This window comes from Sphingopyxis jiangsuensis (genome assembly GCF_016734905.1).
Taxonomy (GTDB): domain Bacteria; phylum Pseudomonadota; class Alphaproteobacteria; order Sphingomonadales; family Sphingomonadaceae; genus Sphingopyxis; species Sphingopyxis jiangsuensis.
In genome coordinates this window covers 391,524-504,813 of sequence record NZ_JAERPO010000002.1, presented here as the reverse complement: position 1 = coordinate 504,813, position 113,290 = coordinate 391,524, and the positions used below count along the sequence as shown (strand labels likewise).

At 65.5% G+C, this 113,290-nt stretch carries 109 protein-coding genes and 1 tRNA gene (1 of these 110 running past the window's edge); 62 read left to right on the top strand and 48 right to left on the bottom strand.

The genetic code is table 11. From position 1 onward, the window contains the following. On the bottom strand, positions 1-382 hold the 5' portion of the coding sequence (locus JI743_RS09150) for an Lrp/AsnC family transcriptional regulator (protein ID WP_201928010.1). 92 nt of this gene lie to the left of the window's left edge; only the first 382 of its 474 coding nucleotides appear in the window; the start codon lies at positions 380-382; its stop codon lies beyond the left edge, outside the window. A gap of 156 nt (positions 383-538) precedes the next feature. On the opposite strand from JI743_RS09150, the gene ald reads away from it, so the two are divergent. Next, the gene (gene ald, locus JI743_RS09145; RefSeq protein ID WP_201928009.1) at positions 539-1,654 is read left to right on the top strand and encodes an alanine dehydrogenase; all 1,116 of its coding nucleotides are present in this window, start codon (positions 539-541) and stop codon (positions 1,652-1,654) included. Between the two features lie 22 nt (positions 1,655-1,676). Next, positions 1,677-1,904 (top strand): hypothetical protein, encoded by a 228-nt coding sequence (locus tag JI743_RS09140; protein WP_201928008.1) that lies wholly within the window; start codon positions 1,677-1,679, stop codon positions 1,902-1,904. A gap of 13 nt (positions 1,905-1,917) precedes the next feature. Here JI743_RS09140 and JI743_RS09135 read toward each other — a convergent pair whose 3' ends face one another. Further along, positions 1,918-2,502, bottom strand: coding sequence for a DUF1989 domain-containing protein (locus tag JI743_RS09135; protein ID WP_236659840.1), 585 nt, complete (start codon positions 2,500-2,502; stop codon positions 1,918-1,920). Further along, positions 2,499-3,191 (bottom strand): guanitoxin biosynthesis heme-dependent pre-guanitoxin N-hydroxylase GntA, encoded by a 693-nt coding sequence (gene gntA / locus JI743_RS09130; RefSeq protein WP_201928727.1) that lies wholly within the window; start codon positions 3,189-3,191, stop codon positions 2,499-2,501. The genes JI743_RS09135 and gntA overlap by 4 nt, the downstream gene beginning before the upstream one ends. Before the next feature lie 431 nt (positions 3,192-3,622). Here gntA and sdhC point away from each other — a divergent pair, with 431 nt between their 5' ends. The 3 genes from sdhC to sdhA are packed head-to-tail and all read left to right on the top strand — an operon-like array spanning position 3,623 to position 6,250. After that, the gene (gene sdhC / locus JI743_RS09125) at positions 3,623-4,066 is read left to right on the top strand and encodes a succinate dehydrogenase, cytochrome b556 subunit (protein WP_201928006.1); all 444 of its coding nucleotides are present in this window, start codon (positions 3,623-3,625) and stop codon (positions 4,064-4,066) included. Further along, positions 4,059-4,451 carry a succinate dehydrogenase, hydrophobic membrane anchor protein gene (gene sdhD / locus JI743_RS09120; RefSeq protein WP_201928005.1) on the top strand — a complete coding sequence of 131 codons (393 nt, stop codon included), beginning with the start codon at positions 4,059-4,061 and terminating at the stop codon, positions 4,449-4,451. Before sdhC ends, sdhD begins: the two co-directional genes overlap by 8 nt. Beyond that, the gene (gene sdhA, locus JI743_RS09115; protein WP_201928004.1) at positions 4,448-6,250 is read left to right on the top strand and encodes a succinate dehydrogenase flavoprotein subunit; all 1,803 of its coding nucleotides are present in this window, start codon (positions 4,448-4,450) and stop codon (positions 6,248-6,250) included. Before sdhD ends, sdhA begins: the two co-directional genes overlap by 4 nt. A 42-nt stretch (positions 6,251-6,292) precedes the next feature. On the opposite strand, the gene JI743_RS09110 is transcribed toward sdhA, so the two are convergent. From JI743_RS09110 to leuC, 6 genes are all read right to left on the bottom strand, one after another. Next, a complete protein-coding gene (locus JI743_RS09110; protein WP_201928003.1) occupies positions 6,293-6,586 on the bottom strand; it encodes a hypothetical protein in 294 nt (97 codons plus the stop codon). A gap of 62 nt (positions 6,587-6,648) precedes the next feature. Then, positions 6,649-6,882: a DUF167 domain-containing protein gene (locus JI743_RS09105; RefSeq protein WP_330902780.1), complete on the bottom strand. Its 234-nt coding sequence runs from the start codon at positions 6,880-6,882 to the stop codon at positions 6,649-6,651. A 65-nt stretch (positions 6,883-6,947) separates the two neighbouring features. Further along, entirely contained in the window at positions 6,948-7,943 is a 996-nt protein-coding gene (locus JI743_RS09100) for an NADPH:quinone oxidoreductase family protein (RefSeq protein WP_201928002.1), read from the bottom strand. Between the two features lie 18 nt (positions 7,944-7,961). After that, positions 7,962-8,555, bottom strand: a complete 594-nt coding sequence (gene leuD, locus JI743_RS09095; RefSeq protein WP_201928001.1) for a 3-isopropylmalate dehydratase small subunit — start codon at positions 8,553-8,555, stop codon at positions 7,962-7,964. Then, positions 8,552-9,406 carry an N-acyl homoserine lactonase family protein gene (locus tag JI743_RS09090; protein WP_201928000.1) on the bottom strand — a complete coding sequence of 285 codons (855 nt, stop codon included), beginning with the start codon at positions 9,404-9,406 and terminating at the stop codon, positions 8,552-8,554. The genes leuD and JI743_RS09090 overlap by 4 nt, the downstream gene beginning before the upstream one ends. A gap of 44 nt (positions 9,407-9,450) precedes the next feature. Beyond that, on the bottom strand, positions 9,451-10,881 hold the full coding sequence (gene leuC, locus JI743_RS09085) for a 3-isopropylmalate dehydratase large subunit (RefSeq protein ID WP_201927999.1): 1,431 nt from the start codon (positions 10,879-10,881) through the stop codon (positions 9,451-9,453). Between the two features lie 210 nt (positions 10,882-11,091). On the opposite strand from leuC, the gene JI743_RS09080 reads away from it, so the two are divergent. Both JI743_RS09080 and JI743_RS09075 read left to right on the top strand, forming a co-directional pair. Continuing rightward, complete coding sequence (locus JI743_RS09080) at positions 11,092-11,610, top strand: sterol desaturase family protein (protein ID WP_201928725.1); 519 nt, start codon at positions 11,092-11,094, stop codon at positions 11,608-11,610. A 64-nt stretch (positions 11,611-11,674) separates the two neighbouring features. Next, positions 11,675-11,959: a hypothetical protein gene (locus tag JI743_RS09075; protein ID WP_201927998.1), complete on the top strand. Its 285-nt coding sequence runs from the start codon at positions 11,675-11,677 to the stop codon at positions 11,957-11,959. 9 nt (positions 11,960-11,968) lie between these two features. On the opposite strand, the gene JI743_RS09070 is transcribed toward JI743_RS09075, so the two are convergent. The 5 genes from JI743_RS09070 to JI743_RS09050 form a co-directional block, all read right to left on the bottom strand. Beyond that, entirely contained in the window at positions 11,969-12,649 is a 681-nt protein-coding gene (locus tag JI743_RS09070) for a glutathione S-transferase family protein (RefSeq protein WP_201927997.1), read from the bottom strand. Beyond that, on the bottom strand, positions 12,637-13,614 hold the full coding sequence (locus JI743_RS09065) for an NAD-dependent epimerase/dehydratase family protein (protein WP_201927996.1): 978 nt from the start codon (positions 13,612-13,614) through the stop codon (positions 12,637-12,639). The genes JI743_RS09070 and JI743_RS09065 overlap by 13 nt, the downstream gene beginning before the upstream one ends. A 65-nt stretch (positions 13,615-13,679) precedes the next feature. Then, positions 13,680-14,975, bottom strand: coding sequence for a serine hydrolase domain-containing protein (locus JI743_RS09060; protein WP_201927995.1), 1,296 nt, complete (start codon positions 14,973-14,975; stop codon positions 13,680-13,682). A 58-nt stretch (positions 14,976-15,033) separates the two neighbouring features. Then, positions 15,034-15,669, bottom strand: coding sequence for a CoA transferase subunit B (locus tag JI743_RS09055; protein WP_201927994.1), 636 nt, complete (start codon positions 15,667-15,669; stop codon positions 15,034-15,036). Then, on the bottom strand, positions 15,666-16,379 hold the full coding sequence (locus JI743_RS09050; protein WP_201927993.1) for a CoA transferase subunit A: 714 nt from the start codon (positions 16,377-16,379) through the stop codon (positions 15,666-15,668). The genes JI743_RS09055 and JI743_RS09050 overlap by 4 nt, the downstream gene beginning before the upstream one ends. 87 nt (positions 16,380-16,466) lie before the next feature. On the opposite strand from JI743_RS09050, the gene JI743_RS09045 reads away from it, so the two are divergent. Next, the gene (locus JI743_RS09045) at positions 16,467-17,360 is read left to right on the top strand and encodes a LysR family transcriptional regulator (RefSeq protein ID WP_201927992.1); all 894 of its coding nucleotides are present in this window, start codon (positions 16,467-16,469) and stop codon (positions 17,358-17,360) included. 75 nt (positions 17,361-17,435) lie between these two features. Here the strand turns inward: JI743_RS09045 and JI743_RS09040 are convergent, their stop codons facing one another. Further along, complete coding sequence (locus JI743_RS09040; protein ID WP_201927991.1) at positions 17,436-17,939, bottom strand: GNAT family N-acetyltransferase; 504 nt, start codon at positions 17,937-17,939, stop codon at positions 17,436-17,438. A 90-nt stretch (positions 17,940-18,029) separates the two neighbouring features. Between JI743_RS09040 and JI743_RS09035 the strand changes: the two genes are divergently transcribed. Then, positions 18,030-18,413 carry a dihydroneopterin aldolase gene (locus JI743_RS09035; protein ID WP_201927990.1) on the top strand — a complete coding sequence of 128 codons (384 nt, stop codon included), beginning with the start codon at positions 18,030-18,032 and terminating at the stop codon, positions 18,411-18,413. Further along, complete coding sequence (locus tag JI743_RS09030) at positions 18,401-19,174, top strand: SDR family oxidoreductase (RefSeq protein ID WP_330902383.1); 774 nt, start codon at positions 18,401-18,403, stop codon at positions 19,172-19,174. Before JI743_RS09035 ends, JI743_RS09030 begins: the two co-directional genes overlap by 13 nt. A gap of 104 nt (positions 19,175-19,278) precedes the next feature. Here JI743_RS09030 and JI743_RS09025 read toward each other — a convergent pair whose 3' ends face one another. Next, entirely contained in the window at positions 19,279-20,718 is a 1,440-nt protein-coding gene (locus JI743_RS09025) for an NAD-dependent succinate-semialdehyde dehydrogenase (RefSeq protein WP_201927989.1), read from the bottom strand. A gap of 57 nt (positions 20,719-20,775) precedes the next feature. Further along, entirely contained in the window at positions 20,776-21,375 is a 600-nt protein-coding gene (locus JI743_RS09020) for a TIGR02466 family protein (protein ID WP_201927988.1), read from the bottom strand. Positions 21,376-21,533: 158 nt separating this feature from the next. Between JI743_RS09020 and JI743_RS09015 the strand changes: the two genes are divergently transcribed. From JI743_RS09015 to JI743_RS08990, 6 genes are all read left to right on the top strand, one after another. Continuing rightward, complete coding sequence (locus tag JI743_RS09015) at positions 21,534-22,454, top strand: SMP-30/gluconolactonase/LRE family protein (protein WP_201927987.1); 921 nt, start codon at positions 21,534-21,536, stop codon at positions 22,452-22,454. 76 nt (positions 22,455-22,530) lie between these two features. Continuing rightward, a complete protein-coding gene (locus tag JI743_RS09010) occupies positions 22,531-23,634 on the top strand; it encodes a DUF2855 family protein (RefSeq protein ID WP_201927986.1) in 1,104 nt (367 codons plus the stop codon). After that, positions 23,631-24,308 (top strand): HAD-IA family hydrolase, encoded by a 678-nt coding sequence (locus tag JI743_RS09005; protein ID WP_201927985.1) that lies wholly within the window; start codon positions 23,631-23,633, stop codon positions 24,306-24,308. Before JI743_RS09010 ends, JI743_RS09005 begins: the two co-directional genes overlap by 4 nt. Positions 24,309-24,402: 94 nt before the next feature. Then, complete coding sequence (locus JI743_RS09000) at positions 24,403-24,987, top strand: DUF1285 domain-containing protein (protein ID WP_201927984.1); 585 nt, start codon at positions 24,403-24,405, stop codon at positions 24,985-24,987. Beyond that, positions 24,987-25,574, top strand: coding sequence for a CoA pyrophosphatase (locus JI743_RS08995; RefSeq protein WP_201927983.1), 588 nt, complete (start codon positions 24,987-24,989; stop codon positions 25,572-25,574). Before JI743_RS09000 ends, JI743_RS08995 begins: the two co-directional genes overlap by 1 nt. A 1-nt stretch (position 25,575) precedes the next feature. Then, positions 25,576-26,781 (top strand): CCA tRNA nucleotidyltransferase, encoded by a 1,206-nt coding sequence (locus JI743_RS08990; RefSeq protein WP_201927982.1) that lies wholly within the window; start codon positions 25,576-25,578, stop codon positions 26,779-26,781. Here JI743_RS08990 and JI743_RS08985 read toward each other — a convergent pair. From JI743_RS08985 to JI743_RS08975, 3 genes are all read right to left on the bottom strand, one after another. Continuing rightward, positions 26,754-28,439 carry a putative bifunctional diguanylate cyclase/phosphodiesterase gene (locus JI743_RS08985; RefSeq protein ID WP_227340262.1) on the bottom strand — a complete coding sequence of 562 codons (1,686 nt, stop codon included), beginning with the start codon at positions 28,437-28,439 and terminating at the stop codon, positions 26,754-26,756. The two genes, JI743_RS08990 and JI743_RS08985, sit on opposite strands and share 28 nt — an antisense overlap. Positions 28,440-28,528: 89 nt before the next feature. Then, positions 28,529-30,838 (bottom strand): DNA topoisomerase IV subunit A, encoded by a 2,310-nt coding sequence (gene parC / locus JI743_RS08980; RefSeq protein WP_201927980.1) that lies wholly within the window; start codon positions 30,836-30,838, stop codon positions 28,529-28,531. 55 nt (positions 30,839-30,893) lie between these two features. Then, entirely contained in the window at positions 30,894-32,306 is a 1,413-nt protein-coding gene (locus JI743_RS08975; RefSeq protein ID WP_201927979.1) for a M20/M25/M40 family metallo-hydrolase, read from the bottom strand. A 107-nt stretch (positions 32,307-32,413) separates the two neighbouring features. On the opposite strand from JI743_RS08975, the gene JI743_RS08970 reads away from it, so the two are divergent. The 3 genes from JI743_RS08970 to JI743_RS08960 are packed head-to-tail and all read left to right on the top strand — an operon-like array spanning position 32,414 to position 34,247. Then, positions 32,414-33,046: a lysophospholipid acyltransferase family protein gene (locus JI743_RS08970; RefSeq protein WP_201927978.1), complete on the top strand. Its 633-nt coding sequence runs from the start codon at positions 32,414-32,416 to the stop codon at positions 33,044-33,046. Continuing rightward, on the top strand, positions 33,043-33,858 hold the full coding sequence (locus JI743_RS08965; protein WP_201927977.1) for a DUF1295 domain-containing protein: 816 nt from the start codon (positions 33,043-33,045) through the stop codon (positions 33,856-33,858). The genes JI743_RS08970 and JI743_RS08965 overlap by 4 nt, the downstream gene beginning before the upstream one ends. After that, positions 33,834-34,247: a ribose-phosphate pyrophosphokinase gene (locus JI743_RS08960; RefSeq protein WP_201927976.1), complete on the top strand. Its 414-nt coding sequence runs from the start codon at positions 33,834-33,836 to the stop codon at positions 34,245-34,247. The genes JI743_RS08965 and JI743_RS08960 overlap by 25 nt, the downstream gene beginning before the upstream one ends. An 82-nt stretch (positions 34,248-34,329) precedes the next feature. On the opposite strand, the gene JI743_RS08955 is transcribed toward JI743_RS08960, so the two are convergent. After that, a tRNA-Leu gene (locus JI743_RS08955) sits at positions 34,330-34,416 on the bottom strand. A 301-nt stretch (positions 34,417-34,717) separates the two neighbouring features. Between JI743_RS08955 and JI743_RS08950 the strand changes: the two genes are divergently transcribed. The 15 genes from JI743_RS08950 (at position 34,718) to JI743_RS08880 (ending at position 51,166) form a co-directional block, all read left to right on the top strand. Continuing rightward, entirely contained in the window at positions 34,718-36,295 is a 1,578-nt protein-coding gene (locus tag JI743_RS08950; protein WP_201927975.1) for a beta-helix domain-containing protein, read from the top strand. 84 nt (positions 36,296-36,379) lie between these two features. Beyond that, a complete protein-coding gene (locus JI743_RS08945; RefSeq protein WP_201927974.1) occupies positions 36,380-39,076 on the top strand; it encodes a TonB-dependent receptor domain-containing protein in 2,697 nt (898 codons plus the stop codon). Between the two features lie 165 nt (positions 39,077-39,241). Beyond that, a complete protein-coding gene (locus JI743_RS08940; RefSeq protein WP_201927973.1) occupies positions 39,242-40,126 on the top strand; it encodes a type II secretion system protein N in 885 nt (294 codons plus the stop codon). 5 nt (positions 40,127-40,131) lie between these two features. Beyond that, on the top strand, positions 40,132-42,333 hold the full coding sequence (gene gspD, locus JI743_RS08935; protein WP_201927972.1) for a type II secretion system secretin GspD: 2,202 nt from the start codon (positions 40,132-40,134) through the stop codon (positions 42,331-42,333). Continuing rightward, positions 42,330-43,826 carry a GspE/PulE family protein gene (locus tag JI743_RS08930; protein ID WP_201927971.1) on the top strand — a complete coding sequence of 499 codons (1,497 nt, stop codon included), beginning with the start codon at positions 42,330-42,332 and terminating at the stop codon, positions 43,824-43,826. The genes gspD and JI743_RS08930 overlap by 4 nt, the downstream gene beginning before the upstream one ends. Continuing rightward, positions 43,819-45,033 carry a type II secretion system inner membrane protein GspF gene (gspF, locus tag JI743_RS08925; protein WP_201927970.1) on the top strand — a complete coding sequence of 405 codons (1,215 nt, stop codon included), beginning with the start codon at positions 43,819-43,821 and terminating at the stop codon, positions 45,031-45,033. The genes JI743_RS08930 and gspF overlap by 8 nt, the downstream gene beginning before the upstream one ends. A gap of 12 nt (positions 45,034-45,045) precedes the next feature. Beyond that, positions 45,046-45,528 (top strand): type II secretion system major pseudopilin GspG, encoded by a 483-nt coding sequence (gene gspG, locus JI743_RS08920; RefSeq protein WP_227340295.1) that lies wholly within the window; start codon positions 45,046-45,048, stop codon positions 45,526-45,528. Further along, on the top strand, positions 45,503-45,994 hold the full coding sequence (locus JI743_RS08915; RefSeq protein WP_201927968.1) for a GspH/FimT family pseudopilin: 492 nt from the start codon (positions 45,503-45,505) through the stop codon (positions 45,992-45,994). Before gspG ends, JI743_RS08915 begins: the two co-directional genes overlap by 26 nt. Positions 45,995-46,007: 13 nt before the next feature. Next, on the top strand, positions 46,008-46,370 hold the full coding sequence (gene gspI / locus JI743_RS08910; RefSeq protein ID WP_201927967.1) for a type II secretion system minor pseudopilin GspI: 363 nt from the start codon (positions 46,008-46,010) through the stop codon (positions 46,368-46,370). Beyond that, positions 46,367-47,035 (top strand): type II secretion system minor pseudopilin GspJ, encoded by a 669-nt coding sequence (gene gspJ, locus JI743_RS08905; protein WP_201927965.1) that lies wholly within the window; start codon positions 46,367-46,369, stop codon positions 47,033-47,035. The genes gspI and gspJ overlap by 4 nt, the downstream gene beginning before the upstream one ends. After that, positions 47,032-48,042 (top strand): type II secretion system minor pseudopilin GspK, encoded by a 1,011-nt coding sequence (gspK, locus tag JI743_RS08900; RefSeq protein ID WP_201927963.1) that lies wholly within the window; start codon positions 47,032-47,034, stop codon positions 48,040-48,042. The genes gspJ and gspK overlap by 4 nt, the downstream gene beginning before the upstream one ends. Before the next feature lies 1 nt (position 48,043). Next, on the top strand, positions 48,044-49,201 hold the full coding sequence (gspL, locus tag JI743_RS08895) for a type II secretion system protein GspL (RefSeq protein WP_201927962.1): 1,158 nt from the start codon (positions 48,044-48,046) through the stop codon (positions 49,199-49,201). Beyond that, a complete protein-coding gene (locus tag JI743_RS08890; RefSeq protein ID WP_201927961.1) occupies positions 49,198-49,680 on the top strand; it encodes a type II secretion system protein M in 483 nt (160 codons plus the stop codon). The genes gspL and JI743_RS08890 overlap by 4 nt, the downstream gene beginning before the upstream one ends. Next, entirely contained in the window at positions 49,677-50,393 is a 717-nt protein-coding gene (gene gspN / locus JI743_RS08885) for a type II secretion system protein N (protein WP_201927960.1), read from the top strand. Before JI743_RS08890 ends, gspN begins: the two co-directional genes overlap by 4 nt. A gap of 2 nt (positions 50,394-50,395) precedes the next feature. Next, positions 50,396-51,166, top strand: a complete 771-nt coding sequence (locus JI743_RS08880) for a prepilin peptidase (protein ID WP_201927959.1) — start codon at positions 50,396-50,398, stop codon at positions 51,164-51,166. Here the strand turns inward: JI743_RS08880 and pal are convergent. The 9 genes from pal to ruvA all read right to left on the bottom strand — a co-directional run bounded on the left by pal (position 51,153) and on the right by ruvA (position 57,701). Next, on the bottom strand, positions 51,153-51,665 hold the full coding sequence (gene pal, locus JI743_RS08875; protein ID WP_201927956.1) for a peptidoglycan-associated lipoprotein Pal: 513 nt from the start codon (positions 51,663-51,665) through the stop codon (positions 51,153-51,155). The two genes, JI743_RS08880 and pal, sit on opposite strands and share 14 nt — an antisense overlap. A 118-nt stretch (positions 51,666-51,783) precedes the next feature. After that, a complete protein-coding gene (gene tolB / locus JI743_RS08870; RefSeq protein ID WP_236659839.1) occupies positions 51,784-53,142 on the bottom strand; it encodes a Tol-Pal system beta propeller repeat protein TolB in 1,359 nt (452 codons plus the stop codon). A gap of 5 nt (positions 53,143-53,147) precedes the next feature. Continuing rightward, a complete protein-coding gene (gene tolA, locus JI743_RS08865; protein WP_201927955.1) occupies positions 53,148-53,966 on the bottom strand; it encodes a cell envelope integrity protein TolA in 819 nt (272 codons plus the stop codon). Positions 53,967-53,975: 9 nt separating this feature from the next. Continuing rightward, entirely contained in the window at positions 53,976-54,491 is a 516-nt protein-coding gene (locus JI743_RS08860; protein WP_201927954.1) for an ExbD/TolR family protein, read from the bottom strand. After that, the gene (tolQ, locus tag JI743_RS08855; protein ID WP_236659838.1) at positions 54,491-55,189 is read right to left on the bottom strand and encodes a protein TolQ; all 699 of its coding nucleotides are present in this window, start codon (positions 55,187-55,189) and stop codon (positions 54,491-54,493) included. The genes JI743_RS08860 and tolQ overlap by 1 nt, the downstream gene beginning before the upstream one ends. After that, complete coding sequence (locus JI743_RS08850; RefSeq protein WP_201927952.1) at positions 55,183-55,662, bottom strand: YbgC/FadM family acyl-CoA thioesterase; 480 nt, start codon at positions 55,660-55,662, stop codon at positions 55,183-55,185. The genes tolQ and JI743_RS08850 overlap by 7 nt, the downstream gene beginning before the upstream one ends. Before the next feature lie 122 nt (positions 55,663-55,784). After that, on the bottom strand, positions 55,785-56,810 hold the full coding sequence (gene ruvB / locus JI743_RS08845) for a Holliday junction branch migration DNA helicase RuvB (protein WP_201927951.1): 1,026 nt from the start codon (positions 56,808-56,810) through the stop codon (positions 55,785-55,787). Continuing rightward, entirely contained in the window at positions 56,803-57,105 is a 303-nt protein-coding gene (locus tag JI743_RS08840) for an antibiotic biosynthesis monooxygenase family protein (protein WP_201927950.1), read from the bottom strand. The genes ruvB and JI743_RS08840 overlap by 8 nt, the downstream gene beginning before the upstream one ends. Continuing rightward, positions 57,102-57,701, bottom strand: coding sequence for a Holliday junction branch migration protein RuvA (gene ruvA / locus JI743_RS08835; RefSeq protein ID WP_201927948.1), 600 nt, complete (start codon positions 57,699-57,701; stop codon positions 57,102-57,104). The genes JI743_RS08840 and ruvA overlap by 4 nt, the downstream gene beginning before the upstream one ends. Positions 57,702-57,815: 114 nt before the next feature. Between ruvA and JI743_RS08830 the strand changes: the two genes are divergently transcribed. Further along, positions 57,816-58,310 (top strand): DUF305 domain-containing protein, encoded by a 495-nt coding sequence (locus JI743_RS08830; protein ID WP_201927947.1) that lies wholly within the window; start codon positions 57,816-57,818, stop codon positions 58,308-58,310. Positions 58,311-58,325: 15 nt separating this feature from the next. Here the strand turns inward: JI743_RS08830 and ruvC are convergent, their stop codons facing one another. The 5 genes from ruvC to JI743_RS08805 all read right to left on the bottom strand — a co-directional run bounded on the left by ruvC (position 58,326) and on the right by JI743_RS08805 (position 60,720). Further along, positions 58,326-58,799 carry a crossover junction endodeoxyribonuclease RuvC gene (ruvC, locus tag JI743_RS08825; RefSeq protein ID WP_201927946.1) on the bottom strand — a complete coding sequence of 158 codons (474 nt, stop codon included), beginning with the start codon at positions 58,797-58,799 and terminating at the stop codon, positions 58,326-58,328. A 139-nt stretch (positions 58,800-58,938) separates the two neighbouring features. Continuing rightward, positions 58,939-59,685, bottom strand: a complete 747-nt coding sequence (locus tag JI743_RS08820; RefSeq protein WP_201927945.1) for a YebC/PmpR family DNA-binding transcriptional regulator — start codon at positions 59,683-59,685, stop codon at positions 58,939-58,941. 55 nt (positions 59,686-59,740) lie between these two features. After that, on the bottom strand, positions 59,741-60,058 hold the full coding sequence (locus JI743_RS08815; RefSeq protein WP_201927944.1) for a YbjQ family protein: 318 nt from the start codon (positions 60,056-60,058) through the stop codon (positions 59,741-59,743). A gap of 33 nt (positions 60,059-60,091) precedes the next feature. Continuing rightward, a complete protein-coding gene (locus JI743_RS08810; RefSeq protein WP_033075583.1) occupies positions 60,092-60,334 on the bottom strand; it encodes a DUF2312 domain-containing protein in 243 nt (80 codons plus the stop codon). Positions 60,335-60,399: 65 nt separating this feature from the next. After that, positions 60,400-60,720 carry a DUF1244 domain-containing protein gene (locus JI743_RS08805; protein WP_201927943.1) on the bottom strand — a complete coding sequence of 107 codons (321 nt, stop codon included), beginning with the start codon at positions 60,718-60,720 and terminating at the stop codon, positions 60,400-60,402. 102 nt (positions 60,721-60,822) lie between these two features. Between JI743_RS08805 and pyk the strand changes: the two genes are divergently transcribed. The 6 genes from pyk to JI743_RS08775 all read left to right on the top strand — a co-directional run bounded on the left by pyk (position 60,823) and on the right by JI743_RS08775 (position 69,598). Beyond that, positions 60,823-62,277, top strand: coding sequence for a pyruvate kinase (pyk, locus tag JI743_RS08800; RefSeq protein WP_201927942.1), 1,455 nt, complete (start codon positions 60,823-60,825; stop codon positions 62,275-62,277). A 183-nt stretch (positions 62,278-62,460) separates the two neighbouring features. Beyond that, the gene (locus JI743_RS08795) at positions 62,461-63,234 is read left to right on the top strand and encodes an arginyltransferase (protein ID WP_201927940.1); all 774 of its coding nucleotides are present in this window, start codon (positions 62,461-62,463) and stop codon (positions 63,232-63,234) included. 205 nt (positions 63,235-63,439) lie between these two features. Next, positions 63,440-65,875 (top strand): cyclic nucleotide-binding domain-containing protein, encoded by a 2,436-nt coding sequence (locus tag JI743_RS08790; RefSeq protein ID WP_201927938.1) that lies wholly within the window; start codon positions 63,440-63,442, stop codon positions 65,873-65,875. Continuing rightward, positions 65,875-66,756, top strand: coding sequence for a hypothetical protein (locus tag JI743_RS08785; RefSeq protein WP_227340304.1), 882 nt, complete (start codon positions 65,875-65,877; stop codon positions 66,754-66,756). The genes JI743_RS08790 and JI743_RS08785 overlap by 1 nt, the downstream gene beginning before the upstream one ends. 16 nt (positions 66,757-66,772) lie before the next feature. Further along, positions 66,773-68,707 (top strand): cytochrome c3 family protein, encoded by a 1,935-nt coding sequence (locus JI743_RS08780; protein WP_201927937.1) that lies wholly within the window; start codon positions 66,773-66,775, stop codon positions 68,705-68,707. A 42-nt stretch (positions 68,708-68,749) separates the two neighbouring features. Then, positions 68,750-69,598: a phosphodiesterase gene (locus JI743_RS08775; RefSeq protein ID WP_201927936.1), complete on the top strand. Its 849-nt coding sequence runs from the start codon at positions 68,750-68,752 to the stop codon at positions 69,596-69,598. Here JI743_RS08775 and JI743_RS08770 read toward each other — a convergent pair. From JI743_RS08770 to JI743_RS08730, 9 genes are all read right to left on the bottom strand, one after another. Beyond that, positions 69,595-70,329: a haloacid dehalogenase type II gene (locus tag JI743_RS08770; RefSeq protein ID WP_227340307.1), complete on the bottom strand. Its 735-nt coding sequence runs from the start codon at positions 70,327-70,329 to the stop codon at positions 69,595-69,597. The two genes, JI743_RS08775 and JI743_RS08770, sit on opposite strands and share 4 nt — an antisense overlap. A gap of 100 nt (positions 70,330-70,429) precedes the next feature. Next, a complete protein-coding gene (locus tag JI743_RS08765) occupies positions 70,430-71,374 on the bottom strand; it encodes a D-2-hydroxyacid dehydrogenase (protein ID WP_201927934.1) in 945 nt (314 codons plus the stop codon). After that, complete coding sequence (locus JI743_RS08760; RefSeq protein WP_330902355.1) at positions 71,371-71,817, bottom strand: endonuclease domain-containing protein; 447 nt, start codon at positions 71,815-71,817, stop codon at positions 71,371-71,373. The genes JI743_RS08765 and JI743_RS08760 overlap by 4 nt, the downstream gene beginning before the upstream one ends. A 140-nt stretch (positions 71,818-71,957) precedes the next feature. Beyond that, a complete protein-coding gene (cysS, locus tag JI743_RS08755) occupies positions 71,958-73,523 on the bottom strand; it encodes a cysteine--tRNA ligase (protein WP_201927931.1) in 1,566 nt (521 codons plus the stop codon). Between the two features lie 64 nt (positions 73,524-73,587). Then, positions 73,588-79,638 (bottom strand): beta strand repeat-containing protein, encoded by a 6,051-nt coding sequence (locus JI743_RS08750; protein WP_201927930.1) that lies wholly within the window; start codon positions 79,636-79,638, stop codon positions 73,588-73,590. Between the two features lie 30 nt (positions 79,639-79,668). Beyond that, on the bottom strand, positions 79,669-81,483 hold the full coding sequence (locus JI743_RS08745) for a ShlB/FhaC/HecB family hemolysin secretion/activation protein (RefSeq protein WP_201927929.1): 1,815 nt from the start codon (positions 81,481-81,483) through the stop codon (positions 79,669-79,671). Between the two features lie 187 nt (positions 81,484-81,670). Then, positions 81,671-82,435 carry a hypothetical protein gene (locus JI743_RS08740; RefSeq protein WP_201927928.1) on the bottom strand — a complete coding sequence of 255 codons (765 nt, stop codon included), beginning with the start codon at positions 82,433-82,435 and terminating at the stop codon, positions 81,671-81,673. Next, entirely contained in the window at positions 82,422-84,500 is a 2,079-nt protein-coding gene (locus JI743_RS08735) for an adenylate/guanylate cyclase domain-containing protein (RefSeq protein ID WP_201927927.1), read from the bottom strand. The genes JI743_RS08740 and JI743_RS08735 overlap by 14 nt, the downstream gene beginning before the upstream one ends. Before the next feature lie 4 nt (positions 84,501-84,504). Next, complete coding sequence (locus tag JI743_RS08730; RefSeq protein WP_201927926.1) at positions 84,505-87,606, bottom strand: CHAT domain-containing protein; 3,102 nt, start codon at positions 87,604-87,606, stop codon at positions 84,505-84,507. Between the two features lie 207 nt (positions 87,607-87,813). Here JI743_RS08730 and JI743_RS08725 point away from each other — a divergent pair, with 207 nt between their 5' ends. Genes JI743_RS08725 through JI743_RS08710 form a run of 4 tightly spaced genes read left to right on the top strand, consistent with a single transcriptional unit; the run spans position 87,814 to position 89,247 of the window. After that, positions 87,814-88,140, top strand: a complete 327-nt coding sequence (locus tag JI743_RS08725; RefSeq protein ID WP_201927925.1) for a DUF1476 domain-containing protein — start codon at positions 87,814-87,816, stop codon at positions 88,138-88,140. Between the two features lie 12 nt (positions 88,141-88,152). Beyond that, positions 88,153-88,386: a BolA/IbaG family iron-sulfur metabolism protein gene (locus JI743_RS08720; protein ID WP_201927923.1), complete on the top strand. Its 234-nt coding sequence runs from the start codon at positions 88,153-88,155 to the stop codon at positions 88,384-88,386. 49 nt (positions 88,387-88,435) lie between these two features. Beyond that, a complete protein-coding gene (gene grxD, locus JI743_RS08715) occupies positions 88,436-88,768 on the top strand; it encodes a Grx4 family monothiol glutaredoxin (protein ID WP_201927921.1) in 333 nt (110 codons plus the stop codon). Between the two features lie 50 nt (positions 88,769-88,818). Then, complete coding sequence (locus tag JI743_RS08710; RefSeq protein WP_201927919.1) at positions 88,819-89,247, top strand: GFA family protein; 429 nt, start codon at positions 88,819-88,821, stop codon at positions 89,245-89,247. A 1-nt stretch (position 89,248) separates the two neighbouring features. Here JI743_RS08710 and JI743_RS08705 read toward each other — a convergent pair whose 3' ends face one another. Next, a complete protein-coding gene (locus JI743_RS08705) occupies positions 89,249-90,379 on the bottom strand; it encodes an acyltransferase family protein (RefSeq protein ID WP_201927917.1) in 1,131 nt (376 codons plus the stop codon). 387 nt (positions 90,380-90,766) lie between these two features. Here JI743_RS08705 and JI743_RS08700 point away from each other — a divergent pair, with 387 nt between their 5' ends. The 12 genes from JI743_RS08700 to JI743_RS08645 all read left to right on the top strand — a co-directional run bounded on the left by JI743_RS08700 (position 90,767) and on the right by JI743_RS08645 (position 105,541). Beyond that, complete coding sequence (locus JI743_RS08700; protein WP_201927915.1) at positions 90,767-91,135, top strand: BlaI/MecI/CopY family transcriptional regulator; 369 nt, start codon at positions 90,767-90,769, stop codon at positions 91,133-91,135. Further along, complete coding sequence (locus tag JI743_RS08695) at positions 91,132-92,862, top strand: M56 family metallopeptidase (RefSeq protein WP_201927913.1); 1,731 nt, start codon at positions 91,132-91,134, stop codon at positions 92,860-92,862. Before JI743_RS08700 ends, JI743_RS08695 begins: the two co-directional genes overlap by 4 nt. Positions 92,863-92,996: 134 nt before the next feature. Next, entirely contained in the window at positions 92,997-93,917 is a 921-nt protein-coding gene (locus JI743_RS08690) for an MBL fold metallo-hydrolase (protein WP_201927911.1), read from the top strand. After that, positions 93,914-94,519, top strand: coding sequence for a DUF4230 domain-containing protein (locus JI743_RS08685; protein ID WP_201927909.1), 606 nt, complete (start codon positions 93,914-93,916; stop codon positions 94,517-94,519). The genes JI743_RS08690 and JI743_RS08685 overlap by 4 nt, the downstream gene beginning before the upstream one ends. A 56-nt stretch (positions 94,520-94,575) precedes the next feature. Then, complete coding sequence (locus JI743_RS08680; RefSeq protein ID WP_201927907.1) at positions 94,576-95,289, top strand: adenylate cyclase; 714 nt, start codon at positions 94,576-94,578, stop codon at positions 95,287-95,289. A gap of 74 nt (positions 95,290-95,363) precedes the next feature. Further along, positions 95,364-96,362 (top strand): quinolinate synthase NadA, encoded by a 999-nt coding sequence (gene nadA, locus JI743_RS08675; RefSeq protein ID WP_201927906.1) that lies wholly within the window; start codon positions 95,364-95,366, stop codon positions 96,360-96,362. Between the two features lie 30 nt (positions 96,363-96,392). Next, positions 96,393-97,706: a DUF2254 domain-containing protein gene (locus JI743_RS08670; protein WP_201927905.1), complete on the top strand. Its 1,314-nt coding sequence runs from the start codon at positions 96,393-96,395 to the stop codon at positions 97,704-97,706. Positions 97,707-98,623: 917 nt separating this feature from the next. After that, positions 98,624-98,887, top strand: coding sequence for a GlsB/YeaQ/YmgE family stress response membrane protein (locus JI743_RS08665; protein ID WP_201927904.1), 264 nt, complete (start codon positions 98,624-98,626; stop codon positions 98,885-98,887). A gap of 95 nt (positions 98,888-98,982) precedes the next feature. Beyond that, entirely contained in the window at positions 98,983-99,255 is a 273-nt protein-coding gene (locus tag JI743_RS08660; protein ID WP_201928721.1) for a GlsB/YeaQ/YmgE family stress response membrane protein, read from the top strand. 281 nt (positions 99,256-99,536) lie between these two features. Further along, positions 99,537-100,736, top strand: coding sequence for an efflux RND transporter periplasmic adaptor subunit (locus JI743_RS08655; RefSeq protein ID WP_438870683.1), 1,200 nt, complete (start codon positions 99,537-99,539; stop codon positions 100,734-100,736). Positions 100,737-100,768: 32 nt separating this feature from the next. Then, complete coding sequence (locus JI743_RS08650) at positions 100,769-104,185, top strand: efflux RND transporter permease subunit (protein ID WP_201927903.1); 3,417 nt, start codon at positions 100,769-100,771, stop codon at positions 104,183-104,185. 111 nt (positions 104,186-104,296) lie between these two features. After that, positions 104,297-105,541 (top strand): DUF445 domain-containing protein, encoded by a 1,245-nt coding sequence (locus JI743_RS08645; protein ID WP_201928719.1) that lies wholly within the window; start codon positions 104,297-104,299, stop codon positions 105,539-105,541. Positions 105,542-105,547: 6 nt separating this feature from the next. Here JI743_RS08645 and JI743_RS08640 read toward each other — a convergent pair whose 3' ends face one another. Continuing rightward, positions 105,548-106,339, bottom strand: coding sequence for a Rossmann-fold NAD(P)-binding domain-containing protein (locus JI743_RS08640; RefSeq protein WP_201927902.1), 792 nt, complete (start codon positions 106,337-106,339; stop codon positions 105,548-105,550). 46 nt (positions 106,340-106,385) lie between these two features. On the opposite strand from JI743_RS08640, the gene pepN reads away from it, so the two are divergent. Both pepN and JI743_RS08630 read left to right on the top strand, forming a co-directional pair. Continuing rightward, the gene (pepN, locus tag JI743_RS08635) at positions 106,386-108,986 is read left to right on the top strand and encodes an aminopeptidase N (RefSeq protein ID WP_201927901.1); all 2,601 of its coding nucleotides are present in this window, start codon (positions 106,386-106,388) and stop codon (positions 108,984-108,986) included. A 166-nt stretch (positions 108,987-109,152) separates the two neighbouring features. Beyond that, positions 109,153-109,614, top strand: a complete 462-nt coding sequence (locus JI743_RS08630; protein ID WP_201927899.1) for a GNAT family N-acetyltransferase — start codon at positions 109,153-109,155, stop codon at positions 109,612-109,614. A 31-nt stretch (positions 109,615-109,645) separates the two neighbouring features. Here the strand turns inward: JI743_RS08630 and JI743_RS08625 are convergent, their stop codons facing one another. Continuing rightward, positions 109,646-109,969: a hypothetical protein gene (locus tag JI743_RS08625; RefSeq protein ID WP_201927897.1), complete on the bottom strand. Its 324-nt coding sequence runs from the start codon at positions 109,967-109,969 to the stop codon at positions 109,646-109,648. 35 nt (positions 109,970-110,004) lie between these two features. On the opposite strand from JI743_RS08625, the gene JI743_RS08620 reads away from it, so the two are divergent. Continuing rightward, entirely contained in the window at positions 110,005-110,556 is a 552-nt protein-coding gene (locus JI743_RS08620; protein ID WP_201927895.1) for a hypothetical protein, read from the top strand. Between the two features lie 96 nt (positions 110,557-110,652). Further along, positions 110,653-111,525 carry an arylamine N-acetyltransferase family protein gene (locus JI743_RS08615; RefSeq protein ID WP_201927893.1) on the top strand — a complete coding sequence of 291 codons (873 nt, stop codon included), beginning with the start codon at positions 110,653-110,655 and terminating at the stop codon, positions 111,523-111,525. A 28-nt stretch (positions 111,526-111,553) separates the two neighbouring features. On the opposite strand, the gene JI743_RS08610 is transcribed toward JI743_RS08615, so the two are convergent. After that, positions 111,554-112,501, bottom strand: a complete 948-nt coding sequence (locus JI743_RS08610) for a sulfotransferase domain-containing protein (RefSeq protein WP_201927890.1) — start codon at positions 112,499-112,501, stop codon at positions 111,554-111,556. Positions 112,502-112,683: 182 nt separating this feature from the next. Here JI743_RS08610 and JI743_RS08605 point away from each other — a divergent pair, with 182 nt between their 5' ends. Then, positions 112,684-112,929 carry a hypothetical protein gene (locus JI743_RS08605; protein ID WP_201927889.1) on the top strand — a complete coding sequence of 82 codons (246 nt, stop codon included), beginning with the start codon at positions 112,684-112,686 and terminating at the stop codon, positions 112,927-112,929. The last annotated feature ends 361 nt before the right edge of the window (positions 112,930-113,290 follow it).

Below are 113,290 nucleotides of genomic sequence, written 5' to 3'. Positions count from 1 at the left end.
AGCGCGACAGGCATTGGCGGTGCAGCCGGTCGAAATCGGCGACGTTGCGCGCCGCGACGCGCAGGCGGTAATCGGACGCGCCTGACAAAAGCTGGCACTCCAATATTTCGTCGTGACTTTTGACGGCGCTTTCGAACGCGGTCAGCGCCTCTTCGCTTTGCGAGGTAAGGCTGATGTCGACGAACACATCGAGGCCAAGGCCGATGGACGCGGGCGACAATCGCGCCGCATAGCCTTCGATGACGCCCGCCGCTTCCAGCGCGCGGACGCGGCGATGGCATGCAGACGGCGACAGCCCGACGCGCTCGCCGAGTTCGGCGACCGGTCGCGGCCCCTCGCGCTGCAATATGGTGAGCAGCTTGGCGTCTGTTCGATCAATCATGTTGCGCGAATCCCGGCGTTGACGCGAAAATTTGGCGCGTTTCTCTTCTTCTCAACGATGAATTGCAAGCAAATCGCGCTTGCGGGCTGCTATAAGCGCCGCCAGACTCGAGCGTGCCGGATTGCGCCACGCCGACAACAAGGTGGAGAGCGACAGATGATCATCGGCACCCCGAAGGAAATCAAGAATCACGAATATCGCGTCGGCCTGACGCCCGAAAGCGCACGCGAACTCGCGGCACATGGCCACCGCGTCCTCGTTCAGTCGGGCGCTGGCGAGGGCATCGGCGCGCACGACAGCCATTATGTCGAGGCGGGTGCCGAAATCGTCGGTTCCGCAGAGGAAATCTTCGCGACTTCCGACATGGTCGTGAAGGTCAAGGAGCCGCAGGCGAACGAGCGTGCGATGCTCCGCGAAGGACAGATTCTCTACACCTACCTCCACCTCGCGCCCGATCCCGATCAGACGCGCGACCTGATGAAGTCGGGCGCAGTGTGCATCGCCTACGAAACCGTCACCAGCCCCTATGGCGGGCTTCCGCTGCTCAAGCCGATGAGCCAGGTTGCCGGGCGCATGTCGATCCAGGCGGGCGCGACGGCGCTCGAAAAGGCGCACGGCGGCCGCGGCGTGCTGCTCGGCGGCGTCCCCGGCGTCGCGCCGGGCAAGGTGTGCGTGATCGGCGGCGGCGTCGTCGGCTTCAACGCGGCGCAGATGGCGGCGGGGCTTGGCGCCGACGTGACAATCCTCGACCGCGACCCCGAAGTGCTCGAACGCGTCGGCACCTTCTTTGAATCGCGCGCCAAGACGCGCTTTTCGAACCGCGCCAATCTCGCCGAATGCGTTGCCGAGGCCGACCTTGTCATCGGCGCGGTGCTCATCCCCGGCGCCGAAGCGCCCAAGCTCGTCAATCGCGAGATGCTCGGCACGATGCGCCAGGGTTCGGTCCTCGTCGACGTCGCGATCGACCAGGGCGGCTGTTTCGAGACGAGCCACCCGACGACGCACGCCGACCCGACCTATATCGTCGACGGCATCGTCCATTATGCCGTCGCGAACATGCCCGGCGCCGTCGCGCGCACCAGCACCTATGCGCTCAACAACGTCACCTTGCCGCACGCGCTGCGCATCGCCGATCTGGGGTGGAAGGAAGCGCTTCGCCGCGACGTGCATCTTTCGCAGGGGTTGAACGTTTGGAATGGAAAGGTGACGTTCGAGGCAGTAGCCGAAGCGATCGGAACCGACTATGTGCCTGTCGAGCAGGCGCTTGCCTGACGAAAAGGACCGAGACCACACGATGACCGACGAACGCGCGCAGCCCCCGCACGAAGAAACCGAAGAAAATGAGGTGCTGCGCGCGATGCGCGAGCTGAAGGCGCAAAAGGAGGCTGCCGACGCCAGCGAGGCCGGCGCCGATGCACCGGCGCGCCGGGGTATCGGCTGGAAAACGGCCGCAGGCATCGGCATCGGCTCGGCCGCGGTTCTCGCGGCGCTACTCTATGCGAACCGCGACAAGCTGAAATAGGCGGCGCGCCGCCTCAACCCGCCTCTATGGCATAATGGATCGGTTTGAACGTGCCGCCGCAACTGTCATAGGCCGAACAGGCCGTGAGGCCGATAATCAGGTCCGCGAGCGCGCGGAACCGGATGAAGTCGCCGGGCTTTGTCGTCGGCGGGTCGACCTTGATCCGACCGTCACGCCCGACCGGCACATTCATGAAGATGTTGAACGCCACCGGGATCGCGTCGGGTTCGATGCCGAAAGGCGCCAGCGCTTCGGCCAGATTGCCGAAACAGCCCCGGTGAACGGGTTTTCCGGGGTAAAAATGGCGGAACGTCGCCTCGCTGCACGGCGTCAGCAGAAAGTCGTGCAGCCCGGCGCGATCCTCGACGATCTCCAGCAGCGGGCGCGAACGGTTCGACCACAAGCGGTTGCCTTCGCCCAGGCGGATCGTCTCTTCATAATCAAAGGTGCGTCCGTTCGACAGCGCCTCGCGCGGGTCGTCGGCGGCAAAGGCCAGCATGTCGCTCACCTGCCCGCCTTCAGGATCGATCACGCGCAGATGCTGCCCGGCCGCCAAACGAAATGCCGTTCCCGATCGCGGGGGGATTTCGGCAATCATGCGGCGTTCCGTGGATCGCGGAACGGGCATTGCCAGTCGTCGCCGACGCGCCGGCCGCTATATTGCGCCGCCGCGCTCGCCTCGCCGTGGCGTGCTATCATCGGGTTGATGCTTCCCGCCAGTTCGGCGTCGCGCGCCAATATGCGCTCGCGCATGCGCTCATAGCGTCCCTCGGCGCGCAGGCGCTCGAACTGGTCGTGCAGGTTGAAAATCAGTGCCGGACGCTCGAACCGCCGCGCGGGGCGCGAGGCGCGCGGATGCAGGCCGACGACGAAATAGGCCTCGCCGCCGAAGCTCAGTCCGAAATGCGGATTGTCGGGGTCGGGCGACACGCGGGCGTCATGGCGCAGGCCCTTCCACGCATCCTTGTCGGCGAGCGACTGGATCCGCGTCCATAACGCCTCCTCGAACGCCGCCTCGTCCAGATCGTCGGGGCCTGCGAAAATCACCGAAAAGCTCCGAAATCCGGTCGGATCATCCTTATAGGAACGCGCCCATTCGACGAGTTCGCGATGGATCTGCAGGTCGTTCCAGCCGCTGGTCAGGTCGCGCGCCTCGAATATGCGGAGCATGTCGTTGGCGAGGGCGGATTTGGCTCCGACGCAGGGAAAATCGGGGGCGCCGATAAATTTCCGAAAACGGGATGAAAGGTCGGGGGCGGCGGTGCGGTCGAGCGCGTCGGTTGTCATGATGCCGATAACGCACGCGAAATCCAAAGGCTGCGTCAAGGCGCTGTCAATTGTCGGCGGTCGCATCAACAAACTTTCCGCCGGGACAGCCTTAGGCTCAGGACCCATTAATTACGCGTTCGAGGCGTCGAAATGGCGAAGATATCGGGTCCGGGCGGGTGCAGCGGGTAGCATCGCTACCCGCAAGGCCGCGCGGGCCCGAGATCGAAGCCATTTCGGCGTCCCTCCGGGATTTGACCGATTTTGTCCATTGCTCCGTCGGCAAGCCTCGAAATATCGACATATTCCGTCGTCTTGCCTCCTCGCACTGAACAAAATCGCTTCAAACCTCGAACGCATAATTAATGGGTCCTGAGCCTAATCAATTGCATATCGCGCCGACCGCGTTAAACCGCGCCCATCGACCGACAGAGTCACGGAACGGGGCTGATATGGCTGGCAATCAACCGGGCGGGCGACCGCTTTCACCGCACCTGCAGGTGTATAAATGGGGGCCGCACATGGCGGTCTCGATCTTTCACCGGGTAAGCGGTGACGGGCTCGCCATCGTCGGCGCGCTGATGTTCCTCGCCTGGCTCGGCGCGATCGCCGCCGGTCCCGATGCCTATGCGGCGTTCGTCGCCTGCGTGTGGCACGATCCCGACGCTGGAACCGTCCATAAAATCACCAATATCCTCGGCAAAATCGTCCTCGTCGGGCTGACCTGGGCCTTTTTCCAGCATCTCTTCTCGGGACTGCGCCACCTCGTCCTCGACACCGGCGCGGGCTATGAGCTCAAGACGAACAAGCTCTGGTCGGCGCTGGTCATGATTGCCGCCGTGGTCGCGACGGCTGCGGTGTGGCTCTACATCCTTGCGGAGGCAGTCAATGGGTAACGGCACGCATCTCGGCAAGGTCCGCGGCCTCGGGTCGGCGCAGCATGGCTCGCACCACTGGCTGCAACAGCGGCTGACCGCGCTCGGCAACGTCCTGCTCGTCAGCTGGTTCGTCGTATCGCTGCTCCGCCTGCCGCTCGGCGATCATGGCGCCGTGCTGCGCTGGGCGTCGAACCCGACGGTTGCGCTCGCGCTGATCCTGCTCGTCGTCAGCGTCTTCTGGCACCTGCGCCTCGGGCTTCAGGTGCTGATCGAGGATTATGTCCACGGCGAAGCGACGCGGCTGCTCGCGCTCGTCGTCCTGAATTTCTATGCGATCGGCGGCGCCGCATACGGCATCTTTGCCATCGTCCGCATCGCGCTTGGCGGGGGAACGGCGGCATGAGCGACGCCTACAAGATTATCGATCATGTCTATGACACCGTCGTCGTCGGCGCCGGCGGCTCGGGCCTGCGCGCCACGATGGGCAGCGCAGAGGCGGGGCTGAAGACCGCCTGCATCACCAAGGTGTTCCCGACGCGCAGCCACACCGTCGCGGCGCAGGGCGGCATCGCCGCCAGCCTCGGCAACAATTCGCCCGACCATTGGACGTGGCACATGTACGACACGGTCAAGGGCTCCGACTGGCTCGGCGACCAGGACGCGATCGAATATATGGTGCGCGAGGCGCCGCAGGCGGTCTATGAACTCGAGCACGCAGGCGTGCCGTTCAGCCGCAACGCCGACGGCACCATCTATCAGCGCCCGTTCGGCGGCCATATGCAGAATATGGGCGAAGGCCCGCCGGTGCAGCGCACCGCCGCCGCCGCCGACCGTACGGGGCACGCGATGCTCCACGCGCTCTATCAGCAGTCGCTGAAATATGACGCCGACTTCTTCATCGAATATTTCGCGCTCGACCTGATCATGGAAGACGGCGTGTGCCGCGGCGTCATCGCGCTGTGCATGGAGGATGGCAGCATCCACCGCTTCCGCAGCCAGGCCGTCGTCCTCGCAACCGGCGGCTACGGCCGCGCCTATTTCACCGCGACCTCGGCGCATACCTGCACCGGCGACGGTGGCGGCATGGTGCTGCGCGCAGGGCTTCCGCTGCAGGACATGGAATTTGTCCAGTTCCACCCGACCGGCATTTACGGCGCGGGCGTGCTCATCACCGAAGGCGCGCGCGGCGAGGGCGGCTATCTCACCAACTCCGAAGGCGAGCGCTTCATGGAACGCTACGCCCCGTCGGCAAAGGATCTCGCGTCGCGCGACGTCGTGTCGCGCTCGATGGCGCTCGAAATCCGCGAGGGGCGCGGCGTCGGCCCGCATTCGGACCATATCTATCTCCACCTCGACCATATCGACCCAAAGGTGCTCGCCGAGCGCCTGCCGGGGATTACCGAGAGCGGAAAGATTTTCGCGGGCGTCGACCTGACGCGCCAGCCGCTCCCCGTCGTGCCGACGGTCCATTACAATATGGGCGGCATCCCCTGTAACTATCGTGGCGAAGTCGTCACGCTCGGCAAGGACGGCCCCGACACCGTCGTTCCCGGCCTGTTCGCGGTCGGCGAAGCGGCCTGCGTGTCGGTCCACGGCGCCAACCGCCTCGGTTCGAACAGCCTTATCGACCTTGTCGTCTTCGGCCGCGCGACCGGACACCGGCTCAAGGAGCTGCTCACGCCCAATGCGGCGCAGCCCGCGCTGGCAAAGGACAGCGCCGATTTCGCGCTGTCGCGTCTCGACCATTTCCGCAATGCGAACGGCGGGTCGCCGACCGCCGAGGTGCGCACCGAAATGCAGCGCGCGATGTCGGCGCACGCGGCGGTGTTCCGCACCGACGAGCTGATGGCGGAGGGCAAGGACAAGCTCGCGAAGACCTATGCGCGGATGCAGGACATCCATGTCACCGACCGCAGCCTCATCTGGAACACCGATCTCGTCGAAACGCTCGAGCTCGACAATCTGATCGCGCAGGCGGCAGTGACGATGCATTCGGCGCACAACCGCAAGGAAAGCCGCGGCGCCCACGCGCACGAGGATTTCCCTAACCGCGACGATGCGAACTGGATGAAGCACACGGTTGCCTGGTTCGACGGCTGGGGCGGCAAGGGCGGCGGGGTCAAGATCGACTATCGCCCGGTCCACGAATATACGCTGTCCGACGACGTCGACTATATCAAGCCGAAGGCGCGGGTGTATTGAGGGGATGAGGGCGCCCCGCGCTGCGGAGCGGCGCGGGCGCGATCAGTCGAACAGGCTACTTATGGGGTCGAGGTCCGAAAAGGGTTGGTCGACCTGCTGGCCCATCAGATACAGCTTGTAACAGGCGATCGCGAAGAACATCAGGGCGATCGTCCAGATGATCGCCGTCTTGATGATGATCCAGCGTTTCGCTTCATAGGCCGCGAGCGCGCGCGCCTTGTGGTCGATGCCCAATTCGCCCTCGAACTCGGCAACGAGCTGCGCGCGGCGGGTACGCGAAATATTCGCGAGACTCGCGGCTTGCGTCACGTCCTGATTTGTCCGGCGAGTCGCCATGCCCACACCTTGTGATCTGGTCACATTTACAGCCACTATAGGTTGGAGGCCCTGATAAAGGGTTAACCTTCCGGCTGCGGGGCGGGGGGCAACCCCGAAACACCGATCAATTTTGTGCGGGCAGAGGTGCCGCGGAGCAGTGAGAGATCGCTCCGCGGCCGGTCGAGTGCCTTGGCCAGCAGCCGCAGCACGGCTTCGTTCGCCGCGCCGTCGGCGGGCGGCGCGCTGACCCGAACCTGCACGACATTGTCCGAAATCTTGATCGTATCGCGGCCGACGCCGGGGACGACACGGATTTCGAGCCGTCCACCGGCGGCGCGTGCCGCCAGCTCGGCGGTCAGCGCCGGGTCGGGCCGGTACTTCAGAGCGTGACGACCAGTTTGCCGACCGCGCTCCGGTCGCCCAGCTTGGCAATCGCCTTGCCGCCGTCTTCGAGGGCGTAGGTGCCCGTGACGCGCGGGCTGATCTTGCCCTGGTCCCACAGCCGGAACAGCCGCGCGATATGGGCGCGGTTGCGTTCGGGTTCGCGCATCACGAACGCGCCCCAGAAGACGCCAGCGACGTCGCAGCTCTTGAGCAAGGTCAGGTTGAGCGGCAGCCGCGGGATGCCCGCGGGAAAACCGACGACAAGGTAACGCCCCTCCCACGCGATCGAGCGCAGCGCAGGCTCGCAATAATCGCCGCCGACCGCGTCATAGACGATGTTGGCGCCGTCGGGGCCCACGGCCTCCTTGAACTGGTTCGCAAGCGCCTTGGAGGCATCCTTGTCGAACGGCTGATAGCCATAGACGACAACTTCGTCGGCGCCTGCCTCGCGTGCGATCTGCGCCTTTTCCTCGCTCGACACGCCCGCAACGACGCGCGCGCCCAGCGCCTTGCCGAGTTCGACCGCGGCGATGCCGACGCCGCCCGATGCGCCGAGGACGAGCAGCGTGTCGCCTTCCTGGATGCGTCCGCGATCGACGAGCGCGTGGATGCTCGTGCCATAGGTCATGAGCAAGGAGGCACCTTCGGCGAAGCTGTGGCTCTCCGGAAGGTGGTAAACATTGTGGACGCCAACCGCGACCGCCTCGGCCATTCCGCCATTGCCGCAGCCCGCGATGACCCGGTCGCCAACCTTGAACTGCGTGACACCTTCGCCAACTTCGGCAACCACCCCCGCGACCTCGCCGCCGGGAGCGAAGGGGCGTTCGGGTCTGAACTGATATTTATCCTCGATGATCAGCGTGTCGGGAAAATTCACCGCACATGCCTTCACGTCGATGACGATCTGTCCCTTGCCGGCGGTGGGGCGCGGCAATTCGCCGAGCGTCAGCGTTTCGGGGCCGCCGGTTGCGGTCGACAAGAGAGCCTTCATCATCTTCTCCTCTGTTCGTTATGCCGCCGCCGGCCGCATCCAAGGCCGTTCGGCGTCGAGCTTCTGCTCATAGGCTGCAATGGCTGCGTCGCTCTTTTCGGTCAGCGAAATTTCGTCGAGACCCTCCAACAGGCACATCTTGCGAAAGGGATCGATCTCGAAGGTAAAGCGGTCCTGAAACTGCGTCGTGACCGTTTGATGTTCAAGGTCGACATGGATCGGATCGGTCTTTGCCACTTCGATCAACCGATCAATCGCTGCCTGCGGCAGCACGACTGGAAGAATACCATTCTTCACCGCATTGCCTGAAAAAATATCCGAATAGCTCGGCGCGATGACGACGCGGATACCAAGGTCGCCGAGTGCCCATGCCGCATGTTCGCGGCTCGACCCGCACCCGAAATTGTCGCCTGCGATCAGGATCGGCGCGCCTTGATATTCGGGGCGGTCGAACAAATTGTCGGGATCGGCGCGCAGGCTTTCAAAGGCGCCGCCCCCCATGCCCTCGCGGCTCACCGTTTTCAGCCAATGGGCAGGGATGATGACGTCGGTATCGACATTTTTCAGCCCCAGCGGGATGGCGCGGCCTTCGACTTTATCGAGCGGGTTCATTCGGCGGCTTTCGGAAAGGGTGGTAGTTTGGCGACATCGCGCGGCTCGTGCTGGATGATGACGGTGGCACCCAGATTGTCGGCGAGGCCCTTGAACCGGTCGAAGGAAGCAAGCGTGTCGGCGCGATCGGTGTTAAAGGTGGGCACTCCGTTGCTGTCGTAATTCTCCTGGAAATGTGCCTGATCGCCGCTGAGGAGCACGGTCCCGGTTTCGGACAGGCGGACCAGCAGCGCGTGATGGCCGGGCGTGTGACCGGGCATGTTGAGCATCACGACGCGGCCGTCGCCGAAAACATCCTTGTCGCCGCTGACCGGCTCGACCGGCGCGCCGCCGTCGATCCATGCGGCAAAGGGACTAGCATTGACCGATGCAGGCTTGTCCGGGCTCGTCAGGACATCCCAGTCGCCCTTGCCGATGAGCAGCTTGGCCTTCGGGAAATCGGCGAGCTGTCCGATATGGTCGAAATGAAAATGGCTGACCGCGACATAGCCGATGTCGGCGGCGTCGATACCGAGTTCGCCGAGCTGTTCGACGATGGTGCGCGTCATTGAGGCTGACATCGCCCCCTCGCGGCTCAACTCGGCATTTTTCAGGCTCGCAGGCAGGCCGAAATCCCACAGCATCAACGTCTCGCCGTGGCGGATCAGGTAACAGCCGACCGACAGGTCGCGGCTCTGCCCTGTATAGGCGAGCGTGTCGGAAAAGGCATTGAGCTGGTTGACGCGGACGGTGCCGCAGTCGAGCCGCGTCAGGGTGAGCGCCGGTGCGGCTTTATCCTGCGCTGCTCCCGAGAGGGGAAGCAGCAGCGCGGCGACACTGGCGGCAAGGGCAGCAAGTTGTTTCCGGACCATCTTCTTCCTCCTTCGAATTTTCGGGGGGGTGGCAGGTGAAAAAGTCAGCGCATCAACTCGCGCACGTCGGTCAGCCTGCCGGTCACCGCCGCCGCCGCCGCCATCGCGGGGCTGACGAGGTGGGTGCGGCTGCCGGGTCCCTGGCGGCCCACGAAATTGCGGTTACTCGTCGAGGCGCAGCGTTCGCCCGGCGGAACCTTGTCGGGGTTCATCGCAAGGCACGCCGAGCAGCCGGGCTCGCGCCATTCCAGCCCCGCCTCGATGAAGATGCGGTCGAGCCCTTCGGCCTCGGCCTGGCGCTTCACGAGGCCCGAGCCGGGGACGACGATCGCCCATTTGACCGTGTCGGCCTTGTGGCGGCCCTTGATGACCGCGGCGGCGGCGCGCATGTCTTCGATGCGGCTGTTGGTGCAGCTGCCGATAAAAATATTCTCGACCGCGACGTCCTGCATCCGCGTGCCCGGCTCCAGCCCCATATAGGCGAGACTCTTGGCAGCCGCCGCCTGTTTCGACGGATCGGCGAAGCTCGCGGGATCGGGCACGACGCCGGTGATCGGAACGACGTCTTCGGGGCTCGTTCCCCAGGTCACGCTCGGTGCGATGTCGGCGGCGTTGATAACAACGCTCTTGTCATAGGTCGCACCCGGATCGGTGGCGAGGCTCCGCCAATAGTCGACTGCTGCGTCCCAATCGGCGCCCTTGGGCGCATAGGGACGGCCCTTGAGGTAGGCAAAGGTCACATCGTCGGGCGCAATCAGACCGGCGCGCGCACCGCCCTCGATCGCCATGTTGCTGACCGTCAGTCGTCCCTCGATCGACAGCGCACGGATGGCGCTCCCGGTATACTCGATGACATGGCCGGTGCCGCCCGCAGCGCCGATGGTACCGGTGATATGGAGGATGATGTCCTTTGCGCTGACACCGGGGCCGACTTCACCGTCGACGCGCACTTCCATTGTCTTTGCGGGCTGGAGCAGCAGCGTCTGCGTCGCGAGCACATGCTCGACCTCGCTCGTCCCGATCCCGAAGGCGAGCGCGCCGATGCCGCCGTGGCATGCGGTATGGCTGTCGCCGCACACGATGGTGGTGCCGGGCAGCGAAAATCCCTGTTCGGGCCCGACGACATGGACGATGCCCTGCTCGGCTGCGACCGCGTCGATATAACGGATGCCATATTCGGGCGCGTTCTTTTCGAGCGCGGCGAGCTGCGCCGCGCTCTCGGGATCGACGATGGGCAGGCGGTTGCCGTTTGCATCCTTGCGCGGGGTCGTCGGCACATTGTGATCGGGAACCGCGAGCGTCAGGTCGGGGCGGCGCACCGCGCGACCGCTCGCGCGAAGCCCCGCGAACGCCTGCGGGCTGGTGACTTCGTGGACTAGGTGGCGGTCGATGAAGATCAGGCAGGTGCCGTCGGGGCGACGCTCGATAACATGCGCGTCCCAGATTTTCTCGTACAGGGTGCGGGGGCGGTTCATGCGGTCCACTTAAGCCAGTCGAACAACAATGCAAGCCGGTGGCTGATGAAAACGCAATTATCGGTCGCCGATCATGCCCGATCTATTGTTGCCGTCCCGGACTTGATCCGGGATCCAATCATCCAAAGTCGCGCGAATGGATCCCGGGTCAAGTCCGGGATGACGAATCCAGATAGTGATTTGGATATGGAACGGGCCTATAATGTCAGCATGTCGCTGCCCGCCATCCTCCTCCTTGTCCTCGCCACCGTCGCGGGGATGGAATTTGTCGCCTGGGCAAGTCACAAATATATCATGCACGGTTTCGGCTGGGCGTGGCATCGCGACCATCATGAGCCCCATGACAAGGCGCTGGAAAAGAACGACCTGTTCGCACTTGTCGGCGCCGCACTCAGCATCTCGATGTTCGCGCTCGGCAGTCCGATGATCATGGGCGCGGGGGCGTGGGAGCCGGGGACGTGGATCGGGCTCGGCGTCCTCATCTATGGCATCATCTACACGCTCGTCCACGACGGGCTCGTCCACCAGCGCTGGTTCCGCTGGGTACCGCGGCGCGGCTATGCGAAGCGGCTGGTTCAGGCGCACAAGCTCCACCACGCGACGCTCGGCAAGGAGGGCGGGGTCAGCTTCGGCTTCGTCCTCGCGCGCGACCCGTCGAAGCTCAAGGTCGAACTCAGGGCGCAGCGCGAAGCGGGCATCGCGGTCGTGCGCGAGGCGCTCGCCGAATAATCGTTCGGGGCCCTCCGCAACCATCGGGCACGCGCTTGGTTGCACTTCCCGAAAGGAGTTCGCAATGTCAGGCAGGGTTTCTACCGGACGCGTTGGCGGCGTTCTGAAAATGTTGGGCGGCGTCGGGCTGGTATGGCTCGCCGGCCGCGCAATGAAGGGGTCGGGTGGCCCGAAAAAAGCCGACGGTCATGCGGCTGCCTATCGTGACGACGAGACCGATCCTGAAAATATCGACCAGACGCGCTCGGCCGGGCCGGACGCGATGCGCGATCCGGCGACGCGGCCGTGGGGAGCGGTCGACGAGGCGAGCGACGAATCCTTTCCGGCCAGCGACCCACCTGCCTATTGAGACCGGGTGTCAGGCGGCGCGATAATCGGCGATTATCGCACCCGCCGCCGCGAGTTCCTCTTCATGGCTCGCCTCGCGCCAGTCCTCGGCGAGCGCCGCGGTTTCCCACTCGCGCATCGCCGGGTGGGCGAGAATATGATCGACCCACGCCTGTCCCGCGCCGACGTCGAGGCCGTATGTGCGGATACGAAAAGCGACCGGCGCGAAAAAGGCATCGACTGCGCCAAAGGTGTCACCCGCCAGCCAGGGGCCGCCAAAGCGCGCCAGTCCCTCTTCGAACAATTCGCGGAGGCGCGCGACATTGGCCTTCAGCGCATCGGACATCGGCTTGGGCGTGACGCGCACCCCCACATTCATCGTGCAGTCGCTGCGCAGCGCCGCAAAGCCGCTGTGCATCTCGCACGCCGCGCATTGTGCCCAGGCGCGCGCATCGGCGTCTGTCGGCCACACGCCATCGTGCCGGTCGGCAAGGTAGAGCGCGATGCCGAGCGAATCGTAAATCGCCCGCCCCTCGTGCAAAAGCACCGGAACCTGCCCGGTAGGAGAGAAGCTGCGAAACTCGTCATAATTGGTCGGTTTGGTGAAGGGTTCGATGCGATCGTCGAACTTTATTCCCAGCCCCTTCATCAGCATCCACGGGCGCAGAGACCAGCTCGAATAATTGCGGTTGGCAGTGATCAGCACATACATGACTCGCGCTCCTGTGCGACGATGGGGGAGGTGTAGTCGGGATCATGCGCAAAGGGCAGCTCGCTGCCGTTGCGGAGCACCGCGAGTACCGCGGCAAAGTCGGTTCGCGCGCGCCAGCCGAGACGGCGCTCGGCGCGCGATGGATCATAGACGCGGTCGATCGCCTCGGGCAGCACCCATCCGCGCGCAGAATAGAGATCGGCGGCGTCGGGGAAGTGCCGTGCGATCACCGCACGCGCATCGCGCGCCAGCTCGGCAGCCTCCTCGCGCGCGAAGGGCGGCGGTGCCGACAGGACGAACGTGTCGCAGCCGATCTCGGGCGTGCGCTCGAGCGCGGCGAGATGCGCCGCCGCGGCATCCTCGACCGTCAGGCGGCGGTTAAGCAGTTCATTGGCCTTGAGATTCTCCCCGCTTGGGACGGCGTGCGTATCGTCATCCTCGGGAAAGAAGCGCCCCGTGCGCAGGATCGCGATCGATATGCCATGCTCGCGGTGGACGAGCCGGCACGCCTGTTCGGCGGCGAGTTTGGTGATGCCATAGATGTTGCGCGGCGCGAGCGGGCCGAAATCTTCGTCCATCCACCAGGCGCCAGCATCGCTCGCCCCTGCGCGCACATCGTCGCGGACCATCAGCGACGTCGTCGAGGTGAAGAGAAACCGGTCGTTGCCCGCCGCGACGGCGGCTTCGATCAGGTTGAGCGTGCCGCTCGTGTTGACGTCGATGAAGGCCTGGCGCGGATAACGGACGATGTCGGGCTTGTGCAGCGCGCCCGCGTGGATCACTGCCTCGATGCCATTGTCGCCCATCGCCCGGTCGACGAAAGCGCGGTCGGCGACGGTGCCGAGCAATTGCGTATGCGCGCCGGGCACGACGTCGAGCCCCACAACCTCATGTCCCGTCTCGATCAGCAACGGCGCGAGATAGCGTCCCAGCCAGCCCGACGAACCGGTCAACAGGACGCGCATCGAATGTCTCCTACGGCCAAGGACGCGCGCCCGATAACGAAGCGCGAGGTCGCGAGCAAGCCTTGTCAGTCGGGCGCGACCTGACCTGCGTCGCGCGGCGCGACGATCGGCGGCGGTGCGGCCGGGTTTTCGCGCTGCGGCAGCTCGCTGAGGTCGAGCCAGTCGGTCTCGCGTCGGCGGTGATAGCTGTCGATAGCCGCGAAAGGGATGCGGAAGGGAAAGCCCCAGTCGCTGTTCCACATTGCGACGACGCCCGTCCGCGTCGCAGGTTCGAAAATCATCGTCGCGCGATAGCCCGACACCGCACCCGAATGGCCCGCGAGACGGCTGCCGCCAAAGGTAAAGCTTCGCCAGCCGAGGCCGTAGGCGGCGTCGCTGTTCGCTTGCCGCAGCGCGCCGCCGTAGAGCCGTCCGGTGCCGACGCGGGGGCGATGGGCAAGCTCCAGCACCGCGGCGGAAAGCACGTCGGAGCGCGCCCCCATCATCGCCTGCATCCATTTTGCGAAATCGACGATGTCGCTCTGGACACCCGCCGCCGCTGGAACGCGCCAATAGGCCTCCTTGACCGGCAGCACGCGCTGCTCGCGATGCGGCTTCGCCCAATCGGCTGCTGCGATCAGCGGCTCCATTCCATAGCTGGCGCTCGCCATGCCGAGCGGAGCGAACAGCCGGTTCATCACGGCATCCGAAAAAGGCTCGTTCGCCGCGCCCGACAAAAGCTCGCTCGCGGCGTCGAAAGCGATATTCTGGTAGGTGTGACAGGTGCCGGGATCGCATTGCAGCGGCGCGCCGGCCAGGCTGACGCGTAGCGCCGTCGGGTCCTGTCCGTCCTCAAGCTTGTCGTCATAGGCGTTTTTCGTAAGGCCGGTACGCTGGGCGAGCAGGTCCTCGATCGTGATGCGCGTCTCGCCGCCGCCGGGAAGGCGCAGCGTCGTGCGCCGGTCGGCCAGCCGCGCGCGAAGGTCGAGCGCGCCGCGATCGGCGAGCGCTGCGGCGAGGGTGCCCGCCACCGTCTTCGACACCGACGCCCAGCGAAACAGCGTGTGCGGCGTGACCGGCGCGCCGGTCGACGCGTCGGCGACGCCATAGGTGCGGACAAAGCGCAGTTCGCCTTCCTCGACGACCGCGACCGCGAGTCCCGCCATCTCGGGCCGCTGCGCCAGCGCGGTCAACTGCCGGTCGAAGGCTCGGTAATCGATGCGCCCGCGCCATTCGGCGGGCGTGTCGGGCAGGTTTTCGGGGGCGCTGCGCGGAATGGCGACGCTGGCGACGGGATCGCCGCCGCCCATCGCGTGATAGCCGACCCAACCCGACAATCCCAGTGTGGCGAGGGCGATCAGAACGATGACGATGCGGTGCATGGGGCGGTCTCTTAGCCGCCCCTTACCCCGTCGTCACCCCGTCCGCTGTGGGAAGGCGTCAGGCGATGTAATGCGCCGTCGTCTTTGCCGCGACCTCGTCCGCGGTCACACCCGGTGCCAGCTCGATCAGCCGGAACGGGCTGTCATGGTCGTCGCGTTTGAACACGGCAAGGTCGGTGATGATCATATCGACCACATTCTTGCCCGTCAGCGGCAGCGTGCACGCCGGTATGAACTTGGGGTCGCCGTTCTTCGACACATGCTCCATCACGACGATGATCTTCTTGACCCCGGCGACAAGGTCCATCGCGCCGCCCATGCCCTTGATCATCTTGCCCGGGATCATCCAGTTGGCGATGTCGCCATTTTCGGCGATTTCCATCGCACCGAGCACGGTCAGGTCGATATGCCCGCCGCGGATCATCGCGAAACTGTCCGACGAGCTGAAATAGACCGACTGCGGCAGTTCGCTGATCGTCTGCTTGCCCGCATTGATCAGGTCGGGATCTTCGTCGCCCGCATAGGGAAAGGGGCCGATGCCGAGCATGCCGTTTTCCGACTGCAGCGTGACCTCCATCCCTGCGGGGATATGGTTCGCGACCAGCGTCGGGATGCCTATCCCCAAGTTCACATAATAGCCGTCCTGCAGCTCTTTCGCGGCGCGCGCCGCCATGTCGTCACGGGTCCAGCTCATTGTGCATCCTCCCGCTCGCGGACGGTTCGGAATTCGATCTTCTTGTCATAGGGCGCGCCGACGATCATGCGCTTCACATAAATGCCGGGCAGGTGGACACAGTCGGGGTCGAGGCTGCCGACGGGGACGATTTCCTCGACCTCGGCGACGCAGATTTTCGCCGCGGTTGCCATCGGCTGGTTGAAGTTGCGCGCGGTCTTGCGGAAAATCAGGTTCCCGCTCTCGTCGGCTTTCCATCCCTTGATGATCGCGAGGTCGGCAAAGATGCCGCGTTCGAGGATATAATCCTCGCCGTCGAAACTCTTTACTTCCTTGCCCTCGGCGACGAGCGTGCCGACGCCGGTCTTGGTATAAAAGCCGGGGATACCCGCGCCGCCCGCGCGGCAGCGTTCGGCGAGCGTCCCCTGCGGGCAGAATTCGACCTCGAGCTCGCCTGCCAGATATTGCCGCTCGAACTCCTTGTTCTCGCCGACATAGGAGGAGATCATTTTCTTGACCTGCCGCGTGCGCAGCAGCTTGCCCAGCCCTTCACCGTCGATGCCGGCATTGTTGCTCGCGATGGTGAGGTCCTTGACGCCCGCGTCGCGGATCGCGTCGATCAGCCGCTCGGGGATGCCGCACAGGCCGAAACCGCCCGCGCAAATATGCATGCCATCGAACAAAAGCCCGTCGAGCGCCGCCGCCGCGTCGGGATATCGCTTATTCGCCATAGGTCGGCCTCCTCTCGTGTCGCGTGCGACATTGGCGCAAATAATTCATCAATTCTAATTGTTCTAATTTTCGATTATTCATAACTGATGTCTATCAATCGAATTTCGATCTACCATCTCGAAACCCTGCTGTGGATCGAACGGCTCGGGACCTTCTCGGCGGCGGCCGAGCGGCTCAACACGACGCAGCCCGCGGTGTCGGCGCGGATGCGCGAGCTTGAGCAGCGCGTCGGCGCGACGCTGTTCCGGCGCGACGGGCGCGGCATGGCGCTCACTCCGGCGGGGCGCAAGCTGGTGCGCGACTGCGCGCCGCTGCTTCGCGAGATGGAGCAGGCGCTGCTCGGCAGCGGCGGCTTCGGCGAGGCGAGCGGGGTGGTACGCATCGGCGCGGGCGAGATTGCGGCGGCGAGCTGCCTCCCGCCCTTCGTCGCCGAACTCAAGGCCGATATGCCGGGTGTCGGGCTGGAGATCGAGATCGACCTTACCGCCAATCTCATCCAGCAATTGCTCACCGGGCGCACCGACCTCGCCTTTGCCGCCGGCCCGATCGCGCACCCCGCGCTCAAGACCAGCCCGATCGGCGAGGTCGAACTGGTCTGGCTCGCAAGCCCCGCAGTCGCTGCGGCCTTTGCGGGCGGCGCGGCGATGCTGCCGGTCTGGTCGCTCGCCAGCCACTCGCCGATCCACGGCCGGATGCGCGAGGCGATCGCGGCGTCGCGCATTGCGCAAAAGTCGCTCAATCTCTGCAACAATGCGCGCACGATGATCGACATCGCGCGCGCCGGGGGCGGCATCGGCATCTTCCCGCGACCGATGGTGCGCGGCGAAGTCGAAAGCGGCGCGCTCGTCGAAATCGCCGCCATGCCCGCCCTCGCGCCCGTCGAGTTCCACGTCGCAATGCGCGTCGCCGACACCGAGCCCGTGCTCACGCAGATATTCGACCGCGCGGCTAAGCTGAACCTCGCGGCGGCAGGCGCATGATGAGGGCAGGGTGCGATCGATTTCCGGGCATTCTTTCCACCCTCAAGCCGACGTTCCGCCGACCAAGTGCTCGACCTAACGCGGCCCGACCATCCCCTCGCCTGCCGGAACGTCATGCCCGTTGACGTCGCGCGCAAGCAGGCGGTGCTTTTCATAGGGACCGGGCAAGTCCCATTTGCCCGTTGCTTCGGCGGTGAAGCCGAAGAAGCGGCCGTAATATTCGGGGTCGCCAATCATCATCAGCGCGCCGTCGGCCGCGCTTTCGGCGGCGGCGAGCATATGGTCCATCAGCCGGCGGCCGTGCCCGCCGCGCTGCGCGTCGGGGCGCACGGCGACCGGGCCGACCATCACGAGCGGGGTGACGGTGCCATTGGGGGCGCGGTGCGCGACCGGCCAGCATTGGATCGTCGCGACGAGCGCGCCTTCGGACACCAGCGCAAAGCTGAGCGCAGGGATGGCGCTGGCGCCCTCGCGAAGCCGATAGGCGGTGCGGGCGAAGCGGTCGGCGCCGAATGCCGCGTCGAGCAAATCCTCGACCGCCTGCGGTGCAATCTCCGCCAATGGAAGTAACTCGACCAACGCGCGCCCTTTCGCTAATGCGGCGGCGCTTTAGGGGCGCGCGGCGGCGATGCAAAGCCGAATGTCGCGTCCTCCAGACAGGATTTTCTTGTGACCGATCAATTGTGGCTCGAAGTCGACGGCTTGACCGTCCAGGTGCTCACCGGAATCTATTCCGAAGAGACGCACCTGCCGCAGCCATTGCGCATCTCCGTCCGCGCGCGGCTGGCGATGGCCGATCATTATGAGCCGACGACGCCGCTCAGCCGGTCGAAAAATTACATGAACCTGAAATTCGCGGCGACCGAGGGCATCCCCAAGGATGTGCATTTCGTGCTGATCGAAAGCGTCGCCGACCACATCATCGACACGCTCTTCCTGCAGGACGACAAGGTCGAGGAGGTCGAGGTGAAGATCGTCAAGCTCGCGATTGCCGAGGAGGGCGAACAGATCGGCATCACGATGCGGCGGAGCCGCGCGCAGTGGCGTCCGTGATGCAGCGGCTGGCACTTGTCACCGGCGGTCTGCACCGCGTCGGCGCGGCGATCGCCGCGCGGCTGGCGCGCGAAGGCTATGCGCTCGCGATCCACAAGCGCAGCCCGGGCGAGGCCGACGCGGTGCTTGCCGACGCGCTCGCCGATACCGGCGCCGAGTGCCGGCGCTTTGCTGCCGATCTGGCAGACCCGGCGGCGGTGGAGGGGCTGGTCCCCGCGGTCGTCGAAGCCTTTGGCCGCGCACCCGACCTGCTCGTCAACAATGCCGCGCTGTTCGCCGAGGGCGAGTGGGGCGATCTGTCGCACGCCGCGCTCGCCGAAATGATGCAGGTCAATCATCACGCGCCGGTAATGCTTGCAAAGGCGCTCGTCGCCGCCAGCACCCCCGATGCGCGGCCCGCAATCGTCCACATCCTCGATCAGCGCGTCGCCAATCCGGTGCCCGACCAGCTTGCCTATAGCCTGTCGAAATCGGCGCTGTGGCAGGCGACCGCGACGCTTGCCGTCGCCTTCGGCGACCGCGCACGCGTCAACGCCGTCGCGCCGGGGCTGACGCTCGCGACCGACGATTACAGCGCGGCGCAGGTCGAGCGGCTCGCTGGTCGGATGCCATTAAAGGCCCTGCCGCGCCCCGATCAGGTCGCGGATGCGGTCGTGTATCTCGCGCGCGCCGAGTCGGTGACGGGGCAGACGATCTTTGTCGACGGCGGTGCGCATCTGGCGCCGCTGGGGCGCGATTTCGTGGCGCTGGAGCGGGGTTGAACGTCGCTGGCAATGAGGGCTGTTTAGGACCGATTTCTGCCATCAAACAGGAAACGTCCGCTCCCCACCCCCAAGCCGCTATTCACCTCGGTGCCGTGCGGCGCTCAATAAATATGCACCGCCTTGGTGACGAGATAGCCGTCGAGTCCTTCGGGGCCGCTTTCGCTGCCGAAGCCCGACTGCTTGATCCCGCCAAAGGGCATGTCGTGGCTTGAAATGACGAAGCTGTTGATCCCCACCATCCCGCTTTCGATCCCGTCGGCAATTCGATTGATGCGGCGGCCGTTCTCGGTGAAGGCAAAAGCGGCGAGGCCATAGGGCAGCCGGTTCGCCTGTTCGAGTGCATCCTCTTCGGTCGCGAAGGGGCGTATCAGCGCCATCGGGCCGAAGGGTTCGTGGTTCATCGCATCGGCGTCGACCGGCACGTCGGCGAGCGCGGTCGGCTGGAAGAAATAGCCGCCCTCGCCGCGACCGCCGCCCGCGACGACGCGCGCGCCCCTGGCGGTCGCGTCGGCGATCATCGCCTCGAGCGCGGGGATACGGCGCTCGTTCGCGAGCGGCCCCATCTGCGTGTTGGCATCGAGCCCGCTTCCGACGCGGACCTTGGCGGTGCGCTCGGCAAAGCCCTTGACGAAGGCGTCATAGATGCCCTGCTGCACATAGAAGCGCGTCGGCGACACGCAGACCTGGCCCGCGTTGCGGAACTTCTGCGCGACGACGCGGTCGAGCGTCGCGTCGAGGTCGCAATCGTCAAAGATCAGCACCGGCGCATGGCCGCCGAGTTCCATCGTGATACGCTGCACATTGTCGGCCGCGAGTTTCATCAGATGCTTGCCGACCGCGGTCGATCCGGTGAAGCTGACCTTGCGGATCACCGGGCTTCCGAGCAGGTGGCGGCTGATCATGTCGGGATTGCCATAGACGAGCTGGGCGGCGTCGCCGGGGATGCCTGCATCGGCGATGCAGCGCATGATCGCGCTGGTGCAGCCGGGCGTTTCCTCGGGCGCCTTCGCGATCACGACGCAGCCCGCGGCGAGCGCGGGGGCAATCTTCTTTACCATCAGATTGACCGGGAAGTTCCACGGGCTGAACGCCGCGACCGGGCCGACGGGCTGCTTGAGCACCATCGCGCGCTGCCCTGCGGGCCGCTGGAGGACACGGCCTTCGATGCGCTTGCCCTGTTCGGCGAAATAGTCGAACAGCCCCGCCGCCGACAATACCTCGCCGCGCGCCTCTGCAAGCGGCTTGCCCTGTTCGAGCGTGAGCAGCGTCGCGATATGGTCGGCACGTTCGCGGATCAGTCCCGCGGCCTTGTGCATCAGCGCGGCGCGCTCGTCGAAGCTCTTCGCGCGCCACAGCGGCCAGCCGCGCTCGGCCGCGGCAAGCGCCTCGTCGAGGTCGGCGGCGGTTGCCACCGGTAGTTCGGCGATGGTGTCGGCGGTTGCGGGGTTGAACACCGGCCGCGCCTCGCGCGCCTCGCCCCCGCGCCACTCGCCCGCGATGAAAAGCTGGAGGTCGGCGTCATAGGTGGCGGTGTCGGTCATGGGCATTTCCTGTCTGATCCGTGGGGAGATTGGTCAGTGCGAGCGATATAGGCGCGATCAGCGATAGTTAAAGCTGATACTAATTCGCTCGCCCTTGCCGGAGTGCGGCATCACTTCGTGCCGCAGCCAGCTTTCCCACAGAAAGACGCGCCCCGCCGCGGGTTCGGCATAGACGAAGGGGAGCAGATGTTCGGGCGCGTCGTCGGTGCGCCCCGGCGCCGCCATCAGCATAGCGAGCCGCGGGTCCTCCAGCTTGAGCGCGCCCGACCCGGGCGGCACCGCGACATAGAAGGTGCCCGACACGATGCTGTGCGGGTGGATATGCCCGCTGTGCGTGCCACCGGGTTTGAGGATATTGACCCACAGGCTGTCGAGCCTGAGCGGCTTCGCCAAATCGAAATGGCACGCCTTTGCAAAAGCGCGCACCTGCTTGTCGAGCAGCCGCTTGAGGTCGGCGCAGGCGGGATCGCGTTCGGGCAGGTCGGCGAGGCTCGCGTAACTGGTGTAGCCCTTATAGCCATGCTCGCGGCTCCAGCGGCGCCCGGCGGCGTCCTCTTCGGCGAGCAGGTGGCAGCTATGTTCGAGTTCGTCCAGAAGCGCGTCCGATCCGATGTCGGCTTCGAAGAAAGGGGTGGCGAAGAGCGTGCGAACGGGCATGATGGCCGCAAAGCACAGCCACGGAGCAAGAGCAAGGGAGACACCCCATTTCGTCATGCCGGACGTGATCCGGCATCCATTCGTCACTCGCTGCGCAGAATGGACCCCGGATCAAGTCCGGGGTGACGAGGTGGAGATGACAAGAGGAGGGAGAGACTATGGCCGCTTTCGAATTGATCGCCGATGGACTGCGCTTCCCCGAGGCGCCCGTGGTAATGGCCGACGGCAGCGTCATCGTCACCGAGATTGCGGCGGGTCGCATCACGCGCTGCTGGCCGGGCGGACGCAAGGAAGTGATCGCGTCGCCCGGCGGCGGCCCGAACGGGCTGGCGATCGGCCCCGACGGCAAGCTCTATTGCTGCAACAACGGCGGGTTCGAATATGTCGAGGCGAACGGCTTTCTCGCGCCGCACGGCATCGCAAGGGACTATTCAGGCGGGCGGATAGAGCGGATCGACATCGGCACCGGCGCGGTTGAGACGCTCTACCGGAGCGGCGATCAGGGCGTCAGCCTGCGCGGCCCCAACGACCTGATGTTCGACGCGCACGGGGGCTTCTGGTTCACCGACCATGGCAAAGTCGACTATGACAAGCGTTGCCACGACATCGTCGGCATTTTCTATGCGAAGGCGGACGGCAGTTTCGTCGAGGAAGTGATCTTCCCGAGCTACAACCCCAATGGCATCGGCCTGTCGCCTGACGGAACGAAGCTTTATGCCGCCGAAACCTACACCTGCCGCCTGACGCAATTCAATATCGTCGCCCCGGGCAAGGTCGACGATGCCGCGGGGCCGGGCGGACCCGGCATCCCGCTCTATCGCCCCGCGGGCTATAAATTCTTCGACAGCCTCGCGATGGAGGCGTCGGGCAATATCTGCGTCGCGACTATCGGCGAGTGCGGGATCAGCGTCGTGTCGCCTGCGGGCGAACTGGTCGAGTTCGTCGCAACCGACGACGTCTTCACGACCAACATCGCCTTCGGCGGCGCCGACATGCGCGATGCCTATATCACCCTGTCGGGCAGCGGGCGATTGGTGAAGACGCGTTGGGCACGGCCGGGTCTGGCGCTCGCCCATTGACGGCCCCGCGCGGTTGAATCCGCTCCCCGCATCTGCAAGGTTGGTTTCCTTGCAGAACAAACGGAGGGGCGCGTTCATGAATGACAGCGGTTGGGCGATCGACATCGATCGCGATGATATCACCCAGGCCAGTCTCGTCGCCGATCCGCCGCCGCCGCTCCAATCCGGGCAGGTGCGTGTGCGCATCGACAGCTATGCGATGACCGCGAACAACATCACCTATGCGGTCTTCGGCAAGCCTTCAGGGCTGTTCGGCAACGACCAGGGCTATTGGGATTTCTTTGCCGAGCGCGATGCGCCCGGGCGCCTGCCTGTCTGGGGCTTTGCAACCGTCACCGAAAGCGCGGCCGATGGCGTCGCGGTGGGCGACCGTTTCTATGGCTATTACCCGATGGCGAGCCACGCGGTGCTCGACGTCGGCAAGGCTGGACCCGCTGGCTTCACCGACGTCACGCAGCGGCGCAAGACGCTGCCCCCCATCTATAACCAATATCAGCGGATCGACGCGCTCGTCGATTATCGCGCCGCGCATCACGACCATTGGCCCGTCTTTCGCCCGCTCTTCCTCACCGGCTGGCTGATCGCCGACCAGTTCGAGGATGAGGGCGATTATGGCGCAGCGCAGATCCTGATCGCCAGCGCGTCGAGCAAGACGGCGATCGGCCTTGGCTTTTCACTCGCGCGGCGTGCGAACCGGCCCGAGACGGTCGGGCTCACGAGCGCAGCGAATGTCGAGGCGCTCGCCGCGCAGGCGATTTACGACCGCGTGATCAGCTATGACCAGATTTTCGCGCTCAACGCCGGCGCACCTGCCGCGCTTGTCGATATGGCAGGCAATGGCGCGGTAACGCGCTCGGTACACAGCCATTTCGGGAACAATCTCAAAGCGTCGATCGTCGTCGGCAAGTCGCACTGGGACGCGCGCGCCGACGACAATGGCCTCCCCGGTCCGCAACGACAGGGCTTTTTCGCGCCGGGGCGCAGCCAGAAGCGCATCGCCGACTGGGGCGGCGCCGAGTTCGGCAAAAGGATCGCCGAAGCATGGCTTGCCTTCATGGCGGTCGCCCCGCGGTTCGCCGCCATCGACAAGCGCCGCGGCGGCGACGCCGCACTTGCAGCCTATCGCGAGATGCTTGCGGGCACGCCGAACCCCAAGGCCGGGATCGTCATCGAACCATGAGCTTTTCGACCGTCATCTTCGATTTCGGCGGCGTCATTACGTCCTCGCCGTTCGAGGCGTTCAACCGGCTCGAGGAGGAACGCGGGCTGCCGCGCGACTTCGTCCGCCGCGTCAACGCTGCGAACCCCGATAGCAACGCCTGGGCCTTGTTCGAGCGCGCCGAGATCGACGGAGCGGCGTTCGACCGCATGTTTGCCGAAGAGGCGCGCGCACTGGGGCACGAGCTCGAGGGTGCGGCGGTGCTCGCCGTGCTTGCGGGCGCGGTGCGCCCCGCGATGGTCGCCGCGCTCGACACGTTGAAGGCGAAGGGTTTTACGGTCGGCTGCATCACCAACAATGTCCCGACGCAGCAGACCGGGCTGCAAGGCGCAGGCATGGCGCGCACCGCCGCCGATGCCGAGCAGATCGCCGCGATCATGGCGCGCTTCGACCATGTGATCGAATCGAGCAAGGTCGGTGTGCGCAAACCCGACCCGCGCATTTACCGCATGATGTGCGACGCGCTGGGGGTCGAGCCTGCGGCGTGCATCTATCTCGACGACCTCGGGATCAACTGCAAACCGGCAGCAGCGCTCGGCATGCACGCGATCAAGGTGACGAGCGGCGAACAGGCACTCGCCGACCTGTCGGCGGCGTTGGGGATGAGGCAGTTTCCGGCATCGTTGTGCGTGTGAAGTTGCGCAGATTTCCGCGGCTTCTTGCACCCGCAACTCGCGTTGCTTGCGACTGTTCCCTTTACTTGCCCACCCACTTTCCTATGTCGGTCCTATGGTCAGCCCCGCACCATCGGTCCCCAAGGATTTTGCGCAGCTTACGCTAGCCCAAGCGGCCGAGCTGCTCGCGGCGCGCAAGCTGCCGCCGGTCGAGCAATGGCAACCCGAGCGCAGCGGTGACAGCGCGATGGAAATCCGCGCCGACGGCAGCTGGTATCATGAGGGCGGACGGATCAACCGCCCTGCGATGGTCCGGCTTTTCTCGACCATCTTGCGGCGCGAGCCCGACGGCAGCCATGTGCTCGTCACGCCCGCCGAGAAGCTGGCGATCGCGGTCGAGGATACCCCCTTTCGCGCGGTCGAGATGAAGAGCGAGGGGGAGGGCGCGGACCGCAGGCTCATCTTCCGGCTCGACACCGACGACCTCGTCATCGCGGGCGCCGATAACCCGCTTAGCTTTGGCGACGATCCCGACAATCCCGACCCGCGTGTCCACGTCCGCGGCTTGGTCGGCAACGGGCTCGAGGCGCGGATCGACCGTGCGCTTTATTACGAGCTGGTCGAAATGGCGCTTGCCGAGGGGGGCGATCCCCCGGCGATCTGGTCGGGCGGCGTCCGTTTTCCGCTGGTGGGCCGCTGATGCTGTCGGCCAAGCTGCGCGCCGCGCTCGACAGCCTGCTCCCCGATCCCGGCGACGATGAGGGCTATCTGCTTCAGGGCACGACGCTGCGCGACGCCGCGGTGCTGATCGCCTTCACCGACCGGCCCGACCCCGGCGTGATCCTGACGCAGCGCCCGCAATGGCTGCGCGCTCATGCCGGGCAGGTCGCCTTTCCGGGCGGGAAGGTCGACCCGACCGACCGCGACGTCATCGACGCGGCGCTGCGCGAGGCGGAGGAAGAGATCGGGCTCGACCGGCGCGACGTCGCGATTGCGGGCGTCACCGACCCCTATCGTTCGGGCAGCGGCTATCACATTACCCCGGTACTCGGCGTGATTCCGCCCGACCTGCCGCTCGACCCCAATCCCGACGAGGTCGAGGAATGGTTCGAAGTGCCGCTCGACATCTTGTTCGATTCCGCCAATTACCAGCGGCACGAGGCGAATTGGCAGGGGCAGCGCCGCCGCTATTATGACATGGATTGGCAAGGACGACGGATCTGGGGCGTGACGGCGGACATCATCATCAACCTGTCGCGGCGCCTGCCCACAGGATGGCATCGCTAATATGACCGGGACTCTTCCCGACGCCGATTGGCGCGCGCGGCCCGGGCTGCGCCGAATCGTCGGCGCGCTCGGCGCCGACGCGGTGAAGATCGTTGGCGGCGCGGTGCGCGATACCTTGCTCGGACTTCCGGTGACCGACGTCGATCTGGCGACCCCGCTCCTTCCGCAGGAAGTGACGCGGCGGCTGGAAGATGCGCATGTGAAGGTCATCCCTACAGGGATCGCCCATGGCACCGTCACCGCCATCGCGAGCGGCGACCATCACGAGATCACGACGTTGCGCCGCGATGTCGAAACCGACGGCCGCCGTGCGACCATCGCCTTTGCCGGCGATTGGCGCGAGGATGCGGCGCGTCGCGACTTCACGATCAATGCGCTTTATGCCGACCCCGACACCGGGGAGATTGACGACTGGTTCGAGGGGCTCGCCGATCTTGCCGCGGGCTGCGTTCGCTTCATCGGCGACGCACCAGCCCGGATCGCAGAGGATCATTTGCGCATCCTTCGTTTCTACCGCTTTGCGGCGCGTTTCGGGCGGGGCGAGCTTGAGCCCGTCAGCCATGCCGCCGCCATCGACGCGCGTCAGTCGCTGAAAAGCCTGTCGCGCGAGCGGGTTGCCGACGAACTGCTCAAGATCATGGCGCTTCCCGACCCGCGGGCCATCCTATTGCAGATGGCCGACGACGGCATTTTTTCGGTCGTGCTGCCCGAACTCGATCTGGAATTCGGCAGCGCGCTCGACCAGCTGCACGTCAATGAGGATGCGGTCGCTGCGCCGGCGGCCCCGCTCCGCCGTTTTGCGGCCTTGCTTCCGGCGGACGCGACGATTGCCGAACAGGTGGCAAGCCGGTTGCGGCTGTCGACCCGCCAGCGCAAATATCTGGCTGCACTCGCGCGGCACCGGGGCGCCGTTCTGCCGCCCGCGCGCCAGCTTGCCTATGCGGTCGGCATCGACGCGGCGCGCGACATCTATTTGCTGGCGAGTGACGAGGCGGCGGCGGCGGCGGCGAAAGGCGCGCTCGCGGGATGGGACGTGCCGCAGCTACCGCTGAAGGGCGGCGACATCATCGCGCGCGGCGTCACCGCGGGGCCGGAGGTTGCCCGCCTGCTCAAGGAGATCGAAAGCGCGTGGGTGGAAGAGGACTTTCCCGACGCGGCCCGCGTTGCGGCGCTCGCCGATCAGAAAATCGGCTTGGTGCGCGACTGACGCCAGAATTCGAGCGCGGAGATGCTGTCCATCGGCCGGGCGAAAAGAAAGCCCTGGCCGAAGTCGCAGCCGAGAGCGGAAAGTAGTCGCGCCTGGTCGGCGGTTTCGACGCCCTCGGCCGTCGTCCGCATCCCGAGCGTTTCGGCAAGGCTCTGGATGGTACGGACGATTGCCACTTTTTCGCGATCGTCGACCATATGCTCGACGAAGCTGCGGTCGATCTTGAGCACGTCGAGCGGCAGCCGCTGCAGATAGGCGAGATTCGAATAGCCGGTGCCGAAATCGTCCATCGCGATGCGGGCGTGGAGTGCCTTGATCTTGCTCAGCACCGACATTGCAAGATCGGGGTCGGCGATGATGGCGCTTTCGGTGAGCTCGATCATCAGCCGCTCGCCGCCGATCTTGTGCGTTTCGAGCGCGCTACGGACCGCCTGCGCGATGTCGTCGCGCACAAGCTGGATCGCCGAGACATTGACCGAAAAATAGCAATCGACGCGCTCGCCGCCATTCTGGCGGTCCCAATCGGCAAGGACTTCGGCTGCCTTCCCTATCGCCCATTGGCCGAGCGGAACGATCAGCCCCGAATCCTCGGCCACCGGGATGAACTCGGACGGCGACACGAGCTGTCCGTCCCCGTTGGTCCAGCGGGCCAGCGCCTCGAAGCCGGCAACCGCGCCGGTCGCAAATTCGACGAGGGGCTGGAAATCGAGACGCAGCCGATCGTCCTCTATGGCGTGGCGAAGCTCGGTTTCGAGGCCGAACCGGTTATCGACGAGCCGGGCGGCTTCGGGCTCGTATATTTCGATGCGGTCGGTGCGCTTGGCGCGTTTCAGGGCGATTTGCGCATGGCGGAACTGATCGGCGACGTCCGTGCCGGGTGCGGATTGAATGGCACATCCGATTGCACATCCGACGCTGACTTTGAGGTCCGCGATGCGAAAGGGGTGGTCAAAACAGCCCCGGATGCGCCCGGCCAGTTCGCGGATGTCGGCCTTGCCTTTACCGATGCGGGTCGAGACCGCAAATTCGTCGCCGCCGGTGCGCGCCAATATGTCGCCGCTGCGAAGACTTGATTTCAGGCGTCGGGCAACGGTGATGATGAGCTCGTCGCCCGCAAGCGAACCGATATGTTCGTTGATCCGGCTGAAACGCGACAGGTCGAGTAGGAGGACTGCATGGTCGCCCGGTTTCTCGGCATCGGTTGCCGCCCGCTCCTCGACCAGTTCCTCGAAACCGGCGCGATTGGGAAGCCCGGTCAAGCTGTCGGAAACAAGTTCGCGGCGCAGGTTGCGCTCGGTCATCATTTCCTGCGTGCGGTCGATGAGGGTGAGCAGGAACAGCGAATCGTCGCCGCATTCGGACGATAGCGGACCGATCGATCCGCGCAGGTCGCGCGCCGCCACGCCTTCGCCAAGTTGGCAGGCGAATTCGTCGGTATCGGCCGGATTCAGTGTGGCGCGTTCGATTGCCTGCAACAGCTCGGTTGGAATGTCCGTGCCGACGGTGGACAGTCCCAGCCGATCAAACGCAGCATTGCTTGCGTGGAGGCGAAAACGCCCGCGCTCCATAGGCCGGATGAGCGCCGCAGGCACCGGCAGCGCGTCGATCCAGCCGACAAACAGGATGGGCCGGTCTTCGCCGGTTCTATTGATAGGCATAACAAAGGGTTTCGTGCGACCTTTCCCCATTGGCCGTTGCCTAGGGCAAGGGGAGTAAAGAAGCTATTTACGGCGACGCGATTTCGCGTTCAGGTGAAACGATTATTTCGCGGAAAGCCCGTCGGCGGCATGCGCCCGGCGGCGCCGCGCGCGACGCGCCACGGCGCGAGGTCGGTTTCGGTGCGCGTGCGTCCCGTGTCGCCGCCCATCGCCCAACTCAGCCCCTCGGCAAAAGGGAAGGCGATTGCGTCGGATAGGCCGCCGTCACGATAGCGTTGAAGCATCACGCCCTGACCGCGGGTCATTACGGGGATTTCGGCGAGCGGGAAGACGACGAGTTTGCGGTTCTCACCCACCACCGCGACGCTGTCATCGTCCGCCGCGATGGGACGCACGACCGCAAGCTGCGCCTTGGGTTTCAGGTTGACGACGTTGCGGCCCTTGCGCGTCTCGGCGACGACTTCGGCCATATTGGCAATGAAACCGTGTCCGCTCGACGAAGCGACGAGCAGGCGCCCTTCGGCTTGCGCCGGAACGAGTGCGACGATCCGCGCGTCGGGGTCGATGTCGACCATCAGCCGCAGCGGCTCGCCGAACCCGCGCCCGCCGGGGAGCTTGTCGGCGCCGACAGTATAAAAGCGCCCGTCGCTTGCGGCGACGAGCAGTTTGTCGGTGGTCTGTGCATGCGCGGCAAAGGCCAGCTCGTCGCCTTCCTTGAACTTGAACTCGCCCCACTGGTCGGGCGTGACATGGCCGCGCTGCGCGCGAATCCAACCGCGCTTCGACAGGATGACCGTCACCGGCTCCTTCTCGATCATCGCGTCGAGCGGGATGTCGCGCGTGGGAGCGGCTTCGGCGATGGTGGTACGCCGCGCGCCGAGCGCCGTGTCGGGGCCGTACACCGAGCGCAAAGCGGTGAGGTCGCGCTTCAGCCGCGTGCGCTGCCGCGCTGGGCTTTCGACGAGCTTGACCAGCTCCTCGCGCTCGGCGGCGAGGGCCTCCTGCTCGCGCTTGAGCTCCATTTCCTCGAGCTTGCGCAAGCTGCGCAGCCGCATGTTCAAAATTGCCTCGGTCTGGCGGTCGGTCAGGTGGAACTCGGCCATCATCACCGTCTTGGGCTCGTCCTCGGTGCGGATGATCTCGATCACCCGGTCGAGGTTCAGGAAGGCAATCAGATAGCCTGCAACCAATTCGAGCCGGTCGTCGATCTTGGCGATGCGATGCTTCGACCGGCGGACCAGCACGATGATCTGGTGCTGGAGCCATTCGGTGAGCAACTGGTGCAGCCCCATCACCTTGGGCGTGCGCGTCGCGTCGAGCACGTTGAGGTTGAGCGCGAAGCGCGTTTCGAGTTCGGTCAGCCGGAAAAGGCTTTCCTTCAAGATGTCGGGATCGACATTGCGGCTCTTGGGCACGAGCACGACGCGTAAATCCTCGGCGCTCTCGTCGCGCACATCGTCGAGGATCGGTAGTTTCTTGTCGGCGATCAGCTGTGCGATCTGCTCGATCAGCTTGCCCTTGGCGACGCCATAGGGGATTTCGCTGATGACGAGCTGCCAGGTGCCGCCGGGCAGCTTTTCGAGCCCGTCGGCTTCCCATTCGCCCGTATCATTCCTGCCGGTCGAAAATCGCGCGCGTACGCGGAAACTGCCGCGCCCGGTGGCATAGGCCTGCGCGATCGTATCTGCGCCGTCGACGATCAACCCGCCGGTCGGAAAATCGGGGCCCTTCACATGTTCGAGCAGTTGCGCAAGCTCGGCATGCGGATTTTCGATCAGCAGCAGCGCCGCGTCGATCACCTCGGCGGCATTGTGCGGCGGAATGTTCGTCGCCATGCCGACCGCGATCCCGCTCGCGCCATTGGCGAGCAGGTTCGGGAAGAGCCCCGGCATGATCTCGGGCTCTTCATCCTCGCCATTATAGGTCGGCTTGAAATCGACCGTGCCCTCGTCGAGCCCCTGCATTAGGTCGATGGCGACGCGGGTCAGCCGCGCCTCGGTATAGCGATAGGCGGCGGCATTATCGCCGTCGATATTTCCGAAGTTGCCCTGGCCGTCGACGAGCGGATAGCGGAGCGAGAAATCCTGCGCGAGGCGAACCATCGCGTCGTAGACCGCCGTGTCGCCGTGCGGGTGGAATTTGCCGATCACGTCGCCGACGACGCGCGCCGACTTCTTGTAGCCCTGTGACGGGTCGAGCCGCATCGCGCGCATCGCCCACAACAGGCGACGGTGGACGGGCTTCAACCCGTCGCGCAGGTCGGGCAGCGAGCGCGCGGTGATCGTCGACAACGCATAGACGAGATAACGCTCCGACAGCGCGCTATCGAACGGGGTGTCGATGTTGCCTGAAGGAGGGGGTGGTTCGGATGGAGGAAGGTCGTCGGTGATGCTCGCCATTATCGGGCGCCGATAGCAAGGCTAGGGCAGCATGGCAAAGGGCTTAGGATGGGAGCTACGGCTTGTCGGCGTAAGCCTTGACCAGATCGAACATATAGTCGCGCCCCATATAGACCGACTTTACCGAAATCCGTTCGTTCAGCCCGTGGACGCCGTTGCCGTCGGGGTCGCCCCAGATGCCGGGAATGCCATAGGTCGGGATGCCGACCGCGCCGAGGAAGGTCGCATCGGTATAGCCGTTCGCCATCGACGGGATGACCTTCAACCCCGGCCAATATTTGTCGACAAGCCTTTGCATCGGTTCGATGATCTTCGGGTCGAGCGGCGGCGCCGGCGGGGCGGGGCGCTTGGGTGGCAATTGCGTCACCGTGACTCCGGGGTCGTCAATGATACGTTCGAGCTCGCCCTTGATCTCCTCGATCGGATGGCCGGGAAAAATGCGGCAGTTGATATTGGCGCCGGCGCGCTGCGGCAGCGCGTTCGCGGCGTGGCCGCCGTCGAGCAAAGTCGCGACGCAGGTGGTGCGGATGTTGCCGTGGAGGAAGCGGTCGGTGTTGACGGTCGCCTCGGCTGCCTTGTCCGCGGGGTTCGCCGCGAGCGCGACCATCGCCTTGCCGACCTCGTCGCCACGCAGCGCACCGGATTCGGCGAAGAAGCGGCGCGTGGTATCGGTCATTTCGACCGGAAACGCATATTCGTCGATCGCGGTCAGCGCGCGCGCGAGTTGATTGATGGCATTGTCGCGCACCGGGACCGAGCTGTGGCCGCCCGGATTGCGCGTCTCGAGCCGGAAATTGGCAAAGGTCTTTTCGCCGACCTGCACCGATTGGCCGATCACATTGCCCTTGCCGTCGCTGTCGCCGCCGCCGCCCTCGTTGAGCGCGAATTCGGCGTCGATCAGGTCGCGCCTGTTCGCGGTGAGCCATTCGACGCCGTTGAACGCGCCGTTGGTTTCCTCGCCGCAGGTCAGCGCCAGCTTGACGGTGCGTTTGGGCTTATATCCCTCCTGCCGAAAGCGGATCAGCGTGTCGGTCCAGATCGCCGCCTGCGCCTTGTCGTCGAGCGTGCCGCGGCCATAGAAATAACCGTCTTCTTCGACCATTTTGAACGGATCGCGTTCCCAATCCTCGCGCTTTGCTTCGACGACATCGATGTGCGCGACGAGCAGGATCGGCTTCGCGGCCTGCGACGTGCCCGGATAAACGGCGACGAGTCCGCCCTCCTTCGGATGCTCGGGCGTCGCAAAGAGCGTGAGTTGGTCGTCGGTGAAGCCCGCAGCTTTCATCCGCGCCGCCATGCGTTCGGCGGCGAGCGTGCAACTGCCCGACGACAGCGTGGTGTTCGTTTCGACCAGTTCCCTGTAGAGTTCGCGAAAGGCGATCTGGTCGGCGCGCGGCTGTGCCTCCTGCGCAATTGCGGGCGCGCCGACCAGCAAGGCGGACGTCAGCAGCGCAGTCAGTTTCGGCATAAGTCTATCTCCCGTTCGCACGATGGGAGCAGAAAGCGCCGGAGCCTGCAAGCCGCTTGCGCGGCGCGGCGCTTTCGCGCAATCGGGAGGAGAGAAGGGGAGAGCGATTGACGCGGACCGAAGACCATCCGCCGGGCCTGCTGGCGCGTGCCGTACGGCGGCTGTTGTTGCTGCTCTATCGCGTCCGCGGCTGGCGGGCGGTAGGGACGGTGCCCGAGCCGCGCCGTTTCATCATCATCGCCGCACCGCACACCAGCAATTGGGATTTCGTCAACTTCCTGGGCCTCACCGCCGACGTCGGCATCCGCCCGCATTTCATGGCGAAGCTGTCGCTGTTCAAATGGCCGCTCGGTGGCTTCATCCGCCAGATGGGCGGTATTCCGGTCGATCGCACAAAGGCGAGCAATGCGGTGCAGCAGATGGTCGACCAGTTTGCGCGCCGCGCCGAGTTCATCCTGACCGTCGCGCCCGAAGGAACGCGCGGGCGGGCGAGGAAATGGCGCACCGGATTTTACCAGATCGCACTCGCGGCGAAGGTGCCGCTTGTCGTCGGACTGATGGATTATGGTACAAAGACGGGCGGACTTGGCCCGATGATCTGGCCATCGGGCGATTTTCGCGCCGATATGCAGAAAGTTTTCGAAGTCTATAAGAATTGCGTCCCCCGGCATCCCGACCGTGCGGTCCGGTCGATCAACGATATATTGGGCGACGATACGGAAGCGGGAGCGGCGATATGACCGGGATGCTGGCACTGTTGGGGATGAACTTCGCGGGGCTGATCGCGGTGATCCTGCTGCTGTGGGGTGTGGCCATCGCGATCCGCGACGTATCGTTCATCGACGCCTTCTGGGCGTTCGGCATGGTGCTGCTGGCGTGGTGCAGCGCGGCGCAGGTCGGCTTGGCAGGGCTGCACGGTCAATTGCTCTTCGGGTTGACGACCCTGTGGGGGTTGCGGCTGTCGATCCACCTGTTCGCGCGCTGGCGCGCCGAGGGGGAGGACCCGCGCTATCGCCGCATATTGGGCGGCGTGATCGAGAAGAAGGGCTGGAGCTGGCCGGTGGCGGCGCTCGTTATGGTGTTCCTGATGCAGGCGCCACTGCTTTTCGTGACGAGTCTTCCCGCACAGATCGGCATCTGGGTGAGCGCCGCCGCGCCGCAGCCGGTCGGGGCGCTCGGTTGGGCGGGTGTGGTCGCAGCGCTGGCGGGCATCGCGTTCGAGAGCATCGGCGACGCGCAACTCCGCGCCTTTCGCGCCCATCCGGCGAACAAGGGCCGCGTGCTCGACACCGGCCTGTGGCGCTATACGCGGCACCCCAATTATTTCGGCGATGCGCTGACCTGGTGGGGGTTGTGGCTGGTCGCCGCCGATCTCGGGCCGGAGACCGCGCTCGCGAGCGTCATCGGGCCGCTCTTCCTGACTTTCACCCTGACGCGCTGGTCGGGCAAGGCGCTGCTTGAAAAGGGGCTGCACAAGTCGCGCCCCGCCTATGCCGACTATGTCGCGCGCACTTCGGGCTTCATTCCATGGCCGCCAAAGACGAAGGCCTAGGCGATGCGCCCGTCGCCGCCGATGTCAGCGCGCTCGGCGATGCGCCGCGCATCCGCGCGATCCTGACCGCCGCGGCGCGCGAGGGGCGCAGCGTCAGCTATTCCGAACTGCTCGGCGATTTGGGCTTCCGCTTCACGCGGCCCAAAATGCGCGCGGTCTGCAAGACGCTCGCTGAAGTCGATCGCCTCTGCGCGCTTGACGACGAGCCCGACCTTGCCGTGCTCGTCGTGCGCGAAAGCGACCGGCTGCCGGGGCAGGGCTGGTGGGTCGGCGGCACTGCGCTGCTGCTCGGCTACGACGGCCCGTGGGAAGGCGCGGCGGCGGCGCGCTTCATCAGGGAGCAGCAACAAGCGGTGTTTGATTATTGGGCGGAGCGCCGAACGCCCTGATCGGACCGGCCGCCCCGACCGGGCAGACCTGCGCGGCGGACATTTGGAGATGTTCCCGAATTGGACGTCCCGCAGGACTATATGGTGCGGTCGAGAAGACTCGAACTTCCACGGCCTTTCGGCCACAACGACCTCAACGTTGCGCGTCTACCAGTTCCGCCACGACCGCACATCATGATGGGCCGAACGGGTCCGGCACCAGGTAGGAGCGGGCGCCTAGCAAAGCTTTGCGGGGTATGCAAGCGAGCTTCGCAGCATTTATTTTTTGCATATGCGAAGATGCAAGGCCGCCCAGCGGGCGCGTGTCACACAATCGACTCCAAAGAGTCATCCAACTGTCATTGCTCTGGCGTCAGACCGTCATCGAATCACCCTAGTGGCGGCGCCATCGGGGGTGACGGGCAACACTTTCACCTGCCGGTTGTCGTTCACAGCGTCCATCAGGGCGCGCACCGGGTACGGAGATTTTCATGGCGGCTTTTGCACGCGTTCGTATGGTCATGCTCAGCGGCGTGGCCTGTTCAATTCTGGCCGCCTGCGGCGCCGACGGCGTTGCATCGCCGGGCGAGGGGGTCATTGTCGTTCCGACGCCCACCCCGACTCCGACGCCGACACCGACCCCCACCCCGACGCCGCCCGCGACCGTTACGCCGGCCGCCAATTGCCCGACCATCGCCGGTGCCGACCAGTTGTCGGATCTCGGCACGATCACGGGCAATGAAGGCACGTGGCGCAACTGTGGTTTCCCCGCCCGCTTCAATTCGACCACCGCGATCCCCAAGGTTGCCGGCGTCATCTATTCGCTTCCCGGCCGTGTCGATGTCGGCACCGACCAGGGGGCGGCCAGCACCAACACCGACGTCACGCTGACGATCGACCCGGGCGTCACCATCTTTGGCGCGACGGGCGTTTCGTTCCTTGTCGTCAACCGCGGCAACAAGATCGACGCTGTGGGCACGCCGACGCAGCCGATCGTCTTTACCGGTCGCGGCAACGTCGTCGGTTCGGCGAACGACCAGACGTCGCAGCTGTGGGGCGGTGTCGTCCTGCTCGGCCGCGCGCCGATCACCGACTGTCTTGCTCCGGGAGCGACGCCGGGCACCGCGGCGTGCGAACGCGACACCGAAGGCACGTCGAACGCGCTCTATGGCGGTGCGCAGCCCGCCGACAATTCGGGCCGCATGTCCTATGTGCAGATCCGCTATTCGGGCTTCGTGCTCAGCGCCGACAAGGAATTGCAGGGCCTGACGCCGTCGGGCGTCGGTTCGGGCACCCAGTTCGACCACATCCAGATTCACAACAGCTCGGACGACGGCATGGAAGTTTTCGGCGGCCGCCCGAACTTCAAGCACATGATCGTTACCGGAGCCGAGGATGACAGCTTCGACACCGACGTCGGCTACAAGGGCAACATCCAATATGCGATCGCGATCCACCGTGCCGGCGGCGCGGTCGGCGACTCGATGATGGAAATCGACTCGGACGGCAATGAAAACACGACGCCGCGCCAGAATGTCACCATCTCGAACTTCACCTTCATCCATCGCAACAATGCCGCGGGGAACGGCGCCGCAATCCGTATTCGCGGCGGCGCCGATTACACCTTTGCCAACGGCTTGATTGTCGCTCCCGGTATCCGCTGCCTGCGCATCGACAGCACGTCGACGACGCAGCCTGCCGACCCGGCGCTCGACGAAGCGGGACCGCCGAAGTTCTTCTCGATGTCGATGCAGTGCAACGCGACGCCGTTCCGCGGCGGCGGCAGCCCGGCGGTGACCGACGCGCAGGTTCAGGCGATCTTCGAAGCGGGCACCAACAACCGCACGACCTACACGCCGACGCTGACGAACCTGTTCGTCAACGGCGCGACCGAAACGGGCTTCACGCCGTTCGACGCGAAGACGATCAACGCCTTCTTTGACACCACCGCCTACGTCGGCGCCGTCCGCGACGCCAACGACACCTGGTACCAGGGCTGGACTTGCAACTCGGCGACGGCGGGCTTCGGTTCAACGAGCGGCAGCTGCACCGCCATCCCGACGACCTGATCGCTCGCGATCCAATGCGGGGAGCGGGCGAGCCTTCGAAGGGCTGGCCCGCTCCCTTCCTACATTTTCTTGGGGACAATCCACATGACAAAGCGGCCGATCTTCGCCAGCCTGCTCCTCCTCAGCACCGCCCTCGTCGCGCCGTCCGCATTTGCGCAGGACGCGGCAAGCGAACCCGCGACCGACGAACCGACCGCCGACCAGGCGACCGACGATGCCGCGGCGCAGGACGAGGATTTCGACGTTTCGATCCCGGGCGGCGCCAACAGCGAAATCGTCGTCACCGGCCGCTACACGCCCAATGTCGTGCGTGCGACGCCTGAAGTGGTCTCGGTCCTGTCGTCGGCCGACATTGCGCGCACGGGCGAGGGCGACATTTCAGGTTCGCTCCAGCGCGTGACCGGCCTTTCGGTCGTTGGCGGGGGCTTTGTCTATGTCCGCGGCCTCGGCGACCGCTATTCGCTCGCACTGCTCAACGGCTCGCCGCTGCCGAGCCCCGAGCCGTTGAAGCGCGTCGTTCCGCTCGACATCTTTCCGTCCAACGTGATCGATTCGACGCTCGTCCAGAAAAGCTATTCGGCGAACTTCCCCGGCGAATTTGGCGGCGGCGTCATCAACCTGACGACCAAGGCGACGCCGCGCGAACCCTTCCTGACCTTTTCGGGCGGTATCGGCTGGGATAGCGAGACGACCAACCAGCTCGGCTATACCTATTATGGCAGCGACACCGACTGGACCGGTTTCGACGACGGCACGCGCGACATTCCGCCGCTGCTCAAGGCGGCGCTGAACAGCGGCAAGCCGATCCTCGAAGGGGCCGATTTCACCCAGGACGACCTCGAAGCGATCCAGATGGAGCTGGTCAACGCCGAGACGAGCCTGCTCCAGCAGAACAACCATATTCCGGTCAATTGGTCGGCCGGGGTCACCGGCGGCACGACCGTTACCTTGCCCAATGGCGAACTTGGCATCATCGCCACCGCAGGGATCAGCAACAAGTGGCGCACGCGCGACACGCTCCAGCAAACGTCGCTGAACCAGGATCTGTCGGGCGATCCGCAGACGAGCTATAACCGCGTCATCACCGACAACCGCATCGTCGTGAACGGGCTGCTCGGCTTCGGGCTCGAGCTCGGCGATCACAAGTTCCGCTGGACCAACCTTTATATCCGCGACACGCTGAAGCAGGCGCGGCTTGGCCTCGGTACCGATCGCAACCAGTCCGAACGCGATATTTTGAAGCAGGATACGGCCTGGTTCGAACGGCAGCTGATCAACACGCAGATCGTGACCGAGCTGGAGTTCGACCGGTTGCAGGTCGACCTGCGCGGCGCCTATGCCAATTCGCAGCGCGAAGCGCCCTATGAGCGCGGCTTCACCTATGTCCGCACCAACCTGCCGACCGACCAGGATCCGACGGGCGACAAGTTCGTCAACGACCTCGGCGGCAATCGCGGCGATGCGACGATCGCCTTTTCGGATCTGAACGAAGATCTGTGGTCGGGCGGCGTCGACCTGTCGTACGAGCTCGCCCCGCGTATCACCGCGACGGTCGGCTATGCCTATACCGACACGCACCGCGTCTCGGTCCGCCGCGCCTTCCAGTTTCGCGGCTCGAACCTGCCGATTTCGGTGACGCAGCTGCGTCCCGACTATCTGTTGTCGGACGCCACGATCCAGCTTTACGACATCACGCTGCAGGAAACCTCGGCGCAGGACGGCACGGCAGCCTTCGACGCAAAGCTGACGACGCACGCCGGCTATGCACAGCTGCAGGCCGAAATCGTCCCCGGCGTCAACGTCAATGCAGGCGTCCGCTACGAGGAAGGCAAGCAGACGGTCGTGCCGATCGACCTGTTCAACACGGGCGGCAGCGCGATCGTCGAAACCGACCTCAACAACGACTATTGGCTGCCCGCGCTGACGGTCACGTGGGAAATCGCGCCCGACATGCAGATCCGCGTGAACGGGTCAAAGACGATCGCGCGCCCGCAGTTCCGCGAACTGATTGCGCAAATCTATCAGGACACCGATTCGAACCGCCTGTTCCGCGGCAACCCGTCGCTTACCGACAGCGAACTGTGGAACGCCGAGCTGCGCTATGAATGGTATTTCGGGCGCGACCAGCGCCTGACGGCGGCGGGCTTCTACAAGTCGATCGACAATCCGATCGAGACCTATACCTCGGTGTCGGACTCGGCGGTCAATTCGAGCTTTGCCAACGCGCCCAAGGCGACGCTCTATGGCGCCGAGCTGGAAGTGCAGAAATATTTCCCGCTCGATACCATGTCGGACGCGCCCTTCTGGCAAAGCCGCCGCCTCGTCCTGATCGGCAACTACACCTATACCCAGTCGGAGATCAAAGTCGGGGCCAACGACACGACGGTCATCAACGGCGTGGTGCAGGATGCGGCGAACTTTTTCTTCGACGGTTCGCCGATGACCGGCCAGTCGGATCATCTGGTCAATTTCCAGTTCGGTCTCGAGGATCAGGACCGGCTGTCGCAGCAGACGCTTCTGCTCACCTATGCCAGCCCGCGCGTGACCAGCCGCGGTCCGTCGGGTCAGCCCGACATCCGCGAAAAGCCGGGCATCTCGCTCGATTTCGTCGCGCGGCAGGGGATCAACCTGCTCAACAAGGAAATCGAACTGAAGTTCGAGGCGCGCAACCTGACCGGGCGCACCTATAAAGAAGTTCAGGAAGCCGGCGACAACCGCATCTTCCTGAACCGCTACAAGCTGGGCCGGACTTTCTCGCTCAGCGCGTCGCTCAAATTCTGACCGGTGTAGAGGCCCCTCCCGTGCGGGAGGGGCCTCGACCAGTTCGGCGCGGTCGCGGACTCGCGCCCATGACAAAAAACTGTAATCTTCCCGTCAACTGATTGTCACGCTTCGCCCCTAGGCGATTCGCATGACGTTTTTCAGCTGGGGGACAGGGACGAATTCATGGCGACGCTGATGTCCGGATCGGCCGTACGGCTGCCGCGCGCGCTGCCATCGTGGCTTCGCCTGCGCAGGGCATCGCCGCGTGCTATTGGCCCGCAGCTGGTCGTTGCGCTTTTGGGAGCGCTTCTCGTCTGGCAGGCTGTCCGCTTGCTTTGGGCCCTCGTCGTCCCCTTGTCGCCGCTGGGGGCGTGGGAGCCCCAGACAGCTGTCATCGCCTCGCCCGCTGAGCGCCGCGCCATCTTCACCAGCCTCGATCCTTTTTTTCGCAGCGGGCAACAGGGTCCGGCAAGTGCAACGGTGACCGCGCTCGGCCTGACGCTTTACGGCGTCAATCTCAACGCGGCCACGGGCGGCGGTTCGGCGATTATTGGCGGCGAGGACGGCGAACAGGCGAGCTATGCGGTTGGCGACGACATTGCACCGGGGGTCCGGCTTGTCGGCATTGCGTTCGATCATGTGCTGCTCGACCGCGGCGGAGAGCGCGAAAGCCTGTTCCTCGATCAGAGCGGCGACGCGCCCATCGTCACCCCGGCCTCCCCTTTGCCTGCCCCGACGCCCGAGCTTGGATCTGCGCCTGCAACCGGGGCAGCAGCGGGCGGCGAAATGTCGCCGGCCGCGCTGCGGAGCGGCGTCGGTTTTGCGCCCCGGACCGAAGAGGGACGCGTAACGGGCCTCGTCGTCCAGCCGCAGGGCGATGGCGCGGCTTTCCGCGCGGCGGGGCTGCGTCCTGGCGACGTTATCCGCTCGGTCAACGGCCGGCCGATCGGCTCGGCGGGCGACGCCGCCTCGCTTGCGAGCCAGTTCGCCCCAGGCGCGCGCATCTCGCTTGAAATCGAACGCGGCGCCAGCGTCGTGCCCGTCGCCATTTTTCTCTCGAAGCAATAGGTCCTATGCGTTTCAGACTTTCCCTGATGCTCGCCGCCGCGCTGGTTTCGGCCGCGCCCGTTCCGGCGTTCGCGCAATATACGCTGAACGTCCGCGATGCCGACATCCGCGCCTTCATCCAGGATGCCGCGCGCGTCACCGGGCGCACTTTCGTCATCGACGGACGCGTCAACGGCAAGGTGTCGGTGGTCACCGACCGCCCGTTGTCGCGCAGCGAATATTTCGAGATTTTCCTCGCGACCTTGCGCTCGAACGGCCTTGTCGCGGTTCCCGGCCCCAATGGCGCCTACCGCATCCAGCCGATCGACGGCGCCGCGGCGCAACCCGGACGGATCGGCAGCGACCGTGCGACGCAAAACCAGTTTGTGACCGAGATTATCCGCCTGCGTCATATCGACGCGGTGGCAGCCGTCGAGACGCTCCGCCCGCTCGTCAGCCCGCAGGGTTCGCTGACCGCCAACCGCAACGCCAACAGCCTGGTCGTTGCCGATTTTGCCGACAATATCCGCCGCATCCGCGCGCTGGCGTCGAGTATCGATCGCGACAGTTCGACGAGCCAGATTGTCACGCTCAAAAATGCGGGCGCGCGCGAGATCGCCGCTGCCTTGCAGGCGCTGGTTCCTGCGGCGGGCGAGGGCGCACAGGCCCCCGTTGCAATCGTGCCGATCGACAGCAGCAACGCGATCGCGCTGCGCGGCGACCAGGCGCTCGTCGCGCGCTTCGTGTCGATGGCGCGCGATCTCGATCAGAAAGCGGCGGGCGGCACCGAGTTGCGCGTCTATTGGCTCCAGCACGCCAACGCCGAAACCTTGCTGCCGACCCTGCAACAGCTCGTCGGCGGCGGCAGCGACCCGGCGCAGAAGGCCGGGCTTCCGCCCGCCAGCGGCTCGTCGGGCGATGGCAGCGGAGCAGCGCCTGTCGCAGCAAACTCCGGCGCCTCGGCGACCGTCGGCAGCGCAGGCGGCAGTATCGCGACGCGCGGCCCGGCCATCGTCACGCGCTATGAGGGCGCCAATGCGATCATCGTCGCCGCAAACAGCGAGGTCCAGCGGATGCTCGGCGAGCTGATCCGCCAGCTCGACAGCCGCCGCGAGCAGGTTCTCGTCGAAGCGATCGTCGTCGAAATCGGCGACGATGCGGCAAAGCGGCTCGGCGTGCAGTTCCTGCTCGGCGGTAAGAACATCCCCTTCGTTGCGACCAATTATAGCAATGCTCAGCCCAATATCTTCACGCTGGGCGGCGCCTATGCCGCGACCAAGCTCACCGAGGACAAGACCACCGTCGATGGCACGACGGTTGTTACGCAGACGTCGAGCGCGCTCGGGAACAGCCTGCAGGAAGCGGCAGCGGCGTCGCTCCTCTCGGCGACCGGCGGTTTCGCAGGATTCGCTGGCGACATCGGCAAGGACACGATCTTTGGCGCCATCATCAATGCGGTAAAGTCGGACACGACGTCGAACCTGCTCGCGACGCCGCACATCGTCACGCTCGACAATCAGGCGGCGAAGTTCCTGGTCGGACAGGAAGTGCCGATCACCACCGGCGAGGCGCTGTCGGACAATTTCGACAACGCCTTCCGTACCGTCCAGCGCGAGGAAGTCGGCATCAAGCTGGAGGTCACGCCGCAGGTCAATGGCGCGGGCGAGGTCAAACTGTTCCTGCGCCAGGAAGTATCGAGCGTCGCGGGGCCGGTTTCGTCGCGCAACAGCGACCTCATCCTCAACAAGCGTTCGTTCGAGACGGTGCTGACGGTCGATGACGGCGAAATTCTGGCGATCGGCGGACTGCTCAACGACGACGAGCGGCGGACGATCGAGCGTATTCCGCTGCTCAGCGACATTCCGCTGCTCGGCGAGTTGTTCAAGTCGCGCAGCCGCTCGCGGTCCAAAACGAACCTGATGGTCTTCATCCGCCCGACAATCCTGCGCAACCGTGCCGACAATGCCGCGCTGACGGCGCGACGTTATGGCTATGTCCGCGACTTCCAGCTCCAGCGCAATCCGGGCGAGGAGCCGGCGATCGACACGCTGGTGCGCGATTATCTGGGCACGGTGCCGCCCGTCCCCAGCGCGGCGACTGCTGCCGACGTGACGGTGGGGCCGGTCAATCTGCCTGCGATGCGCGGTCCCGACGGTCAGGTCACCCCCACAGAGGTGCCGCCTTCGGAAGCCGCCGCGACCCCGCCCTTGGAGGGAGATCAGCCGTGACCGACGGCATCCCGGCCGAAACGCCTCTCCCGGCGCCGGTCGATATTCCTTATGGCTTTGCGCGAACGCATGGCGTTGTCATAGCACCCGGCGATGACGGAAGTTGGCTCGCAACCTTGCGCGAGGGCAGCGATCCCGCGGTGCTGATCGAGGTCAAGCGCTACCTCGCGAGCCCGCTGCGCGTCGCGAACGCTAGCGTCGCCGATTTCGACAGGCTGCTCTCCGACCATTATGCCGTCGATTCGTCGGCGGCGGGGCTCGCGGGATCGCTCGACGGCAGCGACATCGACCTGAGCTTGCCGAGCGCCGAGGATTTGCTCGACAGCGCCGACGATGCCCCCGCGATCCGGCTGATCAACGCGATCATCGCCGAAGCGGTGCGGCAGGGGGTCAGTGACATCCATATCGAACCCTATGAAAGCGGGCTTGTCGTGCGGATGCGCGCCGACGGCGTGCTGCGCGAACATCTGCGGATGCCGCCGCATGTCGCGCCGGTCGTCGTCAGCCGCATCAAGGTGATGGCGCGGCTCGACATCGCCGAGCGCCGCGTGCCGCAGGACGGACGCATCGCGCTGACGCTCGCGGGCAAGGCGATCGACGTGCGCGTTTCGACCCTGCCGAGCCGCGCGGGCGAGCGGGTGGTGCTGCGTATCCTCGACAAGGATACGGCGGGGATCGATTTCGACGTGCTCGGCCTGTCGGGCGAGGCCGACCGCATCCTGCGCGAGGCGCTCGCCGAACCGAACGGCATCATCCTCGTTACCGGCCCGACCGGCTCGGGCAAGACGACGACGCTCTATGCTGCGCTCAAGCAATTGAACGATGGGCAGCGCAATATCCTGACCGTCGAGGACCCGGTCGAATATGCTGTCGACGGCGTCGGCCAGACGCAGGTGAACGCGAAGGTCGGGCTCGATTTTGCGGCGGGGCTGCGCGCGATTTTGCGCCAGGACCCCGACGTCGTGATGGTCGGCGAAATCCGCGACCGCGAGACCGCCGATATTGCGGTGCAGGCCTCGCTCACGGGTCATCTCGTCCTTTCGACCGTTCACACCAACGACGCGGTCGGCGCGATCACGCGCCTCAAAGACCTGAAGGTCGAACCCTTCCTGCTCGCCTCGACCCTGCGTGCGGTGATCGCGCAGCGGCTCGTGCGCAAGCTGTGCGATCATTGCCGCGAACCGGTGCAGGCCGATAACAGCATCGCCGCGATGCTCGGCCTCGACATCGGCACCGTGATCTGGCGTCCCAAGGGCTGCGAGCAGTGCGGGCAGACCGGGTACAAGGGCCGCATCGGCGTGTTCGAGGCGATCAAGGTCGACGAGACGGTGCGCCGCTATATCTATGCCGGCGGCGACGAAGCGATGATCGCGAGGCACGCATTTCTGAAGGCACCGACGCTCGCCTCGTCGGCGCGCGCGATGGTGGCGAAGGGGCTGACGACCGCCGAGGAAGCGATCCGCGTCGCGCGGCGCGAGGATGTCGATGCCTGATTATCGCTATGTGGCGATCGACCCAAAGGGGCGCGAACGCACGGGGCGATTGACCGCGGCGAACGACGATGCCGCGCGCGCCGACCTCGTGCGCCGCCATTTCCACGTCGTCGCGGTCGAGCCCGCGCCGCCGCGCGCGGCGGGACGGTCGCTCTTCGCATTTCGCCGCACGCGGCTCAGCAGCAAGGAACTCGCGCTGTTCACGCGCCAGCTCGCGACGCTCGCCGAAGTCGCGCCGCTCGAAGAGGCGCTGCGGACACTGACGCGGCAGAGCGAGGCCGAAAGCGCGCGGCTCGTGATCGGCGACGTCCATGCGGGGCTGCTGGAGGGCCGCCGCCTCGCCGACGCGATGGCGCGGCAATCGCCCAGCTTTCCGCCGCTCTATCGCGCGATGGTCGCGGCGGGCGAGACGACGGGCAGCCTCACCGTCATTCTCGCGCGGCTCGCCGACCTGCTCGAACGCCAAGCGGAAGTGCGTGGCAAGCTGATCGCCGCGCTCGCCTATCCGGTGGTGCTCGCGATCGTTGCGATCGGCGTCGTGGCCGCGTTGATGATCTTCGTTGTCCCGCGCGTCGTCGAGCAGTTCACCGACGTTGGCCAGCAATTGCCCTTCCTGACGCGCGCGGTGATCGCGATTTCCAGCGTTGCCGCGAACTGGTGGTGGCTTGTCCTGTTGCTGCTCGCAGGAGCGGGCGCCGGCTGGGTCAGCGCGATGCGCCGGCCCGCCTTCAAGGCGCGCGTCGACGCGCGGCTGCTCCGCCTGCCTTTGCTTGGCCGCCTGCTTCGCGACCTCCATGCCGCGCGCTTCGCGCGCACGCTGTCGACGATGGTTTCGAGCCGCCTGCCGCTCGTCGAGGGGTTGCGGCTCACCGTGCCGACGATCCGCAACGCCGCGCTCGCCGGCGCGACCGCGGGGCTCATCGACCAGGTGCGTGCGGGCGGCAGCCTGTCGGCGGCGCTGCGCGATGCCGGGGTCTTTCCGCCGCTGCTCGTCTATATGACCGCCAGCGGCGAGAGCGCCGGGCGGCTCGAGGTAATGCTCGAACGTGCGGCCGAGTATCTGGAGCGCGAGTTCGATCGTTTCACCGCCGCGTCGATGGCGCTTCTCGAACCTGTCATAATCGTCGTTATGGGGTCGTTCGTCGCCCTCATCATCCTCGCCATCCTTCTGCCGATCCTCCAGTTGCAGAACCTCGCAGGACTATAATAAATGTCGCTGATGCAGCTTTTCATCCGCCTGATGTTCGACCCCCGGCGTCCGCCGGTCACGCGCCGCCGCCGTCGCGGCGAGCGCGGCTTTACGCTCACCGAGTTGATGGTCGTCATTTTCATCATCGGCCTGCTCGCGACGGTCGTCATGATCAATGTGCTGCCGAGCCAGGATCGCGCGATGGTGACCAAGGCGAAGGCCGACATCGCGACGCTCGAAACCGCGCTCGAACAATATCGACTCGACAATCTGACCTATCCGGCGACGACCGACGGCCTCAATGCGCTCGTCACCGCGCCGCCAGCGCTCGCGCAGCCCCAACGCTACCGCCGCGGCGGCTATATCAAGAAGCTGCCCGACGATCCGTGGGGGCGTCCCTATAATTACCAGGCGCCGGGGCTGAACGGGCAGCCGTTCGACGTCTGGTCGTTCGGCGCCGACGGCGCGCCCGGCGGGACCGACGACAATGCCGATATTCGCGGAGACAGCTGAGCGGGACGGGGGTCGCCGCCGCTCGCGCACCGGCGGGTTCACGCTCGTCGAACTGATGGTCGTGCTGATGATCCTCGCACTCGCCGCGACGGCGGTCGTGCTTACCATTCCCGACGAGCAGCAGACGGTGCGCAGCGAGGCCGACCGGCTCGCCGCGCGGCTTGCCGCCGCGCGCGACATTGCGGTCGTCGAAGGGCGGAGCGTCGCGGTGCGCTTCGCGCCCTCGGGCTATGGATTCGAGCGCCGCATAGAGGGAAGCTGGCAGCCGCTTCCCGGGCGCACCTTTGCCCAGCGCAACTGGCCATCCGACGTCGCCTTCGCCGGCGACGACGGGCAGCCGGTCGCGCGGCTGATCTTCGACCGCGTCGGCACCAGCCCGACGCCGCAAGCGCTGGTCCTGTCGGGAGGCGGCGCGCGCGAGACGGTGCGAATTTCGGCGACGGGCGAGGTCAGCCGTGGCCGCTAAAGTCGAACATCCAATGTCCTCGGACGCTGCGGGGTTCACCCTGCTCGAAATGCTCGTTGCGCTCAGCATCATCAGCATCGCCGCGCTGACGCTCGTGCGGCTCGATGCCTATGCGGTGCGCACCGCCGGCGATCTCGACGAAAGCACGATCGCGGGCGTCGTCGCGCAGAACCGCGCGGTCGAGCTCTGGACCGACCCGGCACCGCCGACGATCGGCGCAAGTGCATCGTCGGTCACCAATGGCGGAAGGCAGTGGCGCATCGATCAGCGCGTCGCGCGCACCGCCGACGACAGCCTGCTCCGCATCGACCTGCTCGTCCGTCCGGCTGAGGGGCGCGGGCAGGCGGCGCTGACGATCATCCGGCCGGGCCGATGAGGCGATGTTTCCCATGGCATCGCGGGGCTCCGGCTTGCGCCGGGGCGCACTGGCCGCACGGCCAGCGCGGTTTCACGCTGGTCGAAATGCTCGTCGCGCTGTCACTGTTTGCGGCGATTGCGGCGATGGGGGTCGGTCTGCTTCGCAGCAGCGTCGACACGCAGGACGCGGTGCAGGAGCGCCTGAGGGCGATGAGCGGCGTCAACCGGCTGCGAGCGGTGATGGCGAATGACCTTGCACAGGCGGTGCAGCGCTCGACGCGCGGGGCGTCGGGCGAGCCCGTGCCGGCCTTCATCGGGTCGTCGACGGGCTTCGCCTTTGTGCATTCGGGCGCTGCCAATTTCGACGGTATATCGCGTCCCGGCGTCGAGCGCGTCGGCTATGCGCTCAGCGGCAGCGAATGGCGGCGCGCGGCGCAGCCGATGCTCGACGGTGCGATGCTCGGCGCGGGCGACCCGCTGCTGCGCGACGTCGCATCGGTGCGGGTCCGCTATCGCGATGCGCTCGGCAATTGGGGCGATGGCTGGACCTCCGAACCGGGCGACCGGCTGCCGCTTGCGGTGGAGGTGCAGTTGACGCGGTCGGGACGTGCGCCCTTGACGATGCTTTTCCTCACCGCGCCGACTCCGCCCCCGCCGCCTGCGACGGTGGAGGAGGCACCATGACCCGCCTGACGCACAGCGGCGAGCGCGGCGCGGCGCTGCTCAGCGTATTGTTGCTGGTCGCGGTGATGGCGGTGATTGCCGCAACCGCGCTCGACCGGTTGACGCTCGCGACGCGCATCGCCGGAAGCGCGTCGACGGTCGATCAGGGGCGCGCCTTTGCCTTCGCCGCCGAAGAGATTGCGCTGCGTCGCGTCGCCGACCTCGTCGGGCGCGACCGCACGCGGCTGACGCTCGCGGGCGGCTGGCTGGGACGCGAATTCGTGCTGCCGCTGCCCGGCGGCGAAGGACGCGCCCGGCTGACCGATGCCAGCAATTGCTTCAATCTCAACAGTCTGGTCGCCGAAACCGCGCCGGGGCGGCTCAGCCAAAGAGCGGGCGCAATCCGCCAATTCACCGAGTTGATGACACTGCTCGGCATCGACCGTGGCCAGGCGATGGCGATTGCCGGGGCAAGCGCCGACTGGATCGACAGCGATTCGGTCGAAGGGCCGCTCGGCGCCGAGGACAGCGCCTATCGCACGACGTCGCCCGCTTATCTTCCCGCCAATCGCAAGATGGCCGATGTCAGCGAACTGCGCGCGGTGCGCGGCGTCACGCCGAAAATCTATGACCGCTTGCGCCCGTGGGTCTGCGTACTCCCGTTTGCCGAGCCGGTGCGGCTCAACGTCAATACGCTCGCGCCCGAACAGGCGCCGCTCGTCGCGATGCTGATGCCGGGCGAAATCGGGACTGCCGATGCTCGTGCAGCGCTGGCCCAGCGGCCCGCGGGCGGCTATGGCAGCAGCGTGCGATTCTGGCAGACGCGCGCGCTCGAGCGGTTCGACCCGCCCGACGATGTCGCCGAGCAGGCCGCCGTGACCAGCCGCTGGCTGGCATTGAGGACGAATGTGGTTCTGGGGGACGGGTTTTTGACGACGCATTCGCTGATCGACGCCAATGGCGGAGCACCCGTCGCCGGGTCCGCGCCGCCGGTTATCGTGCGTCGCAGTTGGGGCGAGAGCGACTGAGGTGACACGGACGCTGATTCTGTGGCTGCCCCCGCTGGCGGCGCTCGGCGACGGCGGCCGCGATGGCGGGGCTGCGCGCCCCGCCTGGCTGCGCGTCGATGACGGGGTCATCGTCGATTCGGGCCAGGACGATGGCTGGGCCGACGCGTGGGAACGCCCCGACGAGGACGCGGAGGACGAGCGTCTCGTCGCGATAGCCCCCGCCGCCGACGTCCCCGTTCGCTGGCTCGCCTATCCCGACGCGGCGCCCGCGCAGGCTGCGGCCGCGGCGCGTATCGATGCGCTGAAGTCCAGTCTCGGCGATCCCGCCACGCTCCATATTGCGGCGGGCGAACCCGCCGAAGCGGGGCAGGCGCTTCCCGTCGCCGCGACGACGCACGCGGCGATGCGAACATGGACCGACTGGCTGGCGTCGCAGGGACTTTCCGCGGCGGCCATCATTCCGGCGGCGGCGATCGTTCCGCCCCCCGAACCGGACAGCCTGTGGGCGGCCGAGCTTGGCGGCGAAACGATCATCCGGAGCGTCGACCGTGCCTTTCGCTCGGACCCCGAAATCGATGCGCTGATCGGCGGCGACCGCGCGATTGTCCCCCTCGATGCCGATCTGGTCCGCGAGGCGCTTCTCCTGTCGGTAACCGCCCCGCCGCTCGACCTGCTGGCCGGGGCGTGGAAGCCGAAAAGGCGCCTCGCAATCGATCCCGCATTGCTGCGGCTCGGCAAGCGGTTGCTTATCGCGTTGCTCGTCGTCAGCCTGGCCGTTCCGCTGGTTCACGCGGTTCGCCTGATGACGGACACAAGGCGCGCCGACGATGCTGCGGTTGCGACAGCGGCCGAGGCGGGGATCGACGCCCCCGACGCCGAGGCCGCCGAAGCTGAACTCGATCGCCGGCTCGCGGCGGCGGGCGGCGGGCCACTCGCCTTCTCTGTCCCGGCCTCGGCGCTTTACGACGCGATGGCGGACGCGCCCGGCGTGTCGCTCAAGACGCTGTCGCACCGCACCGACGGCACATTGACGACGACGCTCGCCGCGCCGCGCGTCGAGGACATCAATGCGGTGCTCATTGCCGTGCAGGCGCGCGGCTACCGCGTCACGGCGCAGCCGATGGCGGGAACCGACGGCCAGCAGATGGCCAATATTACGGTGCGGGCGGTGCCATGATCGAAACGGTCAAAAACTGGTGGTCGAGCCTGTCTCGACGCGAACAATGGCTCGTCGCGATAGCGGGGGCGCTGGCCGTTGCCGTGATCGCTTGGGCGCTCGGACGCCCCGCCGTCGCGGCATTTGCCGATCTGGATAGCCGGCACCGCGCCGCACTCGAGCGCGAAGGGCGCGTCGCAGCAAAGGTCAAACTCCTCGCAGAGCCTTCGACGGGCGCGGCCGCACTCACGGCGAGCGCGGTCGCCATCGATCAATATCTGTCACAATCGGCGGGCGAAATCGGGCTGACGCTCGACCGCAACGAGGCGCGCGGTGCCGATCAGGCGACGATAGCGATCGCCACGGCAAAGGCGCCAGTCCTGACCGATTGGCTCGCGGCGCTAGAGGGGCAGGGGTTCGTCGTCGACCAGCTCACCATCACGCCCGCCGCCGACGGGACGGTGGGCATGACCGCCGAACTCAGGAGGGGCGGACGATGAGCGCGCGGCGCCGCTGGATCGCTGCTGCGGCAGCATTGGCACTATTGCTCGGAATCGCGACCTTTCCGATGCGCCTCGCGCTCGCATTGTCGGGCGCAGATGACGCGGGCATCAGCGCGCGCACGGTGCGCGGCTCGATCTGGGCGGGCGAACTGGTCGAGGCGCGGCTCGGCGCGCTGCCGCTCGGGACGGTCGAGGCGAGCCTGTCGCCGCTCGCCCTGCTTGGCGGACGTACCGAACTTGCATTCGCGCGCGCCGACGAAAGGCTCGGGGCATTGTCGGGGCGTTTGCACGGCGGCGGCGAGCGCGGCCTGTCCGATGTCAACGGCACGGCTCTCTTTGCCGGCGGCCTTGGAGCAATCCCGGTCGATACGGTCGGCTTCGAAGGTGCGGCGGTGCGCTTCGATCGCGCGGGCAAATGCGTCGCGGCGAGCGGCCGCATCGCGTTGTCGGTCGCCGCGCCGATTGCCGGACTCGACCTGTCGCGCGGCCTGGCGGGACCGCTCTCCTGTGCGGGCGGGCGCGCACAGGCGGCGCTGAGCAGCCAGTCGGGAATGGAACGGCTGACGATTTCCTTTGGTGCAGACGGCGCCTATCGCGCGCAGCTTGCCATCGATGCAGGCGGCGATCCGGCGATGGCGTCGGCGCTTGCCGCGATGGGCTTCAAGGCCGGTTCGGGCGGCTTCATGCTGGCGACTTCGGGCCGCTTCTGACCATGACCGCCATCGACGCCTTGCCATGGGGCGCAGGCGTCGCGCTCGCCGGACTGTTGGGTGCGGTCCTCGGCAGCTTTATCGCGACGCTTGTGCTGCGCTGGCCAGAGGGGCAATCGCTCGCCGGGCGGTCACGCTGCGATGCGTGCGCCAGGCCCGTTGGCGCGCGCGATCTCGTTCCGCTCGTGTCGGCTTTGATATTGCGCGGCGGCTGCCGCCACTGCGGCGCGGCTATCGATCGCTTTCACGGCAGCGTCGAGCTGGCGGCGGCGCTGATCGGCGCGGGCGCCTTGGCGTTGCTGCCGGGCGTGCAGGGTTGGATCTGGGCCGTGTTCGGCTGGCTGCTGTTGCCGCTCGCCTTGCTCGACGCGCGCCATTTCTGGCTGCCCGATCGGCTCAACCTGCTGCTGGCGATAGCGGGAATCCTGCTCGCCGGCCCGCTGTTGGACACCGGCCTGCTCGACCGCTGGATCGCCGCTCTCGTTGGTGGGGGCGTGCTCGCGCTGGTCGCATGGCTCTATCGCAAGCGTCGCGGGGCGACGGGGATGGGCGGCGGTGACCCAAAGCTTGTCGCGGCAATCGGCGCATGGACCGGCTGGCAGGCGCTGCCGCTGGTCCTGCTTCTCGCCAGCTTGGGCGGGATCGCGTGGGCGCTCATCGCTCAAGGAAAAGGGGACCAGCCGCTCCGCGAGCGACGGGTCCCCTTCGGTGTTTTCGCGTGCGCCGCGGCGTGGACCGCGGTGCCGCTGTGGCTGCTGATCAGCGTCCGATAACGACCGTCACCGCGCGGCGGTTCTGCGCCCAGGCTTCCTCGTTCGATCCGATCGCTGCGGGACGTTCCTTGCCATAGCTGATGACCTGGATGCGGTTCGGGTCGACGCCCAGCGACGCGAGATAATTCTTCGCGGCGTTGGCGCGGCGTTCGCCGAGTGCGATGTTGTAATCGCGCGTGCCGCGTTCGTCGGCATGGCCTTCGAGCGTGACGCGGACCGCGGGGTTGCGCTGCAGCCATTGCGCCTGGCTGCGCAGCGTCGCCTGATCTTCGGCATCGACATTATACTGGTCGTAATCGAAGAAAATGCGGTCCGACGAGATATTGGCGATGAAGTCGGCCTGCGATCCGGGAACGACCCCGGTATCGGTGCCGGTGCCCGTGTCGGTGCCCGTGCCCTCGGGCGCGGGGGGAAGCGTGTCGGGAGCTTTCTTGGCGCACGCGCCAACCGAAAGCATCGTGATCGCAGCAATCATTGCGGTGGTTTTGCGTATCGTCATGACGTTTGTCCTCTTCTTGTTGTCTTCATCTGTTCCGTGGCTCTCGCCGATGAATCCAATATGAACGCCTCATCTGAACCCCACGGAAATCCTTTGGTTCCGCCTGATATGCAGCGGATCAGGGCAGCACCGGCCCCCAACTCGGGTCCGATCCGTCCTGCGGTGTCGGCAGGCGGCGCAGGTTTACGCCGGTCAGGTCGACCTGCCACAGGCTCGACTTGCCGTCGCGCCCCGGCGAGGTTCGGAAGAACTGGATGACGCGCCCGTTCGGCGACCAGGTCGGCGCTTCGTCCTGCCAACTGTTGGTGAGCAAGCGCACCCCGCCGCCGCTCGGCGTCATGACGCCGACGCGAAACTCGCCGCCGCCGATGCGCGTGAAGGCGATCAGGTCGCCGCGCGGCGACCATTCGGGGGTCGCATAGCGCCCGCCGCCAAAGCTGATCCGCCGCTGGTCCGATCCGTCGATATTCATCGTATAGATTTGCTGGCTTCCCGAGCGGTCGCTTTCAAACACGATCTTGCGCCCGTCGGGAGAGAAGCTGCCGCCGACGTCGATTCCCGGCGCGTTGGTCAGTCGCACCGGCGTGCCGCCGTCGGCCGACACGCGATAGATGTCGGTGTTGCCGCCGACCGCCATCGAAAAGAGGATCTGGCGCCCGTCGGGCGACCAGCGCGGCGCAAAAGTCGCATTGCCGCTTTCGGTCACCAGCTTCTGCGAGCCGCTGGCTATGTCATAGATGAAAACACGCACGCGGTCGTTCAAATAGCTGACGTAAACGATCTTCTTGTAATCGGGCGAGAAACGCGGGCTGATCGCCAGCGCCTGACCGTTGGTGATGAAACGGTGATTGCCGCCATCGGAGTCCATGATCGCGAGCCGCTTGATGCGGTTCCCCTTGGGGCCGCTCTCGGCGATATAGGCGACGCGGCTGTCGAAGAAGGGTGCCTCGCCCGACAGGCGCGAATAGATGGCGTCGGCGCATTTGTGCGCGGCGCGGCGCCAGTCGGCGGGCTGGATCTCGAACCCCTGCCGCACCAGCTCGCTGCCGAGCTGCGTGTCATAAAGATAGCATCCGACGACAAAGCCGCCCGTACCGCTCGCCTGCACAAAGCCGTGAACGACATTTTCGGCGTTGCGCGCTTGCCAGTCGGCAAAGCGCGGTGCGCGCACCTCGCCCATTTCGATCGCGCGGACACTGCCGGGGCCGAGCGGTGCGTAGAGACCGCTGCGTTCGAGGTCGGCGGCGATCACCTCGGCAATCTGGCGGCCGAGACTGTCGGTGCGCAGCCCCGCAACCGTCGCGACCTGCGGCGTTGCGAGCGCAGGGATCGCGATGACGGTGCGGTCTTGCGACAACTCGCCCTCGATCGTCTCGCGCGGCGTGGCAGGCGCGGGATCGGCGGGGGGTGGCGTCTGCGCGAGCGCCGACGCGGTGGTTAGCATCAGGGTGAGCGAGAAGAGGGTGGGACGCAGCATGGAACCTACCTTTTGATGAAGTCGAGCGTGTAATTCTGCCAGAAGCTGTAATTGTCCTCGGGCAGGTCGAAGGGCGCCGCCAGTTCGATCGCGCGCTTGGCGCATTCCTGGTGGCGCTGAATCTGGAAACGGTTGCTGTCGTTCTCGCCGCTCGTCTCGACGCTGGTAAAGCCGGCGAGCGCGCCCGACTCGCTCAGGCGGAATCTCACAACGGTCTTGAGTTGATCGACGTCGACTCCCGACACACGGCAGCTGTTCCAGCGCGGGCCGACCGCCGCCTTGATGCTGACGTCGATCGAGCGGCGAACCTCTGCGGCGGTGGCCGCAGCGGGCGCGCCCTTGCTCGATGCGCTTTTGGGCGGCGTTTTCGACAAGCCTTCCGCGATGCCGTCGAGGCGCCCGGTCGGTCGCGTCGGACGATCCTTGGCGGGCGTGCTCTTGGGCGACGCCTTGGGCGGGGCCTTTTCGGCGGCGGGCGGCTGCTTTCGTGGCGGTGCGGGCCGCGACACCTGTTTGGGCGACGGCGCCGGGTCGGGGCGGACGATGGGGTCGGGGACCGGCGGCGCGGGCGTCGGTTCGGGCGCTGCAATATCGTCGGCGAGTTCGTCGCCGAGCCGCGCGGCGGGCGGATTGTCGCTGAGCACCGGCGCCGTTGACTGCACCGCCGTTTCGGCGATCAGGTCGACCTCCATCGGCGGATTGTCGAAGCGGCGCTCGCCTGCGGTCCATTGCACCGACAACAGGCCAACGAGGACGACATGCAGCGCCACCGCGATGGCGATGCCCGTTCGTTCACTCCCCTGTCGTGGTGCGTCTGCAACCATGGTGCCAGCCTATTCCGCGCTGCCTGAACCGTCGGTGACCGTTTCGGCGCTCGCGGTTGGCGCGGCTTCGGCATTGGCGCCCGTTGTCACCAGCGCAATGCGCGTCAGCCCGGCGCGGTTGAGCTCGCCCATGATCCGCATCACCCGGCCATATTCGAGCCCCTTGTCGGCGCGCAGCATGATCTGGCGCGGCCGCTCGCCGTCGCGCTGTTCGCGCGCGATCGCGTCGAGACGCGCGGGAAGTTCGGCCTCCGGCACGATGTCCTCGCCGATATAGACGGTGTCGTCGGCTCCGATCGATAGTTGGACCGGCTCCTGCTCTTCGGTCTCGACCGGCTTGGCGCGGCTTTCGGGAAGGTCGATGGGAACGGCCGAGGCGAGCAAGGGCGCGGTGATCATGAAGATGATGAGCAGCACGAGCATCACGTCGACGAGCGGCGTGACGTTGATTTCGGACATCGGCGCGCGCCGTCCGCCGCGCCCGCGGCGTCCGCCGATGCCGCCTGAGGGGCCGGTCATCGCCATCAGGCGTCGACCTCCAGCTCGCGGCTGAAGGTGGCGTGAAGCCCGTCGGCAAAGCGCCCGAGCCGCGATTCGAGCCGGTTCAGCCGCTGCGAGAAGGCGTTATAGGCGATGACCGCAGGGATCGCGGCGAACAGGCCGATCGCGGTCGCGAACAGCGCCTCGGCAATGCCGGGCGCGACGACCGCCAGGCTGCTGTTGTTCGACGCCGCGATCGCAGTGAAGCTGCGCATGATCCCCCACACGGTACCGAACAGACCGACGAAGGGTGCGACCGACCCGATGGTGGCGAGCGCGCCGATCTTTTCGGCGAGTCGGTCAACCTCGGCCGCAACCGCGCTGTTCATCGCGATGCCAAGCCGTTCGCGCGTACCTTCGCGGTCGACCGCCTTGCCGGCGGTCGAACGGCGCCATTCCGAAATTCCCGCCGCGAGCACCTTGGCACTCGGCAGTTCCTCGCGGCCATTCTCGTCATAGAATTTGTCGATATTGCCCGCGCGCCAGAAATCGCGCTCGAACCGCTCCGACGCGCCGATCAGGCGGCCGACGCCGGTGCCGTGGGTGAAGATGACGGCCCAGACATAGATGCTGGCGAGCAGCAGCCCGATCATCACCGCCTGCACGATCCAGTCGGCCTGCAGGAACAGGGCGATGGGGGACAGGGTCGCCGCGTCGGCGGCCAGCGAGATATTGTCTAGCAAGGGGAGGTCTCTCCATTCATGATCGCGGTGAATCTTTCGGCCCATCCCGCAGGCTGGCGACGCGGCCGGCCTTCGGGGGACAGAAATGCGGCGGTGACGCGGCCCTCGATAAGCGTTTCGCAGCTTAACGTATCATGACCGCGAAGGATGCGCTGCGCGATGACAACGCTTGCACCGCGCACTGCCTCGACCTCGCTCACGACGAGCAGGTCGTCGTCGAGCCTGGCCGGGCGGCGATATTTGATCGCGAGGTCGGTGACCGCCCAGGCGCCATCGCCCGCCTCCATCGCCGCACGCTGGTCGATCCCGGCAAGCCGCAGCATGTCCGACCGCGCGCGTTCCATATAGCGCAGATAATTGGCGTGATAGACGATGCCGCTGAGGTCGGTGTCCTCGAAATAGATGCGCACGCGGTACCGATGTTCGGCCCCGACGAAGGCGCCGGGCACGAAGGGGGGCGGGGCGTTTACCATCGTGGAGAGCGATAGCCGCGCTTCGACTAGTCGCAAAGCCCTCATACACGGCTCGTCGCAGATGAGGGCCGCTTGGTGGAGGGCATAAACTCGTCGCCCCCGCCTTCGCGGGGGCGACGGGATCATTTGTCGAACAGCCCGTCCTGCGACCCCGCGGGCGGGTTGAGTCCCAGATGCTTCCATGCGCTGGCGTTGAGCGTGCGGCCGCGTGCGGTGCGCGCGATCAGCCCGATCTGCAGGAGATAGGGTTCGATCACATCCTCGATCGTGTCGCGTGGTTCCGACAATCCCGCCGCGAGCGTTTCGACCCCGACCGGGCCGCCGCGATAGATGTCGGCGATCATCGTAAGGTAGCGCCGGTCCATCGCGTCGAGGCCGAGCGCGTCGACCTCCAGCCGGTTGAGCGCGGCGTCGGCGGTCTTTGCATCGACGACGTCATGCCCCGCCACGGTCGCGAAATCGCGCACGCGGCGCAGCAGGCGTCCCGCGATGCGCGGCGTCCCGCGCGCGCGCCGCGCAATCTCGAGCGCCCCGTCGGGCGCGATACCGAGGCCGAGCAGCCTCGCGGCGCGCCCGATCACCTGCTCAAGCTCGGCATGGGTGTAGAAATTGAGCCGCACCGGAATGCCGAAGCGATCGCGCAGCGGCGTCGTCAGCAACCCCTGCCGCGTCGTCGCGCCGACGAGGGTGAATTTGGGAAGGTCGATGCGTACGCTGCGCGCCGACGGTCCCTCGCCGATCATGATGTCGAGCGCGCGGTCCTCCATCGCCGGATAGAGGATTTCTTCGACCGCGGGCGACAGGCGGTGGATTTCGTCGATAAACAGGACGTCGCCGTCCTCCAGATTGGTGAGCAGCGCGGCGAGGTCGCCCGCCTTGGCGATAATCGGTCCCGAGGTCGAGCGAAAGCCGACGCCCAGCTCCTTGGCGACGATCTGCGCGAGCGTCGTCTTGCCGAGCCCCGGCGGGCCGAAAAAGAGCACATGGTCGAGCGCATCGCCGCGCGCCTTCGCCGCCTCGATGAAAACCCGCAAATTCTCGCGCGCCGCTGCCTGCCCCACAAACTCGGCGAGCGACTTGGGCCGCAGTGCCGCATCGGCATCCTCGGCGGTGCGGATTGGGGTGGTGAGGTCGACGGGCTCAGACATGGTGGTAGGCGCCGATGCGCCTTTCCGTCGCCGCAAGCCCGTCGAAGCTGGCATCGAGTGCCGCATAGGGAATGGCATGTTCGCTTTTGAAACGACCGAAGGCCTGCAGCGATGCCCAACGGTCAATCGTCAGATAGACACCGGGCTGCTCGGCATCCTTGAGCAGTTGGGTTTCGATAAATCCTTCGGCTTGCGCAAACAATGCAGCCCAGGGGCCGTCGGGGCGATAGCCTGCCTCGAAAGCTTCGCAATTGTCGGGCGCGACGGTAAATTGCCAGATGATCGAATGGCTCATTTCGCCGCCTTTTTCAGCGCCACGCGCACCAGCGCATCCAAATTCGCGCCTGCGCCCAACTCCTCGCTCGCTGCGGCAACCGCGGCGCTCGCTTCGCCGGGCTTGAAGCCGAGACCGGTGAGCGCCGAGATGGCGTCGCCGAGCGGGCCGCCGACGGGCAGGCTGGTGACGCTGCCGCCCGCGATCCCGACGAGCGCGCCCGCCTTGTCCTTCAGTTCGTGCGCGATGCGCTGCGCGAGTTTCGGGCCGACACCATTGGCGCGCGCGATCATCGCGCTGTCGCCGCTCGCGAGCGCGCGCTGAAGGTCGGCGACCTCGAGCGCGGAGAGGATCGCGAGCGCGACCTTGGCGCCGACGCCCTGGACGCTGGTGAGCAGGCGGAACCAGTCGCGTTCCTCGGCGCGCGCAAAGCCCAGAAGACGCAGGAAATCCTCGCCGACGAGCATTTCGGTGTGAATGGTGACGTCGCTGCCCACCGCGCCGAGCGCGTCGAGCGTGCGCGCCGACGCCTCGACCAGATAGCCGACGCCGCCGACGTCGATCACCGCATGGCCTGCGCCGCTGCTGTCGAGCCGTCCGGTGAGTTTCGCGATCATGCCTCCGTGCGTAGCGCGGTGGGAATGAAAAGGGAACAGATTTGGCGGTGCCCTCGGGCGAACCTTTCGCGCCGCTCGCGGGTTCGAACAGGGACAAACAGGAAAGGAAGCCCCATGAGCTATCGACGCTTCGCCGCGATGATCGCGACTTCGACGCTGGTCATGTTCATCCTCATGTACCTCAACAGCTATGCGCTCGACCATCAATTTTACAGCCAGACGCGCACCTGGATGGCGCTGCTGATGGGGGCGACGATGGCGGTGATCATGCTGGGCTTCATGTGGAGCATGTACGACGGGCAGCGCACCAAGGTCGCGATCGTCGCGGGCGCGCTGATTGTCGGCGCCGGGTCGCTGTGGTTGGTGCGCAGCCAGGCGACGGTCGGCGATATTTCCTATATGAAAGCGATGATCCCGCACCATTCGATCGCCATCCTGACGAGCAGCCGCGCGCACATCCGCGACCCGCGCGTGCGCGAACTCGCCGACGAGATCATCAAGGCGCAGGTGCGCGAGATCGACGAGATGAAGAGGCTGATCGCCGATATCGAAGCCAATCCGATCCCCGACGACGCCCCCGACCTGCCGCCGGCAAAAGCAGCTTCCTGATCGAACCGACGCCGGTCAGGCGCGCGGCCGATGGTTGGCGTGGCAGATCGCCACCGCCAGCGCATCGGCGGCGTCGGCTCCCGCGACCTTGGCGCCGGGGAGGAGTATGCGCAGCATTGCCTGCACCTGCTCCTTCGCCGCGCCGCCGGTGCCGACAACCGCTTTCTTGACGAGGCGCGGAGCATATTCGGCCACCGGCAGGCCGCCGCGCGCGCAGGCGAGCAGCGCGACGCCGCGTGCGTGGGCGAGCTTCAGCGTCGATTGCGGATTGTCGTTGACGAAAACTTCCTCGACCGCGGCGTGGGTCGGCGCATGGTCGGCGATCACGGCAGCGAGCACTGTGTCGAGATGCGCAAGGCGGTCGGGCAGCAGGGCCTTGGCGTCGGTCTTGACCTGACCGTTGGCGATATGGCTGATCCGGCTGCCCTCGACGCGAATGACGCCCCAGCCGGTGCAGCTGAGCGACGGATCGAGGCCGAGGATGATCATCGAAAAATCCTCCCCGGAACGGGGAGGGGGACCGCGAAGCGGTGGAGGGGGCTCGCGGTTTCGAGCGGCGCTAAAGGCCGCACCCCCCCTCCGTCAGCGCTTCGCGCTGCCACCTCCCCACAAGTGGGGAGGATTGGGTTCAACCCAGTTTCTCCATCACCGCGTCGGGGATGTCGTAATTGCCCCACACGGTCTGGACGTCGTCGTCGTCGTCGAGCGTGTCGATCAGCTTGAACAATGTCTGCGCGGTCGCCTCGTCGGCGACTTCGCTTTTCAGCGTCGGGCGCCACGCAAGTTTGACGCCTTCGGCCTCGCCAAGCTTGGCCTCAAGGGCTTTCGCGACTTCGTGCAGGCTATCGACGCTGGTCCAGATTTCGTGGCCGTCATCGGACGATTCGACGTCGTCGGCGCCCGCGTCGAGCGCGGCTTCGAACACCGTGTCGGCGTCGCCCGCGCTTGCCGCATAGCTGATCATGCCAAGGCGGTCGAAACCGTGGCTGACGCTGCCCGATGTGCCGAGATTGCCGCCATTCTTGCTGAAGGCGGTGCGGACGTTGGTCGCGGTGCGGTTGCGGTTGTCGGTCAGCGCCTCGACGATCAGCGACACGCCGCCCGGGCCATAGCCTTCATACCGGATTTCCTCATAATTCTCGCCGTCTCCGCCGCTCGCCTTGTCGATCGCGCGCTGGATATTGTCCTTTGGCATCGACTGCGCCTTGGCGGCGTTGACCGCGGCGCGCAGGCGCGCGTTGGCGTCGGGATCGGGCAAGCCCATCTTGGCCGCCACGGTGATTTCGCGGCTCAGCTTCGAAAAGAGGCTGCTGCGCTTTTTGTCCTGTGCACCCTTGCGGTGCATGATGTTCTTGAATTTACTATGGCCGGCCACGGCCTACCTCCATCAACGGGATAATCTGGCGTCGCCCCTAGCGCGGCGAGCCGTTTCAGACAACCACGGCGGTTCCCGACGCGCTGACCATCAGCATCGAGCCGTTCTGGCCGAGGACTTCATAGTCAAGGTCGACGCCGATCACGGCATTGCCGCCGAGCCGCACCGCTTCGCCCTCCATCTCGGCAATCGCCTGTTTGCGCGCGCGGGCGAGGACATCCTCATATTTGCCCGAGCGGCCGCCGACGATGTCGGTGATGCTGGCGAACAGGTCGCGGAACAGATTGGCGCCGACGATCACTTCGCCGGTGACGATGCCCAGATATTCGCGGACCGGATGGCCTTCGATCGCATTGGTCGTGGTGCTGAACATCGTCATTCTCCCTGCTGGATATCGGCGGCGGTGTCAGGCGATTCCGAGCGCCGATTTATACACGTCGAGGATCGCTTCCATTTCCTTGCGGTCGTGCGGCGGCATTTTGCGCAGGCGCACGATCTGGCGCATGATCTTGGGGTCATAACCCTGCGACTTGGCCTCCAGATACACGTCGCGGATATCGTCGGCGATGCCCTTTTTCTCTTCCTCCAGACGCTCGATACGCTCGATGAACAGGCGCAATTGTTCGTCGGACACGGTGGCTTCGCTCATTTTTCACTCCGCTGGATTGGATTGGGATGGCGAAGAGAATCGCCTTGGCCGCTCACCTAGCGGCCTCAAGGATTCTTCGCCATGCTTTCTTCCATCCGGGCAAGCTGTTCGGGGGTGGCGGGGGTGTGATGGCGCGCCTTCCATTCGGCGGTCGGCATGCCGTGGACGATTGCGCGGCCGCTCTCCTTGTCCATGTCTCCCGCTTCGGCGATCCAGTCGCCGAGGCAGTTGCGGCAAAATCCCGCGAGTCCCATCAGGTCGATGTTGGCTGCATCGTGGCGGTGCCGGAGCAGGCGGACGAGCCGCCGGAAGGCAGCCGCCGCGACCGCATCGTCGAGGCTGTCGAGCGCATCGCCGGTCGCCAAAGGGTCGTCGCTGCATGACATGGGGTTTCTCCGTTCGTCGATGAATAGCTATACGGCGGTTGCACTGGCGCGCGCGGCGCGCCATGCGGTCGCCATAACCAAAGATGACATAGCGGAGCAATCGTGGTCCAGAGCTTTACCCCCCGCCAGCGCAAGGTACGTATTCTGGCGACGCTTGGCCCCGCCAGCGCGAACCCCGAAATGATCGCGGCGCTGCACCGCGCGGGCGCCGATGCCTTCCGCGTCAATATGAGCCACGGCGACCATGCGGGCCATGCCAGGGTCATCGCGGCGATCCGCGCGCTCGAAAAGGAGACGGGGCGCCCGACGACGATCCTCGTCGACCTGCAAGGGCCGAAGCTGCGAGTCGGAGCGTTCAAGGATGGACCCGTCGAGCTGGCCAAAGGCGCGCCGTTCGTCCTGGACGCCGACAAGGCGGCAGGTGATGCGACGCGCGTCCACTTGCCCCACCCCGAACTGTTTGCAGCGCTCGAACCCGATACCCGGCTGCTGATCGACGACGGCAAGCTGGTGCTGCGCGTTCAAAGCGTCAGCGCCGACCGCATCGAAACGACGGTCGAGGTCGGCGGCAAGATTTCGGATCGCAAGGGCGTAAACGTTCCCGACGTCGTCGTGCCGCTCGCCGCGCTCACCGAAAAGGATCGCAAGGACCTCGCCTTCGCGCTCGAACAGAATGTCGACTGGGTTGCGCTGTCCTTTGTACAGCGCCCCGAGGACGTTGCCGAGGCGCGCCGCCTGATCGGCGGCAAGGCGGCGTTGCTGGTCAAGTTCGAAAAGCCTTCGGGGGTGCAGCGGCTGGAGGAAATCCTCGAGATCGCCGACGCGGCGATGGTCGCGCGCGGCGACCTTGGCGTCGAACTGCCGCCCGAGGCGGTGCCGCCGCTGCAAAAACGGATCGTCGCGACCGCGCGCCGCATGGGCAAGCCCGTCGTCGTCGCGACGCAGATGCTCGAATCGATGATCGTCTCGCCCTCGCCGACGCGCGCCGAGGTGTCCGACGTCGCGACCGCGGTCTATGACGGCGCCGACGCGATCATGCTGTCGGCCGAAACCGCCGCGGGCGCTTGGCCGGTCGAAGCGGTGACGATGATGGATTCGATCGCGCGCTCGGTCGAGAGCGACCCCGACTATTTCCGGCGCCTGCATTTCACCGAAACCGCACCCGACGCGACGACCGCCGATGCGCTCGCGGAAGCGGCGGGGAGCATCATCGGGACGATCGGCGCCGACGCGATCATCTGTTTCACCGCATCGGGGTCGACCGCACGCCGCGTTGCGCGCGAGCGGCCGGGCGCGCCGCTGCTCGTGCTGACGCCGCGCAAGGAGGCGGCGCGGCGCATGGGGCTGCTGTGGGGCGCGCACGCCGTTTCGACGCGCGACATCGACAGCTTTGAGGAGATGATCGCCAAGGGCAAGCGCATGGCGCTGCGCCACCGGATCGGAAAAGCGGGGTCGAAACTGGTGATGATGGCCGGCGTTCCGTTCGGCACGCCGGGGTCGACGAACGTGCTCCACGTTGCCACGCTGACCGGCGACGAGCTCAAGGGTTACGCCTGAACGATTCAAAACGGCACAAAAGTTACCGGGCGATTCAGAAAATTTTCGAACTGATTCAGTCCGGGACGTGTAAAAATGGTAAACGGACTTTGCACCATTGACGCTGCACGGCATATTCGGTGCAATTAGCCGGTCGCTCCCGCGTTGGGGGATCAGCTTTGCAAGCCCGGAGGTCCATTTCGCGTGTCCGCACCATTCCGCTTCCCGCGTTTCTTCGTAACGAGCCCCGCGCCGTGCCCCTATATCGCGGGCAAGACCGAGCGGAAGGTGTTCACCGAGCTGAACGGCAATAATGCAAGCGAGCTGAACGACGCGCTTGGCCGCATCGGATTCCGGCGCAGCCAGTCGGTTGCCTATCGTCCGAGCTGCGCCGATTGTTCGGCGTGCGTGTCGGTGCGCGTGTGCGCAACCGAGTTCAAGCCCAGCAGCTCGCAAAAGCGCACGATCCGCCGCAATCGCGATCTGAAGGTCAGCGCCTGCAAGCCCTGGGCAACCGATGAACAATATGCGCTGCTGCGTTCCTACCTGGCCTCGCGTCACCCCGACGGCGGAATGGCCGACATGGACGAGCAGGATTTCGCCGACATGGTCGAGCAGACTCCGGTCGACAGTTTCATGATCGAATATCGCGAGCCCACCGACGACGGCAGCCGAGGGCGACTGGTCGGCTGCTGCCTGACCGACCGCCAGGGCGACGGCCTGTCGATGATCTACAGCTTTTTCGACGCACATCATCCGCTGCGCGAAGGGCTGGGGACCTATATCATCACCGACCATATCCTGCGCGCCGCCAATGCAGGGCTTCCCTATGTCTATCTGGGCTATTGGATCGACGGGTCGACGCGCATGGCCTACAAGGCGCGCTTTCGCCCGCTCGAACGGCTCGGCCCCGATGGCTGGTCGCGGTTTGAGCCGGTCGCGTCGGACAAGCTTGCCAAGCTGTTCGAACTCGCCTGAACGGCGCCAGAAATTCGCCCACGCCGGTTGACGTTCCTCCGCTTTCAAGGGCATAGCGCTATCGCCAGGACATAAGTTCGGGTCGCATCCGTATTGGACTCGCCGGAGGGGCTGGCGATGGGGGGATTGGGATGCCCGTTCGCGCATTCGTCAGCTTCAGGACCAGTCGGACGCCGGTTACCTGGCGTCAAGCGGTCGTGCGCCGATGAGCGAAGCTGTCAAGGTCGCGATCATCGGATCGGGCCCCGCGGGGCTCAGCGCCGCCTCGCGTGCGGGGCAGCTCGGGATGAGCCATGTGCTGCTCGAAAAGACCGACCATCTGTCCGACACGATTTTCAAATATCAGAAGGGCAAGCGCGTGCTCGCGACGCCCGAGCGGCTGGACCTGCGCTCCGACTGTCGTTTTGCAGAGGGCGCGCGCGAATTTATCCTTGGCAATTGGGACGAGGATGCGGCGAACAACAAGGTCAATGTGGCCTATCACGCCGATGTCGTCGAGGTGACGGGACAAAAGGGCGATTTCGCGATCAAGACCGCGAAGGGCGATGTGTACCGGGCCGAGAATATCGTGCTCGCGATCGGGACGCAGGGCAATCCGAACCGGTTGCGCTGCGAAGGGTTCGACCTGCCGCATATTATCTATCAGGTCGATGATCCCGAAGATTTCAAGGACAAGCATATCACCGTCGTCGGATCGGGCGACGCGGGGATCGAAAATGCGTTGGGCGTCGCCGAGGAAGCGCTCGAAAATACCGTCACCATCCTCAACCGCTCAAAGGATTTTGCGCGCGCCAAGGCCAAGAATGTCTCCGATATGATGGACGCGGGCGAGAATGGCCTGCTGAGCATCCGAACCGAGACGCAGCCCAAGAAGGTCGAACCGGGCTGGCTGATGCTCGAAACGCCCGACGGCGAAGAGAAGATTCCGTGCGACGTGATTGTTGCGCGGCTGGGTTCGGTTGCACCGCGCGGCTTCGTCGAATCGATGGGGATCGAATTTACCGGTCCCGACCGCGAGGCCTTTCCGAAACTGTCGCCGACCTTTGAATCGACCGTCCCCGGCATTTTCGTGATCGGCGCGCTCGCGGGCTATCCGCTGATCAAGCATTGCATGAACCAGGGCTATGACGTCGTCGAGTTCATCAATGGCAATACCAGCCTGACCCCGGCGGACGAAAAGGATCTGGCGGCGATCTTTGCGGGCCTGCCGCAGCAGAAATCGGTGAGCGAGTGGCTCGACTATCTGCGCGAACGGGTGCGGATTTTTGCCGATGTGTCGCCGCTTCAGATGCGCGAGTTCATGCTCGATTCGAAGGTTGCCTTTTACCGCAAGGGCGAGGTGGTGTTCGAAAAGGGCGAGCCGGGGTCGTCATTGTTCGCGATCGCCGATGGCCATGCCGAGGTAGAGGTCGGACCGGACATCACCGTGCCGATCGAGCAGGGATCGATATTCGGCGAGGTCGGGCTGATTTCGGGGCGCAAGCGCGGCGCGACGATCCGCGCGGGCGCCGACGCGATATTTGTCGAGGTGTCGCGCACCGCCGCGCTCAAGCTGATGGCTGCGGTCCCCGGCGCCAAGCGCGTGATCAACCGCATTTCGCTCGAACGCCAGCTGCTCCAGATTTTCAAAGGCGGGCTGACGGTGGAGGATCTGGCCCCCGTCGTCGACGAGGCCGAGGTGATCCGCGTGCCTGCGGGCAAGGTCGTCATTCAGGAAGGCGACGCGGGCGACGATGTCTATGTCATCCGATCAGGGTCGATGGTGGTCGAAAAGGATATCGGCGGCAAACCGATCTTCCTCCGCTATTTGCCCGCGGGCAGCTATTTCGGCGAGATGGCGGTGCTCAATGACGAGCCGCGCAATGCAACGGTGAAGGCCGCCGTCGGTAGCGAAGTGATCAAGCTCACCGGCGCGGGCTTCAAGGCGATGCTTGCGGCGCGGCCGCAGGTGCGCGCTGCGACCGAAGCGGCGGTCGCCGAACGCGCGCAGATGAACAGCTTCATCGAATCGCGCAAGGCGAGCTATTCGAGCGCGGTCGATCTCTATTCGGACACCGCCAGCTTCATCATGAAAGAGGGGCTGGGCGAGGCGACCGATGCGCTGCTGATCGACGAAAATCTGTGCGTCGGCTGCGACAATTGCGAAAAGGCGTGCGCCGACAGTCATGAAGGCCTGTCGCGGCTCGACCGCGAGGCGGGGAAGACCTTCGCCCACCTGCACGTCCCTACCAGCTGCCGCCACTGCGAGCATCCGCACTGTATGGCCGACTGCCCGCCCAACGTCATCCACCGCGGCCCCGATGGCGAGGTGTTCATGGAACCGGGGTGCATCGGCTGCGGCAATTGCATGCGCAACTGTCCCTATGGCGTGATCCGCATGGAGGCAGCGCCCCCGCCCAAGCCCGGGCTCTTGAGCTGGCTTCTGCTCGGCAAGGGGCCGGGGCCGGGCGAACCTTCGCCCAAATGGACCAAGAAGCAGCTCGGCGACGAAAAACCCAAGAAAATTGCCGTCAAATGCGACATGTGCAAGGGGCTGGCGGGCGGACCGGCCTGCGTGCGCGCCTGCCCCACCGGCGCTGCGATCCGCGTGTCGCCCGAAGAGTTTCTGTCGATCGCGCGGCTCGACGAGGCGACCGACTGATGGCGTCGATCTTTCGCCGCCGCCGCAACCGGGCGACGCAGACCGAGCGGGTGCGCGAACGCCAGCACGAGGGGTTCCTGCGCTATGCGGGATTTCGCTGGGCGAAGATTTCGGGCGCGCTCGGCCTGATCGTGATCGTCAGCTACGCGCTGATCGACGTGACGCCGCGTCACAATGGCGGCAGCTGGTATGGCTATACGCTCGGCACGATCGGCGCACTGCTGATCCTGTGGCTCACCGCGCTCGGCTATCGCAAGCGCAAGATGACGAGCGATTACTGGTCGCTGAAGGCGTGGACCTCGGCGCATGTCTATCTGGGATTGAGCCTGATCGTCATCGGAACCTGGCACACCGGCTTCCAGCTCGGCTGGAATGTCCACACGCTCGCCTGGGCGTTGATGATGCTCGTCATTTTGTCGGGGCTTTATGGCGTTGTCGTCTATGCGACGCTCCCGCAGGCGCTGTCGAACAATCGGGACCAGATGACGCAGATGCAGATGCTGGAGGCAATCCGCGCGTTCGACCGCCAGCTCCACTCTGCCGCGCAGCCGCTGTCGCCCGCCGACACCGCGCCGGTGCTCGCCTCGCTCGACGAGAATCCGTTTGCGGGCGGTATCGGCGCGCGGTTGAGCGGCCGCTATCCCCGCTGCGCGACGGCGGCCGCGCTCAGCGCGCTGGCGGCGTCGCACGGCAGCGCCCCCGAAGCGCGCGAGAAGGTGGTTGGGCTGCTCCGGCAAAAGCAGGCGGCGCTCGCACGGCTGCGCGCGCATCTGCGTATTCGCGCGCTGCTCGAAATCTGGCTCTATGTGCATGTGCCGCTGACCTTTGCGCTGATTGCGGCGCTGTCGGCGCATATCATCAGCGTCTTTTTCTATTGGTAAGGCGGGGAGGGGGACGATGAGCTTCATCCTGCGCCGGATCGCGACGACGAAGACGGGCAAGCAGATCATCCGCGACCAGCCGCTGCCCGGCGATACGATCACGCTCGGCCGCGACAGCGCGAACACGATCCATGTCGCCGATCTGGCGGTGAACCCGCATCATGCGACGATCGGCAGCGGCGACGGGCGCACGGTGCGGGTGACCGCGCAGGAGGGGTTGGGTTTCGACCTCAACGGCCGGACCGAAACGGTGGCCGACATCGACAGCGCCGCGGGTGCCGAACTGCGCTTCGGCGGTCACCGGCTGACGATCGCGCGCGAGGATGACAAGATCATCCTGCTCGTCGAACGCATCGACGAGTTATCGCAGGCGTCGAAGGACGTCGACGAGGTCAAGGCATTCTCGCTCCAGAGCGTGCTTTTCGGCAAGCGCGTCGGTGCATGGACCTTTGCGGCGCTGATGCTGCTCGCCTTCCTGATCGGGCCGATCTGGGCGTGGCACAGCTATCGCGGCGTCGACGAGCGGCCGAACGGCTTTCATGCCGACAGCGCGTGGCTTTCGGGGCCGCTGTCGAGCGCGCACGCGAACCTGAAGAACGACTGCCAGTCGTGTCATGTCGACGCCTTCGTTGCGGTGACCGACAACGCCTGCGTCAACTGCCACACGGGCGAGCACAAGGCGATGAGCATGGCGCATGCGGGCGCTCCGACCGCAATGCTGCTCGCCGCGCGCCACCCGCCGGGGCTGGGCGAGAAGGTGCTCGCGGGCTTTGCCGAGGCGTTCAACAAGCCCGCGGGGCGCTGTGTCGATTGCCACACCGAGCATGAGGGCGCGGGTCCGATGGCGGCGACGCCCCAAAAATTCTGCGCCGATTGCCACGACGGCATGGCGGGACGGCTGAAATCGGCGGGGCATCCGACGATGCTCGCCGATGCAGCCGATTTCGGGACGAGCCATCCCGAACTTCGCCCCCTCGTCCGCCCTGCGGCGGGGGCAAAACCGGTGCGCGCGATGCCGGGCAAGCCGTGGCGCGATTATAACGGCCTGAAATTCCCGCACGACCTGCATCTGCAGGCGACCGGCGGCGTCGCGCGCATGGCCGCGAGTTTTCGCGGGCGTTACGATTTCGGCAAGAAGCTCGAGTGCGAAAACTGCCACCGCCCCGACGCCGACGGCGTGCGGATCAAGCCGGTGGAGATGGAGCGCGACTGCGCGATGTGTCACAGCCTCGCCTTCGAAACGGTCGGCGGCGTGACGCGCACCTTGCGCCACGGCGAGCCCGATCAGGTTGTCGCCGACCTGACGGCCTATTATCGCTCGACGCCCCCGGCGCGGCCGCTGCAACTTGGCGGAATGGCGCGGCGGCGCCCCGGCCAATATGCCGAGGGGCAGGTCTATAACATCTATTTCCGCGAGGTCGCGGCGCGTCCGTCGCGCGCCGCCGACGCCGTGCGCGCGGTCTTTTCCGAAGGCGGCGCCTGTTACGACTGCCACACGATCTTTCCGCCGGCTGCAGGAAATAATTGGCGCGTGATGGCGGTCAACCAGACGCCGCGCTTCCTGACGAAGGGCTGGTTCGACCATGACGCGCACCGCGAGACGGCGTGCGCCGATTGCCATGTCACCGCGACGGAATCGAAGGCCTCGACCGATCTGCTCGTTCCCGCGCTGCGCCAGTGCCGCGATTGCCATGTCGGCGAAGGCGGCGCGCGGATCGTCAAGGTCGAGACCGCGACCGAATCGCCCTGCGCGATGTGCCACGAATATCACTCGGACGGCGGCAAGCCCTGGCAACCGAAGCGCGAGCGCAAGCGGCAATTGTCGTCAATAACGCATCAACCATCACGAGCTATCTATGATGTGAGCCTGATCACAGGCAAGCGGGAGCGGGGCTTATACGATGTGTCGTGGCGCACACCTTCCTTGCAGGGGGCAAGGCAGGGCGGGTGAGTTTTTGGGGGTCGGACCAGCCGGCCGGAGCAGGGGACGGATATGCTGATCGCGCAGATCACCGATATCCATATCGGATTCGATCCGGACAATCCGGCCGAATATAACCGCAAGCGCCTCGACGACGTGCTCGACCTGCTCATCGAGGGGCCGAACCGCCCCGACCTGCTGCTGGCGACGGGCGACATCGCCGACCGCGGCGACGCCGACAGCTACCGCCGCCTCGAAACCGCCTTTTCGCGCTGTCCCTTTCCGGTGTGGCCGAGCGTCGGCAACCACGACCTGCGCGACAATTTCCACGCGCGCTTTCCCGGGCTCGACGACGGCAACGGCTTTGTCCAATATGTGATCGAGCTTCCCGAACTGCGCCTCGTGACGATCGACACGCTCGAGGAAGGGCGCCACGGCGGCGCCTTTTGCGACGTGCGCGCGGCGTGGCTCGACGCCGAACTGGCGAAGGCGCCCGACAAGCCGACCTATATCGTGATGCACCATCCGCCCGTCGAAAGCGGGATCGAATGGATGAACACCGACCCCGACGAGCCTTGGGTCGCGACCTTTACCGATGTCGTGCGGCGTCATCCTCAGGTGCGCGGGCTGATCTGTGGGCATCTGCATCGCAGCGTCACCGTGGCGTGGGAGGGGCGAACCGTCGCGATCTGCTCGTCGACCGCGCCGCAGGTGTCGCTCGACCTGCGCCCGATCGATGCGGACCACCCCGACGACCGCCCGATGATCGTCGCCGAAGACCCCGCCTATGCGCTGCACCGCTGGAACGGGCGCGAACTCGTCAGCTTTTACGACCATGCCGGCGCGCACACGATGCTCGCCAAATATGACGAGCGATTGCAACCGCTGGTCAGGGAATTGAAGTCGGAACGTCCCGCTTAGGACAAACCGGCCATCGCAAGCACGCCGTCGATCCCGCGGCTCGTTACCGCCGGGGCGGCATCGAATTGTTCGGGTGCGACGCCGAAGCGGTTGACCCACACGGTGCGATAGCCGAACCAAGTCGCGCCAACGGCATCCCAGCCTCCAAAGGCGGCAAATCCGATATTCTCGCGCGGCATGCCGAACGCATCGAGCGCCATGGCATAGGCTTTCGGCGACGGTTTGAAAGACTGCACTCGGTCGGTACTCAGCGGCGTCTCGAAAAATTCTGCGATGTCGTTGCGCCGTATGTTGGCTTCGAGTGTTGCGCCGCCAAGGTTCGACAGGAATGCCAATCTTATGCCCTCTGCACGCAGGCGTTCAAGCGCGGGAGGTACATCGGGCCAGATGGCGAGTTCGTCATACGCGCCGACGAGCGCGGTCCGCGCTGAATCGTCGAGCGGAATCTGCATCGAGCGGGCCGTAAAGCGCAGCGCGGCGTCGGCAATCGTGCGAAAATCGCGATAACGTCCGGCAGCGGTTTCGAGCCAGCTATAGCCGAATAGCTTTGCCGACCATTGCGCCGCCAACGCCTTGCCCTTCTCGCCGTAAATGTCCTGCGCGCGCGCGGCGATGCTGCGCGGGTCAAAGATCGGAAATGCGTCAAAGGCGACGGCGCGAATGCCGAGTGGCTGGGCGCGCAGGGAAGGTGCTGCGGCAAAGGCAAGGGCGGCGGTCGTCCCGGTCAGCACGCGACGGCGATCAACACAAGTCTGGGTTGGCATATTAATCCCGGGAAAATCTTCGTGCCCCGATTTCGCTGGCACCGCGAGATTGGTTACCGCAGAGGCCTCAATATCCCAATGTCAGATTCACTTGCGGCGTAACGTCCTCGCCGGTTTTCCAGCGGTCGAGATTTTCGAGGAAGCGCTCCGCCGAGCGCACGAACATCTTGTCCTGCGCGCGGCCCGACAGGTGCATGGTGATATGCGCGTTATCGAGGCTCCACAGCGGATCGTCCTCGGGCAGCGGCTCGGGTGTCGTGACGTCGAGGAAGGCGGCGCCGAGGCGTTTCTGGTCGAGCGCGGCCACGAGCGCATCCTGATCGACGACGCTGCCGCGCGCGATGTTGACGAGCGTCGCGGTCGGCTTCATCGCCGCGAGTTCCGCCGCGCCGATCATTCCGTCGGTTTCGGGGGTCGCGGGAACCGCGAGGATCACCCAGTCGAACTCGCCGAGCCGTTCCGGCCACTGGTCGGGGGTCAGCGTGTCTTTCCCCGGCGAGCGGCGGACGATCGTCACGTCGACAGCAAAGGCCCGCAGCCGTTCCTCGACCAGCTTGCCGATCGCGCCATAGCCGAGCAGCAGCGCCTTCGACCCGAACAGCTCGATCTTGCCCGGCGAGTCGGTGAGCCATTCGCGCCGGTCCTGCGCGCGCACCACCTCACGATAGCCCTTGGCGATGGTGAGCATCCCCATCACGACATATTCGGCGATGGTGATCGCGTTGATGCCGGCGCCGTTGGTGACGACCGTCCCGCGCCTGGCGAGCAGGTCGAGCGGCATGCCGTCGACCCCGGCGTAGATCGAGTTCAGCCATTTGAGGTTCGTCGCAGCGGTGATGACCGCGGCCATGTCCTTCTTGTCGTACATGTCGAACCAGCCGATTTCCGCCTCGGGAGCGAGCGCCATGGCTTCGTCCTTCGACAGGAAGAAACGCGGCTCGACCCAGTGGGGCAGGCGGTTTTCGACGAGCGGGCGGATAAGGCCCGACAGGACGGTGACGGTTTTGGTCATAAACGATCCTTCTGATCCTCCCCATCGACTTGCGATGGGGAGGTGGCATCGCGAAGCGATGACGGAGGGGCTTTTCCGAATCTGTTCAGGCGGTCTTCGACCATGTCGACAACAGATTGGGCGACGGTCTCGGCGCTGTCCAGCACCGCGCGGGCGGAAATGCGGATCGTGTCGATCCGATTGGCGCGCAACCAGGCGTCGCGCCGTTCGTCGTGTGCGGGGTTGCCTCCCATATCGTGCGCGATGCCGTCGATCTCGATCGCCAGATTGGCGCGGGCGCAGAAAAAATCGAGGATATAGGGGCCGGCGGGATGTTGCTTGCGGAACCTGTGGCCGCCGGGCGCGGTGCGCAGGATTTGCCAGAGCAGGGTTTCGGGCAGGGTGAGTTGGCGGCGGAGCCGTTTGGCGCGGCGGATGGTCCAAGCGGGTTTGTCTGGACGCACCGTCGTTGCCCCTCCACCACCCGCTGCGCGGGCGGTCCCCCTCCCCATCGCAAGTTGATGGGGAGGATTGGCTCTTAACGATCCTCCCCATTGACTTGCAATGGGGAGGTGGCAGCGCGAAGCGCTGACGGAGGGGCCGCTTACGCTTCCAGCCGCCAGTCCCAGCCGAGCGGGTCGCCGTCCATCACCTCGACGCCCGCGGCGATCAGTTCGTCGCGGAGTTTGTCGGAGGTGGCGAAATCCTTGGCGGCGCGGGCTTCCTTGCGTTTGGCGAGCGTGGTTTCGATTTCTTCTTGGGCGATTGTCGCGGACTTCGGCCGGACACGCAGGTCGGCGCGCTCGATGGTCAGCAGATCGAGGCCGAGCACCGCGTCCATCGCGGCGAACGCCGCGCGCTTCTGGCTCGCGTCGACCTTTTTCATCGCTGCGGCTTCCTCGAGCAGGGTCAGCGCGACGGGCGTGTTGAGATCGTCCGACATGGCGGCGTCAAACTTTGCCAGTAGGTCTGCGACCCACCCCGGAACGGGGAGGGGGACCGGCGAAGCCGGTGGAGGGGGTTGGCGGTCTTGCACTGCATCGGCGGAAGGACGCCGCCCCCCTCCGTCATCGCTGTGCGATGCCACCTCCCCGTTCCGGGGAGGATCAAGTTTTTCGACAGCCATCACCAGCCGCTTCAACCGCGTCAGCGCCGCACCGAGCCCCTCCCAAGAAAACTCCAGCTCGCTGCGATAGTGTGCCTGGAGGCACATCAGGCGATAGGCGAGGGGGTGGTAGCCCTTGTCGATGAGCAGTTGCACGCGCAGGAACTCGCCGCTCGATTTCGACATCTTGCCCGAGCGTTCGACGAGGAAATTATTGTGCATCCAGATGCGCGCGCCGCTGTCGGCAGAGCAGCTGTGCGCCTGGTTCTGCGCGATTTCGTTCGGATGATGGATCTCGCGATGGTCGATGCCGCCGGTGTGGATGTCGAAGGGGAAGCCGAGCAGGGCCTCCGACATCACCGAGCATTCGAGGTGCCAGCCCGGTGCGCCCTTGCCCCAGGGCGAATCCCATTCCATTTGGCGCTTCTCGCCCGGCGGGGTCTTGCGCCAGATCGCGAAGTCGGCGGGGTGGCGCTTGCCGTCGACGGGATCGATGCGGCTTTCGCCTTCATCGGTGGCATGGCGCGCGAGGCGGCCGTAGTCGGCGACGGTCGACGTGTCGAAATAGAGGCCGCTGTCGAGCTCGTAGCAATGCTTGTCGGCGATCGCCTTCGCGAACTCGATCATCTGCGGGACATAATCGGTCGCGATCGACCAGTGCGCCGGCTGGCGGATATTGAGCGCCTTCACATCGGCCCAATAAGCCTCGGTATAGTGCCGCGCGATATCCCAGATCGATTGCGCCTTTTCGGCGGCCGCTTTCTCGAGCTTGTCCTCGCCCGCATCGGCGTCGTCGGTCAAATGGCCGACGTCGGTGATGTTGATGACATGCGTGAGCTTGTAACCCTTGAACGACAGCGTGCGCCCGAGCGTGTCGGCAAAGACGTAGGCGCGCATATTGCCGATATGCGGGTAATTATAGACCGTCGGGCCGCAGCTGTAGACGCGCGCCTCCGGCGGGTTCGCCGGATCGCCAGGAACGCCGGGGTGGACGGGCTCGAAGATTTCGAGACGGCGCGTGAGGCTGTTGAACAGCTTGAGCGGCGGGGCAGGGGCATCGGTCATGGCTTGGCCCATGCCCCGCGCCGGGGTTTCCCGTCAACCGAAAGCCAGCGCGCGGGTTGCGGCGCTATTCGGTCGTCGGTGTCCACAGATCGTCGTTGCCCGCGCCCGTCACGGGGTCGTCGAGCAACGGCTCGCCGGTCAGCGGGTCGAGGTCGCGCATCGTGATGAGCGGCGCCGACAGGACATTGCCTTCGCCATCCTCGTCGCTCTCGCTCGTTTCTTCGATGACGTCCTGAACCGGAAAGTCGCTTTCGGACTCGGGCGATGGCGGCGGGAAAATGCCGCAGACGCCGGGGTTGGCAATGAGGCAGCCGTTGAGCGTCGAGCGCGGGTCGTAGGTGCCCGCGGTCGGGGCCGAGCCGTTGAAGCTTAGCAGCGGGAGCACGTCGAGTCCGGTGATCTGCCCGTTGGCCTCCAGTCGCACGCCGTTGATAACGACGCGCACATTCGAACCGAGCGTATCGACATTGAGCCCCTGCGCCCCGAATGTGAACCCGCGGCGCGCGTCAAAGTCGCTGCTGGTGCCGCTGTTCTGTACGTAAAATCCGCCGCTGACAGCCGCGTTGATGCCGCCCGCAAACAGCGCGCCGTCGCTGAGCACTATGCCGTCATTCTCCGCAAGCCGCGCCCCGATCGCGTCGGTCGAGTTCGCCGCGGCAACGTCGGCGATGGCGGCCGCAGTCGCGACGATGATGTCGTCCGACGCCATGTTGAGCATCCCGGTCGGGACGCCGCCATTGTCGAGCCTGACGCTGCCCTGGCCCAATATCACCTCGAGCGCGTCGTCGGCGAAGAGGTTGAGGCTGTTGTTGGCCGTAAGCCCTGTCATCTGGACATTGCCGATGACGCGCATCTTGCCCGGTGTGCGGATCGTCAGCGCGCCGCTCGCGCCGATGTTCGAACCCGGCGTTCCGCCGGCTACGGTGAAACTGTCGACGATGACGTCGGGCGGTGCGGCCGACCCGACCGATCCGCTGCCGACATCCTGCACATCGGGCGCGACAATCTCTATCGCGGTGCCGAAAATGCGCATCATTTCGTCGGCGTCGAGGTGGTAACCCGCGCGCGTTCCGGTGCCGCCGATGAAGGTCTGCACGTCGCTGCTGTTGTTCGTAAGCGACAGGTTATCGGTCAGACCGGCGCTGCCCACCTGCGCCGACGGGCCGATGTCGATGTCGGCCGACGCCAGCGCGATCGAGCGCGCGGCAATCGCTCCGTCGACGAGCATCGTCGTCAGTGCCGAGGCGCCAAGCGTGTCGCCGACGGTGATCGAGGTCAGCGCCATTTGCCCGCTGGTTGCCGCGAATTGCGCGTTCCCTGCCACATCGGCAGAGAATATTGTCAGGCTGCCCGCCTGCACCGTCGCGTCGCCGACATCGGTGACGAGATTGCTGAACGTCAGTGCGCCCGAACCGGCGATTGCGGCCGAAAGGCCGCTCGCGTCGACGGTCCCGCCCGCCGAAAGCCCGTCGATGGCGATCGCCCCGTCGCTGCTCGCGAGCAAGACGTCGCCCGTTGCCGCGACCGAGCCGCCGGTGATCGGACCGGCGGCGGTGATCGCAATATTGCGCCCGGCGCCGACCGGACCGGTCATATCGACGCTGTCGGTCGAATCGACGGCGACGTCGCTGAACGCGTCGATATTGGCGAGCGTCGTCGCTGCGCCGGTCGTGCGGATGCTGCTGTCGCCGCCGTTGAGGCCGGTGCCCAGCGTCGTCGCGCCGTCGACCGCGATGGTCGTCGCTGCGCTTATCAATATGTCGTCGCCCGCCGACAATCCCGCGGCATCGACGGCACCTGTCGCAGAGGCGAGGACGATGTCCGACCCGTCGAGCGAGCTGCTGCCTCCGCCCATGCCGATCGTGAAGCCTGATCCGCGCGCGAAGAACAGTTCGAATCCGTCGATCCCGCTCGCATCGGCGGTCGCGTTGGCGATGGTGATGTCGCCGTTGGCGCGCACGCCGATGTCGTCTCCCGCGGTCACGTCGGTCAGGTTGGCGGTCGTTCCGGCGATTACCAATATGTCTTCGCCCGCGGTCGCATTGGTCAGCGTTACCGATCCGTCGCCGTTGACCCCCATCATCCCCGCGGTGCTGCTGTCGGTCAGGGCGACATCGCCCGCCGCGTCGACAAAGCCGTTGCCTGCCAGCGGCGCATCGCCATTCTGCGGATCGGGAAAGCCCCCGGCTGCGTTGACGCTGGCCGTGATATTGGCGCCGGAGCCGAGGAATATGTCGCCGCCGGCCGAATAGCTGCCCGTCACGTCGCCGACCGCCGACACGGTAATCAGTCCCGCGACATCGGCCTGGTCGATGGCGACGCTTCCGCCCGTACCGATGGCGGACATCGAGTTGTCGCCCGTTATGCTGGCGACGCTGACGCTGTTACCGAACAGGTCGATGCTACCGAGAGCAGTGATAGAGCCGCCGGCGATACCTTCGGCGCCGGGGGCAGTGCCGGTCGCGTTCAGGCTGACGAAATCGCCCGCGTCGATGGCATTGAAGGCGATCGATTGGCCATCGACAAAGACAAAGCCGCCTGCGGTCGAATTGCCCAGGTCGACCGCGCCTGGCGAGGTCACGGTGATGTCGCCGCCGGTGATGATCGAGTTGAGGCCGGTGGTGAAGCTGCCCACCGTGGCAGTGAAGTCGTTGACCGCCTCCGCATGTTCGACGCTCGCATCGCTCGTGCTGCTCATCACGATGTCGCTGCCGCCGTTGAGCGTGTCGACCACGATCGTGCCCGTCGGGCCATTGGCGTCGAGCGTCATCGTCCCGTCGGCGGAAAGGATGCTGCCGGGCGCGCCAGCGATGCTTGTTCCCGCCGTCGCCGCGAATATGCCCGCGGCGTGGATTGTCGGAACGGTCCCTTCGCGTGCGTCGTGGCGAATGTCGATCTGGTCGCCCGCCTGGATGACCAGATCGTCACCGGCGTCGACATAACCGTCCGACGTTGCATAGACCCCGACCGAGCCGTCGGTGGTCAGCGACACCGACCCGAAGGAAGTGATGCTGCCGCCCGCGGTGCCGAGGAAAATGCCCGATGTGGCTTCGTCGAGATCGTTGTTGGTTGGATCGGCAAAGCCGAGCGCCTGGACGTCGAGGCTCGACAGTTCGATCGTGCCGCCCGCGCCGGTGCGCAGGACGACGCGCCCAGCACGCGTACCATTTGTCGCGATCGTCGTGTCGCCAAGGCCGACGAAACCCGGCGATCCGGTTGGCGAGCCGACAGCGTCGAGCGTCACGTGCCCGCCTTCGTCTTCGGTCACAATGCCGTCGGCGCCGTCGACGCCCGTTCCCGTTCCGGCGCCCCCGGCCCCCGCCGTTCCCGATACGCCATAGGCGGCGATGTCGATGGCGTTACCGTTGGACGTCACGGTGCCGCCGTCGCCGAACAGCAGCACTTCGCCGCCGATTCCGGCGCCGCCATTGCCGCCATTGCCGCCGCCAGAGCCGTCGATGAAGCCTCCGTCGGCACCATCGCCGCCATTGCCGCCAAAACCCGCGCTTTCGAGCAGGATGTTGCCGCTCGTCGGGGCAGGCAGGTTCACCGTGCCGCCGTCGGTCGCGATCAGCGCGAGCTGCCCGCCTGTTCCGCTTCCGCCATTGCCACCCGACGGCGAAACTGCAGGGCTCGCGCCAAAGCCAAGCGCCCCGTTGCCGCCATTGCCCCCCGAGCCGAAGGTCAGGAAATTGCCCTGTGTCACCGAAACATTGGCGTTCGGACCGTCGGCAAGCACGAGCGACACGCCGCCGACGGCATCGCCGCCATTGCCCCCCGCGCCATCGCGGCCGTCCGATCCCGCGCCGCCCACGGCACGCGAGTCGAGCGTTACGCCAAGGTCACCGGCATCGAAATCGTCGACGATCGCTTGCGCGAGACCGCCGAGCCCCGATCCGCCCGTCCCGCCGACATTGTGCTGACCGCCATCGCCGCCCGCGCCTTGCGCAAAGGCGGACAGTGCCACGCCGGGGTCGACCGCAGCAGTGAGGTTGATTGTCGAAACCCCGCCTTGCCCCGATCCGCCGGTTCCGCCGACGCCGACGCCGGTCGCGCCGCCGCTGCTGCTCGAAAAGAAGGAACTGCCGCCGTCCCCGCCGAATCCCGACGTGTCGGCTACCATATCCTCGGCAATGGTGGTGCCGCCGAAGTTGTTGACCGTCGCGGTGCCGCCGATGCCGTCGCCGCCGTCTCCCGTCGGGCCGGGGTTTCCGCTGAAGCTGAAAACATTGACGAAATCGCCGCCGTCCCCGCCCCGACCGCTGGCCGACGCCGTGACCGACGTCGTGCTGACCACTGCGGTGCCATCGATCGTGATGGTGACGTCGCCGCCCCGACCCGTTCCGCCTGCGCCGCCGGGAATGATATTCGCCATATCCTCGTCGCTGCCGGTCGTACCGGTGGCGCCGAGGCCATTTGCCGTTGCGGAAATATCGCCGGCGCCGATCGTGCCGCCGGTCAGCGTGATCGAAGCCGACCCACCGACGCCCGATCCCGGCGTGCCGTCACCCATGCCGCCGCTGCCGTCGGCTGCGACGACCAGTGATCCGACCGACGTCGTACCCGCCGTTTGCGTAAAGCTCGCGCTGCCGCCGGTTCCGGTTCCGCCCACGGCCGCATTGCCCGCGCCCGACCCTTGCGATGCAACCGTCACGAGGTTCGATGTCAGGTTGCCCGCGACATTCATCGACGCGGTTCCGCCCTCGCTGTCGCCGGTCAGGCTGTCGGCTACCCCGTTCGCAAGAACCGACAGGTCGCCAAGCGTAACGAGGGAGCCGCCCTCCGCGACATTGACCGATGCCGTGCCGGCCGCACCGTTGGCGCCGCCCGATTGCACGACCATATTGCCCGTCGCACCGACCTGTTGCGTCGCGCCGACGGTCAGGGTTGCGCTGGCATCGCCGATGAAGGTCGCATCGCCAAGAACGACAAGCCGCCCGTCGGCAGTCGGCCCCGGATTGTTGATCGGCGGCCCCATTCCCGCCAGCGGCAGCAGCGGCCCGCCTACAAAGGCGCCGCTCGCCTGCGCGACGACGCTGCTGTCGAAGATCGTGTCCGTGACGGTTATATTGGCTGCGACGCCGTTGACCGGCGTCGTGTCGAGTTCGCCGCCGACGATATTATATCCCGCCGACAGCCGAACCGCGCCGTCGGGTTCGATCTGCGGCGACATCGCATCCTGATAGCCGACATTGCCCGACACGAGCATGCCGACCGCGACATTCTTCGGGATCGCGACCATATAGATGCGGCTCTGGTCGGTATCGCCCTGCTGATGCGCCGGGCCCGTCGTCGTTCCGCTGTGCGTGATGACCGTGCCGCCTTCGGCGCCGACGAGTACATTGATATCGAACAATCCGCCGTTGATACGGATGTCGGCCTGTTCTGCCGCCACGAAGGCCGCCGAGCCGTCGACGCTGACCGAGCCCGCCTGCACGATGCGCGGGGCGACCATCGCAACATAGCTGCTGCCCGGATCGAGGGTGTTTCCGGCGGTGATGCTGCCGTTGACCGTGATCGACGACAGGCCGCCCGACGCACCGCGGAAACGGATCGAGTCATCGGTCGGATCGAGCAGGCCGCCCGTCGTGTCGATGTCGTTGCTCGTGAGCACAAGGCTGCCGACGTTGATGACGCCGGTCGCGCCGATCAAGATGCCGCCGGCATTATAGAACCAGATATTGCCGCCGCGCGGCCCGGTGGTGGATCCGATATAGCTGTTGACCGTGCCGTTGAGCGCAATCTGGCGGCTCAGACTGCCGCCGCCGCCGTCGACGAAGCGGTTGAGGACGGTATAGCCGCCGGTTCCGATGAAGTTCAGATTCTCGCCATCGGGCAGGAAGTCGATGGCACCGCCCGTCGGTGCGGTATCGGTCGGCACCCAGTTGATGATGCTCTGGTTCGATCCCAGCGTGACGGTCGTCGTATTGGTCGCGCCACTGTCGACGATCGAACTGCCCGCGCCTCCTCCGCTGACGAACGTTCCTGTGCCGGCAACCTGCGCCAATGCCGGGCCACCGCACGCCAACGCCATCATCCCTGCGGCGACCGCGCAACTGGTCATCAGGCGGTGTTTGCCGTGACGGGCTGACGAGGGGTTGGAACTGGCAGACATGGCAATGGTCCTTGATGCAAATCGCATGGCTCAGCGCGCCTTGATGCCGAACTGGGTCGTAAAAGAGAGCAGAAAGCGCGGGTCGGGTCGCTGCGCGAGGAAGCCGCCGCGGTTGAGTGGTACCGCAATCGTCGCATCGAGGCGCGCGCGGTCGCCATAGGCAACGCGCACGCCGCCCCCCGCCGAATAGAGCTTTTGCGGGTTCAGGCCGTTGAACACGCTGTCCTTGTTCCAAACCCACGCCGCATCGAAAAAGACAAAGGGCTGAAAGGCGAAGCTTTTGACGTTGGCGGGAACGAAAGAGCCGTAGCGCGCTTCAAGCGCCACCGCGACGCCGCTGTCGCCGATGACCGTGCCGGGGTCGAACCCGCGACCGACGGTGAAGTTGCCGCCCGAAAACTCCTCATAGGCGAGCAGCGGATCGCTCGCCCATTGCGCGCGCGGTGCCGCCGAGAGCGTGAACAGCTTGTGCGGGCGGAACTCGGCATGGGCCTGCGCGCGGACGAGAAATGCGTCGGGTTTGCCTTCGACGCGCGTCAGCGGGATGGCGCCCGGCGCAAAGCACGCCGCGCCGCCGGGTCCGCAATCGTCGCTGGCACCGAGGAACTTGACGCCCTGCCGTGCCTCGAGCGAGGTCGCGAGCGACCAGCGCGGCTCGGCGGGGCTGAAGCCGCTGCGCCCGGCGACCGACGCCGGATCGATCCAGCTTGCGTCGCCGCGCAGGCTGAAGATGCGTAGCCGGTCGCGATTGAGGGGGACGCCGCCGAACTTGATGTCCTGGTCGATGAAGTCGAGGCCGCCGCCGACGGTCAGCCGCCGCGCCTGCGTCAGCACCACTGGATAGCTTGCAAAAAGGCTGGCGATCTGGGTGTTCGACCTGATCGGAAAGGCGGGCACGTCGGGACGCGTCCAGGCGTAGGTATAGCTTGCACCCAGCCGCAAGCCTTCGCCGCCGATGCGAAACTCGTGCGCGAGTTGCAGCACCTTTTGCTCATCGAAATCGGGGGTCGAATAGAAGCTGACCGTCGTGAGGTCGCCCATTCCGGTCAGCCCGGCAAAGCGCGCGCGGTGGACGCTGCCCCAGCGGCCGACGTCGCGCGATCCGAAATTCTGCGTGCTGCCGTCGAGGAGGATGGGGGTGCGCGTCACCAGAACCTCGCCGACAACCTCGCCCGGCACCGCCCCCGGCCGCAGCGTCAGCCGCGCGTCGAGCCCCGGAATGTCGCCCGCGAGCAGCAGATAGCGCTCGGCCTCGGCGATGTTGAATACCGGCTGGTCGTCGAGCCGCGACAGATAGCGCGCGAGCAGGGCTTCGTTGGCGCCCGCGTCGCCGCGCACCTCGACCCGCGCCATGCGCGCGGCGAGGATGTCGAGCCGCACCACCCCGTCGCTGATCGTCTGCGGCGGTACGCGGATCGCGGCGAGAAAGCCCTTCGCGCGCAGCATCGTCGCCGCACGGTCGCGAATGTCGCAGACCACCGAAATCGGCAGGTCGTCGCCCGTGCGGTCGGTCCAGCTCGGCGCCAGCATTGCCGGGTCGATCCCTTCGACCGATGTGAACTCGACGCGGCGGACCGCGATGCGGATATTCGCATATTCGGGACTGGCGAGCGGGCAGGGCGACCGCTCGATCTCGTCATCGACGGCGACGATCTGCTCGCGCGGCGGCTGCGTCGGTGGCGGCGCAACCGGTTGGATTTCCTCGCGTGTCGGAATTTGCGGCGCGACCTGCGCCTGCGCGGCCAGCGGCAGTCCCGCCAGCGCGAGAGCCGCCGACCCGGTCAGCAGGATGCGGGCAGGATCACCCGCCGGTCGCTGCCGCTTGCAATGTCGCACTACCCCCATAACCGTCCCCACTCCTCGCGCGCCGACGCGCGAAAAAGCATCGCGGCGCCAGATCCATTCGCTCCGTCTTGCGACGACGGAACGCATTTTCGACCCAAGGAAAGGGCAGGCCGCTTCGTGCGGTGACCATTCGCCCTATTGTTATCAGACGGATGGGGCGCGAACAATGGCCGCGCCCCTTCCGGCCTCATCCCCCGGTCATTTCCGATTCCGCCATCGCATCGACTAACCGCTCGAGCTGTGGCGAGCAGCTATTCGCCATCAGTGTCTCGACCGACGCCTCCGGTGTTTCGGGCAGCGCTTCGAGCGCCGCAAAGCGGACCGTCACCGGCGCGGCCAATCCCGCACCCGAGAGCCGGTAATCGACCCCATATTGGACGGGCATCGTTTCGGTCGGCCACTTGCGGAAATTGGCGCCCGACACAAAGGCGACGGTTTCAGCGCGTTCGCCGCGTTCGATGCGCAGCAGTTGGTCGCTACCCATATCGGGGCGCCAGAGCAGCAAGGATGCCGGGTCGACGACGCAGAAGGTGCCGCCTTCGCGATAGTCGAGCAGCCACAGATTCGGCGCGCGCACGTCGACCGGTTCCGGATCGCCGGGGCCGCGCGAAAATCCGCCGCGCGAGCGAACCGACGGCCCCTTGGCGAGCATGCGGGTGACGGTGGACCCCATCGACTGGCTCGCCTGGACGGTGCCGGTCGCGTTGAACGTGCCGGGTCCCGACAGCGTCCGGGTCTTGCCGCCCTGCATCAGTACGACCCTGTCGCCCGCAACAAGCGTGACGCGTTCGTTCGATTTGAGCTTGGTGCCGGTAGGATATTTGCTCGCCGAAGGTCCGGTCGAGCGGACGACCATCGACTGGGCGGCGGCGGTGCCGACAACGGCAACCGCCATGACCGCGGCGACGGCGGTCAGGCCGAGGCGGCGTATCGAGTGTTCAGGAAAGGGCATAGCTTTCTCCTTTTTCGGTCGCGTTCAGACGTTCTATCAGAAAGTTGATGGCTGCATCCTGACTATATTCCGTGGCCAGCGCTGTGGCGTGGGTCACAAAGGCGTTTTTGTCGCCCGCGGCATGCGCCTCGACCATGGCGGCAATCGCGCGGCGCTGGTCGGGGGTCAGGTCGGGACGCGGGGTGAAGACATCGACCGGTTGCGCACGCCCGCGCAACGTCACCCGGCCCATCGGAACAAGGTCGTCGCGCTTGGCATGGGCGGCCGCCTCGGCGGAGATCAAAATGCCGGATTTCAAGCTCTTGTTCGCCGATTCAAGCCGCGATGCGGTGTTCATGCTGTCGCCGAGCGCCGTATATTGAATGCGGTCCTCGCCACCGAAATTGCCGACAATCGCATCGCCGACGTGCAGCCCGACGCGCGTCATGCCGATCGGCGGGACGCCCTCGGCAAGGTCGACACGAAATTTTTCGCCCGCTTCGTACATCGCGACCGCTGCTGCCGCTGCCCGTTCGCCATCGTCGGGACGCGAAAGCGGCGCTCCCCAGAAGGCGACAATCGCATCGCCGACAAATTTGTCGATGGTTCCGCCGTGGTCGAGGACGATATCGCTCAGCCTGTCGAGATATTCGTTGAGCAAACGCGCGACCGTTTCCGGCGTAACTGCATGGCTTAGCTGGGTGAATCCTTCGAGATCGGTGAAGACGCAAAAGATGTTGCGGCGCTCGCCATGCAGTGAAAGCTGGTCGGGATCGCGCATGATCTGCGCTGCGACATCGGCGGGCAGATATTTGCCGAGCGCCGACTGCGCAAAGGCGCGCTGGCGGGCGCCCACCGTCCGCGCGGCGGTGCCGACGGCGGCATAGCCGAACAGCCAGCCGATCGCCCAGCCGAATGCGGGCAATGTCGTGGTATCGACGCCCCGCGCGTGCACCCAGAAGGGAAAGGTGAGGAAGAAAGCCGACTGCCCGAGAAAAATGAGTGCGACCCAGCGCGCGCGAAGATCGACGATGCTGGTCAATCCCCCGGCGACGACCACGAGGATCGCGAGAAGCCAGAGCGAAACGCGCGGAAGCGGGTTCGTCCAGGCGCCGTCGAGCTGCTGCGCGAGCATATGCGCATGTATTTCGAGCCCGATCATCGTTTCATGCTCGCCGGATATCGGATCGGGAAAGCGGCTGAGCGGCGTGTTGAACTGGTCGTTGTCGATGATGTCGCCGCCGATCAGGACATAGCGCCCCTGCACCAGGTCCGACATTCCGGCGAGCATTGCATCGTCGAGTGGCGCGCCGAAAATGTCGATGGGGAGGTTGGCAAACACCGGTTCCTCCTGTCCCCTGGCGGCGCGTGCCGGGAGCAGGAAGCGGATATTGCCCTGAAAATTGGCATGGGCGGAATCGACCGGCGCGAGCGCATTGGCCATCAATGGCGGCAGATGGGCAGGGCGGTCGGGCCAGTTGCGGATGACGCTGTCGTCGTCGGTTCGGAACAGCACGCTCGTCGGCTTGGTGCGCGGCCCGACGACGTCGGCCTGGAATGCCTCGAGAAACTTCTGCTGCTCATAAAAAATGGTGTTCGGGTTGCTTGCCTGCTCGGCATAGGCGAGCCACGTCGGCGTTTGCATCGACCGAAGCTGCTCCTTGAGCAACTCGTCGTCGGGGCGCGGCGAGTCGAACACGATATCGATGCCGATGGCCTTTGCCCCCATCTTGTCGAGATTGGCGAGCGCGTTGGCGAGCAGAGTACGGTCGAGCGGCGAGCGGATGCCTGTGTTGAACAGCGTCTCGTCATTATAGGTGACAAGGACGATGCGCTTGTCCTGCCGGGTCTGCGGCGCCATCAGCGTTGCGCGCGCATCATAGAGGGTCCGCTCGGCGTCGCGCGCGAGCGGCAGTTCCCACCCGAAACGCGCGATGAGCACTGCGACGATCAGGAACAGGATCGTCGCGACCATGCGCGACGGGCCGAGTTGAGTGACCAGCCGCCGGATGCGCTTGCGCAGCGGCACGGCGGCGGGCTGTCCGTCGGACGCCGCGGTGGGTTCGATCGTTGCCGTTTCCGTCATGCTGTCAGCGTGCCGAGCGGCCTGCCGTCTCCCCCCGCTGCGCCGTCGATGCGGTGTCAATTGCGTGCAGCAACGGTTGGCCGCCGTCGCCGATAATCGCGAAACCGGCCCAATAATAGGGGTGCGACGTCTGTTGGTCGTCCATCAACTGCTGCTGCGTCGCCCACAGCGCGTCGGCGACGCTATCGCCCTGACGCGCGGTGAACAGCCCGCCGATCAGCCGCCGCGTTGCGTCGAAATCGTCGGGCGCGGGCCAGTGGCTTGCGATTACCGACCGTCCGCCGGCGCCGATGAAGCTGCGCACCAGTCCGTCGAGCGCGTTGCCGCCGCCGCTCGAAATGCCGGCCTCGCGCGTCGCCGCGACCGAGGCCGCGCCGGCAGTGTCGCAGGCCGAAAGAATGACGAGGTCGGCATCGATCTTGAGCTCGAAAATTTCCTGGAAGGTCAGCAGCCCGTCGGATTGACCGTCGCCGAACGAGGTGACCAGCGCCGGACGCGCCGGGCACGACCGGCGCGGTGCGGTGACAAGACCGTGGGTTGCGAAATGGATGATGCGATAGTCGGACAGGTCGCTGCGCGTCTTGACGGCCGTGTCGGTAAAGTCTCCGCCGGTGAGAAGCGTTGCGGTGTCGCGGCCGATGGCGTTGCTCGCGGTAACGAGTTCGGCCGAAGAAATCGGGCGGCTCCACTGCGCCAAATCCCATTGGCAGTCGTCATCGACGCCGACGCCGACCGCGCCGCGCGTCCCGAGCGACGGGAGGAGCCCGGTGACCGGCACGTTTTCGCCGAGCCCGAAATATTGGTTGCGGGCATTCGACGGCGCTGCCTGACGCGCATTGCGAAATCCGAGCGCCGATACCGCGGTTGACGGCCGCGTCGCGCGCCCGAGCCAAGCAATCTGGCGCATGTCGAACGGATCGGCGTCGACGTCGAGCAGCCGCTCGTCATAGGCGGCCAGCCCGGTGTCGGCGGTGACGAGCAGGTTGATCGGCAGCTTGAGCATCGCGCCGTCGGGTTCGAAAATCAGGTGGCTCACAGTGGGCAGGCGCTCGGCGACGGGGCCGAAAAGCCGCGAATAAAGCGACCGCGCCGTTGCGGCGTCGAAAGGATAGGTCACGCGGCGGCCGCTCTCGACCACCGAGATGGTCGACCGAAGCTGGTCGACCGCGCCTTCGAGCGCGCCTGCACCGATGTCCGAACGCCAAAGCTGCGCCGCTCCGGGTTCGATCAGCATCCCGTAAACCGCATCGCCGACGACGAGCATCTTGAGATAGGCTTCGTCGGGGCGCAGCACCTGCTGCAACTCCGTCAGCTCGAGCTTGCCCGATGCGACCACGCGATATTGCGGGAAGGCCGAAAGCGCGCCGATGGTTTCGGTCTGCTGAAAGGCAAGATTGTCGAGCTGGGTCTTGAGGTCGGCGCGCAGCGCATTGACCTCCGCCGTCGCCGGAAGCTGCGCGAGGCGCGCGTCCTCGATCCGCGCCCGCTCGATATCGCGGGCGATCGTCGTCGCCTGCCGGAACAGCCGTGCGCCTTCGCCGCTGCCGCTCGACAGTTCGCGTGCGAGCACCGCCTGCGTATCGGCTACGCCGGGGCGGACCTGAAGCTGGCTGGCGACGAAGAAGTCGTTGATCGCTGCAGCGTCGGAGCCGACCCGCTCGGTGAGCAGGCGATAATAGGGCGCCATCATGTTCGCCATGCCGGTCGTCGACCGCTGCGACGAGGCGAGTGCGCTCACGACCTCGCGATAGATGCCGATCGCCTTGTCGTCCTGGCCGTGTCGCGTCAGGAAGGCGGCGTAGCGCGCACGGGCCGAGGCGAGCGCATTGGTTTCGGGATATTCGACCGCGAGCGCATTCACCGATTCGATAAAGCGCGCGTCTGCCGCACCGATGTTGCCGAGCGCTTCTTCGGCCAGCGCCAGTTCGCCGAGCATTTGCGAGCGCAGGCGGATAATGGAAGTCACGCGCCCTTCGCGTACCGCAATCGCATCGTCGAGACCCTTGATCTGCGCGGCCTTTGCCGCGCTGGCGTTGCCGCGCAGCCGCTCGACCGTCCCGAACAGATGGTCGGCCTGCGCGTCGATAATCTTCGCCCGCTCGGCGGGGGTCAGTTTTTCGCGACCGCCATCCTGCCGGATCGCGCTGTTCGTGCCGCTGTTGACGCCGGCGACGATTTCGGGCGTCAGCGTCACCGCGCCGCCCGAGACCGTCACCGCATCGCGCAGCGGCGGGACGGGGGCCTGAAGGATCGACGCGGCGCCATCGAGATCGCGCTGGTTGAGCGCGTGGATCGCGCGGAAATTGCGCCGCAGGCGGATCTGCACGGGATCGCTCGTCGGGATGGCTTCGACCTCGCCGAACAGCCGTTCCGCCTCGGAAAATTCTCCGAGGTTCGAGCGCTGCAGCGCGCGGTTGAGGGTGAATTCGGTCGGGTCGATGTCGACCGCATCCTGCTCGTCAAGCGCGCGCCGCGACAGCGCCTCGAAAAATTCGGCGGCTTCGGCATAATCGCCGCTGTGGTTGCGCCGGTATCCTTCGGCAAGCGCCTTGTCGACATCGATGGTTCCCGCGAGCGTCCGGGCAAAGCCGTCGTTGCCGCCGACCGAGGTCGTGGCGACCTTGATGACGCCTGGGACGACGCGGCGCTGGCGAACCGATTCGAGCGCGATGTCGAGCGCATCGCCATAGGCGGCAAAGCCTTCGACGGCATAGGCCGTTTCGCCCTGTTGTTCGATCCGCGTCTGCCAAGCGATGTCGCTGCCGCGCACCGTGCAGGTGCCGGCGGCACTACAATCTATCGTTTCCGTCCGTCCGGCGTCGATGCGTGCCGCCGCCTCGGCGCGATCCGCGCGCAGCATGCGGACATAGCCGACCGGCTGGCTCGCATCGCGGCAGACAATGACCCACGCGCGATCGAACATTCCGCGGATGACCGAATCGCGCACGGTCGCCTGAACCGCGCACAGCGATCCGCCTTGCTCGCCAATCGAAAAACTGTCGCGCAGCGTTGGGTCGACACCTTGGCCTTGTGCCGCTGCCGGTGGCGTTGCCGCTATCGAAGCGGCACCGAGCGCCGACAAACAAACCTTAAGTCGAGCGGCCATCGTACATTCCCCCAAAACACATAACCGAAGCGCCCTGTCGCCCGTGCGTCAGGGTGCCATCTTCGCTGCTGTGGTACGACCCATTCCCTGCCGACGGACCCTAAACCCTTCGCTTTCAAAAGGGAAGTGATCTGGGGCACAGGCGGCTTGCGCCGCCGCAGTCGGGCACCTATCTGGTATCGACTGTTTCAACCCGGTGAGGACAAGATGAACGCATTCGACGATCGTGAACGGGCTTTCGAGGCGAAGTTTGCCCGCGACCAGGAGATGCAGTTCCGCATCACCGCGCGCCGCAACCGCCTACTCGGCGAATGGGCGGCCGAGCGAATGGGGCTGACGCCCGAGGAGACCGACGCCTATGCCAAGGCCGTCGTCCAGGCCGATTTCGAGGAAGCGGGCGACGAGGATGTCATCCGCAAGCTGGCGGGCGACCTGACCGCCGCAAAGGTCGAGATCAGCGATGCCGAAATCCGGGCCGCGCTCAACGAGAAGGCAACCGAGGCTCGCCGCCAGTTCATCGAAAGCCGGAACTGAGGACGATCGGCGATGGGGATGCGCGAATCCGAATTGAGGAGCCTGATCGAGGCGGCATTTCCCGATGCCGACGTCACGATCACCGACCTTGTGGGCGACAATGACCATTATTCGGCACACATTGTCAGCGCCTCATTCGCGGGCATGTCGCGTGTCGCGCAGCACAAGGCGGTCTATGCGGCGCTCGGCGGCCGGATGGGCGGCGAACTTCACGCCTTGCAATTGACCACCGCCATTCCCTCATAAGGGGGCAGAGCAAAATATTGCGCACCGCGTGCGCCACCGGAGACCTGACATGACCGACCCCGCCACTCACGACCGCATTGCCAAGCTGGTCGCCGATCATCCCGTGCTGCTGTTCATGAAGGGCACCCCCTTGTTCCCGCAGTGTGGGTTTTCTTCGCGCGCCATTGCGATGCTCGACCGGCTTGGCATCGAATATGATACCGTCGACGTCCTGCAGGACATGGAAATCCGGCAAGGCATCAAGGAATTTTCCGACTGGCCGACGATTCCCCAGCTTTATGTGAAGGGCGAATTCGTCGGTGGCTCCGACATCATGATGGAGATGTGGGAGGCGGGCGAACTTCATCAGGTGATGGACGGCATCCCGACCAAGGCGGACTGATTGCTGCGGCGTGTGCCGCAGCGTGACAAACAGATTATGGTGGAGATGTTATGACGCACAAGGGAAGCTGCTTTTGCGGCGCGGTCGAGATCGCAGTGTCGGGCGATCCGGTCGATATGGGATATTGCCACTGCCAGTCGTGCCGGAGCTATTCGGGGGCGCCGTTCGTTGCCTTCACCATCTGGCCGTCCGACAATGTTGCCGTGACCAAGGGCGCCGAACTGATTGGCGGCTATAACAAGGTCGGGACGAGCGATCGCAAATATTGCACGCAGTGCGGCGGTCATATGTTCATCGACCATCCCAAGCTCGGCGTCGTCGATGTTCGCGCGGCAATCCTGCCGACCGTCGATTTCGAACCAAAGGCGCATCTGAGCTACGCCGAGGCCGTTTTTGCGGTTTCGGACGATCTGCCGAAGTTTGTCGATTTTCCTGCCGAAATCGGCGGTTCGGGAAAGTTGGTCGACGCAGCCGACTAGTTCAGGCGCCGGGTAGTGCCCCGGAATGAGCCGCGGCACGGCGACGTGCGAGGGCGTCGATGGCGTGTGCAAGCCGCGCCCGGACTACCGGCTCAAGCCATCGTGTGCAGGCCAATGCAAAGCCGACGACGATTGCTGTCGTCAATAGCAACGCTTCGGTGAATGACATCCCCGTACGAAGCAACGCAGCCGCGGCGACCGCCCCCGCATCCTGATGAATGAGGTAAAGTGGGTAAGTGGCAAGGCCGAGCTGCGTAGCCATCGGGAGCCATTGCGTTCCGATTGCGATGCGATCGGCGCTCGCGATGACGAGTAGTCCCGCTACAAAGAATAGGAAGGGAAGCGCAAACCCCTGGGTCACATCCATCGCCGTCATGCGAGCGGCCGTGACATTGGCGATTTCGACCGTGCAGGCTGCCAGAGCGAGTACAAAAAAAGACGGCGAAGACAGGGCGCCGGTCCGTGCCCGGCGTTCGAGCATCATGCCGACGGCGAAGAAGCTGGCGTGCGGCGCCAGCAACAAGCATAGCCCGAGCGACGGTGGCTGACCCGGGCCTGGACCTGCGAGCAGGTACGACGTCCAGAACAGCGCTCCGACGAAAGCGAGGATTTTGGGCAGCACGTCAAGGACGGCATCACCTGCGCGCCACAGGCCAAGGCCGACGAGCAGATAGAAATTCACCTCGACGCCGAGCGTCCAGTAGGAGGCGTCGATTTGTGGTGCGGCGGCGAGGAAAAGAGTCGATGCTGTCCAGCGCCGTGCGACTTCGGCGGGCGTGAAGATGCCCGCCCAGATGAGGGCAAGCGCGGTGATCGTTGCACAAAGCCATGCTGCCGGGGCGAGGCGAAGGATGCGCCGTCGCACGAACTGGCCGGCCCCGCTGCCGCGCGCTGACAATGCAATGACGAAGCCCGAGATGACGAAAAATAGTTCGACGCCAATCCATCCGAACCAGGTGAAGGACGCGAAGGGCGCTGCGAGATCCTGTCCCGAAAGAGCCTCGCGCGCGGCCGCGCTTGGCGCGCGCGCGAACGAGGCGAAATAATGCGCCGCGAGCACCAGCATCGCACAGGCGAAGCGGAGCAGGTCGAGGGCAGCCAGTTTGCGAGGCGCGGCGCGAGCGTGTCCCATACCGCACGCTGTGCACCAGAATGGATAACAGCCGATTAAACCGACGGCTTCCGGGGGCGGGGCCGATTGGCCGCTCCGCCCCCGTTCGCTTGGGGTAAGTGGGGGATGTCCCGGTGGGGGCAGGGGGCATCAGGGACCAGACCGATGCCCCCCACCGCTCCATTTGAGCGGAACACTCGGGAACGTGGACATACTATTCAAACGCCGTGCCAAATCGCGGCGATCGCGGATTATGACGCGAGACGCTGGTTAGCGAATCCTTACCGCCCCCGCCGTTTGTCAAGAATTCCGACACTCGTGCGTAATTTTTCGTTCAGGAAGCGTTCAGCCGTTTGACTACAATTGTAGTCGTGTTCTATCGGTGAACGCCTAGAGGAGGGGTCCGGCATGGCGGAACGAGCAAGCGAGTCGGAAATGCAGGTATTGGCAGCGCTGTGGGACAGGGCCCCGCAGACGGCCGCCGACCTGACCGAACGCGTCGGCAAGCGCAACGGCTGGACGCAGGCGACCGTCAAAACGCTGCTCGCGCGGCTCGTGCAAAAGGGCGCGGTGACGGCCGAAGCCGACGGGCGGCGCTATCTCTATTCGCCGGCCATCGAGCGCGCCGATGCGGTGGGCGAGGAGTCGCAGCGCTTCGTTGACCGCCTGTTCGGCGGCCGGGTTAGCCCTTTGATCGCTCATCTCGCCGAGCGCGAGGCATTGTCGGATCGCGACATCGCCGAGATTGAGGCGCTGCTGCGGAGGCTGAAGTCATGAGCGCCGCGATGCTGTTCGACGTGTGGATCGACACGCTCGTTACAACTGCGCTGCTCGTGCTAGCGATCTTGCTGATCCGTAAGCCTTTTGCGCGCTTTTTCGGACCGAAGCTGACCTACACGCTGTGGCTGATCCCGGCGCTGCGCCTGGTCTTGCCGCCACTTCCCTTCGCCGATCCCGTCGTGCCTGCGGCACCCGTAGCGATGCCCGTGACCGAGATTGTCTGGCCTGACGCGGCCCAGCTCGGCGCGCTCGATGGTGCGGCTGCGGCGTCGGCGGCCGCTCCGCTCTGGTCATTGGCCGAATTGCTGCCGTGGCTTTTCGCAGCATGGGCGGTTGGCATGGTCGCGGTTATCGTCGCAGCCATGCTCGCGCACGACCGTTTCCGGCGCGCGGTACTGGGCGCATCGGTCGAGCTCGAGCCGATCGGGTCGATCCGCCTCGTCATGTCGGACGCGGTCGATGGCCCTATCGCCTTTGGTTTGTGGCGTCGGTTTGTCGCAGTGCCGCAGGATTTCTTTGCACGCTATGCCGCCGATGAGCGCGCGCTGGCGGTTGATCACGAACTTGCGCACCATCGCCACGGCGACTTGTGGGCGAATGCGGCGGCGCTCGTGCTGCTCGCGACCCAATGGTTCAATCCCTTTGCCTGGCGCGCCATCAGGGCCTTCCGCTTCGATCAGGAAGCCGCGTGCGATGCGCGTGTGCTGACGATGGCTGACAGCAGTCCGCGTGCAGTGCGCACCGTCCGCTACGCCCATGCCATCGCCAAGGCTGCGGTCGGTTCGCGCCTGTCGCTCGCCGCGCCGATGGCGGTCCACGATAATTTGCAGGAGAGACTGACGATGTTGATGCGGGAGGATGTTTCGATCAAGCGCGGCGCCATGGGGCGCTTGCTTGTCGGCGGAGCGGCGGTGGCGGTTCTCGCGACGACCGCGACGCTGGTGCCGTCGGGGATTGCCAGTGCGAATGCGCAATACGCCGATGCGCCGGAACCCCCGGCGCCCCCGGCCCCGCCCGCAGCGCCCACCGACGTGCCGCAGCCGCCTGCACCGCCTGCTGCACCGGAAGCGCCCGCGGCACCCGGCGTCCACCGCGTGATGATCGTCACGACCGACGACGACGCCAAGGGGGCAGATGGCGGCAAGAAGCGCGAGATCCACCGCGTCGTGATCCGGGACGGCGAGCGCAAGGGCGGCGGCGAGCACGGCCTCCACTGGGCTCCCGAAGCGGGGGCGAGCGGAAAGGTCAAGCGCTTCGAATTCGCGCTTCCCGGCGCGCCTACGCGTGATGAAATTCTGTCGGCGCTGAAGGAGCAGGGCGTAACGGGCAAGAAGGCAAATGCTATTGCCGACCGGCTCGAGGCGAAAGGGAAGCGCAGCATTGCGCTCGCCCCCATGCCCCCGATGCCGCCCATCCCGCCTATGCCCCCCGCTGCATGGTCGTCGGCCGACGGCAAGGGTTTTGCCTTCGCCAAGTGCGGCAAGGATGCGAAGGCGATGCCCGTCATCGAGTTCGAGGAACAGCAAGGCGGCAAGAAGAGCCGCGTCGTGATGACCCATTGCGGCCCGGAAGGCGACCGGACGGCGCAGGTTTCGGCGCTTAAAAAGGCCCGCGAACGTTTTGCCAGTGGCGAGAGTTCCGGCAAGTTGAGCGACGAAATCCGTGCCAAGGTACTCGCCGACATGGACCGCGCGATCGCCGAGATCGAAGAGTCCGGCGACTGAGGTTTCAGCTTCGACGCTGACCCCCGTCCCCGGTGGGGTCAGCGGCAGGGGCGGGGAAAGGGAGTGGCGATGCCGCTCCCTTTTTCACATGCGCGGCCCTTTTCCTTCCGGCTTTGTGATGCCACATGGCATATATGAGCGACCAAAAGCCTTGGCCCGATACGATCCGTGCCGGCGATTGCGAAGAGCATGAGCCGCTGGTCAGGCGCGTGCTCGCGCCCAATCCGTCGCCCTACACCTTCACGGGAACGCAGACATGGATCGTCGGCGCGGGCAGCGACGTTGCGATCATCGACCCTGGCCCGACCGGCAGCGGGATGAGTATCGGAGACCCGCCCGACGCCCATGGGGCAGGGCATGTCGACGCGATCCTCCGCGCGGTCAAGGGGCAGCGCGTCGCAGCGATCCTTTGCACGCACACGCATCGCGACCATTCGCCCGCCGCGGCGCCCCTGAAGGCCGCGACGGGTGCGCCGATCGTCGGCTGCGCCCCGTTGGCGCTTGCCGACGACGGTCCGCGCGCCGACTCTGCCTTCGATCCCGATTATGCGCCCGACCGGGTTCTTGCCGATGGCGAGCGTGTCACTGGCGACGGCTGGACGCTCGAGGCGGTGGCGACGCCGGGGCATACGTCAAACCATCTGTGTTTTTCGCTCATCGAGAGCAAGGCCCTGTTTACGGGCGATCATGTGATGGCATGGTCGACGAGCGTCGTGAGCCCGCCCGATGGTGACATGGCGGCCTATATGGCGAGCCTCAAGAAGCTCTATGACCGCGACGACCGCATCTATTATCCGGCGCACGGCCCTGCCGTGGCCAAGCCGCGCCAGCTCGTGCGGGGGATGCTCGGCCATCGCAAACAGCGCGAGCGACAGATTTTGCGGGAACTCGAACGCGGGACGGACGTGATTCCCGACATGGTAAAGCATATGTACAAGGGGCTCGACCCGCGCTTGACCGGCGCCGCCGGCCGATCGGTGCTCGCGCACCTTCTCGACCTCGAAGCGCGCGGTCGCGTCGCACGTGCCGATAACCGCTGGCGGCTCGTCGCATGAGGCGCGACCTTTTTCGCATAACTGTCGTCGCGCTTCTCCTGCTCGCGATCTTTCTCGGCTGGCGGGCGTGGAGCGGCTGGCAAAAGGGCTATGAGCCCGAGACCGTTGTCGCCGCGAGCCTCGAAGGGTTGCGCGAGCAGAATGTGCTCGTTCCCTTCACCGCACGCTATGTCGCGGTGGTGACGTCGAGCCAGAGCCGTCTTGGCCTCAGCGCAAAGAAGACGCTGATTATGCCGGGGACGGTACGCTACGAACTCGATCTGGCGAAGCTGCAGTCCTCTGACCTCGACTGGGACGAGACGGCTCGCCGGCTGACGGTGACGCTCCCGCCGCTGCGTCTCGCTGGTCCCGAAATCGACATCGATGCGATCAGCGAGTTTCGCGATGGCGAAATCCTGCTTGCGATCACCGACGCCGAAGCGTCGCTCGACGCCGCCAATCGCAAGGCGGGGCAGGCCGAACTGATCAAGCAGGCGAAGAGCGCAACCCCGATGCGCCTCGCCGAAGCGGCCGCGCGCTCGGCCATTGAGCAGAGCTTCGCGATGCCGCTGAAGGCCGCCGGCATCGACGCGACGGTGACTGCACGCTTTAGCGAGCGCTGAGCGCCTTTCTCCGACCGTCCCGATGCGCTATACCGCCGCCAAATGAGGGGGTGATTATGGCGACGACGACAAGCGACGCAGCGATTACGGAAAGCTTTTGGGAGCGCATGGCGCTTGGCCTCGCGCTGCTTATCCTGTTCGGTTTCGCGCAGTTTGCACTGCGTGGCTTTGTCGATCCGTTCGGCGTGCCGCTGTCGACCCACTTCCACGGTTTGGCGATGCTCGCATGGCTCGCGTTGCTCGTCGTGCAGCCGCGCCTGGTGCGGCAGGGCGATATGGCGATGCACCGCCGGCTCGGACGGCTTGGCGTTGCCCTTTCGATGCTTGTCGTGGGGCTGGGCTTTTATGTGGGTATATCGGTGATCGCGGCGGGGCGGCTCCCGCCCTTTTTCACCCCTCACTATTTCCTTGTCCTCGTCTCGGTGGAGCTGCTCGCTTTTGGGGGGCTGGTATGGGCGGCCGTCGCCCACCGGAGCAGGACCGACTGGCACCGGCGCTTCATGATCGGATCGGCGATAATGCTGCTCGAACCTGCGCTCGGGCGTCTGCTGCCGATGCCGCTGATGATCGGGTGGTGGGATCTGCCTATCGCGATCATCCAGCTTGCGGCGGTGGGGCTGATCGCGCTGCATGACCGGCGAACGTTCGGACACGTGCATAGTGCGACCAAGATCGTCGCGCTGCTTGTCATCCTGGTCCGGCTCACCATCTATATGGTGCCGATGTTGCCGCCGGTTCAAGCGCTGGCTGCGGGGCTTTCGGGGGGGTGATTCCGTCCCGAATTGCCCTCTGGCGCGGCGCCGTGTAGGGACGTGCCGGGCAACGGCCCCGATAAGGAAAGACCATGACTGCTCCCGTCCGCGAAAATCTGTCCGGCGTCGATTTGCGCGCCGAAATCGACCGGCTGCGTAAGGATCGCAACGCGGTCATCCTTGCGCATTATTACCAGAAGCCCGAGATCCAGGACCTGGCGGACTTCGTTGGCGACAGCCTGGAGCTCTCGCGCAAGGCGGCTGAGACCGACGCCGACGTCATCGCGTTTTGCGGCGTCAAGTTCATGGCCGAAACGGCGAAGATTTTGTCGCCGGAAAAGATTGTCGTGCTGCCTGACATGGACGCGGGATGCAGCCTCGAGGACAGCTGCCCGCCCGAGCAGTTCAAGCGGTTTCGCGAGCAGCATCCCGATCATATCGCGCTGACCTATATCAACTGCTCGGCCGCGGTGAAGGCGCTCTCCGACATTATCGTCACATCGTCGAGCGCCGAGACGATCATCAGCCAGATCCCCGAAAGCCAGAAGATCATCTTTGGCCCCGACCGGCACCTCGGCGGCTATCTCAATCGCAAGTTCGGGCGCGACATGCTGCTCTGGCCGGGCGTGTGCATCGTCCACGAAGCGTTCAGCGAAACCGAACTGTTGAAGCTGAAGGCGCAGCATCCGGACGCGCCGGTTGCGGCGCACCCCGAATGTCCGCCGCACATAATCGACCACGCCGACTATGTCGGGTCGACGAGCGGCATCCTGCAATTTGCGAAAAGTTTCCCCGGCGACACGCTGATCGTCGCGACCGAGCCGCACATCATCCACCAGATGGAAAAGGCGCTGCCCGAAAAGAAGTTCATCGGTGCGCCGGGGGCGGACGGGAACTGCAACTGCAACATCTGCCCCTATATGGCGCTCAATACGATGGAGAAGCTCTATTTTGCGCTTCGCGACCTCGAGCCGCGCATCGAGCTTGACGAGGAGCTACGGCTCGGCGCCAAGAAAAGCCTCGACCGGATGCTCGAAATGGCATCGGGGACGATCGGCAAGGGCGATCTGGGTGCGCGCGCGCCGGCCTGACGGTAACGACAGGTTCGCGGGAGGGGCGAGGTGATCGTCCGTCTCCGTGCCCTATGGGAAGCAATCAACGCCAGCTATTGGTTTTACCCCGCGCTGTTTGCCCTGGGTGCGGTCCTGGTATCGTCCACGACGATCTGGTTTGACCGCAACGGTGCAGCGGAAATATTGTCACGCGTCGACTGGCTGACGCCATCGCGCCCCCAGGGCGCGCGGGCGCTCCTTTCGTTGATTGCCGCATCGATGATCGGTGTCGCAGCGACGGTGTTTTCCATCACCATCGCGGCAGTCGCCTATGCGTCGGGCACCTATGGGCCGCGTTTGCTCACCAATTTCATGGAGGATCGTGGCAACCAGCTTTCGCTTGCCGTCTTTATTGCGACCTTTGTGCACGCCCTGCTCGTGCTGCGTGTCGTCCGCGGCGAGGATGAGGAAGCGATATCACTGGGCGGCGCTGTCGGGACGTCGACACCGGGATTCGTGCCCCAGCTTTCGATCCTCGTGGCCTTTGGCCTCACGATGATTTCGGTCGTGGTGCTGGTTTACTTGCTCCATCATATTCCCTCGAGCATCCGCATAAACAAGGTCATTGAACAGATCGGTTGCCGCCTCATCGCCTCGATAAAAGGCCGCTTCCCCAAGTCGGGCGACGCCGAGCATGTGCAGGAACCGCTCAACGGAACGCCGGTCATCGCGGCCGATCATGGCTATATTACGCTGATCGATTTTGCGACGCTCGACGCCATCGCCGAAAAGCATGGTGCAGTGGTCGGCCTGCCGCTGCGCACGGGCGACTTCGTGCACGGTGCAGTGACCCTGTTGCACTGGCGTGGTCCCGATCTTGATGACGAGACCGAAGAAAAGCTGCGCGGATGCTTTGCGATAGGCTCCAGCCGCTCTCCGCATCAGGACATCGATTATATGATCGACGAATTGGTCGAGATTGCGCTGCGTGCCCTGTCGCCAGGCATAAATGATCCTTTTACCGCGATTGCCGCGCTCGACTGGCTCGGGGCTGCCACTGCCGAACTTTCAAGACGCAGTCTCGACCGCGGCCCCGAGCAGGACGATTATGACAGGACCAGGGTCAAACCTGTTGCCGACGGATTCAACCATTATCTCGAACGAGGGTTTGGCTCGGCATTGCGATCCGTGGCCTCAAGCGACGTGGCGGCGGCAAAGTTCATCGGCATTGTCGAGAGCATGTTGCCTGCGGCGGCGAACGCGGAACGTCGTGCGATGCTTTTAGCGCTGGTCGATCGGCTTCTTGCACTAGCGGAGATCGCGCTTGAACGGCCCACCTTCGTGCGACTCGAGTCGCGGTGCAGCATTCTTCCGGCCGTGTGAACGCGGCGCGGGCACAAGAGGGGGCGCCACAATTCTCGAATCCGAGTCAAAAAATGCTGCACCCTTGTTACAAAAATGCTGCAGGGAATCTGCTTGTTGCAACTGCCGGACTTATCCACAATTAAGCATCGGCCGAGTGAAAAAATGCGCCGATTTTTGTTGGTGGACCGGGCCCTTCATGTCAGCTTCAAATCATCGGACGACAGAGACGTCGGATCGCCGGGAAACGAAGGGTAGTTGCAAGACTAGCCGGAAGAGAACGGGCCAGATCGACGAGGAAGTCATCCGGTGACCCGATCACGGAACGCAGCGATTCCCACGAGTTGAGGCGAACCCGATCGGACAGGAAAGCAGTCCATCGCTTGAAAAGCGACTGTTTCGGCAGACGCAATGACGAGATGATGAAGGGCTTTCCAGGTGCGGCCGGCCCCCGAAAGGGGGCCGACCAAACCGTCGCCGGATTGTTCCGGCGCGCGCCGGGGCGCATCATTTGGCGGGCTGCCGATCGCAAGAGAGGCGGACCGGGATGAAGCGGCACGGGGATGCGTGGAACGACACCGGATAGTGGGGGTTGGCAGCGATGCCGGCCCCCATTTCGTATGCGCTTCCCGCGATGGAGGTCGCTGTGCGAAGCGCTGGTATCGCCTGAATCCATACTTTACGAAAAAAATGCCGAACGAGTGACAGCCGTCACAACGGCGTCGCATTGTGTGCCCTAAAACCCTTCTTGCGACCCGGAGACGTTCCCCGACCGGAACCGATCCTCCTCTTCCCGGTCAGCGGCAAGTGACGTTGACCGGGAACCTTTTCCCATCCGCTCGATTATATTTCCATCGTTCGAACGATGTCGGGGCGCGACGATGCGTCCAGCAAACCGGCGGCCGGTCGCGCCGTTGCGGGTTCGGAAAGGAAATCTAATGGGTATTATCATCACCTTGATTGTCGGCGGGATTATCGGCTGGCTGGCGAGCATCGTCATGCGCACTGATGCGCAGCAAGGAATATTGCTGAACATCGTCGTCGGTGTCGTCGGCGCTTTCCTGGGCAATATCCTGGGCGGCATGTTCGGCATGGGCGCGACATTGAGCTCGTTCAATCCGATCGGGCTGCTGTGGGCCTTTATCGGTGCGCTCGTGCTTCTCGCGATCGTCAACATGGTGCGCCGCGGTCGCGTTCGGTGACGGTTGCCCGGCGCGCTGGTCGCGCGTGATCTTTTGGGTTAGCATTCATTCGCCTGCAAAGTCGGGCATCCGCAATGATCGTAGGGGGTCATCACATGCTTACTTGGATTATCGCAATCATCATGGGCGGGATTATCGGTTGGCTGGCGAGCATCGTCATGAAAACCGATGCCCAGCAGGGAATTTTCCTGAATATCATCGTCGGTGGTATCGGATCCATTCTGGGGCGTTTCCTGTTCGGAAGCTTTCTGGGTGGTGGACATCTGCGTGGCGATGCCTTTGATCCGATGACGCTGCTCACGGCGTTTCTGGGGGCGGTGGTGCTGCTTGCGATCGTCAATCTGATACGGCGCGGTCGCGTTCGCTGACGGCGGGCGCCAGAGGCCGGCAAGACCGGTTCGCGCGAACGGGGCGGCCACCGCAGGGTGCGCCGCCCTTTTCGTTGGCTAGCCTATGGAAATTATATCGGAACTTGCCTATGCCGCCTCGCTGGACGGACCGGGGGAGCGGCGGTGTTTCGCCCTCTTGCCACTAGTGATATAATGGGGTAATACACCTTCGACGGGATCGCTTCCGTCGTGTGGGCCGGAATGGGATGTCGCGCAGCGACAACGTCCCGGCTGCTGCCGTCGGCAGAAGAGGATTCGACGTGAACTACGAGCGGAAAGTGGATTCGATGGACAGCCTGGCGGGGACGCAAAGCTTTTACGAGGAAACCGACAGCCGTCGGAAGCGGACGAGACTGATTATCGCGCTGGTGTTGATCGGGTTGGCGCTCGTCGCCGCCTGGTACGCCTTCACGCACGGCAAGGACGGCGCCGCAGCGGGGGCCGATGGGGCCGGCGAGGCTGCTAGCACGCCGAGCGTCACCGTCGTCATCCCCGGGCGCGTTTCGGTCGAGGCTGCCATTGCGGCGACCGGAACAATAGCCGCGCGGCGCGAAATGCCCGTCGGCGTTGCGGGCGAGGGCGGCCAAGTGCAACGCGTGCTCGTCGAACCCGGCCAGTGGGTCGGCGCCGGCCAGACGCTCGCGGTGATCGACCGGTCGGTTCAGGCGCAGCAGGCGGCGAGCCTCGCGGCCTCGATCCGCGTCGCGCAGGCGGACGCGAACCTGGCGCAGGCAGAGTTGGAGCGCGCCGAAGCGCTCGTTTCGCGCGGCTTCATTTCAAAGGCCGACATGGACCGCAAGCGCGCTACCCGCGACGCCGCCAACGCGCGCGTCCGCGTCGCGCAGGCGCAATATGCCGAAGCGACGGCACGCAACGGTCGGCTCAACATCGTTGCCCCGGCTGCGGGGCTGGTACTCACGCGTCAGGTCGAACCCGGACAGGTCGTTGGCGCGGGCAGCGGTGTGCTTTTCCGCATGGCGCGCGGCGGCGAAATGGAAATGCTTGCGCAAATGGCCGAGGCCGACCTGCAGAAGGTGAAGGTCGGTACGCGCGCGACCGTGACTCCCGTCGGCACCGACCTGAAAATATCGGGGCAGGTCTGGCAGGTGTCTCCGATAGTGAACGCCGAATCGCGCCAGGGCATGGTGCGCATCGCGGTTCCCTATAGCGACGCGCTGCGCCCCGGCGGCTTTGCCGACGCGCGGTTGGTGTCGGGAACGGCCGAATTGCCGTTGCTTCCCGAAAGCGCCGTGCTGAGCGGTCCCGAGGGCAATTATGTCCTGATCGTCGATCAGAATGACACGATCGCTCGCCGTCCGGTCAAGATCGGCGCGGTCAGCGATCGCGGCGTTTCGATTGCGTCCGGGCTGACCGGCACCGAAAAGGTCGTCGCACTCGCGGGTGCGTTCCTGAACCCGGGCGAGAAGGTCAAACCCGTCGTCCAGAAATCTTCGCGATAATTGCCCGGCGCGGCACATAAGGCGTTTGAATCATGAGCTTTCGTAACATCTCCGCCTGGTGCATTCGCAATCCGGTGCCGCCGATCGTCATGTTCGTTCTGTTGCTGCTGGCCGGCGTCGTCAGCTTCAACCGGATGGACGTCAACGACAATCCGGACATCGAATTTCCTGCCGTCCAGGTCATCGTCGTGCAACCGGGTGCGGCACCGTCGGAGCTTGAGACGCAGGTGACGCAACGCGTCGAAGCTGCGGTGCGCAGCGTGAGCGGCGTCGACGAAATGTCCTCCTATGTCAGCGAGGGCAACAGCCGAACGATGGTGCAGTTCGCGATCGGGACACCGATTGACCGCGCCTATAACGATGTGAACCAGGCGATCTCGCAGATCCGCAGCGACTTGCCCGACGGCATCCTCGAGCCGCGGGTTATTCGCGTCGACATCGCGGGCGGGCCGATCACCTATTTCGCCGTCGAAACGTCGGACATGACGCTTGAGCAGCTGTCGTGGTTCGTCGACAACACCGTCGCCAAGGAATTGCTCTCGATCCCGGGGATGAGCCAGGTTCGCCGTTCGGGTGGCGTCGATCGCGAGATCCGCGTCATCCTCGATCCCGCGCGCATGCAAAGCTATGGATTGACCGCGAGCCAGGTGAACCAGCAGCTTCGCCAGGTGAACCTAAACGCCGCGGGCGGACGCACCGAAATTGCAGGTTCCGAACAGGCGGTGCGCGTGCTCGGCAACGCGGACAGCGCCTTCCAGCTCGGCGAAACGCACATCTCGATCGGCGGCGGTCGTACGATCCGTCTTGCCGACGTTGCGGCCGTCACCGACGGCTATGCCGAACAGCGCAACATCGCGAAGATCCGCGGCCGTCAGGTGCTCTCTTTCTCGATCGAAAAGGCGAAGGGCGCGTCCGACGTCACCGTCCATGACGAGACGATGAAGAAGCTGGAGCAGATCAAGAAGAACAATCCCAAGGTCGACTTCAAGATCCTCTTCACACGCACCGAATATACGAAGGAACAATATCGCAGCTCGATGGCGGCGATGATCGAGGGCGCAGTGCTCGCCGTCGTTGTCGTCTTCCTGTTCCTGCGCGACTGGCGCGCGACGATGATTTCGGCGCTTGCGATCCCGTTGTCGGCCATCCCGACCTTCTGGTTCATGGACATGATGGGCTTTTCGCTCAACGGCCTTTCGCTGCTAGCGCTCAGCCTTGTCGCCGGCGTGCTCGTCGACGATGCGATTGTCGAGATCGAGAATATCGTCCGGCACATGCGCATGGGCAAGACCGCCTATCAGGCGTCGATCGACGCCGCTGACGAAATCGGTCTTGCGGTCGTCGCGACGACGATGTCGATCGTCGCAGTCTTCCTTCCCGTCGCACTGATGCCGGGCATTTCGGGGCAATTCTTCATCCAGTTCGGCATGACCGTCGTGTTTGCCGTGCTGATGAGCTTGGCCGTCGCGCGCATGATCACGCCGATGATCGCCGCCTATTTCCTCGCCGCGCAGGGTGAGCAGGATCATGCCAACGGACCGTGGATCGACCGCTACGAACGGCTGCTGACCTTCACGCTCGACAACAGCAAGCAGAAGGCGGTGCGTGCGCGTTACGAGGCATGGCCGACCAAGCTCGCCTATCTCGGCGTGCCGTTCGCGTTCGCCGGCCTCTATGTGCTTTACGCCATCTATTCCTATTTCCAGCCGGTCCCGCTGGGACAGGATGGCCCGAACCCGGCGATGTACTTCCTCCTGCAGATGCCGTTCACGGCGATCTTCGTATTCCTCGCCGCCAGCCTGTTGCTCATCATTCTGGGCGCACTTGCCTGGGTTCTGGGCATGCGTGGTTACGGCGTGACCAACTGGAGCAAATTCATGCTCCAACGCGCCTATGCGCGGCTGCACGACCATCGCGTCTGGATCGTCGGCATCGGCTTCGGCGCCTTTGCGCTCAGCATCGTCCTGTTTGCGACGCTCCCGCAGCAGTTCCAGCCGACAATCAACAGCGACTATAGCCAGGTCCGCTATGAGCTGCCGCCCGGATCGACGCTGGCCCAGAGCGAGCATATCTCGAACCAGATCAACGAGATTCTTTCGAATAACGATGTGGTCGAAAATGCCTTCTATGACGTGCGCGTCGGCGAAGGGTCGGTCTATATCACGCTCAAGAAGGACCGCGAGCTCAGCAGCGTCGAGTGGGAGCGCGGGCTCCAGCCGCGCATGTCGGCGATTCCCGATGCCCGCGTGAATTTCGCGAGCCAGTCGGGCGGCTTCTCCGGCCGCGACATCACTTTCATCATCGGCGGCGACGATCCTGTCGCGCTCGAACGCCATGCGCGCCAGATCGTCAAGGAGATGGAAGGCGTCAAGGAGTTGCGCGGCGCGCGCATCGAGGGCGACATTCCGCGGCCCGAGATTATCGTCACGCCGCGCCTCGACCTTGCAGCCGAGCTGGGCGTCACGACGGCGGCGCTCAGCCAGACGATCCGCATCGCGACGATCGGCGACATCGACCAGAATGCTGCCAAATTCTCGCTGTCCGATCGCCAGATCCCGATCCGCGTGCTGCTCTCCGAAGACTCGCGGCGCGCCTTGTCGACGATCGAGAATCTCCCGGTCCCGACATCGCGCGGCACCACGGTCCCGCTCAAGTCGGTCGCGCAGATCGGCTTCGGCGCGGGACCGACCGAACTGCGGCGTTATAACCAGACGCGGCGCATCGTCATCGGTGCCGATCTGGCGCCGGGACTCGTTACCGGCGACGGGCAAAAGAAGATCGACGCGCTGCCGTCGGTCAAGAATATGCCGCAGGGTATCCGCAAGGTGATCCAGGGCGATCAGAAATGGCAGGCGGAGCTGATCAACAACTTCATCATCGCGGTGATTTCGGGGTTGATGCTCGTCTTCTCGACGCTCGTGCTGCTCTATCGCCGTTTCCTGTCGCCGCTGGTCAACATGTCGTCGCTGCTCCTCGCGCCCCTCGGCGGCCTGCTCGGGCTGCTTGTCACCGGGATGGAAATTTCGATGCCGGTCTATATCGGCCTGCTGATGCTGCTCGGTATCGTGGCCAAGAACTCGATCCTGCTCGTCGATTTCGCGATCGAGGAAATGGACAAGGGGATCGGTAAGGTCGAAGCCTTGCGCGATGCAGGCCGCAAGCGTGCGCAGCCGATCGTCATGACGACGGTCGCGATGGTCGCGGGCATGGTCCCGACCGCGCTGTCACTGTCGGGCGACGGGGCATGGCGTGCGCCGATGGGTGTCGTCGTGATCGGCGGCCTGATCCTCTCGACCGTGCTGACGTTGCTGATCGTTCCGGCGGGCTTCAGCCTTGCCGACAGCATCGAAAAGCGCCTCGGCCGCTTCTTCTCGTCGAATCTGCTCACCTATCGCAAGGGCGACGACACGCGGCCACATGGCGAACCGGCGCCGCAACCTGCGGAGTGACCGGGCGCGGCCCCAGCCGCCGCGCCGGTTGCAACCTTTGGCGGGCTTCGCCATTGGGTTGGCATGACGGATAGCGTTTCAGCCCGGTCCGACGCAGGCGGCGCGGATTTCATGCGCCGCGGCGTCGCCGTGCCGACCGGCGGGCTCAATATCCGCGTTGTGGCGACGGGTATGCTGGTCGTGATGGCGGTCGTGTTCGTCAGCGCCAAATATTATCAGGACGTGCATCCGGCGATCGGCTTTGTCCGGGCCTTTGCCGAGGCCGCGATGGTCGGCGGGCTCGCCGACTGGTTCGCAGTGACCGCGCTCTTCCGCCATCCTATGGGGCTGCCGATTCCGCACACCGCGATCGTCCCGCGGAACAAGAACCGCATCGGCGATACGCTGGCGCGCTTCCTGCTCAATAACTTTCTGCTGCCGCGCCTGATCGCACGAAAAATGCTGACGGTCGACGTCGCGGGGGCGGTCGGCAAGTTCCTCGCACATCCTGCCGAGGGCGGCGGGCGTCTGCGGCTCGGCGCGTCGCGGATAATCGCCGACGGGCTCGGCGCGCTCGACCAGCAACGGCTCGGCGGGATGGTCAAGTCGGCGATCGCCGACCGGTTGCGCGAACTTGATGTCGCGCCGCTGCTGGGGCAGGCCTTGCAGGCCGCGCTCGCCGAGGGGCGGCACCAGCCCTTGCTCGACGCGATGGTAAAGTGGGGGTCGAAGACGCTCGATCTCAACGCGCACCTGATCCACCAGATGGTTCACGACAACAGCAACGCGATCGTGCGCTTCACCGGCCTTGACGAGAGTATTTCGAACCGCATCGTCGCGGGGCTCGGCAAGCTGCTCAGCGAAATGGCGGTCGAGCCCGATCATCCGCTGCGTATCCGCGTCGAAGAAGGGCTCGCCAAAATGGCGCTCGACCTGCAGCATGACCCCGAGGTCAAGGAAAAGGTCGCGCGCGTCCGCGACGAATTGCTCGAAAACAAGGCGGTCAAGCGCTGGCTCGACGGATTGTGGGAACAGGGTCGCGGCGCGCTGCTCAAGGCCGCACGCGATCCCGAAACGATGCTCGCCGGGCGGATCGGCGAGCTCGTCACCCAATTCGGTACGATGCTGGGCGAAGACGTTCATATCAAGCGCACGCTCAACCGCTATGCGCGCCGCGCGGTGGTGGGCGTGGTCGACAGCTATGGGGAGACCGCGCTCAAGCTCGTGTCCGACACGATCCGCGGCTGGGACGCCAAGACGATTACCGACCGGCTGGAAAATGCGGTGGGCGATGACCTGCAATATATCCGCATCAACGGCACGCTGGTCGGCGGACTGGTTGGGGTCGCGATTCACACGGTCGATGTGTTGATTTGACGACGGCTACAGCAGGCGCGCCAGCCCTTCGCGAAAACTGGGATAGCGCGGCGCCCAACCGATGAGGCGTTTTGCCTTGCCGTTCGCGACGCGGCGGTTCTCGGCATAAAAGGCGCGGGCGGCGGGTGACAGGCCTGCTTCATCGATCCTTTGCAGCGGCGGGACAGGGAGACCGAGCATCGCGCAGCCCCATTCGACGAGGCGGTTCTGGTGGCACGGCTCGTCGTCCGCCAGATTATAGACGCCGGGCGGCCCCGTGAAGGAGGCGATCACGCCGCCCGCTATGTCGTCGACATGGACGCGACTGAACACCTGATCGGGCAGGTCGATGCGATGGGCGCGACCCGTGCGCAGGCGGTCGAGGATCGAACGGCCGGGGCCATAGATGCCGGGCAGGCGAAAGACGCGTGCGTCGCTTCGCAGTTCGGCCCATGCTGCATCGGCAGCGTTGCGCGGGGCGCGGCGACCCTGGATGGATGCGCTTTCGTCGACCCACGCGCCGCCGGTATCGCCATAGACGCCGGTCGAGGAAAGATAACCGACCCACCCCGCCGGGGCGACCGCAACCGCTTCGCCATAGCGGGCGAGTACCGGATCGCCCCGCTCGCCCGGCGGCACCGACGACAGGATGTGCGTCGCGCCGCGCAGGGCCGCTAACACCGCCGTCTCGTCGTCGAAGCGTAACGTCGCGTCGCGCCCGTCGCGCGTCGTTCCCACGACGTCCCACCCGCGCGCTTCCAGTCGCGCGGCGAGGTGACGCGCGGCATAGCCCATTCCGAAAATCAGCATCTGTCCCATCGCCGCCCTTATTGCGCGCCGCGCGGCGCAAGCCTAGACCGAAGCGATGACCGACGTCTCTTCCTCCCCGCCCGTCCCCGTTACCATTCATCGCGGCGATTACCGCCCGCCCGAGTGGCGCGTTCCCGATATTGCGCTCGATTTTCGGCTCGACCTGGCGGAGACGTCCGTGACTGCTGCGTTGGCTGTCGAACGCGATATCGAAACGCCATCACCGCTGGTCTTGCGCGGCGACGGTTTGACGCCGGAGGCCGTACGCGTCGATGGCGAGGTTTGGAACGACTGGCGGATGGACGGGTCCGATCTGATCGTCGACCTTGGCGACCGGACGGCGGCCACGGTCGAGGTCGACACGCGAATCGACCCGAGCGCGAATACGCAGCTCATGGGGCTCTATGCTTCGAACAACATGCTCTGCACCCAGTGCGAGGCCGAAGGCTTTCGCCGCATCACCTTCCACCCCGACCGCCCCGATGTGCTCAGTCGCTACAAGGTGCGGATGGAAGCCGACAAGACGCGCTTCCCGATCCTGCTGTCGAACGGTAATTGCATCGACAAGGGCGCAGGCGAAGGCGGCAAACATTGGGCGCTGTGGGAAGATCCGTGGCCCAAGCCCTCCTATCTCTTCGCGCTCGTCGCGGGCGACCTCGTCGTCAACCGCGACGAATTCGTCACCATGTCGGGACGCAAGGTCGAGCTGGGCATCTGGGTGCGCGCGGGCGACGAGAGCCGCACCGGCCATGCGATGCAGGCGCTGAAGAACAGCATGGCGTGGGACGAGCGGGTCTATGGTCGCGAATATGACCTCGACCTCTTCAACATCGTCGCGGTGAGTGATTTCAACATGGGGGCGATGGAGAACAAGGGGCTCAATATCTTCAACACGCGCTATATCCTTGCCGACCCCGACACCGCGACCGACGCCGATTATGACGGGGTTGAGGGCGTCGTCGCGCACGAATATTTTCACAATTGGTCGGGCAATCGGATCACCTGCCGCGACTGGTTCCAGCTGAGCCTGAAGGAAGGCTTCACCGTCTATCGCGACCAGAGTTTCTCGGCCGACATGGGATCGCCCGCGGTCAAGCGAATCGAGGACGTCCGCCTGCTTCGCGCGGCGCAATTCCCGGAGGATGCGGGACCGCTCGCGCATCCGATCCGGCCCGACAGCTATCAGGAAATCAGCAATTTCTACACCGCGACCGTCTATAACAAGGGCGCCGAGATCATTCGCATGATGGCGACGATGGCGGGCCCCGAGCGCTTCCGCAAAGGCACCGACCTCTATTTCGACCGCCACGACGGAGAGGCCGCAACGTGCGAGGATTTTGTCCGGGCGATCGAGGATGGCGCAGGGCTCGATCTCAAGCAGTTTCGCCTCTGGTACAGCCAGGCGGGAACGCCGCGCGTTACGGCGCGCGTCGAACATGACGCGGCATCGGGTGCGGCGCAGCTTCATCTGACACAGAATGTTCCGCCGACGCCCGGTCAGCCGGTCAAGGTGCCGATGCCGATTCCGCTACGGATCAAGGCCTTTGACCGAAGCGCGACTGCGACGCAGGCCGGCGAGCAACTGGTCGTGCTGCACGATGCCGAAACACTCGTTCCGCTCGGGCAGTTCGCAGCGTCGCCGCAGCTGTCGCTGAACCGCGGCTTTTCGGCGCCGGTCATCATTGATTTCGAGCGCGGAGCCGACGAACTCGGCTGGCTCGCCGCGCATGACGATGATCCCTTCGCGCGTTACGAGGCGCTCCAGCAGCTGATGCTCGACACGCTCGTCGCAGCGGTTTCGGGCAAGCCGGGTCACCGCCAGGCGGTAATCGATGCGGTGGCGGAAACGCTGCGCGGCCGTGAGGCGGACCCGGCCTTTGTCGCCGAAGCGGTGTTGTTGCCGAGTGAGGCGTTCATCGGCGACCAGATGTTGACGGTCGACCCCGACGCGATCCGCCGCGAGCGGCTCGCGCTGCAGGATGCGATCGGCGCGGCGCTCGAAAGCGAGTGGCGCTCCATTCTTGCCGAGGGCGCGCCGCCGGCGTCGATCCTGTCGCGCAAGGCAAAGGGCGGGCGGCGCCTCCGCGGTGTCGCGCTCGCCTATCTGGCGGCCACCGACCGCGCCGATGTGCCGTCGCTGGCATTCACAATTTTCTCGGAAGCCGACGGGATGACCGAGCGGCAGGCGGCGCTCGCTACACTGGCGCATGGCGACAGCGACGAGCGCGCGCACGCGCTCGACATTTTCTACCAGCGCTATCGCGACAATCCGCTCGTGCTCGACAAATGGTTCCAGGTGCAGGCGTGGTCGATGCGCCCCGATACGGTCGATGCGGTGCGCGCGCTTGCGCAGCATCCCGATTTCACGCTGACCAATCCCAACCGCGTGCGCGCGCTGTACGGTGCGCTGACGGGCAATCAGGCGGCCTTCCATCAGGCCGACGGTGCGGGATACCGCACCATCGCCGACCTCGTCATCGCGCTCGATCCCAAAAATCCGCAGACCGCCGCACGGATGATCCCGCCACTGGGACGTTGGAAGCGCTTCGACGAGGCACGTGCCGCGATGATGAAGGCTGAGCTCGACCGGATTTTGGCGCAACCGGGGCTGTCACGCGACGTAACCGAACAGGCGAGCAAAAGCTTGCTCGGCTGAGCGACTGCCGTTGAGAGAGAATTGACGGCGGCTGTAACGGTCGCGGCGTTGTGCGCGTATTCCGGAAATGGCACGAGTAGGCTTGGCAAGATGGCGTAGCAACGATCGTCCCGAGATAACGTTTTTGCGGCTGTCAGAGATACCGGCGGCGCAAATATTGGACCACATGGCCGACGAGCGGATTGCGCGCCATTTGCCCTTGATGCGCGCGCCGTGGGATATCGAGACGGTCCGGGCTTTCGTGGCTGCGAAAGAAGAGTGCTGGCGACGCGACGGACTCGGCCATTGGGCGATAATGATCGACGGGCGTTACGCAGGCTGGGGCGGATTCCAGTTGGAAGGAGATGATTGGGATTTCGGTCTCGTCCTGCATCCCCGGGCTTTCGGATATGGCGCCGCCATCGCGCGAAAGGCGATCGAATTTGCCAAGCAGCATGAATCAATTGCCGAGGTTAGCTTCCTGTTGCCGCCATCGCGGCGCAACGCGTTCTTGCTCTCCCGTTTCGGCGCCGAACGCGCCGGAGAGGTTGTGGTCGATGGCCAGCTTTTCCACAGGCACCTGCTCGATCTTCGAGCGGAGGCGCCAGTGTTTACGCCGTCCCGCGATCGGTGCCGGTCGGACGGCTGACCTGGCCGAGCTCAATGAACCTCGCGCTGCGCTATGACGCCGGACGGATCGACATGGCGACCGAGCGCGCGCTCCGCATCTTGCCCGCGATGTCGCCGTCTTTCCCAGGGACATCGTAGGTATAGACGGCAACGATCTTTTCGGCGGCGGTCGTGATGCACGCGCCGAGAATGATCGGATAGGTCACGCCGCCGCCGTTCACTTTCACCGAGCCGCCCATATAGGCGCAATCGCTGTCGGTCCCGCGCGGAGCGTGGAAGGGGGTCGCCGAATGCGTGCCGGCTTTCGTCGGCGCGCGGCAACGCCCGACAGCAGCAGGCTCGACTCGGTTGTTGTGTGGGCTTAGGGTGGGCATCGTTTCCAGCGTTCCGGCCGAGGGAGAGTGTGACGATGGTTCGCAGGATGGTCGTAGCGGCGGCGGCGCTGGGCGTGCTTGCAGGGTGCAGCGAGGATCCGGCGGCGGACGCCAGGGGCGATGCAGGCGCAAATGCGGTGCTTCCCGCCGGCCCCGCGGCGCGTATCGACAAGATCGCGGCCGCCGACCTGCCCGACGCGGTGCGCGCGGCGGTGCTCACCCGGATTCCCGACATGACGATCGTCGAGGCCGAGCGCAAGGAGCGCGACGGCATGGTCTTCTATGACGTCGAAGGCACGCGCGCCGACGGCAGCGAGATCGAACTCGACATATTGGAGGAGGGCGGCCAGTACCGCGTGGTCGAGGTCCAGCGCGACATCGAATGGACCGCGGCGCCGGCCGAGGTGATCGCGGCGGCCGGCGCGGCGCCCGACAGTTTCACCCCCGAACGCGTGATCGAAAGCACCCAGAATGACGGGACGGTGGTTTTCGAGCTGTTCGCACCGGGCAAGCCCGACGAGCCCGCGGCGGAAGTGAACTGGAAGGACGGCCGCGCCGAACTGCGCCGCGAGCGCAATGCCTATTAGACCGCGCCGCCGCGCCATCCGAACGGGCGCTTGACCTAAAGCGCGGTTGAGCTTGCAGAGACGGAGGCAAATGATTCGCGAAAGGATGATTTGCCCATGCTCTACCGCCCGTTTTCTCCCGATTTATCGACTGTCGATGCGGCGCCATCGCTGTTGACGCGCCACGCGGAGCGCACGGGCTATGCGGGACCGCCGCCCGCGCCGACGATGGAGGTTTTGCGCGCGTTGCAGGCGGCGCATCTGGCCGCGATCCCGTTCGAATCCTTCGACCCCCTGATGGGCCAGGCGGTCGATACCGGCGCGGAGGCGGTCGATGCCAAGCTGCTCGGGCCACGGCGGCGCGGCGGATATTGTTTCGAACAGAATGGGCTGTTCCTGCGTGTGCTGCGGGCGGCGGGCTTTGTCGCCGAACCCTTGCTCGGCCGCGTGCGGTGGATGATGCCGGGCGACGCGCCGCCGACAGCGCGCACGCATCTGGTGCTGCGCGTGATGCTGGAAGGGCGCGCGTGGCTCGTCGATGTGGGGTTCGGCGCGACGGTGCCGCCGCAGCCGCTCGCGATGGACCATTCGCGGCCGCAGCCGACGCGGCACGAGCGCTATCGCGTGCGCCGCGGACGGCGTTCATACCGCGTCGAGGCCGAGGTCAAGGGCGAATGGCGCGTGCTTTACGACGTGGAGGACAGCCCCGCGCCGGCGATCGACCTGGAGGTCGGCAATTGGTACACCTCGACGCATCCCGCGTCGCATTTCCGCCACACGCTCGTCGCCGCGCGTACGACCGATGCGGCGCGGCACGGGCTGCGCGACAATCGGCTGACGATCCGCCACGCCGACGGCGCGGTCGAGCAGCGATACCTCGACGCCGACGCGATCGAACGCGCGCTGGCCGACATCTTCCTGATCGACGTCGAGCCCGGCTGGCGCCGCGCGATCGAGCGTGCGGCGACGGCCGAGGTGGCGCCCGCCTAGGCGCCACCCCGTACCGCCGTGCCGCGCGTCAGGCCGCGAGCGCCTTGGCGCCGAGCCGCCCGTGCTCGCACCATGCGGCGAGTTCGGGGCTGAATTCGGCTGCGACCTTTGCATCATAGAGCGCGAGGTCGTCGGCGCGGAAAATGTCGCGCCAGCGGCCGTTGGTGCCCTTGTGCAGGAAGGTCTTGCCGCCGCCTTCCCAGATGTCTGCGGCGGTCGGCAAAAGTTCGTCCGACGCGGCCTTCATCGCGTCGAAACCCGCCGCCTCGATCAGCGTCGGCCACAGCGCCTCGTCGATCGCGATGCCGAGGAAGTCGGCAATCCGCCGCATCTCGCCGCCGCGGTCGGCCTTGAGGTCGTTATAGTGGACGAGCAGGACATTGGGGTCGCTGCGCGCTTCCCAAAAGCTGGTTTCCATCGCGAAATAAGAGGCGCCGGGGTCGCCCATCGCATCCTCGTCGCCGACGAGCCAGTCGTGGAAATGCTGCGCCGGGTCGGTCGGCACGAAATCGGGCGCATCGCCGAATTTCGGATCTTCCAGGCTGACGCGCGCAAATTCGGCGACGATCCCGGGGGTATAATTGCGCTTGTGATTGAAGAAGGACATGGCGGCGTCGCGGCCGTCGCGCGCGACATGGATGAACTTCACGCCCTCGTGCACGGGCAGCGCGTCGAAGGGCAGGTGCGACTTCAGGAAGCGGCGATGCGTCTGCGATGCGGCGATCCCGTGCGTCGCTTCCACAGGGATGAAGCGGAAATCGGGCCAGGGCGAGCTTTCCTGTACCGAAAAGGGCGCCGCGCTGCCGAAGACGAGCATCCCGACGATGCGCTGCGTCCAGGTGGTGCCGCATTTGGGATAGGTCGAGATGATGATGTCGTCGCCGCGCATCGGGAAGTCGTCCCACAAGGCGCTGTCGAAGAAGCGCGAGCGCACGGGGCGCGTCGCGGGACGGATCAAGCGGGGGATGGTCGTCATGCAGGTCCTTTCGCTTCGGGATCGTCATGTCCCGACGCCAGGAGACGGAGCGGGTCATGCGAAACCTCGATTCTGATTCGCGCACCCATTGCGGTGCACGGCGGCTCTGTGCGAGGGCGACCTGCGCACGGCAGTGCCGCCGGTCACAGTCCCGAATTTTGTGCGGTGCCCCCTCGTCCCCGATGCGACTCGCCCCTGCGCCGCGCAGCATAGCGCAGGAGCGCGCAAAGGTCGCGGCCGCCGGAAAGATCGCGACGCGCCCCCGGCTGGCCGCCCGCGCCCCAGCCAGCGGCTCGCGCGTGCGCAAGGTTACCGCCTTGCGGTTTTCGATCCGGTCGAAGCGGAGCGGGAAGGGCGCCGCGGCGAAACTGTCGAGCGCGGCGATGGTCGCGGGCAGCCACTCGGGCGGCGCAGTGTGCAGGTCGTAGAGCGAGATGAGCGTGACATGGAGGGGGTGGGGGCCGCGCCCGGGGTCGTTGCGCGGCAACGCTCGATCGCCGCCCGCACCTCCGGCGGCGGTTTAGCCATGATGTAGAGGGGGTTCCGGGCGCGCATGGGCATGGTGTGGGGCGGTGCAGAATAGCTGCACCCTGTGTGGCCTGGAGGCTAAGCACAAGACAACGCTGCGATTTGGCAAGACTTGCCAATTTTGGAAGCATCGGATTTGGGAACTCTGGCAATCAATCGGTCTCAGTTTGGATGATTTCTTAAATTTGGCAAATTTGCCTCCATTTTGTAAGCGCTAATGACTCACGCGAAAATTCGTGCGGCAAGGCGTTTGAAAATTCG

What these genes read in the sequence shown, in the direction of transcription:
- ald (WP_201928009.1), top strand. Translation starts at nt 539, where the DNA reads ATGATCATCGGCACCCCGAAGGAAATCAAGAATCACGAATATCGCGTC.
- JI743_RS09140 (WP_201928008.1), top strand. Translation starts at nt 1,677, where the DNA reads ATGACCGACGAACGCGCGCAGCCCCCGCACGAAGAAACCGAAGAAAAT.
- JI743_RS09135 (WP_236659840.1), bottom strand. Translation starts at nt 2,502, where the DNA reads ATGATTGCCGAAATCCCCCCGCGATCGGGAACGGCATTTCGTTTGGCG.
- gntA (WP_201928727.1), bottom strand. Translation starts at nt 3,191, where the DNA reads ATGACAACCGACGCGCTCGACCGCACCGCCGCCCCCGACCTTTCATCC.
- sdhC (WP_201928006.1), top strand. Translation starts at nt 3,623, where the DNA reads ATGGCTGGCAATCAACCGGGCGGGCGACCGCTTTCACCGCACCTGCAG.
- sdhD (WP_201928005.1), top strand. Translation starts at nt 4,059, where the DNA reads ATGGGTAACGGCACGCATCTCGGCAAGGTCCGCGGCCTCGGGTCGGCG.
- sdhA (WP_201928004.1), top strand. Translation starts at nt 4,448, where the DNA reads ATGAGCGACGCCTACAAGATTATCGATCATGTCTATGACACCGTCGTC.
- JI743_RS09110 (WP_201928003.1), bottom strand. Translation starts at nt 6,586, where the DNA reads ATGGCGACTCGCCGGACAAATCAGGACGTGACGCAAGCCGCGAGTCTC.
- JI743_RS09100 (WP_201928002.1), bottom strand. Translation starts at nt 7,943, where the DNA reads ATGAAGGCTCTCTTGTCGACCGCAACCGGCGGCCCCGAAACGCTGACG.
- leuD (WP_201928001.1), bottom strand. Translation starts at nt 8,555, where the DNA reads ATGAACCCGCTCGATAAAGTCGAAGGCCGCGCCATCCCGCTGGGGCTG.
- JI743_RS09090 (WP_201928000.1), bottom strand. Translation starts at nt 9,406, where the DNA reads ATGGTCCGGAAACAACTTGCTGCCCTTGCCGCCAGTGTCGCCGCGCTG.
- leuC (WP_201927999.1), bottom strand. Translation starts at nt 10,881, where the DNA reads ATGAACCGCCCCCGCACCCTGTACGAGAAAATCTGGGACGCGCATGTT.
- JI743_RS09080 (WP_201928725.1), top strand. Translation starts at nt 11,092, where the DNA reads ATGTCGCTGCCCGCCATCCTCCTCCTTGTCCTCGCCACCGTCGCGGGG.
- JI743_RS09075 (WP_201927998.1), top strand. Translation starts at nt 11,675, where the DNA reads ATGTCAGGCAGGGTTTCTACCGGACGCGTTGGCGGCGTTCTGAAAATG.
- JI743_RS09070 (WP_201927997.1), bottom strand. Translation starts at nt 12,649, where the DNA reads ATGTATGTGCTGATCACTGCCAACCGCAATTATTCGAGCTGGTCTCTG.
- JI743_RS09065 (WP_201927996.1), bottom strand. Translation starts at nt 13,614, where the DNA reads ATGCGCGTCCTGTTGACCGGTTCGTCGGGCTGGCTGGGACGCTATCTC.
- JI743_RS09060 (WP_201927995.1), bottom strand. Translation starts at nt 14,975, where the DNA reads ATGCACCGCATCGTCATCGTTCTGATCGCCCTCGCCACACTGGGATTG.
- JI743_RS09055 (WP_201927994.1), bottom strand. Translation starts at nt 15,669, where the DNA reads ATGAGCTGGACCCGTGACGACATGGCGGCGCGCGCCGCGAAAGAGCTG.
- JI743_RS09050 (WP_201927993.1), bottom strand. Translation starts at nt 16,379, where the DNA reads ATGGCGAATAAGCGATATCCCGACGCGGCGGCGGCGCTCGACGGGCTT.
- JI743_RS09045 (WP_201927992.1), top strand. Translation starts at nt 16,467, where the DNA reads ATGTCTATCAATCGAATTTCGATCTACCATCTCGAAACCCTGCTGTGG.
- JI743_RS09025 (WP_201927989.1), bottom strand. Translation starts at nt 20,718, where the DNA reads ATGACCGACACCGCCACCTATGACGCCGACCTCCAGCTTTTCATCGCG.
- JI743_RS09020 (WP_201927988.1), bottom strand. Translation starts at nt 21,375, where the DNA reads ATGCCCGTTCGCACGCTCTTCGCCACCCCTTTCTTCGAAGCCGACATC.
- JI743_RS09015 (WP_201927987.1), top strand. Translation starts at nt 21,534, where the DNA reads ATGGCCGCTTTCGAATTGATCGCCGATGGACTGCGCTTCCCCGAGGCG.
- JI743_RS09010 (WP_201927986.1), top strand. Translation starts at nt 22,531, where the DNA reads ATGAATGACAGCGGTTGGGCGATCGACATCGATCGCGATGATATCACC.
- JI743_RS09005 (WP_201927985.1), top strand. Translation starts at nt 23,631, where the DNA reads ATGAGCTTTTCGACCGTCATCTTCGATTTCGGCGGCGTCATTACGTCC.
- JI743_RS09000 (WP_201927984.1), top strand. Translation starts at nt 24,403, where the DNA reads ATGGTCAGCCCCGCACCATCGGTCCCCAAGGATTTTGCGCAGCTTACG.
- JI743_RS08995 (WP_201927983.1), top strand. Translation starts at nt 24,987, where the DNA reads ATGCTGTCGGCCAAGCTGCGCGCCGCGCTCGACAGCCTGCTCCCCGAT.
- JI743_RS08990 (WP_201927982.1), top strand. Translation starts at nt 25,576, where the DNA reads ATGACCGGGACTCTTCCCGACGCCGATTGGCGCGCGCGGCCCGGGCTG.
- JI743_RS08985 (WP_227340262.1), bottom strand. Translation starts at nt 28,439, where the DNA reads ATGCCTATCAATAGAACCGGCGAAGACCGGCCCATCCTGTTTGTCGGC.
- parC (WP_201927980.1), bottom strand. Translation starts at nt 30,838, where the DNA reads ATGGCGAGCATCACCGACGACCTTCCTCCATCCGAACCACCCCCTCCT.
- JI743_RS08975 (WP_201927979.1), bottom strand. Translation starts at nt 32,306, where the DNA reads ATGCCGAAACTGACTGCGCTGCTGACGTCCGCCTTGCTGGTCGGCGCG.
- JI743_RS08965 (WP_201927977.1), top strand. Translation starts at nt 33,043, where the DNA reads ATGACCGGGATGCTGGCACTGTTGGGGATGAACTTCGCGGGGCTGATC.
- JI743_RS08960 (WP_201927976.1), top strand. Translation starts at nt 33,834, where the DNA reads ATGGCCGCCAAAGACGAAGGCCTAGGCGATGCGCCCGTCGCCGCCGAT.
- JI743_RS08950 (WP_201927975.1), top strand. Translation starts at nt 34,718, where the DNA reads ATGGCGGCTTTTGCACGCGTTCGTATGGTCATGCTCAGCGGCGTGGCC.
- JI743_RS08945 (WP_201927974.1), top strand. Translation starts at nt 36,380, where the DNA reads ATGACAAAGCGGCCGATCTTCGCCAGCCTGCTCCTCCTCAGCACCGCC.
- JI743_RS08940 (WP_201927973.1), top strand. Translation starts at nt 39,242, where the DNA reads ATGGCGACGCTGATGTCCGGATCGGCCGTACGGCTGCCGCGCGCGCTG.
- gspD (WP_201927972.1), top strand. Translation starts at nt 40,132, where the DNA reads ATGCGTTTCAGACTTTCCCTGATGCTCGCCGCCGCGCTGGTTTCGGCC.
- gspF (WP_201927970.1), top strand. Translation starts at nt 43,819, where the DNA reads ATGCCTGATTATCGCTATGTGGCGATCGACCCAAAGGGGCGCGAACGC.
- gspG (WP_227340295.1), top strand. Translation starts at nt 45,046, where the DNA reads ATGCAGCTTTTCATCCGCCTGATGTTCGACCCCCGGCGTCCGCCGGTC.
- JI743_RS08915 (WP_201927968.1), top strand. Translation starts at nt 45,503, where the DNA reads ATGCCGATATTCGCGGAGACAGCTGAGCGGGACGGGGGTCGCCGCCGC.
- gspI (WP_201927967.1), top strand. Translation starts at nt 46,008, where the DNA reads ATGTCCTCGGACGCTGCGGGGTTCACCCTGCTCGAAATGCTCGTTGCG.
- gspJ (WP_201927965.1), top strand. Translation starts at nt 46,367, where the DNA reads ATGAGGCGATGTTTCCCATGGCATCGCGGGGCTCCGGCTTGCGCCGGG.
- gspK (WP_201927963.1), top strand. Translation starts at nt 47,032, where the DNA reads ATGACCCGCCTGACGCACAGCGGCGAGCGCGGCGCGGCGCTGCTCAGC.
- JI743_RS08890 (WP_201927961.1), top strand. Translation starts at nt 49,198, where the DNA reads ATGATCGAAACGGTCAAAAACTGGTGGTCGAGCCTGTCTCGACGCGAA.
- gspN (WP_201927960.1), top strand. Translation starts at nt 49,677, where the DNA reads ATGAGCGCGCGGCGCCGCTGGATCGCTGCTGCGGCAGCATTGGCACTA.
- JI743_RS08880 (WP_201927959.1), top strand. Translation starts at nt 50,396, where the DNA reads ATGACCGCCATCGACGCCTTGCCATGGGGCGCAGGCGTCGCGCTCGCC.
- pal (WP_201927956.1), bottom strand. Translation starts at nt 51,665, where the DNA reads ATGACGATACGCAAAACCACCGCAATGATTGCTGCGATCACGATGCTT.
- tolB (WP_236659839.1), bottom strand. Translation starts at nt 53,142, where the DNA reads ATGCTGCGTCCCACCCTCTTCTCGCTCACCCTGATGCTAACCACCGCG.
- tolA (WP_201927955.1), bottom strand. Translation starts at nt 53,966, where the DNA reads ATGGTTGCAGACGCACCACGACAGGGGAGTGAACGAACGGGCATCGCC.
- JI743_RS08860 (WP_201927954.1), bottom strand. Translation starts at nt 54,491, where the DNA reads ATGGCGATGACCGGCCCCTCAGGCGGCATCGGCGGACGCCGCGGGCGC.
- JI743_RS08850 (WP_201927952.1), bottom strand. Translation starts at nt 55,662, where the DNA reads ATGGTAAACGCCCCGCCCCCCTTCGTGCCCGGCGCCTTCGTCGGGGCC.
- ruvB (WP_201927951.1), bottom strand. Translation starts at nt 56,810, where the DNA reads ATGTCTGAGCCCGTCGACCTCACCACCCCAATCCGCACCGCCGAGGAT.
- JI743_RS08840 (WP_201927950.1), bottom strand. Translation starts at nt 57,105, where the DNA reads ATGAGCCATTCGATCATCTGGCAATTTACCGTCGCGCCCGACAATTGC.
- ruvA (WP_201927948.1), bottom strand. Translation starts at nt 57,701, where the DNA reads ATGATCGCGAAACTCACCGGACGGCTCGACAGCAGCGGCGCAGGCCAT.
- JI743_RS08830 (WP_201927947.1), top strand. Translation starts at nt 57,816, where the DNA reads ATGAGCTATCGACGCTTCGCCGCGATGATCGCGACTTCGACGCTGGTC.
- ruvC (WP_201927946.1), bottom strand. Translation starts at nt 58,799, where the DNA reads ATGATCATCCTCGGCCTCGATCCGTCGCTCAGCTGCACCGGCTGGGGC.
- JI743_RS08815 (WP_201927944.1), bottom strand. Translation starts at nt 60,058, where the DNA reads ATGTTCAGCACCACGACCAATGCGATCGAAGGCCATCCGGTCCGCGAA.
- JI743_RS08810 (WP_033075583.1), bottom strand. Translation starts at nt 60,334, where the DNA reads ATGAGCGAAGCCACCGTGTCCGACGAACAATTGCGCCTGTTCATCGAG.
- JI743_RS08805 (WP_201927943.1), bottom strand. Translation starts at nt 60,720, where the DNA reads ATGTCATGCAGCGACGACCCTTTGGCGACCGGCGATGCGCTCGACAGC.
- JI743_RS08790 (WP_201927938.1), top strand. Translation starts at nt 63,440, where the DNA reads ATGAGCGAAGCTGTCAAGGTCGCGATCATCGGATCGGGCCCCGCGGGG.
- JI743_RS08785 (WP_227340304.1), top strand. Translation starts at nt 65,875, where the DNA reads ATGGCGTCGATCTTTCGCCGCCGCCGCAACCGGGCGACGCAGACCGAG.
- JI743_RS08780 (WP_201927937.1), top strand. Translation starts at nt 66,773, where the DNA reads ATGAGCTTCATCCTGCGCCGGATCGCGACGACGAAGACGGGCAAGCAG.
- JI743_RS08775 (WP_201927936.1), top strand. Translation starts at nt 68,750, where the DNA reads ATGCTGATCGCGCAGATCACCGATATCCATATCGGATTCGATCCGGAC.
- JI743_RS08765 (WP_201927934.1), bottom strand. Translation starts at nt 71,374, where the DNA reads ATGACCAAAACCGTCACCGTCCTGTCGGGCCTTATCCGCCCGCTCGTC.
- cysS (WP_201927931.1), bottom strand. Translation starts at nt 73,523, where the DNA reads ATGACCGATGCCCCTGCCCCGCCGCTCAAGCTGTTCAACAGCCTCACG.
- JI743_RS08750 (WP_201927930.1), bottom strand. Translation starts at nt 79,638, where the DNA reads ATGTCTGCCAGTTCCAACCCCTCGTCAGCCCGTCACGGCAAACACCGC.
- JI743_RS08745 (WP_201927929.1), bottom strand. Translation starts at nt 81,483, where the DNA reads ATGGGGGTAGTGCGACATTGCAAGCGGCAGCGACCGGCGGGTGATCCT.
- JI743_RS08740 (WP_201927928.1), bottom strand. Translation starts at nt 82,435, where the DNA reads ATGCCCTTTCCTGAACACTCGATACGCCGCCTCGGCCTGACCGCCGTC.
- JI743_RS08735 (WP_201927927.1), bottom strand. Translation starts at nt 84,500, where the DNA reads ATGACGGAAACGGCAACGATCGAACCCACCGCGGCGTCCGACGGACAG.
- JI743_RS08730 (WP_201927926.1), bottom strand. Translation starts at nt 87,606, where the DNA reads ATGGCCGCTCGACTTAAGGTTTGTTTGTCGGCGCTCGGTGCCGCTTCG.
- JI743_RS08725 (WP_201927925.1), top strand. Translation starts at nt 87,814, where the DNA reads ATGAACGCATTCGACGATCGTGAACGGGCTTTCGAGGCGAAGTTTGCC.
- JI743_RS08720 (WP_201927923.1), top strand. Translation starts at nt 88,153, where the DNA reads ATGGGGATGCGCGAATCCGAATTGAGGAGCCTGATCGAGGCGGCATTT.
- grxD (WP_201927921.1), top strand. Translation starts at nt 88,436, where the DNA reads ATGACCGACCCCGCCACTCACGACCGCATTGCCAAGCTGGTCGCCGAT.
- JI743_RS08710 (WP_201927919.1), top strand. Translation starts at nt 88,819, where the DNA reads ATGACGCACAAGGGAAGCTGCTTTTGCGGCGCGGTCGAGATCGCAGTG.
- JI743_RS08705 (WP_201927917.1), bottom strand. Translation starts at nt 90,379, where the DNA reads ATGGGACACGCTCGCGCCGCGCCTCGCAAACTGGCTGCCCTCGACCTG.
- JI743_RS08700 (WP_201927915.1), top strand. Translation starts at nt 90,767, where the DNA reads ATGGCGGAACGAGCAAGCGAGTCGGAAATGCAGGTATTGGCAGCGCTG.
- JI743_RS08695 (WP_201927913.1), top strand. Translation starts at nt 91,132, where the DNA reads ATGAGCGCCGCGATGCTGTTCGACGTGTGGATCGACACGCTCGTTACA.
- JI743_RS08690 (WP_201927911.1), top strand. Translation starts at nt 92,997, where the DNA reads ATGAGCGACCAAAAGCCTTGGCCCGATACGATCCGTGCCGGCGATTGC.
- JI743_RS08685 (WP_201927909.1), top strand. Translation starts at nt 93,914, where the DNA reads ATGAGGCGCGACCTTTTTCGCATAACTGTCGTCGCGCTTCTCCTGCTC.
- JI743_RS08680 (WP_201927907.1), top strand. Translation starts at nt 94,576, where the DNA reads ATGGCGACGACGACAAGCGACGCAGCGATTACGGAAAGCTTTTGGGAG.
- nadA (WP_201927906.1), top strand. Translation starts at nt 95,364, where the DNA reads ATGACTGCTCCCGTCCGCGAAAATCTGTCCGGCGTCGATTTGCGCGCC.
- JI743_RS08665 (WP_201927904.1), top strand. Translation starts at nt 98,624, where the DNA reads ATGGGTATTATCATCACCTTGATTGTCGGCGGGATTATCGGCTGGCTG.
- JI743_RS08660 (WP_201928721.1), top strand. Translation starts at nt 98,983, where the DNA reads ATGCTTACTTGGATTATCGCAATCATCATGGGCGGGATTATCGGTTGG.
- JI743_RS08650 (WP_201927903.1), top strand. Translation starts at nt 100,769, where the DNA reads ATGAGCTTTCGTAACATCTCCGCCTGGTGCATTCGCAATCCGGTGCCG.
- JI743_RS08645 (WP_201928719.1), top strand. Translation starts at nt 104,297, where the DNA reads ATGCGCCGCGGCGTCGCCGTGCCGACCGGCGGGCTCAATATCCGCGTT.
- JI743_RS08640 (WP_201927902.1), bottom strand. Translation starts at nt 106,339, where the DNA reads ATGGGACAGATGCTGATTTTCGGAATGGGCTATGCCGCGCGTCACCTC.
- pepN (WP_201927901.1), top strand. Translation starts at nt 106,386, where the DNA reads ATGACCGACGTCTCTTCCTCCCCGCCCGTCCCCGTTACCATTCATCGC.
- JI743_RS08630 (WP_201927899.1), top strand. Translation starts at nt 109,153, where the DNA reads ATGGCCGACGAGCGGATTGCGCGCCATTTGCCCTTGATGCGCGCGCCG.
- JI743_RS08625 (WP_201927897.1), bottom strand. Translation starts at nt 109,969, where the DNA reads ATGCCCACCCTAAGCCCACACAACAACCGAGTCGAGCCTGCTGCTGTC.
- JI743_RS08620 (WP_201927895.1), top strand. Translation starts at nt 110,005, where the DNA reads ATGGTTCGCAGGATGGTCGTAGCGGCGGCGGCGCTGGGCGTGCTTGCA.
- JI743_RS08615 (WP_201927893.1), top strand. Translation starts at nt 110,653, where the DNA reads ATGCTCTACCGCCCGTTTTCTCCCGATTTATCGACTGTCGATGCGGCG.
- JI743_RS08610 (WP_201927890.1), bottom strand. Translation starts at nt 112,501, where the DNA reads ATGACGACCATCCCCCGCTTGATCCGTCCCGCGACGCGCCCCGTGCGC.
- JI743_RS08605 (WP_201927889.1), top strand. Translation starts at nt 112,684, where the DNA reads ATGCGACTCGCCCCTGCGCCGCGCAGCATAGCGCAGGAGCGCGCAAAG.